We start from the raw sequence: 113,208 nt of genomic DNA, 5'->3' as shown, positions 1-113,208 counted from the left end.
CCGATCCAGAAATACGACCAGCCATCGGCCTGGCCGGTAAAGAACTCGAACACCAGTTCGCGGATTGGCGTGAAGTAACCGACAAAGGTCACGCCGGTGACGAAGCCGATCAGCAGCCACAGGCTGTGCTTGGCGAACTTGCGCAGGAATTTGTTGGCGCCCATGGGGGCCTTGTCGAGCTTGATACGCTGATTGCGGTCGCCTTCGGTGACTTTTTCGCACCACATGAAGATCCACGTCCACACGCTCTGGGGGCAGGTGTAGCCACACCACACTCGTCCGGCATAGACCGTGATGAAAAACAGGCCAAAGGCGGCAATGATCAACATCCCGGACAGCAGGATGAAATCCTGGGGCCAGAAGGTCGCGCCGAAAATGAAGAACTTGCGTTCCGGCAGGTTCCACCAGACGGCCTGATGGCCGCCCCAGTTCAACCAGACCGTACCGAAATACAGCAGGAACAATAGCGCGCCGCCGACCATTCGCAGGTTGCGGAACAGGCCAGTGAAGGCGCGCGTGTAGATTTTTTCCCGAGAGGCATACAGGTCGACGCTTTTGTTCGCGTCCTTGGCAGGCGGAGTGACGTCATGTACCGGAATCTGGTTACTCATCAAATGCATCCCACGGCAGTGGAAAAGTGCCGGGGCCAGTACGTGCCGACCACGGTCAGAAAGGGTGTTGCGGTGGCGCAATGATACGCCTGTCGCTCTAGCCCAAGGGTGCGACCTTTGGTCGCGTTGGGGGTCTGCATAGAATGGTGTAGCGGATGTAACAAGTCATGACTCAGATCAATTGACTATAGACATTCTGTGGCGTTGGCGAGCTGAAGGGCACCTTGTGATGACTGCCGAATATGCATCAGCCAACCCACGGGTTGAGCACCGCCACACCGCTGCTCTGGAAATCACTCACGTTGCGGGTCACCACGGTCAGCCCATGGACCAGGGCGGTAGCGGCAATCAATGCATCACATTCATTGCTGCGGTCGGGCACATGCAGGCGAGCGCAACGCAGTGCGACGGCGCGGTCCACGGCCAGGATCCTGCCGGCAAAGGCGGGCATCACGTGATTATCCAGCCAGGCCCGCAGGCGACTGCCCTGCGTCGGGTCCTTGCGTTCGAAGCGCAGCACGCCGGTTTCCAGTTCCAGTACGGTGATCGCCGAGACATACAGGCTGGGAGCAGGAACGCTGCGCGCCCAGGCCTGGACGTTCTTGTCTGCCTGGGGTTTGCGCAGCTCCGAGATGACATTGGTATCGAGTAAAAACATTCAGGACAGGTCCACCGAGCGGGGTGTGATGACGGCGCGCTCGGTATCGAAGTCGATGTCCGGCGCATCGGGCATGACCAGCAACTCGACAATGCTGGCTTTGATGCCGGTCAGTTTCTGGTACTCCTCAATGCTTAGCAGCACATGGGCCGGCTTGCCACGGTCGGTGATGATCACCGGCCCTTCACGGGTGGCTTTTTTGGCACCGCTTGTGTCGTGGTTGAATTCGCGGCTGGAGATGGTGGTGATGGACATGGAGGCGTCCTCATTGAGCTCGAATGTAGGCACGTTACTACTCGTCTGGGTGACCCGCAAGCGAAACGGATTTGCCCAAATTTTTCGGCCAGTAACAAAAAGGCCCCGCCAATCAGATTGGCGGGGCCTTTGGTGTATCAGCTACTGGTCTTACTGGGCGTCAGCGGCCGGAGCCTTTTCGCCGTGAGACAGGCTGTAGACATAGGCCGCCAGCAGGTGGACCTTGTCGTTGCCTTGCAAGTCGGCCTGGGCCGGCATTTGGCCCTGGCGCCCGTAGCGGATGGTCTGCTGCAGTTGAGCGAAGCTCGAACCATAGATGAAGCCGGCCGGATGCGTCAGGTCAGGTGCGCCCATGGCAGGCGTGCCCTTGCCAGCTGGACCGTGGCAGGCCACGCAGTTGGCGGCGAACAGTTTCTGGCCGTTGGCCGGATCGGCCTTGGCGCCTTCCGGCAGCTTGCGACCGTGCAGGCTGGTCACCACGTAGGCGGAGACGTCGGCGACACCTTGCTCGCCAACCACGGCAGCCCAGCCCGGCATCACGGCGTGACGACCGCCCATGATGGTGGTCTTGATGGTTTCCGGCTCACCGCCCCAGCGCCAATCGGCGTCGGTCAGGTTAGGGAAGCCATAGGCACCCTTGGCGTCGGAACCGTGGCAGACCGAGCAGTTGGAGGCGAACAGGCGGCCACCCATCTTCAAGGCTTGCGGGTCCTTGGCGACTTCTTCAATTGGCATCGACGCGAACTTGGCGAAGATCGGACCAAACTTGGCGTCCGAACGAGCCATTTCCTTTTCCCACTCGTGAACGCCGGTCCAGCCGGTCTGGCCATTGGCAAAAGGGGTCTGCTTTTCGGTGTCCAGGTAATTATACCCTGGCAGCAGGCCTTTCCAGTTGCCCAGGCCCGGGTAGAGCACCAGGTAACCCAGGGCGAAGACAATGGTGCCCACGAACAACATGAACCACCATTTCGGCAGTGGGTTATCGTACTCTTCGATGCCATCGAACGAGTGACCAACAGTCTCGTCCGTTTGTTCGGCGCGCTGGCCCTTACGGGTCGACAGCAGCAGCCAGGTCAGGGCGAAGATCGTACCCAGGCTGAGGACTGTGACGTACAGACTCCAGAACGTAGTCATTCTTTGTTACTCCTAGAAGCTTGCTCGACGTGCTTGATGGCTTCGGGATCATCCGCGAACGGCAGCAAGGTCGCGTCTTCAAACTCCGACTTGCGCTTGGGGCTGAACACCCACAGGGCCAGACCGATAAAGGCCACCATCACGACGACAGTGCCCAGGCCGCGAATCATCCCGATATCCATAAAGAATCACCGTTTGCTTTTGATGATGGTGCCCAGGCCTTGCAGATAGGCCACCAGCGCGTCCATTTCAGTCTTGCCCTTGACGGCATCCTTGGCACCGGCGATGTCTTCGTCGGTGTAAGGCACGCCCAGGGTGCGCAGGACTTCCATTTTCTTGGCGGTGTCTTTGCCGTCGAGCTTGTTTTCTACGAGGAACGGGTAAGCCGGCATTTTCGACTCAGGCACTACGTTGCGCGGGTTGTACAGGTGCGCACGCTGCCAGTCGTCGGAGTAGCGGCCGCCAACGCGGGCCAGGTCCGGACCGGTACGCTTGGAACCCCACAGGAACGGGTGGTCCCAGACGCTTTCACCGGCGACCGAGTAGTGGCCGTAGCGTTCGGTTTCTGCGCGAAACGGACGGATCATCTGCGAGTGGCAGCCGACACAGCCGTTGGCGATGTAGACGTCGCGGCCTTCCAGCTCAAGGGCGGTGCGCGGCTTCATGCCTTCGACCGGCTTGTTGGTCACGTCCTGGAAAAACAGCGGAACGATCTGGGTCAGGCCGCCGATACTCACGGCGATGACCATGAAGAAGGCCAGCAGGCCGATATTCTTCTCTACTGTTTCGTGCTTCATCAGTGAGCTCCAACTACGGCGATCTTGGCGGCGGCTTCAGCTTCAGCCGGGTCAGAGGCACGAACGGTGCGGTACACGTTGTAGGCCATGAACAGCATGCCGCTGGCGAAGAACGCGCCGCCCAGGGCACGAACGATGAAACCAGGATGGCTGGCTTGCAGCGCTTCGACGAACGAGTAGGTCAGGGTGCCGTCGTCGTTGATTGCACGCCACATCAGGCCCTGGGTGATGCCGTTGACCCACATCGAGGCGATGTAGAGCACAGTGCCGATGGTCGCGAGCCAGAAGTGCGCGTTGATCAGGCCGGTGCTGTGCATCTGCGCACGACCGAACAGTTTCGGGATCATGTGGTAGATGGCGCCGATGGAAATCATCGCTACCCAGCCGAGCGCACCGGCATGCACGTGGCCGATGGTCCAGTCGGTGTAGTGGCTCAGGGAGTTGACGGTCTTGATGGCCATCATCGGGCCTTCGAAGGTCGACATGCCGTAGAACGCCAGCGATACCACCAAAAAGCGCAGGATCGGGTCGGTGCGCAGCTTATGCCAGGCACCCGACAGGGTCATCATGCCGTTGATCATGCCGCCCCAGCTTGGCGCCAGCAGGATGATCGACATCGCCATGCCCAGGGACTGCGCCCAATCCGGCAGTGCGGTGTAGTGCAGGTGGTGCGGACCGGCCCAGATGTACAGGGTGATCAGCGCCCAGAAGTGGACGATGGACAGGCGATAGGAATAGATCGGACGCTCGGCCTGTTTCGGCACGAAGTAGTACATCATCCCCAGGAAGCCCGTGGTCAGGAAGAAGCCCACGGCGTTGTGGCCGTACCACCACTGGATCATCGCATCGGTCGCGCCCGAGTAGGCCGAGTACGACTTGAAGAAGCTGACCGGCAGGGAGGCGTGGTTGACGATGTGCAGCATGGCGGTCACGACGATGAACGCACCGTAGAACCAGTTACCGACGTAGATGTGCTTGGTCTTGCGCTTGACGATGGTGCCGAAGAACACCAGGCCGTAGGTCACCCAGACGATGGCCAGCAGGATAGCCAGGGGCCATTCCAGTTCCGCGTATTCCTTGGTGGTGGTGAAACCCATTGGCAAGGTCACGATCGCACCCACGATGACCGCTTGCCAGCCCCAGAAGGTAAAGGCGGCGAGGCCGTCGGAGATCAGTCGCGTTTGGCAGGTTCGCTGCACGACGTAGTAAGAAGTGGCAAACAATGCACAACCACCGAAGGCGAAGATCACCAGGTTGGTGTGCAGCGGGCGCAGGCGTCCAAATGTCGTCCATGGCAGATCGAAGTTCAACTCCGGCCAGACCAGTTGCGAGGCGATGAAGACACCGAGCCCCATGCCAAGGATCCCCCAGACCACCGTCATGATGGCGAACTGGCGGACTACCTTATAGTTATAAGCAGTCGGACTGATTGCTGTGCTCATTCTAAGGTTCCACGGTTTGGGTGTTTTATTAGGATAAAAATCGGTCGCAAGTATGGAGAAAGCGGGGGGTCATTGCAACGCGCCATGACCTGGGTCAATGCTTTCCAAAGCTGATTCTGCGGCCTTTCCATGTTCCGTGTAGGGACAAAAATGGCCCACGGCAAAATGTCGCAACGAAGGAACGAGGCGAGGGGGTCAGGTCGGTTGTAACGGGGTGTGTTCAAACACAGCGTTCGGGTGATGCCAGGCAACTGTCGCAACAGCCGGTATTCACCAGCCTTTGCGGCCTTTTTGACGAACGATTGTCGAACGCATCGGGTCGGGTCGACCTGAAACCGGCAGTCGCCAGTGCACGCAAAGGCAAGCTTAGACCCGATTCAGGGGAACCGAAAGAAAGACTATGGGAGGGTGCGACAATGCGTCGCGCAGGGACACGGAGCAGCCGCATCCAGACGGATGCGGCTGTTCACGCGGTCAAGATTTATTCGCTTTTGTGTTCGGCTTGCAGGCGCTCGGCGCCGGCTGTGTGGGACAGGCTGTAGACGTAGGCGGCAAGCAGTTGCACCTTGTCGTTGCCCAGCAACTCATTCTGCGCCGGCATGTGGCCCTGGCGACCATGGCGAATGGTCTGCTGCAACTGTGCCAGGCTGGTGCCGTAGATGAAGCCGGCCGGTTGCGTCAGGTTCGGCGCGCCCATGGCTTCGGTCCCCTGGCCGGTGGCACCGTGGCAGGCAACGCAGGTGGTGTTGTAGGCCTGCTGGCCGGCTTGCAGGTCGGCACCGCTGTCTGCCGGCAGAGGCAGGCCGGCCAAGTCGTGGCGTACATACGCGGCCACGTTCTTGACCCCGGCCTCGCCCAGCACTTCGCCCCAGGCCGGCATCGCCGCCATGCGGCCACCCATGATGGTGGCCTTGATGGTGTCGGCAGCGCCGCCCCAGCGCCAGTTGCTGTCGGCCAGGTTCGGGAAGCCGAAGGCACCCTTGGCGTCCGAGCCGTGGCAGACCGAGCAGTTGGAGGCGAACAGGCGGCCACCCATCTTCAAGGCTTGTGGGTCCTTGGCTACTTCCTGCACGGGCATGGCGGCGAATTTGGCGAAGATCGGCCCGAACTTGGCGTCGGCCTTGGCCATTTCCTTTTCCCACTCATGGGCGCCGGTCCAGCCGTTGTCGTAGCCGGGCAGGATGCCTTTCCAGTTGCCCAGGCCCGGATAGAGGACCAGATAGCCGACGGAAAACACCAGGGTGCCGGCGAACAACAGGAACCACCACTGCGGCAGCGGGTTGTCGTACTCCTCGATGCCGTCGAAGCTGTGGCCCATGGTCTGGTCGACGCTGCCCTTGGTCTCGCCCTTGCGGGTGCCGATCAGCAGCCAGGTCAGACCGATGAGGCTGCCGATGGTCAGTACGCAGATCCACGTACTCCAGAAGGTGGTCATGGCCGGGTACTCCTTGTTGCAGGGTCTTGGGGGGTGGCGATGTCGGCGGGCGGCTCGTCGGCGAACGGCAGCAGGCGCGCTTCGGCGAACTCTGGACGACGTTTGCTGCTGAATACCCACAGGGTCAGGCCGATGAAGGCGATGAACACCACGACCGTGCCCAGGCCGCGGATCATTCCAGTACTCATTTCAAGAACCATGGCTCACCTCTTGCTCTTGATGGCAGTGCCGAGCACTTGCAGGTAGGCCACCAGCGCGTCCATTTCGGTCTTGCCCTTGAGCGAGGCCACGCTACCGGTGATGTCGTCGTCGGTGTACGGCACGCCCAGGGTGCGCATGGCGCGCAGCTTGCCTTCGGTGTGGCTGCTGTCCACGGCTTGGGTCACCAGCCACGGGTAGGCGGGCATTTTCGACTCGGGCACGACGTTGCGCGGGTTGTACAAGTGGGCGCGGTGCCAATCATCGGAGTAGCGCGCGCCGACCCGTGCCAGGTCCGGCCCGGTACGCTTGGAGCCCCAAAGGAATGGGTGGTCCCAGACGCTTTCGCCGGCGACGGAGTAGTGGCCGTAGCGCTCGGTCTCGGCGCGGAACGGACGAATCATCTGCGAGTGGCAGCCGACGCAGCCTTCACGGATGTAGATGTCGCGGCCTTCCAGTTGCAGCGCGGTGTAGGGCTTCATGCCGTCCACCGGTTTATTGGTCACGTCCTGGAAGAACAGCGGCACGATCTGGGTCAGGCCACCAATGCTCACGGCAAGGACCATCAGCAGCATCAGCAGGCCGACGTTTTTTTCGATTGTTTCGTGTTTCATGGTGGACTCCTCAGGCCATCTGCGCGGCAGCGGCGGCTTCGGCAGGCTGGTAGGCCCGCACGGTGCGCCAGGTGTTGTAGGCCATCAGCAGCATGCCGAGGAGGAAGATCGCCCCGCCTGCCAGCCGCACGACGAAGCCTGGGTGGCTGGCCACCAGGGTTTCGACGAAGGAGTAGGTGAGCGTGCCGTCCTCGTTCACCGCACGCCACATCAGGCCCTGGGCGATGCCGTTGACCCACATCGAGGCGATGTACAGCACGGTGCCGATGGTCGCGAGCCAGAAGTGCGCGTTGATCAGGCCGATGCTGTGCATCTGTGGCCGGCCGAAGACTTTCGGGATCATGTGGTACAGCGCACCGATGGAAATCATCGCCACCCAGCCGAGCGCGCCGGCATGCACGTGGCCGATGGTCCAGTCGGTGTAGTGGGAAAGGGCGTTGACGGTCTTGATCGCCATCATCGGACCTTCGAAGGTCGACATGCCGTAGAACGCCAGGGACACCACCAGGAACCGCAGGATCGGGTCGCTGCGCAACTTATGCCAGGCACCCGATAGGGTCATCATGCCGTTGATCATGCCGCCCCAGCTTGGCGCCAGCAGGATCAGCGACATCACCATGCCCAGGGACTGTGCCCAGTCCGGCAGCGCGGTGTAGTGCAAGTGGTGAGGGCCGGCCCAGATGTACAGGGTGATCAGCGCCCAGAAGTGCACGATGGACAAGCGATAGGAATACACCGGGCGCTCGGCCTGCTTCGGCACGAAGTAGTACATCATCCCCAGGAAGCCTGCGGTGAGGAAGAAGCCCACGGCGTTGTGGCCGTACCACCATTGCACCATCGCATCCGTGGCCCCGGCGTACACCGAGTAGGATTTGGTGAAGCTCACCGGCAGTTCCAGGTTGTTGACGATGTGCAGGATCGCCACGGTCAGGATGAACCCGCCGAAGAACCAGTTACCGACGTAGATGTGCTTGGTGTTGCGCTTGGCCACGGTGCCGAAGAACACGATGGCGTAGGCAACCCAGACGATGGTGATCAGAATATCGATCGGCCATTCCAGCTCGGCGTATTCCTTGGAACTGGTGTAGCCCAGTGGCAGGCTGATTGCCGCCAGCAGGATCACCAGTTGCCAGCCCCAGAAGCAGAACGCGGCGATTTTCGGCGCGAACAGCTGTGTCTGGCAGGTGCGTTGCACCGAATAAAACGAACTCGCAAACAACGCGCACCCGCCGAAGGCAAAGATCACTGCGTTGGTGTGCAGTGGGCGCAGGCGGCCGAAGCTGGTCCATGGCAAATCGAAGTTGAGTTGTGGCCAGACCAATTGGGCGGCGAGAAAAACCCCGAGCCCCATGCCGACGATGCCCCACACCACCGTCATAATGGCGAATTGGCGGACCACCTTGTAGTTGTAGGCGGTACTGATAGAAGTGTTCATGGTTCCCCATCCACGGTTCAGCCGAAGTAGCGCCTGCGCAAGGCAGTGCGGCGTTCTTCGCCTGGAGTTATAGGCAGACTAAAAGCGAGGTCAGCATGGACAAACAGCACAAGGCCAGTATTGACGGGGATCAATGGGCGCGATGTGTAGCCGAACACGGCTGGTTATGGACAGCCGGGCAATCGGTCGCCAGCGCCAAGGCGCCAACCCTGATCCTGGCTCATGGTGCCGGTGCGCCAATGGACAGTGGCTTTATGGAGGAAATGACCGCGCGCCTTGCCGCGCATGGTGTCAACGTGTTGCGTTTCGAGTTTCCCTACATGGCCCAGCGGCGCCTGGATGGGGGCAAGCGTCCACCCAACCCGGCCCCTAAGTTGCTGGAATGCTGGCGTGAGGTGTACGCCACGGTGCGGCCTTATGTCGCTGGGCGGCTGGCCGTGGGGGGCAAATCCATGGGCGGACGGATGGCGAGCCTGCTGGCCGATGAGCTGGGCGCCGATGCGCTGGTATGCCTGGGCTATCCCTTCTACGCGGTGGGCAAGCCGGAGAAACCGCGGGTCGAGCATCTGGCGGCGTTGAAAGCCCGGACCTTGATCGTTCAGGGCGAGCGCGATGCGTTGGGCAATCGTGAAGCGGTGCAGGGGTATGCCTTGTCACCGAGCATCGAGGTGATGTGGCTGGCGGCGGGGGATCATGATTTGAAGCCGTTGAAGGCTTCGGGATTTAGTCATGAGCAGCATCTGGAGGCTGCTGCGGGAAAGGTGGCGGCGTTTCTTCAGGATTGATAGCGTCTGTCCTGGCCTCTTCGCGAGCAGGCTCGCTCCCACAATTGGAGCGCATTTGGATGAGCGACCGAGTTTCCCTGTGGGAGCGAGCCTGCTCGCGATGGCGGCCTGCCAGGCAATAAAAAAACCCGGAAGCTTTCGCTATCCGGGTTTTCTGTATCAAGCAACGATCAGCGGTTAAACCGCTCCACCAACGAGTACTGCGTGTTGGCCGTACGGGTCAGCTCTTCGCTCAGCAGTGCCGAGCTGTGAGCCTGGCCAGAGGTCTGGTCGGCCAGCTCGGAGATATTGCTGATGTTGCGGCTGATCTCCTCGGCCACTGAGCTTTGTTCCTCGGTGGCGGCGGCGATCTGGGTGGTCATGTCGGTAATGTGCGCCACCGCTTCACTGATCCCCACCAGCGCCTCGTCTGCTTCCATGACCCGGGCCACGCCTTCTTCGGCCTGGCGATGGCCGGCGTCCATGGTCTGCACGGCGTTGGTGGCGGTCTGCTGGAGCTTGGCGATCAGGGCGTGGATCTGCCCGGTGGATTCGCTGGTGCGTTGTGCCAGTTGCCGCACTTCGTCAGCCACCACGGCAAAGCCGCGGCCCATCTCCCCGGCGCGGGCCGCTTCGATGGCGGCGTTGAGGGCCAGCAGGTTGGTCTGGTCGGCGATGCCTTTGATCACGTCTACCACGCCACCGATCTCGTCGCTGTCCTTGGCCAGCTGGGTCACGGTCTGCCCGGTCTCGCCGACCACCACCGACAGGCGCTCGATGGCTTCGCGGGTTTCGCCGGCGATGTCGCGCCCGCGGCTGGTCAGGCGATTGGCTTCCTGGGTGGCGTCGGCGGTGCGCTGCACGTGGCTGGCGACTTCCTGGGTCGTTGCCGCCATCTGGTTGACGGCCGTGGCGACCTGTTCGGTTTCCACCCGCTGGCGCTCCAGGCCGCTGGAGCTGTCATGGGCCAGGGTGTTGGACTGGCGAGCCTGATCGTTAAGGTGTTCGGCGGTGTCCTGCAGGCGGGTCAGGCAGGTTTTCAGGCGCGCTTCCTGACTGAGGATCGACATCTCCAGGCGTGCCTGGACGCCGCGGCTGTCGGTATACATCCGTGCGATCAGCGGGTCGGACGTGGTTTGCTCGGCCAGGCGCAGCAGGCGCTTGATCCCGCGTTGCTGCCATTGCAGGCCTAATAGCCCCAGCGGCACCGACAGCAGGGCGGCCAGAGCAAAGCCCCAGGAGGAATCCAGGAAAGCGCCGACGATGAAACTCAACTGGCTGACCAGGATAAACGGTAGCCAGTCCTGCAGTATGGGCACCCATTTGTCGCTACCCGGAACTGCGGACTTGCCTTGGTTGATGCGTTGATAAAGCGCCTCGGCGCGGGCGATCTGTTCGGCGGAGGGCTTGACCCGCACCGACTCGTAGCCGATCACCTGGTTGCCCTCGAACACGGGCGTGACATAGGCGTTGACCCAGTAATGGTCGCCGTTCTTGCTGCGATTCTTGACGATGCCCATCCATGGCAAGCCTTGTTTCAGCGTACCCCACATGTGCGCGAACACAGCGGATGGGACGTCGGGATGGCGCACGAGGTTGTGCGGCGAACGAATCAGTTCTTCCTTCGAATACCCGCTGATGTCAACGAACGCGTCGTTGCAGTAGGTGATCACGCCCTTGGCGTCGGTGGTCGAAATCAATCGTTGCTGGGCCGGGAAGGTCCTTTCGCGTTGTGTGACGGGCTGGTTGTTACGCATGGTGTGTAGATCCGCAAGGCTTTGAAAGGCTATGAAAGGTTGTCGGCGGTGTCAGGTTTTAATTGAGGTTATTTTTGCCTGTAGCTATCACGCCAGCATCGGGTAGGTAAATAGGGCGAAATGAAGCAGGTTGAGGAGAAAATGCGTGGCAATCGCCGCGCCCAGGCCGCCAAAACGATACGCCAGGCCGTAACCGACCCCCGCCAGGCCCGACAGCAGCACCCATTGCCAACCTGCGCCAGCATGTACCAGGCCGAACAGTAGCGAAGACAGGAGCAGCGCCAGGTTGTCGCCGTAACTCAGGTGTTTGAAGCGCCGGCTCAAGCCCCCCTGAATGTAGCCACGAAACAGCGCTTCCTCCACCAGCGTCACCAATAAAAGATTGTTGAACACCCACAACCAGGCTTGATCCGGCCATTTCGGCGCCCAGTGGATCATGCCCAGCAGCATGGCTCCGCCGAGGGCCAGCACCGCGCTCAACGCCAGGCCCAGTGCCGTGGCCCCTGCCGCCAGGCGCAATGGGCGTCGGCCGACGATCCAGGGGCAGGCCAGCAACAGCCAGAAGCCGATCAGCGGCTTGTCCTGGTTCAGGTACATGGCAAACGGCGCGGCGTCGTCGGTCAAGCGTTGCGCCGGGATCACCCGCCCGTTGAAGAAGCCGGGCATCCAGTGCAGGGCCAATGCCAGGGCCATGATCAGGAACAGGGCGTGCCCGAGAAACTGGCCTACCGGCGTTTGCTGTTGGCGAACCGCATACCCGGCAAACAGCAATAGCGCGACCGAGATGACAGCCGTCCAGGTCAAATGGCCGTAGACCAGCGCCAGACCGTAGCCTGTGGAGAGGAGGGCCAGGTGAAGCCAGGGTAAAGCGGGCATACAACATCCTTTTAGCGGAAGAGCTCGGGGCGAGAGCGGCCGTTGGGGCTTCGACGCCACCGTGTCGCGCAAAGGGCACATTTGTGTCCATGCAGGTTCATGCGCAGGAGGGGCAAGCCGTTGGCGGACTCTGTTCCGTGAGTGCCGACGGGATTATAGGCGGGCCGATACAAAAACATCGCCTGTTAAGAGGTGAATAACGGTCAGTAAGCCGCAGAACCTGTGGGAGCGAGCTTGCTCGCGATAGGGGCTTGTCAGTCAACATCGATGTTGACTGTTCTACCGCTATCGCGAGCAAGCTCGCTCCCACAGGGGGGGCTGATCTTTAGCCGGCAATCAATTGCCGCAGTACATAGTGAAGGATCCCGCCGGCCTTGAAATACTCCACTTCATTCAAGGTATCGATCCGGCACAACACTTCGATTCGCTCCTGGCTGCCGTCCTCTCGGGTGATGACCAGGGGCAGGTTCATGCGCGGCGTCAGTTCGACGTCATTGAGGCCCAGGATGTCCAGGGTTTCCTTGCCCGTAAGGTTCAGGCGCTTGCGGTTCTGGTCGAGCTTGAACTGCAATGGCAGCACGCCCATGCCCACCAGGTTGGAGCGGTGGATGCGCTCGAAGCTTTCGGCGATCACCGCCTTGACCCCCAGCAGGTTCGTGCCCTTGGCGGCCCAGTCCCGGCTCGACCCGGTGCCATATTCCTGCCCGGCAATCACCACCAGGGGCATGCCGGCGGCCTGGTACCGCATGGCGGCGTCGTAGATCGGCATTCGTTCGCCACTGGGGATGTAGATCGTGTTGCCGCCTTCTTCGCCGTCGAGCATTTCGTTGCGAATGCGGATATTGGCGAAGGTGCCGCGCATCATCACCTGGTGGTTGCCGCGCCTGGAGCCATAGGAGTTGAAGTCTCGCGGCTCCACGCCTTGTTCGCGCAGGTAGCGACCGGCCGGGCTGTCGGCCTTGATATTACCGGCCGGGGAGATGTGGTCAGTGGTCACCGAGTCTCCCAACAGGGCCAGGACCCGGGCACCCTCGACGTTCCTGACGGCCGGTGGCGGCCCGCCGATGTCGTCGAAGAAGGGCGGGTGCTGGATGTAGGTCGAGTCGTCCTGCCAGACGTAAGTCGCCGCTTGCGGCACTTCGATGGCCTGCCATTGTTCGTCACCGGCAAACACGGCAGCGTATTCCTTGTGGAACATGCTGGTGTTGACCTGGGCCACGGCGGCGGCCACTTCCTGGCTGCTGGGCCAGATGTCCCGCAGGTACACCGGCTTGCCGTCCCGATCGTTGCCCAGCGGCTCGCTGCTGATGTCGATGCGCACGGTGCCGGCCAGGGCATAGGCGACCACCAGCGGTGGCGAGGCCAGCCAGTTGGTCTTCACCAGTGGGTGCACCCGGCCTTCGAAGTTGCGGTTGCCCGACAATACCGACGCCACCGTCAGGTCGGCTTTCTGGATGGCTTTTTCGATGGGCTCCGGCAACGGCCCGGAGTTGCCGATGCAGGTGGTGCAACCATAGCCGACCAAGTCGAAACCAAGTTTATCCAGGTACTCGGTCAGGCCGGCCGCCTTGTAGTAGTCGGTGACCACCTTGGAGCCCGGGGCCAGGGAACTCTTGACCCACGGCTTGCGGGTCAGGCCCTTTTCCACGGCTTTTTTCGCCAGCAGCCCGGCGGCCATCATCACGCTGGGGTTGGAGGTGTTGGTGCACGAGGTGATAGCAGCGATTACCACCGCGCCGTTTTTCAGGCGATGGGTGTGGCCTTCGTATTCGTATTCGGCTTCGCCCACCTGATCGGCATTGCCCACCGCTACGCCACCGCCACCTTCACTTTCCAGGCGACCTTCTTCTTTGCTGGTGGGTTTGACCTGCAGCCCCAGGAAGTCGCTGAAAGCCTGGCCGACATTCGGCAGCGAGACCCGGTCCTGCGGGCGTTTGGGCCCGGCGAGGCTGGCCTCGACGCTGCCCATGTCCAGCTCCAGAGTGTCGGTGAACACCGGCTCCTGGCCGGGCAAGCGCCACAGGCCTTGGGCCTTGCAATAGGCCTCCACCAATTTCACCGTTTCCGCTGGGCGTCCCGACAGGCGCAAGTAGTCCAGGGTCACATCGTCCACCGGGAAGAAGCCGCAGGTGGCGCCGTATTCCGGCGCCATGTTGGCGATGGTGGCGCGGTCGGCCAAGGGCAGATCGGCAAGACCGTCGCCATAGAACTCGACGAACTTGCCCACCACGCCTTTCTTGCGCAGCATCTGCGTGACGGTCAGCACCAGGTCGGTGGCGGTGATGCCTTCGCGCAGTTTGCCGACGAGTTTGAAGCCGATGACCTCGGGAATCAGCATCGACACCGGCTGGCCGAGCATGGCCGCTTCCGCCTCGATCCCGCCGACGCCCCAGCCCAGCACGCCGAGGCCGTTGATCATGGTGGTGTGGGAGTCGGTGCCCACCAGGGTGTCCGGGAACGCGTAGGTGCGGCCGTCTTCCTCTTTGGTCCATACGGTGCGGCCCAGGTACTCGAGGTTGACCTGATGGCAGATGCCAGTGCCCGGCGGCACCACGCTGAAGTTGTCGAAGGCGCTCTGGCCCCAACGCAGGAAGGCGTAGCGTTCGCCGTTGCGTTGCATTTCGATGTCGACGTTCTGCTCGAACGCCTGGCTGCTGGCGAATTTGTCCACCATCACCGAGTGGTCGATCACCAGGTCCACCGGCGACAGCGGGTTGATGCGCTGGGGATCGCCGCCGGCCTTTTCCATGGCGGCGCGCATGGCGGCCAGGTCGACCACGGCGGGGACGCCAGTGAAGTCTTGCATCAACACCCGTGCCGGGCGGTATTGAATCTCGCGGTCGGAACGGCGCTCCTTGAGCCAACCGGCCAGGGCCTTGAGGTCGGTGCCGGTGACGGTTTTTTCATCTTCCCAGCGCAGCAGGTTTTCCAGCAGCACCTTCAACGACATGGGCAGTTTGTCCAGGTCACCCAGGCTTCGGGCGGCATCCGGCAGGCTGAAGTAGTGGTAGGTCCTGGCGTCGACTTGCAGTGTTTTAAGGGTTTTCAGGCTATCGAGGGACGGCATTGAAATCACTCCTTTGAGTCCGCACGGCTACGGACTGACGGAACGGACAGAGCCTTTAACCTAGCCCTGTTTTGAGCGTATGACTAATCACTGGACTCTATGGACAGGTTCGCGGTTCCGAACTCCGCTATCATGCGGCGGTTTTCGTGACAGGCTTTGCTACGGAGTTTCAATGAACACGCTTTTCATGCACTGCCGGCCGGGCTTCGAAGGCGAGGTCTGTTCCGAGATCGCCGAACACGCGGCCCGGCTCAACGTAGCCGGCTACGCCAAGGCCAAACCAGCCAGTGCCTGCGCTGAATTTGTCTGCACCGAAGACGACGGCGCCGAGCGGCTGATGGGCGGCCAGCGTTTCGCCGAATTGATTTTCCCGCGCCAGTGGGCGCGCGGTACCTTCATCGATTTGCCGGAAACCGATCGCATCAGCGTCATCCTGGCCCACATGGCCGCTTTCCCGACCTGTGGCAGCCTGTGGCTGGAAGTGGTGGATACCAACGACGGCAAGGAACTGTCGAACTTCTGCAAAAAGTTCGAAGGCCCGTTGCGCAAGGCGCTGATTGGCGCCGGCAAGCTGGTGGACGACCCGCGCAAGCCGCGCCTGCTGCTGACCTTCAAGAGTGGCCGCGAAGTGTTCCTGGGCCTGGCCGAATCCGATAACTCGGCGATGTGGCCCATGGGCATTCCCCGCCTGAAGTTTCCCCGGGAAGCGCCGAGCCGTTCCACCCTCAAGCTTGAAGAGGCCTGGCACCATTTCATTCCCCGGGACCAGTGGGACGAGCGGCTGCACAGCGACATGACCGGCGTGGACCTCGGCGCCGCGCCGGGCGGCTGGACCTGGCAGCTGGTCAACCGGGGCATGCTGGTGACCGCCATCGACAATGGCCCGATGGCCGAAAGCCTGATGGACACCGGACTGGTGCAGCATCTGATGGCAGACGGCTTCACGTTCAAGCCCAAGCAGCCGGTGGACTGGATGGTCTGCGATATCGTCGAGAAACCGGCACGCAACGCGGCGATGCTGGGAGAGTGGATTGGCGAAGGGCATTGCCGCGAGGCCGTGGTCAACCTCAAGCTGCCGATGAAACAGCGCTATGCCGAGGTCAAGCGCCTGCTCGAGCGCATCGCCGAGGGTTTCAAGGCTCGGGGGATCAAGGTCGAGATCGGTTGCAAGCAGCTGTACCACGATCGCGAGGAAGTGACGTGCCATCTGCGGCGGTTGGACACCAAAAAGCCGAAGTCCCGCTAGTCCCTTAGAGCCAATGAAATCCCCTGTGGGAGCGAGCTTGCTCGCGATGGCGTCGGCACATTCAACATTGATGCAAGCTGACCCACCGCCATCGCGAGCAAGCTCGCTCCCACATTAGGGTACGGCGTTAAGCCAGGGGTGACCGAACGCCGACATTGCGCGACAATGCCGGCCAGCTTCAGGAGTAGAACATGAGTGAAATGAACGATACGCCGGTGGACGGCACGCTGGATGCCACGGGCCTCAATTGCCCGGAACCGGTGATGATGCTGCACCAGCACATTCGCGACCTGGTCCCCGGCGGGCTACTGAAAGTGATCGCCACCGACCCCTCGACTCGCCGCGACATCCCCAAGTTTTGCGTGTTTCTGGACCACGAACTGGTGGCGCAGCAGGAGGAAGCGGGCACATACCTCTACTGGATCCGCAAGAAACTCGCTTAATCCGTCGAGCGATTGAGGCGGATCTGCTTGCGCGCGCTGCGTGCCAGGCGGATCGACAGCATCAGCGCCGCGCAGCTCAAGCCCACGATCAGGCCTTGCCACAACCCGCTCGGGCCGCTGGCCGCGCCGAGCCAGTCGGTCAGGCCCAGGGCGTAACCCACCGGCAGGCCGATGCCCCAATAGGCGAACAGGGTCAGGATCATCGTCACCCGAGTGTCCTGGAAGCCGCGCAATGCGCCCGCCGCCGTGACCTGGATCGCATCGGAAAACTGGAACAGCGCCGCGTAGACGATCAGCATCGAGGCCACGTCGATCACCACTGGATCGGCGGTATAGATCGCCGCGATGGGCCCGCGCAGTGCGAACATCAGGCTTGCCGACAGGCAGGCATACGCCAAGGCCGTGCCCATACCCACCCCGGCGGCGAAGCGTGCTTCGCGCGGCTGACGACGGCCCAGGGCCTGGCCGACCCGCACCGTGACGGCCATGCCCAGGGAGTAGGGGATCATGAACACCAGGGAGCTGAAGTTCAGTGCGATCTGGTGCCCGGCCACCACGGTGGCGCCGAGGCTGCCGATCAGCAGGGCGATCACTGCAAAAATACTCGACTCGGCGAACACCGCGATGCCAATCGGCAGGCCGATGCCCAGCAGGCGCTTGATGACGGCCCATTGCGGCCAGTTGAAACGGCTGAACAACCGGCTCGACTGATAGGCCGGCGCCCACCGGGCCCAACCGGCCATGCCCAGGGCCATGACCCACATCACGATGGCCGTGGCCCAGCCACAACCGACGCCGCCCATGGCGGGCACGCCCAGGTGCCCGTAGATGAAGATGTAATTGAGCGGAATGTTCAGCGCCAGCCCACACAGCCCCAACACCATCGCCGGCCGCGTGCGACCCAGGCCATCGCTGAAGCAGCGCAGTACGTGATACAGCGCCACCGCCGGCAAGCCTGTGCCGATGCCCCGCAGGTATTCCATGCACGGACCGATCAGTTCAGGATCGACGTTCATGATGTGCAGGATCGGTTCGGCGCTGAACAGCGCCAGCGTCGCGATCAACCCCACCACCAATGCCAACCACAGCGCCTGGCGCACCAGCGGCCCGATCTCGTCGAACGTACCGGCACCGAAGCGCTGGGCAACTTTCGGCGTGGTCGCCAGCAATGTGCCGGTCATCAGCAGGAACACCGGCACCCAGATCGAGTTGCCCAGGGCCACGGCCGCGAGGTCCCGTGGGCCGACCCGACCGGCCATCACCGCATCGACAAAACCCATGGCGGTGGTTGCCAGTTGCGCCACCATGATCGGCAGGGCCAGGGCCAGCAAGGTCCTGAGTTCGAGGCGAACGCGGGCCGGGCGGGAGAGGGTGATGGGGGTATCGATGACAGGGTTCACAGGGAAAGCGTCCGAAAAGGTTAAGCGCAAGGCGGCGAATTCTACGCCTTGACACAGTGGTCAGGAAAAAACCTGTGTTGTGGATTTGTAATCGTCAACGTCTGCCCGGGTAGTTTCTGTGGCGAGGGAGCTTGCTCCCGCTGGACTGCGAAGCAGGCCCCAAAAGCTGGCGGCTGCTTCGCACCCGAGCGGGAGCAAGCTCCCTCGCCACAAACGCGCTCACTGAAGCAATGGGCTGGCCCATCGAGGCGAGGAACGCCTACACTGCCCCTCCCGCCAAAGGAGCTCTGCCATGCTGATCGTCGCCGACGAAAACATCCCCCTGCTCGATGCGTTTTTCCAAGGGTTCGGCGAAATCCGCCGGGTACCGGGGCGGGGGATCGACCGGACGATGGTCGAGCACGCCGATGTGTTGCTGGTGCGTTCGGTCAGCCAGGTCAATCGGGCCCTGCTGGAAGGCAGCAAGGTGCGCTTTGTCGGCACCTGCACCATCGGCACCGATCACCTGGACCTGGATTATTTCGCTGAGGCCGGTATCCGCTGGGCCAGCGCGCCGGGCTGCAATGCCCGTGGTGTGGTGGACTATGTGCTGGGCAGCCTGATGACCCTGGCAGAAATCGAAGGCGCACAACTCGAGCAACGAACCTTCGGCGTGGTCGGCGCAGGCCAGGTGGGCGGGCGGTTGATCGAGGTGCTCAAGGGGCTGGGCTGGACCGTAAAGGTCTGCGATCCGCCGCGTCAGGCCGCCGAGGGGGGCGACTATGTGAGCCTGGAGCAGATCATCGAACAGTGCGATGTGATCAGCCTGCACACACCGTTGACCCGCGACGGTGAGCAATCGACCTGGCACCTGTTCGACGAGGCGCGCCTGAACCAGCTCAAACCTGGGACCTGGCTGATCAACGCGGCCCGCGGCCCGGTGATCGACAACGCCGCGCTACGCGAAGTGTTGCTGGAGCGCGAAGACCTGCAGGCGGTGCTGGATGTCTGGGAGCAGGAACCCACCGTGGATGTGGATCTGGCCGATTTGTGCGTGATCGCCACCCCGCATATTGCCGGTTACAGCCTCGATGGCCGCCAGCGCGGCACCGCCCAGATCTACCAGGCCTTGTGCGCTTTCCTGGAACAGCCGGTTGAAGTCAGCCTCAGCGACCTGTTGCCTCGGCCTTGGCTCGGTGGCATCACCCTGGATGCCGCAACCGACCCGGCCTGGGCCTTGGCGGCGTTGTGCCGGAGCGTGTACGACCCCCGTGGCGACGACGCGAACTTTCGCCGCAGCCTGGTGGGCACGGTCAGCGAGCAACGCAGCGCGTTCGATGCCTTGCGCAAGCATTATCCACCACGGCGCGAAATCGACAGCCTGAAGGTTCGTATCGAAGGGCAGTCGGTGGCCTTGCAACAGATCGTGACAGCGCTGGGTTGTGGGAGCAAAGCTTGCTCGCGATGAACGATGACGCGGTCAGGGGACCGAGGTGCCTGCATCGCGGGCAAGCCTTGCTCCCACAACCTTTCTCGCAGGCATAAAAAACCCGACATCAAGGTCGGGTCCAATTGAAGACGGGCTGTATCACTTTTGTTCGGCAGGCTTGACCAGGCGTTTTTCCAGCTCGCTGCAGGCTTTCTGGATCATGTCTTCGGTGATCGGTACTTCGCGCCCTTGGGCATCGATGAACGAGCAGCCCAGAGACTGGTCCGGTTGCGTGCGGATTACTTGAATCTTGTCGTCGCTGCTGTGTTGCAAGGACATGGCCTGTCTCCTCATCAGGTTGTGTGCTTACTTTAATGTCGCCAGGTGACCGAGCCATGACACTCCTTGTAGGTTCATGGCGACACCTCCACTCAATCAGAAACATAGTTGCGTTTCCAGCCAGACTTTAGACCGATAACATCTAGCCTCTAGTCGTTGTGGTCATATTTAACCCGACTCATTCTGATTCAATTTGGTTCCGCTACGCTTTGGCGTCGCTGGCCGGCCTTTTTCCTGCTGCATTATCGGATGCCCTTGATGCTTTCTTCCCGACATCGCCGTGCCATACGCCTGGCCAGCGGCTTCATCGCCCCTTACCGCAAACAGGTCGCCGGCGCCTTGCTGGCCCTGATTGTCACCGCCGGTATTACCTTGTCCATGGGCCAAGGCATCCGGTTGCTGGTGGACCAGGGCTTCATGACCCGCTCACCGCACCTGCTCAATCAATCCATCGGCCTGTTCATGGTGCTGGTGGTGGGGCTGGCGATCGGTACGTTTGCACGTTTTTACCTGGTGTCCTGGATCGGCGAGCGGGTGGTGGCCGATATCCGGCGGCAGGTCTTCAACCATCTGGTGTACTTGCACCCCGGTTTCTACGAAAACAACCGCAGTTCGGAAATCCAGTCACGGCTGACCACTGATACGACTTTGCTGCAATCGGTGATCGGTTCGTCGCTGTCGTTGTTTTTGCGCAACGCCTTGATGGTGGTGGGCGGTATCGTGCTGCTGTTCATCACCAATCCCAAGCTGACCAGTATCGTGGTGATTGCCTTGCCGCTGGTATTGGCGCCGATCCTGATCTTCGGTCGTCGAGTGCGCAGCTTGTCGCGTGAGAGCCAGGACCGTGTTGCCGACGTTGGCAGCTACGTCTCCGAAACCCTCGGCCAGATCAAGACCGTGCAGGCCTACAATCATCAGGTCCAGGACGAACAACGTTTCTCCGTGACGGTGGAGCAGGCCTTCGACACCGCCCGCAAGCGCATTGCCCAGCGGGCCTGGCTGATCACCCTGGTGATCGTGCTGGTGCTGGGCGCGGTGGGGGTGATGCTCTGGGTCGGCGGCATGGATGTGATCGCCGGGCGGATTTCCGGTGGTGAGCTGGCGGCATTCGTGTTCTACAGCCTGATCGTCGGCAGTGCCTTCGGCACGCTGAGCGAAGTGATCGGCGAGCTGCAACGGGCGGCGGGTGCGGCAGAGCGCATTGCCGAGTTACTGCGGTCGGAGAACATTATCCAGCCGCCGGCTTCAGGCCTTGTCACCTTGCCGGAGCGGGTCCGGGGCGATCTGCGCCTCGAAGGTGTGCGTTTTTCCTATCCCTCCCGGCCGGACAGTTATGCGGTCGACGGTCTCGACCTGACTATCAAGGCCGGCGAGACCCTGGCCCTGGTCGGGCCTTCCGGTGCGGGCAAGTCAACGGTGTATGACCTGTTGCTGCGCTTCTACGATCCGGTGCAAGGGCAGATCCTGATCGACGACGTGCCGTTGACTCGCCTCGATCCGCTGGACCTGCGCCGCCACTTCGCTCTGGTTTCACAAAACCCGGCGCTGTTTTTCGGCACGGTCGAAGAGAACATCCGCTACGGCAACCCCGGCGCAACGTCCGAGCAGGTGCGTGAGGCCGCGCAGATTGCCCACGCCCACGACTTCATCGAAAAAATGCCCGACGGCTACCAGACCCACCTGGGCGACGGTGGCCTGGGCCTGTCCGGCGGCCAGCGCCAACGCCTGGCCATCGCCCGGGCGTTGCTGGTGGACGCGCCGATCCTGCTGCTGGACGAAGCCACCAGCGCCCTCGATGCGCAAAGCGAACACCTGATCCAGCAAGCCCTGCCCAACCTGATGAAAAACCGCACGACCCTGGTCATCGCCCACCGCCTGGCCACGGTGAAAAACGCTGATCGGATCGCGGTGATGGACCAGGGCAAGGTGGTTGCGGTGGGCACTCACCAGGAGCTGGTTGCCAGCAATGCGCTGTACGCGCGGTTGGCGGCGTTGCAGTTCAATGTGGGGTTGGAGACGGCAACCGACTAAGTATGGTCCCTTGTGGGAGCGAGCTTGCTCGCGATAGCGTTGAGCCAGCTTGCATCCATGTTGAAGGTGCCACCGCCATCGCGAGCAAGCTCGCTCCCACAGGGTTCAGCAAGCGAGCAAAAAGAAATGCCCGCATCTTTCGATGCGGGCATTTTTTCTTCTCAGGAACAGCTTCCGCTAATAATCACTGATCATCGAAATAGCGCTCATGCCAATCCACCAGCGGTTGCGGCGAGTTGAGTTTCTGGCCGTAGATCACCGAGTACGACAACACGTTCTGCACATATTGGCGGGTTTCGTCGAAAGGAATGCTTTCGACCCAGACGTCGAAGCTCAAGTGGTCGGCGCCGCGCAGCCACTGGCGCACGCGACCGGGGCCGGCGTTGTAGGCCGCCGAAGCCAGGACGCGGTTGCCGTTGAACTGGCTGTGAACCTGGCTCAGGTAGGCTGCGCCCAACTGGATGTTCTTGTCCGGGTTCAGCACTTGCTGAGGTGAAGCCAGGGGAATGCTGAACTTGCGCGCGGTTTCCTTGGCGGTGCCAGGCATCAGTTGCATCAGGCCGGCGGCACCGACGCCGGAGCGGGCGTCGTCCATGAAGGCGCTTTCCTGGCGAGTGATCGCGAACACCCAGCTCGAGTGCAGGCCACGGACTTTGGCTTCGCGCACCAGGGTGTCGCGGTGGGCCATGGGGAAGCGGATGTCCAGGTCGTCCCAGTACTTGGCCTGGCTGATGGTGCGAATGGCGGGGAAGTACCACTTCAGGTCGTAGGCCAGTTTGGCCTGGGCAACCATTTCGTCCCGGTTGAAATGACGGCTGACGTGATACCACTCGCGGCGTCCGTCAACAATGTCTCCGCGGGCATGGAATTCCAGCGCCCGACGCACACCGGGTGTGTTGCGCACCTTGTTGATCAGTGCCTGGCTCATCACCAGCGGCTTGTTGATGAGCGAGTACGGCGACTGGGAGCGGTCGGCGGCCAGGAAGCCATAGAAGTCCCGTTCACGGGCCAGGTGCTTGTAGAGCGCCGCTGCCTCGGGATTCTGTGGCTGCGCCAGCTCCAGCGTGCGGGCTTGCCAGTACCGCCAGCGGTTGGTGCTGGCCAGCGACTCGGGCAGGCGGCGGGTCAGTTGGTAGGCGTCGTCCCAGCGGGCCAGGCGTAGCAGCAGGCGCAAGCGCCACTCCGAAACGGTGTCATCGCGCAGTTCCGGGTCGTATTTCGTCATCACGTCCAAGGCCCGGCTGTCAAAGCGCTTGGCCAGGGTCAGGCCGATTTCCCGGGCAATCGCGACTTTTTCATCTCGGGAAAAGTGCATGGTGCTGGCGTAGCCATCCAGCAGTGCCATGGCTTTTTCCGGATCCTGGCGGGCCAGGCGACGCAGGCCAAGGCTGACGATATCGGACATCGGTTCATCGGCCGGACTGAAGCGCGACGGCTGGTTGAGCAACTCGGGCTTCTGCGCCACGTCCACCAGCAACTTGCCACGGGGGGCAAGGGTGGTCAGGCCGCTGACCAGGCTGTTGGCCAGCGGGTAGTTGCGGGCCTGGGCCGCCAATTTGGTGCGCTCCCAGCGTTTCTGTTCGGTCAACTGGCCCTGGGAGGCCCATAGGCCGAACAGTGCATCGCAGGCCTGGGGTTGGGACTTGCCGGAGAGCCACAATTTTTCGGTATTGGCATAACCTTCGGCTTTCAAGCCGTGACTGAGCTGGTACTGGGCGTTAAGGCAGTCCAGTTCGGTGAAATTGAGCTTGGGGTCGTAATACTTGACGAAGGTCGCCCAGTCGCCGCGCTCGCTCAACCAGCGCAACCAGCGCAACTTCATCCAGTTGGCCTGGGGCAGGTCGCCATGCTCGGCGAGGAATTTCTCGATTTCGGCGTTGCTGGCGCTCTTGAGGCGAGCGGTCAACTCGTCATAGGCCAGGTACGGCTCCAGCGGATAATCGCGCAGGGCCTGGCTGTAGCGGAAGTAGGGGCCGGAATCACCCTTGGCCAAGGCACGCTTGGCCTCGTTGTAATATTGGCGTTGAGTGGAGATATCCACCGCCTGCGCGGATTGAACGGCAGTGGCACATACAAAAAGACACGATACAACACTGAAAAGGCGACTGCGCATGAGACGTCCGGGCATAAAAAACATGACAAGCCCACGGGAAAACCCAGGGTAACTGTCTGTAGCTTAGCCTTTTGCCAGCAGCCGGCGAAAGCTTTGCGGGGTCGTCGGTGCAAGTTCGCAACATTTGTTATGCAGAGTGCTTCGGTGGCGAAATTGGCGGACCCCTGGGGCCTCATCTCAGGTAGAATGCGCGCCCGGTTTTTGGAGAAGCTCATGACCCTGCTCAAATTCAGCGATGTGTCCCTTGCTTTCGGCGCTATGCCGTTGTTGGACAAGGTGTCCTGGCAGATCGCCCGTGGTGAGCGGGTGTGCATCATCGGCCGCAACGGCACTGGCAAATCCAGCATGATGAAGCTGGTCAAGGGCGATCAAAAGCCCGATGACGGCTCGGTCTGGCGCGCGCCAGGCCTTAAAATCGGTGAATTGCCCCAGGAACTGCCGGTGGCCGACGAGCGGACCGTGTTCGACGTGGTTGCCGAAGGCCTGGACGGTGTCGGCGCGCTGTTGGCCGAGTATCACCACCTGAGCCAGAACATCGTCACCGATGCTGACCTGGACAAGTTGATGCACGTGCAGCACGACCTTGAAGCCCGTGACGGCTGGCGTCTGCAGCAACTGGTCGACAGCACCCTGAGCCGCCTGCAATTGCCGGCCGACAAGACCCTCGCCGAGTTGTCCGGTGGTTGGCGTCGCCGCGTCCTGCTGGCCCAGGCCCTGGTCTCCGAGCCGGATCTGCTGCTGCTCGACGAACCGACCAACCACCTGGACATCGGCGCCATCGCCTGGCTTGAAGAAGCCCTGAAAGACTTCCAGGGGGCGGTGTTGTTCATCACCCACGACCGTTCCTTCCTGCAAAATCTGGCGACGCGCATCCTCGAGCTGGACCGTGGCGGCCTGATCGACTGGAACGGCGACTACGCCAGTTTCCTGGTGCACAAGGAAGCGGCGCTGGCGGCGGAAGAAACCGCTAACGCGCTATTCGATAAAAAACTGGCCCAGGAAGAAGTCTGGATTCGCCAGGGCATCAAGGCTCGTCGCACCCGCAACGAAGGCCGTGTGCGGGCGCTCAAAGCCTTGCGCATGGAACGCAGTGAACGTCGCGAGCGCACCGGCAAGGCCAACATTCAGTTGGATACCGCTGACAAGTCCGGCAAGCAGGTGATGGTCCTTGAGAACGTAAGTTTCGCGCACCCGGGCGGCCCGTTCCTGATCAAGGACTTCTCCATGGTGCTGCAGCGTGGTGATCGCATCGGCCTGCTGGGCGCCAACGGCACCGGCAAGACGACCTTGCTCAAGCTGATGCTTGGTGGTCTGGTGCCGACCAATGGCAAGGTGGAGGAGGGCACGAAGATCGACGTTGCCTACTTTGACCAGTTGCGTCATCAGCTGGACCTGGAAAAAACCGTGATCGACAACGTGGCCGAAGGTCGCGATTTCATCGACATCGATGGTCAGAGCCGCCATGTGTTGAGCTACCTCGGCGATTTCCTGTTCAGCCCCCAGCGTGCCCGCACGCCGGTCAAGGCGCTGTCGGGTGGCGAGCGTGCCCGTCTGTTGCTGGCCAAGTTGTTTAGCAAGCCGGCGAACCTGCTGGTGCTTGACGAACCGACCAACGACCTGGACGTGGAAACCCTGGAGTTGCTGGAAGAGGTGTTGCTGACCTTCAACGGCACCGTGCTGATGGTCAGTCACGACCGGGCATTCCTCGACAACGTGGTCACCAGCACCCTGGTGTTCGAGGGCGAAGGCCTGGTGCGTGAATACGTCGGTGGTTATCAGGACTGGCTGCGTCAGGGCGGCTCGCCGCGTCTGCTGGGGGTAACCGAGAGCAAGTCCGGCAAGGCCGACCTGAATTCGGCGGTGGTCAAGGCCGAGCCAGCCCCGGTAGCCGCGGCAGCGGCACCGGCCAAGAAAAAACTCAGCTACAAGCTGCAGCGCGAGCTGGAGGCGTTGCCGGGTGATATCGACGCGAAGGAACAGCAGATTGCCGCCGTGGAGGCCGAGATGGCTGACGCCAGCTTCTACCAGCGGCCAGCGGCCGAAACCGCCAAGGTGATCGCGCACCTGGAGCAGTTGCAGGCCGAGCTGGACGCACTGGTCGAGCGTTGGGCTGAACTGGACGCTTGATCCGCTGTTGAAAAAAATCCCGGAATTCAGCAATGAACGCCGGGATTTCTATTTGAAACGCTATTCCCCTGTAGGGGTGAGCCTGTGGGAGCAAAGCTTGCTCGCGATGAAGGCATCTCGGTCTGTCGAATGACCGCGTTATCGTTCATCGCGAGCAAGCTTTGCTCCCACAGGCTCGCTCCCACAAGGTCAGGGTCTGGGGTTATGTGCGCTTGACCAAATGTACCGCCAGCACATCGCAAGGCGCGCCATGCAGCACGTCGTTGGCGGTCGAGCCCAGCAACAGCGCCAGGCCGTGGCGACCATGGCTGCCGACCACAATCAGGTCGCAACCCTGTTCCTTGGCCAGGTGATGGATCTCCTGGCGCGGCTGGCCGTAGGTCAGGTGGCTGAATTCCTTCTTCAGGGCAGGGTATTTCACGATCAGTCGGTCAAGGCGCTCCTTGGCCTGGTCAAATTGTTGCTGCTGCAACTGGGAAAGGTCCATGGGCACGTCGCCGCCGAAGGCCATGGCCATCGGTTCGACGATATGCACCAGCGACAGCTTGGTGTCCCGGCTTTCGCAAAGGGCGAGGGCGCGCTTGACGACCGGATCGCATTCTTCAGTGAGGTCGACGGCGACCAGAACGTGTTCGTAGTACATGGAAAGCACTCCAGAGAATTGCGATACGGTAAGTATGGCTGGTTTCAAGCGCATTGACGGCGACGTGGCTCAATGGGCTCATCAGAATTCGGGAGTACGAATATGACGGTCTGGATAGTGGTGTCAATCCTGTTGGTGGTGTTAAGTCCGCTGGCATGGTTGCGGCCGTCCCGTGTTCAGAGCGGTCGCATGGCCCTGCGCATGGAGGCGCGACGCCTGGGCCTGGCCATGCAGCTGGCGCCGCAGGAGTGGCCGCACTGGCTCGGCCAGCAGCCGCCAAACCCCTGTGCCCAGTACCATCGGCCCCGGCGCGGCAAGGAACCGGCGGTCTGGAGCTATTGGCAGACGGCGCCAGGCGTCTGGGTCAACCAATGGCGGGAAGTCTGCCAGGATGAGTCCCTGCTCAATCATTTCGAAAAATTGCCGGCCAATGTCTACAAAGTCGAAGCCGACCGGCAAATGATTGCCTTGTACTGGGGCGAGAAGGGCGAAGCGACTGTTTTGCAAGATATTTGCACGGTGCTCAAGGCGCTGGCCTGAGGCATAAAAAAGCCCGACAGTCTCATCGGGCGGGTTGGCCAGGCAGGCCGGTAAACAATCTCATGCCAGGGCGTGCGTTCGTAACGTCCTTTGTTCCCAATCTTCAATCGCGTCCCGACAGCGTAGACCGCTGGTTCCGGTCTGTCTGGAATTAGGGCGATTTTTCTAATTATTGATCCTATGAATAGCTGCTCATGCGGTGCCGTGTTGCGGATCCGTACGGTACGGAAATGACCGTGAAGTCGCGTTCACGCCTGTGTTTAGGGCGATTGACAATTGTCGGAAATTCCGTGAAGGTGACGTACCCAAATCAAACGGGCGTATGAATTGAGCGTTTGTATTTTCAGAATGCTCCTACAGACCCCGACTATCGCGTTGACGGGTGTGCCTGGCGGATTGGCGTAGCATCGACGGTAACGTCTATGCCGAACCAGTGGTCAGCGTTCAACGTGTACTGTTCAGCTTCCATATCGTGGAGATCAGTTGATGATTTACGAAGGTAAAGCCATCACGGTTAAGGCTCTTGAAAGTGGCATCGTCGAATTGAAATTCGACCTCAAGGGTGAGTCCGTCAACAAGTTCAACCGTCTAACCCTGAATGAATTGCGTCAGGCTGTAGACACTATCAAGGCAGATGCTTCGATCAAGGGTGTGATCGTCAGCAGCGGCAAGGACGTGTTCATCGTCGGCGCCGACATCACCGAATTCGTCGATAACTTCAAGCTGCCCGATGCCGAACTGATCGCTGGCAACCTCGAAGCCAACCGTATTTTCAGCGACTTCGAAGACCTCAACGTACCGACCGTCGTGGCCATCAACGGCATCGCCCTGGGTGGCGGCCTGGAAATGTGCCTGGCGGCGGATTACCGCGTCATGTCCACCACGGCCAAGATTGGCCTGCCGGAAGTCAAGCTGGGCATCTACCCAGGCTTCGGCGGCACCGTGCGCCTGCCGCGCCTGATCGGTGCCGACAACGCCATCGAGTGGATTGCCGCCGGCAAGGAAAACCGTGCTGAAGACGCGCTGAAGGTCGGTGCCGTGGACGCCGTGGTCGAACCTGGCAAGCTCCAGGAAGCGGCCCTTGAAACCCTCAAGCGCGCCATCAGCGGCGAGTTCGACTACAAGGCCAAGCGTCAGCCGAAGCTCGAAAAGCTCAAGCTCAACGCCATCGAACAAATGATGGCCTTCGAAACCGCCAAGGGTTTCGTGGCCGGTCAGGCAGGCCCGAACTACCCGGCGCCGGTCGAAGCGATCAAGACCATCCAGAAAGCCGCGAACTTCGGTCGCGACAAGGCTCTGGAAGTCGAGGCCGCCGGCTTCGTCAAGCTGGCCAAGACCTCGGCTGCGCAAAGCCTGATCGGTCTGTTCCTCAATGACCAGGAACTGAAGAAAAAGGCCAAGGCCTACGACGAAATCGCCAGTGACGTGAAGCAGGCCGCCGTGCTCGGCGCCGGCATCATGGGTGGCGGTATCGCCTACCAGTCGGCGTCCAAAGGCACGCCGATCCTGATGAAGGACATCAACGAACACGGGATCGAGCAGGGCCTGGCCGAAGCCGCCAAGCTGCTGGTCGGCCGTGTCGACAAAGGTCGCATGACCGCTGCGAAGATGGCCGAAGTGCTCAACGGCATTCGTCCGACCCTGTCCTACGGCGATTTCGGCCATGTCGACCTGGTGGTCGAAGCCGTTGTCGAGAACCCGAAGGTCAAGCAGGCGGTATTGGCTGAAGTCGAAGACAAGGTCAAAGAGGACACCATCCTGGCCTCGAACACCTCGACCATCTCCATTTCGCTGCTGGCCAAGGCCCTCAAGCGTCCGGAGAACTTCGTCGGCATGCACTTCTTCAACCCGGTGCACATGATGCCGCTGGTGGAAGTGATCCGTGGCGAGAAGTCCAGCGAACATGCCGTTGCCACCACCGTGGCCTACGCCAAGAAAATGGGCAAGAACCCGATCGTCGTCAACGACTGCCCGGGCTTTTTGGTCAACCGCGTGCTGTTCCCGTACTTCGGCGGTTTCGCCAAGCTGGTCAGCGCCGGTGTGGACTTCGTGCGCATCGACAAGATCATGGAAAAATTCGGCTGGCCGATGGGCCCGGCGTACCTGATGGACGTGGTCGGCATCGACACCGGCCACCACGGTCGCGACGTCATGGCCGAAGGCTTCCCGGACCGCATGAAGGACGACCGTCGTTCGGCTGTCGATGTGCTCTACGAAGCCAAGCGCCTGGGGCAGAAGAATGGCAAGGGCTTCTACGCCTATGAGACCGACAAGCGCGGCAAGCAGAAGAAAGTCGCCGACTCGTCGGTGCTGGAAGTGCTCAAGCCGATTGTCTACGAGCAGCGCGAAGTCACCGACGAGGACATCATCAACTGGATGATGATCCCGCTGTGCCTCGAAACCGTGCGTTGCCTGGAAGACGGCATTGTCGAGACCGCCGCCGAAGCCGACATGGGTCTGGTCTACGGTATCGGTTTCCCTCCATTCCGTGGCGGTGCGCTGCGCTACATCGATTCGATCGGTGTCGCCGAGTTCGTTGCCCTGGCTGACCAGTACGCTGATTTGGGCGCGCTGTACCACCCGACCGCGAAGCTGCGTGAAATGGCCAAGAACGGCCAGCGCTTCTTCGGTTAAGCGCCCAACGACTAGAGCGAGAGAACATTTATGAGCTTGAATCCTAGAGACGTCGTGATTGTCGACTTCGGTCGTACACCGATGGGCCGCTCCAAGGGCGGCATGCACCGCAACACCCGCGCCGAAGACATGTCGGCGCACCTGATCAGCAAGCTGCTGGAGCGCAACGTCAAGGTCGACCCCAACGAAGTCGAAGACGTGATCTGGGGCTGTGTGAACCAGACCCTGGAGCAGGGCTGGAACATCGCCCGCATGGCCTCGCTGATGACCCAGATCCCTCACACGGCGGCGGGCCAGACCGTCAGCCGCCTGTGCGGTTCGTCCATGAGCGCGCTGCACACCGCCGCCCAGGCGATCATGACCGGTAATGGTGACGTGTTCGTCGTCGGTGGTGTCGAGCACATGGGCCACGTGAGCATGATGCACGGCGTCGATCCGAACCCGCACATGTCGCTGTACGCGGCGAAAGCCTCGGGCATGATGGGCCTGACTGCGGAAATGCTTGGCAAAATGCACGGCATCACCCGCGAACAGCAGGACGCCTTTGGCGTGCGCTCCCACCAGCTCGCCCACAAGGCGACCGTGGAAGGCAAGTTCAAGGATGAGATCATCCCGATGCAGGGCTACGACGAGAACGGCTTCCTGAAGCTGTTCGACTACGACGAAACCATTCGTCCGGAAACCACCCTGGAAAGCCTGGCGGCCCTCAAGCCGGCCTTCAATCCGAAGGGCGGCACCGTGACAGCCGGTACCTCGTCGCAGATCACCGACGGTGCCTCGTGCATGATCGTAATGTCGGCCCAGCGTGCCCAGGACCTGGGTATCCAGCCGATGGCGGTGATTCGTTCGATGGCCGTGGCGGGTGTGGACCCGGCGATCATGGGCTATGGTCCAGTACCGGCCACGCAGAAAGCCTTGAAGCGTGCAGGCCTGGGCATTGCCGATATCGACTTCTTCGAGCTCAACGAAGCTTTCGCCGCACAGGCCCTGCCAGTGCTGAAAGATTTGAAAGTGCTCGACAAGATGAACGAGAAGGTTAACCTGCACGGCGGCGCGATCGCCCTGGGTCACCCGTTCGGTTGCTCCGGTGCGCGTATCTCCGGCACGCTGCTCAACGTCATGAAGCAGAATGGCGGCACCTTTGGTGTGTCCACCATGTGCATTGGCCTCGGCCAGGGCATCGCCACTGTCTTCGAACGCGTCTAAGCGTTGCGTTGATGGAAGCCGGGGCCAAGTGCCCCGGTTTTTGTTTTTTCGGGTTTAGTAAAAAAGATTTTGTTTTTATTTTGAAAAAATTTGAGTGAGGGCCAAATCATGCCGATACAACCTGGGCTCTACCAGCATTACAAAGGTCCGCAGTACCGCGTATTCAGCATCGCGCGGCATTCCGAGACCGAGGAAGAAGTGGTCTTCTATCAAGCCCTGTATGGCGATTACGGCTTTTGGGTGCGTCCCTTGAGCATGTTCGAGGAGTCCGTCGAGGTTGACGGCGAACAGGTGCCACGCTTTGCTTTGGTGCAGGCCGAGGAGAGCATTTTTTCCAAGCCTTGAGGCCGGTATGCAGGCAACCCTGCGCTTGACCTCACCTTGCAGCCACTATATATAGCGGTGCCGCGTCAGGCGCCAACCGCCTTTCACTTTTTAGAATTCAGGAATTTTCTGATCCATGGGCAAATCGCTGGTCATTGTGGAATCCCCGGCTAAGGCCAAGACCATCAACAAGTATCTGGGCGACCAATACGTGGTGAAGTCGAGTATCGGCCATATCCGAGACCTGCCCACCAGCGGTTCGGCTAGCGCCAGCAAGGAGCCAGCCGCCAAGCGCGGCAAGGCAGCTGCTGGTGAAGCGCCGGCGCTGTCGCCGAAAGACAAGGCGCGCAAGCAGCTGGTCTCACGCATGGGGGTCGATCCGGAACACGGCTGGAAAGCCAAGTACGAGATCCTCCCGGGCAAGGAAAAGGTCATCGAAGAGCTGCGCCGGCTCGCCAAGGATGCCGACACCATCTATCTCGCGACGGACTTGGACCGCGAAGGGGAAGCCATTGCCTGGCACCTGCGCGAAGCCATTGGTGGGGATGACAGCCGCTACAAGCGCGTGGTGTTCAACGAAATTACCAAGAAGGCCATTCAGGAAGCCTTCTCCCAGCCGGGCGAGCTGGACATCGATCGGGTCAACGCCCAGCAGGCGCGTCGCTTCCTCGACCGCGTGGTGGGCTACATGGTCTCGCCCCTGCTGTGGGCCAAGATCGCCCGCGGTCTGTCGGCCGGTCGTGTGCAGTCGGTCGCTGTGAAGCTGGTGGTGGAGCGCGAGCGGGAGATCCGTGCGTTCATTCCTGAAGAGTATTGGGAAGTCCACGCCGACCTCGGCACCGCCAAGGGCGCCACCGTGCGCTTTGACGTGGCCCGGGAGAAGGGTGAAGCCTTCAAGCCGCTCAACGAAGCCCAGGCCATGGCTGCGCTGGAGAAGCTCAAGGCTTCCAGCTACAGCATCGTCAAACGCGAAGACAAGCCGACCAGCAGCAAGCCGTCGGCGCCGTTCATCACCTCCACGCTGCAACAGGCCGCGAGCAATCGCCTGGGCTTTGGCGTGAAGAAAACCATGATGATGGCCCAGCGTCTGTACGAAGCCGGCTACATCACCTATATGCGTACCGACTCGACCAACCTTTCGGTCGATGCCGTGGCGATGGCGCGCACTTATATAGAAAGTGAGTTCGGCAAGAAGTACCTACCAGAGACGCCGAACGTCTACAGCAGCAAGGAAGGCGCGCAGGAGGCTCACGAAGCGATTCGTCCGTCCGATGCCAATACCGAGCCAAGCAAGCTGTCGGGCATGGAGCGCGATGCCGAGCGTCTCTATGAGCTGATCTGGCGCCAGTTCCTGGCCTGCCAGATGCTGCCGGCGCAATACCTGTCGACCACGGTCAGCGTCGGTGCCGGCGACTTCGAATTGCGCGCCAAGGGCCGCATCCTGAAGTTCGACGGCTACACCCGCGTCATGCCGCAGATCACCAAGCCTGGGGACGATGACGTCCTGCCAGACATGGCCCAGGGCGACGTGATGAAGCTGATCAAGCTTGATCCGACCCAGCACTTCACCAAGCCACCGGCCCGTTACTCCGAAGCCAGCCTGGTCAAGGAAATGGAAAAGCGCGGCATCGGTCGTCCTTCGACCTACGCAGCCATCATCTCCACCATCCAGGACCGCGGCTATGTGGCGCTGCACAACCGTCGTTTCTATTCGGAAAAGATGGGTGACATCGTTACCGAGCGTTTGTCCGAGAGCTTCTCGAACCTGATGGACTACGGCTTCACCGCCGGTATGGAAGAGAACCTCGACGATGTGGCCCAGGGCGAACGCGACTGGAAAAATGTTCTCGACGAGTTCTACGGCGACTTCAAGAAAAAGCTCGAAGTGGCCGAAAGCCCGGACAGCGGCATGCGCGCCAACCAGCCGGTCATGACCGACATTCCGTGCCTGACCTGCGGGCGTCCGATGCAAATCCGTACCGCCTCGACCGGCGTATTCCTCGGTTGCTCGGGCTACAGCCTGCCACCCAAGGAGCGCTGCAAGGCGACGGTCAACCTGGTGCCGGGCGACGAAATCGCTGCGGACGACGAGGGCGAATCGGAATCCCTGGTGCTGCGCGGCAAGCATCGCTGCCCGATCTGCAGCACGGCGATGGACGCCTACCTGCTGGATGAAAAGCGCAAGCTGCACATCTGCGGCAACAACCCGGACTGTGCCGGCTACGAGATCGAAGAGGGCACTTATCGCATCAAGGGCTACGAAGGCCCGAGCCTGGAATGCGACAAGTGTGGCAGCGAGATGCAGCTCAAGACCGGCCGTTTCGGCAAGTTCTTCGGTTGCACCAACCCGACCTGCAAAAACACCCGCAAACTGCTCAAGAGCGGTGACGCGGCGCCGCCGAAGATGGACCCGGTGAAGATGCCTGAGCTCAAGTGCGAGAAGGTCAACGACACCTACATCCTGCGCGACGGTGCCTCCGGCCTGTTCCTGGCGGCCAGCCAGTTCCCGAAAAACCGCGAGACCCGTGCACCGTTGGTGATGGAAATCGTGCCGCACAAGGACGAGATCGATCCGAAGTACCATTTCCTCTGTGCAGCGCCGCAGAAGGATCCGGAAGGGCGCCCGGCGGTGATTCGCTACAGCCGCAAGACCAAGGAGCAATACGTGCAAACCGAAGTCGACGGCAAGCCGACTGGCTGGAAAGCCTACTACGACGGCGGTAAGTGGACGGTGCAAGACAAGAGCTGATGGCAGCACTCACGTGTGACGAGGGGGCTTGCTCCCGCTGGACCGGTCCGACGTTTCGGGCGTAGCCGCCCCAATAAGTCTCAAGTGAACAAAAGGCCGCATGACAACCCATAGGTTTTCATGCGGCCTTTTTGTTTTTGGCTTGCAGTGGCCTCGGTTGATCCATGACACTGTCGCACTTGCGTGAAGCTTTCATTTCGTTGGGGAGACGCCGCCATGGCCCACGAACTCTATACCCGCACCAATCAGAAAATCTATTTCGCCGGTCTGTCGCTTGAAGCGCTCACCAGGGCCGAAGACGGGCGTGCGATGAATTCCCCGGCGCTGCTCCAGGCAGGACGCGAATCCGCGCTGTTTCACCTGTACGGTGCATTGTTGGGGTTGTGCCATGAAATCGCCGGTTTCTATCGCCTGCCACAAGCGAATGCGCCGCGGGCCGAGCTGTTGTTGACCCGTGAAGTGCTGGAAACCATCGCTATCCCGGAATTGGCCGAAATGGTCGAATTGGCGCACAACCCGGAAACCTGGCTGGCGAAGCTGTTGGCGGCCCATGCGGCGCTGTTCGAGCCGCCGCGGGCCCCGCGCAAGCCCAAGGGGGACGTGACCCAGCCGTTGATCGTGGCGGTCAATCTGGACGAACAAGAACCTGAGCAGGAGTTGAGTCGGGAGGAGCTGGAGAGCTGGCGCCAGAACCTCAAGAGCCTGGCGATACGCTTTCGTGAAGGGTTGAGCGAGTGCTGAGTTCGCCCTCGGCCCGTTACGTTCGTTGATAACACTTGGTCAAGATCCCGAGCGGAGCCTGGCCGATGACTATATAATCCTCGCCTTTCGTGGAGAACAGACTTTTATGCCTACGTCCTTTCTAGAAATTGTCGAACTTCCTGATGGCCGCATCGAGCTGCGCAGGGCTGAGGACGAGGGTTCTCTGGTTACCCTGAACTTCTCCGAAGATGCCAAGGTATTCCTCCAGGGCCAACACGTCGAAGTCGCCAAGGCGATGCTGAGCGTGGGCGTCCAGATGGCAGGTCGCCTGGTTGAAGGCGAATTCAACAAGGAAGAGGGGCCACGGGTTCTTCATTGATCCCGTCTGTCGGCTTTTTTGGATAGTGTGGCTGGTCGGCTTCTCTGCCTTGGAGAAGCCCCGCGTTTGTCTTAGCCCAATCGAATATTCAGACTTTGTGCGTCCCCGGTACGGGCGGCGCTGATCAACTGTTGCCGTGCGGTCGCGGTTAGCGGGTTGAGCCAGCTGACCACGGTGTGGCTGCGGCCCAGGCGCAAGGCTTCGCAGGTCAACTGTTGGGCGCTTTGGGTGCCTCGTGGTTGCAACAACAGGATGCGTTCGCGGTTCAGGCCGGCATCACGGAGCCAGGCCTGGGTGACGCTGGCCGGTGGCGCGATCAGCGTCAGCCAGCGAGCATCCTGGTCCTGGCTGAGTTCTCGCAGAATCGGCGCCAGCAGGTTCAGGCAGTTTCCGGCTGCACCACGTAACGACAGTTCGCTGAAAGCCTCGGGCTCGACGCCCCAGGGCGACTCGATGACCTCTTTCAGGACTGGAGCCAGCGGTTGGGCCATGAATGCCTCGAACAGCGGAAGTTGTGTGTGTTGTGGTGTGTGAGGGAACTGCATAAAGCCTCCTTTAGCGGCGAATGACGCCGACACTCAAGCCTTCGATGACCAGGTCCTGATCTTTCAGGTTCACTTCGATGGGCGCGAACTCCGGGTTCTCGGCGATGAGCCAGACCTTGCTGCCGTCGCGCTTGAAGCGCTTGACGGTCACTTCGTCGCCGATTCGCGCCACCACGATCTGGCCATTGCGGGCTTCGCGGGTGGTGTGGACGGCCAGGAGGTCACCGTCGAAGATGCCGATGTCCTTCATGCTCATGCCGTGTACACGAAGCAGGTAATCGGCCCGAGGATGGAAGAACGAAGGATTGATGTTGCAGGACTCCTCGACATGCTGCTGGGCCAGGATCGGTGCGCCTGCCGCGACCCGGCCGATGATCGGCAGGGTGGTTTCGTCGGCCTTGGCTTCGAAGCCGGGGATGCGAATGCCACGGGATGCGCCCGGGGTCATTTCGATAGCACCCTTGCGCGCCAGCGCCTTGAGGTGTTCTTCAGCCGCATTGGGCGACTTGAAACCCAGTTCCTGGGCGATTTCCGCGCGGGTCGGCGGGTAGCCATTGTCTTCGAGGCAACGTTTGATGAAGGCCAGAATCTCTGCTTGGCGTGGCGTCAGCTTTAGCATATTGATCGCTCTGTCTTTTTATACAGTGACTGGGATTATATACAGTGAACGCCGCTTGGCAATCCTCCTTTTTTCATTGGCCGCTGGACGGTCGGTCGGGCTGTTGGATGCGACATGGCTACCACCCGTGAAAAGGTGTGGTTAAATACGTGACCGGGCGTTCGCAAAACGCCCCGGCAGGCTTGACAACCCCTAGGCTGAAACGTATGTTTCAAACAAGTGTTTGTCAGGCGGAGTAACCATGGCCCAGTCGGAAACCGTTGAACGCATTCTCGATGCTGCCGAGCAGTTGTTCGCGGAAAAAGGTTTCGCTGAAACCTCGTTGCGTCTGATCACCAGCAAGGCCGGGGTGAACCTGGCGGCGGTGAACTATCATTTCGGCTCGAAAAAGGCCCTGATCCAGGCGGTATTCTCGCGGTTCCTCGGACCTTTCTGCCTCAGCCTCGATCGCGAGCTGGAGCGCCGGCAGGCCAAGCCTGACGTCAAGCCGACCCTGGAAGAACTCCTGGAAATCCTGGTCGAGCAAGCCCTTGTCGTGCAACCGCGCAGCGGTAACGACCTTTCCATTTTCATGCGCCTGTTGGGCCTTGCTTTCAGTCAGAGCCAGGGCCACCTGCGACGTTACCTGGAAGACATGTACGGCAAGGTTTTCCGGCGCTACATGCTGCTGGTCAATGAGGCCGCACCGCGTATTCCGCCCATCGAGTTGTTCTGGCGGGTTCACTTCATGCTCGGCGCCGCCGCGTTCAGCATGTCCGGTATCAAGGCGCTGCGCGCCATTGCTGAAACCGACTTTGGCGTGAACACCTCGATCGAACAGGTGATGCGCCTGATGGTGCCGTTCCTGGCGGCCGGCATGCGCGCCGAAAGTGGCGTCACCGATGAAGCCATGGCGACCGCGCAATTGCGTCCGCGCAGTAAATCGACGCCGGCGCTGGCCAAGGCGTAAGTGCACGGGTGGGCGCGGCTGCCTACATCCGCTAAGCTAGCCGCCCATGCCGACTCTCGTTTCGAACCCGTTCCATTTGTCATTGCGTGACCGCGACCTGCCGGGCCTTGGGCCCTGCCGTGTGGTCGTGCCTGTGTTGTCGCGCGGGTTCATCGTTATTAAGGAAATGCTATGACTGCTGGCCTGCAAGGCTCGTTGATGGTGGACGTCGCCGGTACCTGGCTGACGGCCGAAGATCGCCACCTGTTGCGCCAGCCCGAGGTAGGCGGCCTGATCATCTTTGCCCGCAATATCGAGCATCCACGTCAGGTGCGTGAGCTGAGCGCGTCGATCCGCGCCATTCGCCCCGACCTTTTATTGGCGGTGGATCAGGAAGGTGGCCGCGTCCAGCGGTTGCGCCAGGGGTTTGTGCGGTTGCCGGCGATGCGGGCGATAGCTGACAACCCGAACGCCGAATACCTGGCCGAGCAGTGCGGCTGGATCATGGCCACTGAAGTGCTGGCGGTCGGTCTCGACTTGAGCTTTGCCCCGGTGCTGGACCTTGATTACCAGCGCAGCGCTGTTGTCGGCAGTCGTTCCTTCGAAGGTGACCCCGAGCGAGCAGCGTTGTTGGCCGGTGCCTTCATCCGCGGCATGAACGCCGCCGGGATGGCCGCCACCGGCAAGCATTTCCCAGGGCATGGCTGGGCCGAGGCCGATTCCCACGTGGCGATTCCGAACGACGAGCGTAGCCTGGAGCAGATTCGCGCCAACGACCTGGTACCGTTCGCCAGGCTGAGCAAGCAACTGGCCGCCGTCATGCCGGCCCATGTCATCTACCCGCAGGTTGACGCCAATCCAGCCGGGTTTTCCCGCTGCTGGCTGCAGGACATCCTGCGCGGCGAGTTGCAATTCGATGGCGTGATCTTCAGTGATGACCTGTCGATGGCCGGGGCTCATGTGGTCGGTGATGCTGCCAGTCGTATCGAGGCTGCTTTGACGGCGGGTTGTGACATGGGCCTGGTGTGCAACGACCGTGCTGCCGCGGAGTTGGCCTTGAGCGCTGCCCAGCGCCTGAAGGTCAAGCCTTCGGCACGGATCGCGCGCATGCGCGGCCAGGCCTGTGCCTCCACTGAATACCGTCAGGACCCTCGCTGGCTGACGGCGCTCGGCGCGCTGAAGGCTGCCCAGCTGGTTGATTGAGGAAGTGTCGTGACTGATATGCGTAATGCTCGGCGGTGCCCATGACCCAGCCAATTGAGGCGCTTCTTGAGACGGATTGGGGAGAAGACTTCCATCAGAGTTACCTTCAGCGCGGGTTCGACTACGCCGAGGGAGACCGAGTACGGATACTGCGGATAGATGAGCAATCGATTCACGCCGAATGCGAGGGTGGCGGCGATAATGTCTATCAGCAGGTGATCGAGCTCACTCGTTATCGGGGATACGACGGCGTTCGTTACGAATGTTCGTGCCCAGTCGGCGACAGCTGCAAGCACTGCGCTGCCGTCATGTTCCATTTAATGTGGAATCCACAAGCGCTGGAGGCCAGCTCCGACGGCGGGCGCCTGAATTCTGAACTTGAAACCTGGATCAAGTGTATCCCCGAGCGGGGCGCCGATTCGCTACCGAGCAAAAAAGACGCCGATGTCAGGATCTTCTACAAACTCAAGAAGACGCACATAGGGCAGTGGCTTTTGGAGCTCTTCAAGGGGCGCCAGCTCGATGATGGATCCCTGAAGGATCTGAAAGCGTTTGGCCAACTGACGGACATGCTGAATCGTTTTCCGAATTATATGTCCGACGTCGACAAGCAAATTGGCCAGTCGCTTATCAGCAGTCAGCATTATCACAGCCAGAACAGTTTCCCGTTGCAAGGTCGCAGTGGCGCCGAGGTGCTGGCGCTGGCATTACAGTCCTCACGCTTGTTCCTGGATTTCGACCCGCCGCAGCCATTGGGCGCAGGTCCGCTAAAAAATGCGCAGTTTTTCTGGGCGGAGCAGGCCAATGGCAACTATCGGCCTCGGTGGCGCAGTGGCGATCAGGTACTGGATAACCTCCTGGTGCTTGAGCCGCTTCATTATCTGGATTTATCGCGCAGGGAACTTGGCCGGCTGTCCTATGAAATGGACGACAAATTGGCGTGCCATTTATGCCATGCGCCGGAGGTACCCGCTCGGGATGTCGTGCTTTTCAGCCATAGGATCAACGCGGTCGACCGACCTATTCCGCCGCCGAAAGAATTGACTGAGCGCATCATCGAAGGTGTTGAACCGCGAGCGGTGTTGACGTTGGGAAGTGCAATCAACTTCCGGCACTGGAAATCTGTTCCAGAACATCGCGCGGCACTGACCTTTATTTATGATGGTCATGTGGCGGACGACAAAGCATCCACCGAGCTGTCGATCCTGTCCGGAACCGAAATTTTGCGCATTCAGCGTAAACCGGATGTCGAGCAAGCGTTTCGCACCGTTCTGCGCAAGGTAGGTTTCAAGAAAGCCACTCGCAAGAGCCTAGCGCTGGCGGACATCAGGGGTGAGCTGTTTCAAATGGCGGATGACGACGCCTGGTTGGCCTTCATGGACAAAGGCCTGCTGCGATTGCGTGCCGCCAATTGGCAGATTGATATCGAAGCGGGTTTTCATTTCGATCTGCAACCGGTGGAGCAGTTGTACGCCGACATCGAGGAGTCTCCCGGTCGAGAGTGGTTCGATTTACAACTGGGCATTATCGTCGATGGAAAACGGCACAGCCTGCTGCCGATCTTGCTTCATCTGCTTCGCTCAAGCCCCGAGATGATGACCCCGGACAACTTTGGTCGTCGCGGTGACGAAGAGTTGATGTTGCTCGATCTCAACGGTGGAAAATTCGGGGCGGGTCCTGGTGTGAAGGTCGCGTTGCCATATGGGCGGGTCAAGCCGCTGATGGCAACGCTTGGCGAGTTGTACATGAAGGAGCATCGGGGTGACTCGATACGGTTGAGCGCCTTTGATGCGGCCAGGTTGAATGGGCTGGAAGGCGTGCCATTGACCTGGCAGGGCGGGGAGCGGTTGCGTACGTTCGCCAAGCGATTGCATGAGTCGACTCACGTGCATGTCCCTGCGCCGGCAGGGCTCAAAGCCAAGCTGCGACCTTATCAGCTCGAAGGGCTCAATTGGATGCAGACGCTGCGCGAGCTGGAAGTTGGCGGCATCCTGGGCGATGACATGGGCTTGGGTAAAACCTTGCAGACCCTGGCTCACCTGCTTTGCGAGAAACAGGCCGGGCGCCTGGATGTCCCGGCACTGGCGGTCATGCCCACCAGTCTTATTCCCAACTGGCTTGACGAAGCCGCGCGCTTTACACCGCAGCTCAACGTCGTGGCGTTGCATGGCGCAGCCCGGCAAAAAGATTTCGCCAGCCTTGCACAGTACGATCTGGTGTTGACGACTTATGCCTTGCTGCCGCGGGATCTGGAGGTGCTAAAGCCCCAGGCCTGGAGTGTGCTGATTCTCGATGAAGCACAGAACATCAAGAACCCCACCAGCAAGGCCGCCCAGGCTGCCCGCGAACTCAATGCCCGGCAGCGCCTGTGCCTGTCCGGTACGCCCCTGGAAAATCACTTGGGCGAACTCTGGTCGCTGTTTCATTTCCTGCTGCCAGGCTGGTTGGGCGATAGCAAAAGCTTCAATCGGGACTATCGGACGCCGATCGAAAAGCACGGTAATAGCGAGCGAATGCACCATCTGACGGCGAGGATAAAACCGTTTCTGCTACGGCGCAAAAAGGAACAAGTTGCCACTGAGCTGCCACCTAAGACTGAAATAGTGCATTGGGTCGAACTCAGTGAGGGGCAGCGGGATGTCTATGAAACCGTGCGCGTAGCCATGGACAAGAAAGTGCGCGACGAAATCGCCCGCAGCGGCGTGGCGCGTAGCCAAATCATCATCCTCGATGCATTGCTCAAGTTACGTCAGGTCTGCTGCGACCTGCGGCTGCTCAATACCGTACAGACCGCCAAAGCGCTACGTTCCGGCAGCGGCAAGTTGGTCAGTTTAATGGAGATGCTCGAAGAGTTGCTCAGCGAAGGGCGCAAGATTCTGCTGTTTTCCCAGTTCACCTCGATGCTGGCCCTGATCGAGGAGGAACTGCAAAAGCGCAGCCTGACCTATTCCTTACTGACCGGATCCACCACGGATCGCCGCACCCCGGTGAGGGAATTTCAGAGTGGCAAGGTGTCGCTGTTTCTAATCAGCCTCAAGGCCGGCGGTACGGGGCTCAATCTGACGGCTGCGGACACGGTGATTCACTTCGATCCGTGGTGGAACCCGGCGGTGGAAAATCAGGCGACCGACCGGGCTTATCGGATCGGTCAAAACAAGCCAGTGTTCGTCTACAAGCTGATTGCCCGAGGCACGGTGGAAGAGAAGATACAGGCGCTTCAGGAGGATAAGGCCGCGTTGGCGGGCAGTCTGCTGGATGGCGGCGCGACGGGGGGGTGGAAGCTTGAGCAGAGCGATATCGAAGCGTTGTTTGCACCGTTGCCCAAGACCTGATTCACCGGCACATTCACTGGCTATGTCGCCTGATAGTCAGTCATCGCGAGCAAGCTCGCTCCCACATATTGTCCGCGCACATCAAGTGACTCGGTCACCTGTGGGAGCCGAGCTTGCTCGCAATGACGGCGGCACAGTCGACATCCGCGCCAACTGAACCACCGCTATCGCGAGCAAGCTTGGCTCCCACAGGAATTGAGGGGTGTCAGCGTTTTTCCAGCTTGTCCGGCAGCGGCGCGAACAAGGCCTCGATGTCGTCGCTCTGCAGTTTCCAATCCCCGGCCACGCGTCCGTCCAGTACGCCGGCCGCGAGGTCGGATTTTTCCTTTTGCAGCAGCTGGATCTTCTCTTCCACCGTGCCTCGGGCAATCAGCTTGTAGACGAATACCGGTTTTTCCTGGCCGATGCGGTAGGCGCGGTCGGTCGCCTGGTTTTCGGTGGCCGGGTTCCACCACGGGTCGTAGTGAATCACTGTGTCGGCCTCGGTCAGGTTGAGGCCTACACCACCGGCTTTCAGGCTGATCAGGAAGATCTGACGCTTGCCGCTCTGGAATTCCTTGACGGGCGTGCGTCGGTCGCGGGTCTGGCCGGTCAGGAGGGCGTAATCGACGCCGCGTTTCTTCAGCTCATCTTCAATCAGCGCCAGCATGGACGTGAACTGCGAAAACAGCAGCACCCGGCGACCTTCTTCAAACAGCTCCTCGAGCATTTCCATCAGGCTGTCGAGCTTGCCCGAGGTGCTGCCTCGGGCGGGCAGGGTGGCGTCGTTGATCAGGCGCAGGTCGCAACACACCTGGCGCAGCTTGAGCAGCGCTTCGAGAATGATGATCTGGCTGCGGGCCACGCCTTTGCGGGTGATCTCGTCGCGGACCTTCTTGTCCATCGCCAGGCGCATGGTTTCGTAGACGTCCCGCTGGGCGTCGCTGAGTTCGACCCAATGGATGATCTCGGTCTTGGGCGGCAACTCCGTCGCCACTTGCTCCTTGGTCCTGCGTAGCAGGAAAGGTTTTATCCGACCGTTGAGGTGCTGCAGTCGTACCTCGCTGCCGCGCTTTTCGATCGGTACACGGTAATCGCGGTTGAAACTCTTGACGTCTCCGAGCCAGCCCGGCAGCAGGAAATGAAACAGCGACCACAGTTCGCCCAGGTGATTTTCCAGGGGCGTGCCGGACAGGCACAGCCGCTGGCGGGCGTTGAGCTCCCGGGCGGCCTGGGCGGCTTTGCTGGTGGGGTTCTTGATGTACTGGGCTTCATCGAGGATCAGCACGTGCAATGGCTGCGCGGCGAGGCGCTCGACATCCTTGGGCAGCAGGGCATAGGTGGTGAGGACCAGGTCGTAATCGGCCAACCGGTCGAAATGCTTCTTGCGCCCGGCGCCGTAAAGCGCCAATACCTTGAGTTGCGGCGTGAAGTGAGCTGCCTCGTCGAGCCAGTTGGGGATCAGGCTGGTCGGCATGACCACCATGCACGGCCGGTCCAGGCGTCCGGCGTGTTTTTCACTGAGAATGTGCGCCAGGGTCTGTAGGGTTTTGCCCAGGCCCATGTCGTCCGCGAGGATCCCGCCGACTTCCAATTGCCTGAGCGATTGCATCCAGCTCAAGCCTTCAAGTTGATAAGGCCGCAGCTTCGCATTCAGGCCTTCTGGCGCGGTGGCGGTGTAATCCTTGATGTCCCGCAGGCGTTGGGCCAGGCCGCGAATGTGTTCGCCACCTTCCCAGGTCAGCGGCATGTCCTGCAGCGGGTTCAGGCGCAAAGCGTCTGCGCTGTTGAGGCGCAGTTTGGTGGTGCCGGGCTCTTGCAGGTAGAACTCGCCCAGGGTCGCCAGCACCGGTTTCAGCCGGCCGTAGGGCAGGGCCACCTGCTGTGGGCCGAACTCCGAGTTCGGGCGGTTGGGCAGGTTGACCAGAATGAGTTCATCGTCCCGGCGCCGGGCCAGGCGTTCCGGGTTGAACAGTTCGATGTGCGAGCGCATCAGGTTCAGCAGGATCGGCAACAGGCTCAGGCGTTCGCCGTTGACGATGATCCCCAGTTCCAGGTCGAACCAGTCCCGCTCCGGCGTTTCCTCGACGGTGGCGTACCACTCGTCCACCGCCGTCAGGTCAAAGCCGAAGTCCTCATCGATCTGCAATTCCCAGCCTTGGGTGCGCAGTTTCGGCAGGTCGTTGAGGGTGAACGTCAGCCAGGCGCTGTCGTTGACCATCTCGTACAGTTCGCCGGCACTTTCCGGCAGGGCCTTGCTTTGCCGGGTCGCAACCTTGAAACCGAGGATTCGCAGCTGTTCGCGGTAGGACTGTTCCACATCGGTGTGGCGTTTTATCCGCAGTGTCTGGGTTTCCTGGCGAATCAGCACGTCGGTGTTGCGTTGGCCGCTGACGTACTCGTCCAGGTAACTGAAGGACAGCGCGGCGCGGTGTTGAATGTAGCGCTGCATCTTGCCGTTGCGCGGCTCGAAGGCGCTGAACTCGATGCTGGCCAGCCACAGCCGCGGCACCGGTTGCACGTTGTCCACCAGCACTTGTGGGGGGGCCTTGGGGCTGCGGTTGTCCAGCACCGCCTGGAGTTTCTCCAGCAACAGCGCGTCTTTTTCGGCGGCCGGGTAGGCCAGGGTTTCCTGGACTTGCAGCAACACCGCCGCGCAGTGCTTGCAGTTGATGCGCACCGGGCAGGAGCACGCGGCTTCGAGCAGAATCAGCGCGCCCTTGGCTGACTCTTTAAGGCGAATGGTCTGGCGGTAGACGTTGCCGCCAGAGCCTTCGCAGCTGGCGGTGATGGTGCTGTCGCCGGCCTCGACGATCCTGACGCGGTTTTCCAGCGCATAACGGCGCCCGCGCTCCAGGCTCTGTTCCTTGAATCGATTGACCCAGGAAGGTGCCAGGGGTTTGCTCAGGGGCGAGGGCATAGGCGCGCCAATCAGTCCGGAATGACTTCAGGTGCCTGCCGTGGTGCGGGCGCGGTCAACGAGGTGATCTTGATCAGCAGGCCAAGATGCCCGTTGTCGAGGAAATTCAGTTGGCCATTCTTGGTATGGCTCTGCTGCTTGAGGCGCTCGCTGGAGGTGACCAGGCCATTGGCGTTGATCTGGTTGATCCAGAAATCGGCATCCACATCGGTGAAACGGCCCAGTTTCAGTTCCAGGGTGCCTTCGATGGGGAATTGCCCGAACTGTTCGGCGCCGTCGCTGATGGCAACTTTACGCCCCTGTTCACCGAGCGTCTGCTGCCAGGCCTTGTGCATCAACACGGTGTATTGGCCGCTGGCGGTGAGTTTCTCGACGATGTGGCCCAGGGCCGGCGTGCGCTGGCTGTCCGCGCCCAGGCGTTGCGCGCCGGCGTCCCAGTCTTCCGGTGCGGCGCGGCTGACAATCGCCGGCTCGGCGTTCTGGCGCACCAGAATCATTTCAACCTGATACAGGTCGTCGGCAAACGCCAGGGGTGCGACCAGGGTCAACAACAAGGTCAGTGAGCGAAACAGGCGCATGTGGCGTCCTTCAAGCAGTGGTCGGAGTGAGGCGCTCGAACAGCGCCTCTACGGTATTGAAGCGCTCTTCCGCGCGCTCCATGGGCACCATGAATTTGAACATCGTGGCACCTTCGAACTTGTAGCGTTTGGGCTGGCCCTGGATCAACTTGATCAGCACCAGTGGATCGACCGGCGTCTGGGCCTCGAACTCGATCCGGCCGCCGTTGGGGCCGCCGTCGACTTTCTTGATGCCCAGTTGTTCGGCCTTGAGCTTGAGCAGCGTAGTGCGCACCAGGTTCTTGGTCGGTTCCGGCAGCAGGCCAAAGCGGTCGATCATCTCCACCTGCAGGTCCTTGAGGCCTTCCTCGTCGCTGGCCGAGGCGATGCGCTTGTAGAGGATCAGCCGCGCGTGGACGTCCGGCAGGTAATCTTCCGGGATCAGCGCCGGCACCCGCAGGTTGATTTCCGGTCCGCCGCCCAGGGGTTGATCGAGGTTCGGCTGTTCGCCCTTGCGGATCGACTTGACCGCGCGTTCGAGCATTTCCATGTACAGGGTGAAGCCGACGGCCTGGATCTGGCCGCTCTGGCCGTCGCCGAGCAATTCGCCGGCACCGCGGATTTCCAGGTCGTTGGTGGCCAGCACGAAACCGGCGCCGAGGTCCTGGGTATTGGCGATGGCTTCCAGGCGCTTTTCCGCATCCGGGGTGATCTGCTGGCGCGGTGGCGTCAACAGGTAGGCATAGGCCTGGTGGTGGCTACGCCCGACTCGGCCGCGCAACTGGTGCAGCTGGGCCAGGCCGAATTTGTCGGCGCGCTCGATGATGATGGTGTTGGCGCTTGGCACGTCGATACCGGTCTCGATAATGGTCGAGGCGATCAGCACGTTGAAGCGCTTGTGGTAGAAGTCGCTCATCACCTGTTCGAGTTCGCGCTCGCGCATCTGTCCGTGGCCGATGCCGATGCGCGCTTCCGGTACCAGTTCGGCCAGGTCGGCGGCGCATTTCTCGATGGTCTTCACGTCGTTGTGCAGGTAATAGACCTGGCCGCCGCGCAGCAGCTCACGCAGCAGGGCTTCCTTGATCGTGCTTTTGTTCTGCTCCATGACGAACGTGCGCACCGACAGGCGTCGGGCCGGCGGCGTGGCGATGATCGACAGGTCGCGCATGCCTGACACCGCCATGTTCAACGTGCGCGGGATCGGCGTGGCGGTCAGGGTCAGGATGTCGACTTCGCTGCGCAGGGCCTTGAGCTGTTCTTTCTGGCGCACGCCAAAGCGGTGCTCTTCGTCGATGATCACCAGCCCCAGGCTCTTGAACTTCACGTCGTCCTGCAGCAGCTTGTGCGTGCCGATGACGATGTCGATCTTGCCCTCGGCCAGGTCGGCCACGGCGGCGTTCACTTCCTTGGTGGACTTGAAACGGCTCATCACTTCCACGGTCACTGGCCAGTCGGCAAAGCGGTCGCGGAAACTGTTGTAGTGCTGCTGGGCGAGCAGGGTGGTCGGCACCAGGATCGCCACCTGCTTGCCACCGTGCACGGCAATGAACGCGGCGCGCATCGCCACTTCGGTCTTGCCGAAGCCCACGTCGCCACACACCAGTCGGTCCATGGGCTTGGGCGCGAGCATGTCGGCGCGCACGGCTTCGATGGTGGTCTGCTGGTCGACGGTTTCTTCGAACGGGAAACCGGCGCTGAAGGTTTCGTAGTCGGCTTTCGGGTCGGCGAAGGCGTAGCCCTCGCGGGCCGCGCGGCGGGCGTAGATGTCCAGCAGTTCGGCGGCCACGTCGCGCACCTGTTCGGCCGCCTTGCGCTTGGCTTTCTGCCAGGTTTCCGAGCCCAGGCGGTGCAGCGGGGCCAGGGCGTCGTCGCTGCCGGTGTAGCGGGCGATCAGGTGCAGGTTCGCCACCGGCACGTAGAGCTTGGCGCCCTCGGCGTATTCCAGGGTCAGGAACTCGGCGGCCTGGCTGTCGATTTCCAGCGTCGCCAGGCCCAGGTAGCGGCCTACGCCGTGGTCGATGTGCACCACGGGCGCGCCTTCGCGCAGTTCGGTGAGGTTCTTGATGACAGCGTCGTTGGCAGCGTCGGCGCGTTTTTCGCGACGGCGGCGCTGCATGACGCGCTGGCCGAACAACGGACTTTCGGCGACCAGGGCCAGGGTCGGGTCATCCAGGATCAGGCCGTCGTTCAGCGGCGCGATGGTAATCGCCAGGCGATCCTTGCCGGCGACGAAGTCCGGCCAGCTGTCCACCGTCTTCGGTCGCAGCTTCAGGCGCTCAAGCAGCTCCAGCAGCACTTCGCGACGACCCGCGGATTCGGCGGTGAACAACACGCGACCGGGGAATGCATCGAGAAAGCTCGCCAGCGCCGCCAAAGGTTGCGTGGCCTTGGCTTCGATGGCCAGGTCCGGCAATGCCTTGGCCGGGAAACGTTCACGGCCGACGCCGGTTTCCACGTCCTGCTGGCTCGCCACCACCCTTGGCCAGCTCTTGAGGCGGGCAAAACAGTCTTCCACCGGCAGGAACAGCTCGGCCGGCGGTAATAGAGGCCGGGAAGGATCGACGCGACGTTCTTCGTAGCGGTTGCGCACGTCGTTCCAGAAATTTTCCGCAGCCTGCTCGATGCCCGGCAGGGAAAACACCTGGGTGTCCTGGGGCAGGTAATCGAACAGGGTGGAGGTTTCTTCGAAAAACAGCGGCAGGTAGTACTCGATGCCGGCGGGCGTGATCCCGCTGCTCAGGTCCTGGAAGATCGGGCAGCGCCGGAAATCCACATCGAAGCGCTCGCGAAAACGGGCCTTGAAGCGGGTCACGGCGTCTTTCTGCAGCGGGAACTCCTTGGCCGGCAACAGGCGGATCGACTGCACTTTGTCGATGGAGCGCTGGTTTTCCGGGTCGAAGGTGCGCAGGGTCTCGATTTCGTCATCGAACAGGTCGATGCGATAAGGCAGTTTGCTGCCCATCGGGAACAGGTCGATCAAGGCGCCGCGTACAGCGAACTCGCCGTGTTCGTACACCGTGTCGACACAACGATAGCCACTGGCCTCAAGGCGGGTACGCATTTGCTCGACATCAAGCTTCTGGCCGATGTCCAGCACCAGGCTGCTGCCCAGCAGGAATTGAGTCGGTGCCAGGCGATGTAGGGCCGTGGTGATCGGCACTACCAAAACGCCATGACTGAGTTCCGGCAGCCGATAAAGGCTGGCGATTCGCTGGGAAATGATGTCCTGGTGCGGCGAAAACAGATCGTAGGGCAGGGTTTCCCAGTCCGGGAAATGCAAGACCGGCAAATCCGGGGCGAAGAAACTCAGCTCCTGTTCCAGCCGCTCGGCGCTTTGGCTGTCGGCGGTCAGCAGCAGGGTGAAACGCTTTGCAGCGCTGGCAGCCTCGGCGATGGCCAGGCTCAGGGCGGCACCGGGCAGGTTGCCCCAGTGCTGTTTACCTGCCGCGGCAGGGAGAAGCGGAAGACGCAGAACGGGCACGGAAGATTGAGCTCCAGCATTGCGACAAAGTCGACAATTGTAGCGGGGGAAGGGGGCTGCTGTCAGTCGCAGACTACCCGGGCAGACAGGAAAACCACGGTGCGACAGGCGCGCATTGCTCCGCCGAGGACTCGGCGGCATAATGTAGCCCCTTTTTTCAGCCCCTACATGTGGAAGGTTACCGTGACTCAGAAGCCCGACCAGTGTCTTGGTGAATGGATTGATCGTGAAGCTCTCGCAGAAGCGATGATCCCTCTCATCGGTCAGCTCTACCGCAATAACAACGTGGTGAGCTCGATCTATGGCCGCAGCCTGATCAACCAGTCTGTCATCGCGATCCTCAAAGCCCACCGCTTTGCTCGCCACCGTTCTTCCGACGACAGCGAACTCTCCGTCCACGAAACATTCCCCCTGCTCAAAGCCATGAGCGAGCTCAAGCTCGGCGCGGCTTCGGTGGATCTGGGCAAGTTGGCGTTCAAATTCCGTAACGAAGGCAATGGTCGTAGCGCCGAGCAGTTCGTTCGTGAAGAGATGGCTGATGTGGTTGGCCAGCAGAACGTTTCGGCTCGCAAAGGCACTGACGTGGTCCTGTACGGCTTCGGTCGTATCGGCCGTCTGCTGGCGCGCATCCTGATCGAAAAAACCGGTGGCGGCGACGGCCTGCGCCTGCGCGCCATCGTGGTGCGCAAGGGCGCCGAGAACGACCTGACCAAACGCGCCAGCCTGCTGCGTCGTGATTCGGTCCATGGTTCGTTCAACGGCACCATCATCATCGATGAAGAGAGCAACACCATTCTCGCCAACGGCAACCTGATCCAGGTGATCTACGCGAAGAGCCCGACCGAGGTCGACTACACCCAGTACGGTATCAAGGACGCACTGCTGGTGGACAACACCGGTGTATGGCGTGATGCCGAGGGCCTGGGCCAGCACCTGGCCTGCCCGGGCATCGACCGCGTCGTGCTGACTGCGCCTGGCAAGGGCAAGCTGAAGAACATCGTTCACGGCATCAACCACGGCGAAATCACCGCTGACGACAAGATCGTCTCCGCTGCTTCTTGCACCACCAACGCCATCGTGCCGGTGCTCAAGGCAGTGAACGACAAGTTCGGCATCGTCAACGGTCACGTCGAAACGGTTCACTCGTACACCAACGACCAGAACCTGATCGACAACTTCCACAAGGGCGACCGCCGTGGCCGCAGCGCCGCGCTGAACATGGTCCTCACCGAGACCGGTGCTGCCACTGCCGCTGCCAAGGCCCTGCCTGAGCTGGCTGGCAAGCTGACCGGCAACGCCATCCGTGTGCCGACGCCGAACGTGTCGATGGCCATTCTCAACCTGAACCTTGAGAAAGCCGCCACCCGTGAAGAGATGAACGAGTACCTGCGCTACATGGCGCTGCACTCCGACCTGCACAAGCAGATCGACTTCGTCAATTCCCAGGAAGTGGTGTCCACCGACTTCGTCGGCTCGCGCCACGCCGGTGTCGTGGATGCTGAAGCGACCATCAGCCAAGACAACCGCGTTGTTCTGTACGTCTGGTACGACAACGAATTCGGTTACAGCTGCCAGGTGGTTCGCGTGATGGAAGACATGGCCGGTGTAAACCCGCCAGCGTTCCCGCGCTAAGCTTTAGCTGCTTGTGAAAACGCCCCGACTTGTCGGGGCGTTTTTTTGTCTGGGGTTTGTGGTGCCTGGGCTGGCCTCATCGCGAGCAAGCTCGCTCCCACAGTTTGATTGTGTACACCCTGTGGGAGCGAGCTTGCTCCGGGCGGCGATCCGACGATAGCGATCCATCAGGCGCCGCCGACCACCGAGGTCTGCGCTGTTCGCAGTTCATGCCGATTGCCCTTGAACAGCACCAAGGTTGCAATCAACCCCAGCACCGCCGCACCACTGAGCCATATCCCTGGCGCGGCCTTGTTATCCAATACATGAATCAGATACGTACAGGCCGCCGGGGTAAACCCGCCGAACGTCGCTGTCGCCAGGCTGTAGGCCAGCGAGAAACCGGTGGTGCGCACCTCGACCGGCATGATTTCCGTCAAGGCCACGACCATTGCACCGTTGTAGGATCCATACAGGAACGACAACCACAGCTCGACGATCAGCAAATGGCTGAAGCTGGGGTTCGCCACCAGCCAGGACAGTGCCGGATAGGCGGTGAGGATCGCCAGGACCGTCGCACCGAGCAGTAGGGGTTTACGTCCGATCTTGTCGGAAAACGCCCCCATTACTGGCAGCCAGAAGAAATTCGACAAGCCGATGCACACCGTGACCAGCAGCGCATCCAGGTCCGACAGGTTCAACTCGGCCTTGCCGAAGGTCGGTGTGTAGGCGGTGATCAGGTAGAACGACACCGTGGTCATCACCACCAGCGCCATACCGGCCAAGACAATGCCGAAGTTCTGACCGATGGAGCGGACAATTTCCGACAGGCTGGGACGATGTTTTCTCGCTTGGAACTCAGGTGTTTCTTCCAGCGAACGACGGATCATGAAGATCGCCGGGACAATCATGCAACCCACCAGGAACGGTACGCGCCAGCCCCAATCCCCCATTTCCTGGGGGCTCAGCCAGTGATTGAGGCCAACCCCCAACAGGCCGGCGAATACCACGGCAGCCTGTTGACTGGCGGATTGCCAACTGACAAAGAAGCCCTTGCGCCCCGGTGTTGAGATTTCCGCCAGGTAAACCGACACGCCACCGAGTTCCACGCCGGCGGAGAAGCCTTGCAGCAATCGGCCCAGCAGCACCAGCAAGGGGGCCGCCACGCCGAGGACAGCGTAGCCCGGCACGCAGGCGATCAGTATTGTGCCCATCGCCATCAGCGCCAGGGTGATGATCAAGCCTTTGCGACGGCCGTGACGGTCGATGTAGGCACCGAGAAAAATCGCCCCGAGGGGGCGCATCAGGAACCCGGCACCAAACGTGGCCAGGGACAGCATCAGCGAGGCGAACGCGCTGTCGGCGGGGAAGAACGTCTTGGCGATGGCCGTGGCGTAGAAGCCGTAGACCATGAAGTCGAACATCTCCAGGAAGTTGCCGCTGACAACGCGAAAAATCGCCTTGCCGTTGCTCGTGTTGGAAGACATGTGTAGGTACTCACTCTGGCAAATCTTGTATGGAAGCGCTGCACCCCTGTGGGAGCCTTGCAGGAACCTTGGAACCTTGGAGCCTTGGAGCCTTGGGATCTGTGGGAGCAAAGCTTGCTCGCGATGAACGATGACTCGGTCTTGCAGTTGAACCGTATCGCCTGCATCGCGAGCAAGCTTTGCTCCCACAGGGCTCCATTGGCTCCCACAGGTTTTTTTGCGCGCGCTGGGGTTCATAATGGCCGGCGCGGTTTTGAGGGGAGATGAAGATTTGTTAACTGGACGATGGATTGGGCTTGTGGTGCTGGCCGGCGTGTTGTCGGGTTGCGGCAACGGCGACACCCTGGAGCGCTTCGCCGGCCCGACCATGGGTAGTCATTATTCTATTCAGTACGTCAGGCATTCCGCCGGGCCCGCTGCGAAAACGGTACAGGCCGAAGTGGAAAGCATCCTCGCCGAAGTGGATCGGCAACTCTCGACCTATCGCAGCGACTCGGACATCGAGCGTTTCAACGCGCTGCCGGCCAATAGCTGTCAGATCATGCCTGGCCCGGTCCTGGAATTGGTCCGCGTAGGTGAGCAGTTGTCGGTCCAAAGCGATGGCTCTTTCGACCTGACTGTGGAGCCGCTGCTGAACCTGTGGGGCTTCGGTCCCCAGTCTCGCGAAGAAAAAGTACCGACCGCCGAAGCCTTGACCTTGGTGCGCCAGCGCGTCGGTCATGGTCATTTGCGCATCGAGGGCGACCGGTTGTGCAAAGACGCCGCAGTGGAAGTCGACTTCAACAGTGTCGCCGCGGGCTATGCCGTCGACCGCATCGCCGCCAGGCTCCAGGCCCTGGGGATCGACAGTTACCTGGCCGAAGCCACCGGAGAACTCAAGGCCGTCGGGCGTAAACCCGATGGTTCGGCCTGGCGTATCGCCCTGGAAGAACCCCGGGACGATCGGCAAGTGGCCGAGCGTGTCATCGAGGTCAACGGCTACGGGGTTTCCACCTCGGGCGACTACCGTAAATATTTTGAACAGGGCGGCAAGCGTTATTCCCACACCTTTGATGCACGTACGGGTGCGCCGGTCCTACATGACCTGGCGTCAGTCACGGTGATTCATCCTTCGGCGTTGATGGCCGATGGACTATCGACGCTGTTGCTGATTCTCGGTCCTGAACAGGGTTGGGACTATGCCCAGAAACATGGCATTGGGGTATTTTTCGTGCTGCGCGATGGCAATGACTTTGTCACACGTACCAGCGATGCGTTTGAGCGCATAAGCAGCGGAAAAGCCCAATGATGACAGCGCCCTGAAAGGCGACCTGTGGCGAAATAGCGCAGGCAAAACTAGCCTACGACGCGACCAAGGGGTAATGTGCGCGGCGTTGACGCTTCTATAGACTGTGGCCGGGCTCGTGAACCGGCCCCAAATTGTTCCTTCATGCCGCGGGCCGGCATGATTTAGCCGTCGGTGCCAAGTGTGGTGCCGCGGCCTGTTCTGAGGAGTACGCATGGCTGTCTACAACTACGACGTGGTGGTACTGGGTTCCGGCCCGGCGGGGGAAGGCGCGGCAATGAACGCGGCCAAGGCAGGGCGCAAGGTGGCGATGGTCGACAGCCGTCGGCAGGTCGGCGGCAACTGCACCCACTTGGGTACCATCCCGTCCAAGGCCTTGCGTCACTCGGTCCGGCAGATCATGCAGTTCAACACCAACCCGATGTTCCGGGCCATCGGCGAGCCGCGCTGGTTCTCCTTCCCGGACGTGCTCAAGAGCGCCGAGAAGGTGATCTCCAAGCAGGTGGCCTCGCGCACCGGCTACTACGCCCGCAACCGCGTGGATGTGTTCTTCGGCACCGGCAGCTTTGCCGATGAGCAGACGGTTGAAGTGGTCTGCGGCAATGGCGTGGTCGAGAAGCTGGTGGCCAAGCACATCATCATCGCCACCGGTTCGCGCCCGTATCGTCCGGCCGACATCGATTTCAACCATGCACGTATCTACGATAGCGACACCATCCTGAGCCTGGGGCACACCCCGCGTAAGCTCATCGTCTACGGCGCTGGCGTGATCGGTTGCGAATACGCCTCGATCTTCAGCGGCCTGGGTGTGCTGGTGGAACTGGTGGACAACCGCGGCCAGTTGCTGAGCTTCCTGGACTCGGAAATCTCCCAGGCCCTGAGTTATCACTTCAGCAACAACAATATTACCGTGCGCCACAACGAAGACTACGACCGCGTCGAAGGCGTCGACAATGGCGTGATCCTGCACCTCAAGTCCGGCAAGAAGATCAAGGCCGACGCCTTGCTCTGGTGTAACGGCCGTACCGGCAACACCGACACCCTGGGCCTGGAAAACATCGGCGTGAAGGTCAACAGCCGCGGCCAGATCGAAGTCGACGAGAACTACCGTACCTGCGTACCGAACATCTACGGTGCCGGTGACGTGATCGGCTGGCCGAGCCTGGCCAGTGCCGCCCACGACCAGGGCCGTTCGGCTGCTGGCAGCATTGTCGACAATGGCAGCTGGCGCTTCGTCAACGACGTGCCGACCGGGATCTACACCATTCCGGAGATCAGCTCGATCGGCAAGAACGAGCAGGAGTTGACCCAGGCCAAGGTGCCGTACGAAGTGGGCAAGGCCTTCTTCAAGAGCATGGCGCGCGCGCAGATCGCCGGCGAGCCGCAAGGCATGCTGAAGATCCTGTTCCACCGCGAGACCCTGGAAGTGCTGGGCGTGCACTGCTTCGGCTACCAGGCGTCGGAGATCGTGCACATCGGCCAGGCGATCATGAACCAGCCGGGCGAATTGAACACGTTGAAGTACTTCGTCAACACCACGTTCAACTACCCGACCATGGCCGAAGCCTATCGGGTAGCCGCCTATGACGGGCTCAACCGGCTTTTTTGAGCGGCTCCGGCCGGTGGCCTGAGCCGGCCGGGGAGACCGATTTCAGCAATTCTCGAGGGTGGCAGTGGCCAAACCGGGAAAGTCTGTAATCAGGCTGTCAGCGCCAAAGTCGGCGAGCCTGCGCATCAGCGCGGGCTCGTTGACGGTCCACACCGACACATGCAGCCCCTGGCGCTGCGCCTTGATCAGGCGTTCCGGCGTGCACAGGGTCCAGTTCAGCGCCAGAATCTCGCAGCCGTAACTCTGGGCGACCTTCAACGGGTCGAGCCAGGCGTACTCGGCCACCAGTCCGCGGGAGATGTCCGGGGTCAGGTCCAGGGCTGCCTTGAGCACTTCCCGGGAACTGGACGTGATAGTGATTTTGTCCAGCAGCCCGAAACGCTGGGCCATTTCGCGGATACCCAGCACCGTGGCGGCGGCGCGGGTGCGCGAGGCGCTCTTGACCTCCAGTTGCCAGTGCTCGAAATCACACTTCTCGAACAGCTCCTCCAGGCGTGGGATCGGGCACGGCTTGATCCAGCCCGGGCCACCCTTGCGCGCATCGTAGGTCACCAGCTCGGCGGCGGTATGCTCGACCACCTTGCCCCGGCGATCGGTGGTGCGCTTGAGGGTCGGGTCGTGGATCACCATCAACTCGCCGTCCATCGAAAGGTGCAGGTCCAGCTCGCAACGGCGTACGCCGTGCTTGAGGCATTCCTGAAAACCGGTCAGGGTGTTTTCCGGCGCTTCGCCCTTGGCGCCGCGGTGGCCATAAATGAGGGTCACGGTTCTTCCTTATTGATACCTGAGTCGTTCTGTTCCCGGGCCAGGCGACGCTCTTGCGCCTGTTTCTGCAGGATGTAGCGGGCCAGCAACTGGCGCTGGGCGTCGGTCGGGCGTTCGAACTCGGTGCCCACGTCGTAGCCGTCACCCTTGGGGTCGCAGTGGGTGACCCGCGCCCGCAGCAACAAGCCGAGGGCCTGGGGCATCAGCACCAGTTTGATCGACAGGTGGGAGCCGATGGCGATCGGTGTGGGGTGTTGGAAGTCGACGCCGCCTTCGGAAATGATCACCGGCTGTGGTTCGCCGATTTCGCCGAGCGCAGTGAGGGCAATGACCTGGCTGAGCAGGTCGATGCGTTTGTTCATTGCCTTGAGGTACGCCGCGATGCTGCGTTCGCGCTCGCTGATCTGGCGCAGCAGGTGCTGTGACTCGAATTCGCTCAGGTGCAATTCACTGAGCAGATTGAACAATGGAGAAGCATCCTGCAACACTTCCTGGCCAGCAGCTTCAGGAATGGACAGGGGCCGAATTTCCAGTGCGATCGTGTCCTCGATACGGTAGTATTCGCGGCGATCTTCTTCATCTAATGTCGACATGGCGAACCCATGGTAGCGGCGGTGGTCTGAGTGTAAAGCTGGTTTGTGACCCCCGCCACAAGGACGTTCCTTTTCCCTCCGAACAAGCCCCGACATGTTCAGACCTCTCTTCGTATTTATCGGCACGCGTTATACCCGTGCAAAGCGTCGCAATCATTTCGTATCGTTCATTTCCCTGACCTCTATCATCGGGCTGGCCCTTGGCGTGGTCGTGATGATCGTCGTGCTCTCGGTGATGAACGGCTTCGACCATGAGATGCGCACCCGCGTGCTGGGCATGGTGCCCCACGCGACCCTCGAATCCGGCGAAGCCATCAGCGATTGGCCGAGCCTGGCCGCCAAGGTCAAGCAGAACCCGCAGGTGCTGGCCGTGGCGCCGTTCACCCAGATGCAGGGGCTGCTGACAAACGACGGCAAGGTGTCCAAGGTGTTGCTCAATGGCATCGACCCCGGGCTCGAGCGGCAGGTCTCGATCATCGACAACTTCATGCAGCAGGGCAAACTCGACGACCTGGCGCCAGGCAGTTTCGGCATCGTCATCGGCGACAAGGCCGCAGCCAAGCTCGGCGTCGCCATTGGCGACAAGCTGACCTTCGTCGCCCCGGAAGTCACCGTGACCCCGGGCGGCATGTTCCCGCGCATGAAACGCTTTACCGTGGTCGGCATTTTCCATGTCGGCGCCGGCGAGCTGGACGGTTACCTGGGCGTCACCAACCTTCAGGACCTGGCGCGCCTGCATCGCTGGAAGCCGGATCAGGTCCAGGGCCTGCGGTTGAAGTTCGATGATCTGTTCCAGGCACCGCGCGTTGCATGGACCATCGCCCAGCAGCTCGGCGAAGACCGCTACTACGCCCGGGACTGGACCCGTACCCACGGCAACCTGTACCAGGCGATCCGCATGGAAAAAGCCATGATCGGCCTGCTGCTGTTGCTGATCGTTGCCGTGGCGGCGTTCAACATCATCTCCACCCTGGTGATGGTGGTGAACGACAAGAAGGGCGACATCGCCATCCTGCGTACCCTCGGCGCCACGCCGGGGCAGATCATGCGGATCTTCATGGTCCAGGGCACGGTCATCGGTGTGATCGGTACGTTCGTCGGCGCCCTGGTCGGGATGTTCGCCGCGCTGAATGTCAGCGCCGCGATTGCCGGCCTGGAAGGCCTGATCGGGCACAAGTTTCTCAACGCCGACGTGTACTTCATCGACTACCTGCCATCGCAATTGCAGGCCGATGACGTGTTGATGGTCTGCGGCGCCGCGTTGGTCCTGAGTTTCCTCGCCACCCTGTATCCTGCCTGGCGTGCCGCGCGCACCCAGCCTGCGGAGGCGTTACGTTATGAGTGAGTCGGGCATGAGTGAAAAAGCAATCTTGAGCTGCCGCAACCTGGGCAAATCCTATGAGGAAGGCCCGGAGTCGGTGGTGGTGTTGTCGGGCCTGCAACTGGAGTTGCATCCTGGCGAGCGCGTGGCGATTGTCGGCACCTCCGGGTCGGGCAAAAGTACCTTGCTCAACCTGCTGGGCGGCCTGGATACGCCAACCGCCGGCAGTGTCTGGCTGGCCGGCGAAGAGCTTTCGGCGCTGAACGAGAAGGCCCGTGGCCTGCTGCGCAACCGTTCCCTGGGCTTCGTCTACCAGTTCCACCATTTGCTGCCCGAGTTCACCGCGCTGGAAAACGTCTGCATGCCGCTGTTGATCGGTCGCACGGCGATTCCTGAGGCCCGTCAGCGCGCCACGGCGTTGCTGGAGCGGGTAGGGCTGGGGCATCGCCTGGAGCACAAGCCGGCCGAGCTGTCCGGTGGTGAGCGCCAGCGCGTGGCGATTGCCCGGGCCCTGGTCAACAAGCCTGGCCTGGTGATGCTCGACGAGCCGACCGGCAACCTCGACTCCCACACCGCCCAAGGCATCCAGGACTTGATGCTGGAGCTCAGCACGTCGATGCGCACCGCGTTCCTGGTGGTGACCCACGACATGAACCTGGCCCGGCAGATGGACCGCGTCCTGCACTTGCAGGAAGGTTGCCTGACGCCCATCTGACCGACCGAAATCCGGTACTTGCTGCAAGTGCCGGGTCTTTTATTTTTATACGGTGCCCCGCGAATGTTCAGACCGTTATCGATCTTTATCGGCACGCGCTATACCCGCGCCAAGCGCCGCAATCGCTTTGTTTCGTTCATCTCCATGACCTCGATGATCGGCCTCGCCCTGGGTGTGCTGGCGATGATCGTGGTGTTGTCGGTGATGAACGGCTTCCAGCGCGAAATGAGCTCGCGCATCCTCGGCATGGTGCCCCACGCCACTATCGTCGGCGTCAATCCGATCGACGATTGGCAGCCGGTGGCCGCCGCGGCGCTGAAAAATCCTGAAGTCATCGCTGCCGTGCCGTTTACCGAGATGGAAGGGATGCTGAGCCATAAGGGCTCGATGCAACCGATCCAGATCAGCGGCGTCGACCCGGCCCAGGAGGGCAAGGTGTCCATCGTCGCCCAGCATATCGTCCAGGGGCGTCTCGATGCCTTGAAGCCGGGCGAGTTTGGCGTGGTGATTGGCGAAATTACCGCCCGGCGTTTTCGCTTGAACGTCGGCGACAAAATCACCCTGATCGTGCCGGAAGTCAGCACGGCTCCCGGTGGCATCACTCCACGGATGCAGCGGCTGAATGTGGTGGGTGTGTTCAAGGTGGGCGCGGAGCTGGACGGCTCCATGGCGCTGATCCACCTGGCCGATGCCGCACAGATGCAGCATTGGCAGCCAAACCAGGTACAAAGCGTGCGCCTGGCAGTGAAGGATTTGTACGCGGCGCCGAAGGTCTCCGGTGACATCGCCACCGGCCTGGGCGCGGCCTACAAGGCCGACGACTGGACCCACACCCAGGGCAGCCTGTTCAGTGCCATGAAAATGGAAAAAACCATGATCGGCTTGCTGTTGCTGATGATCGTCGCGGTGGCGGCGTTCAACATCATCGCCACCCTGATCATGGTAGTGAACGACAAAGGCGCGGACATCGCGATCCTGCGCACCATCGGCGCCACACCGCGGCAGATCATGGCGATCTTCATGGTCCAGGGCACGGTGATCGGCGTTGTCGGCACGCTGATTGGCGGCGTGCTGGGGGTGATCGCGGCGCTGAACGTCAGTGCGCTGGTGGGCTGGCTGGAGCGGGTCAGCGGCCAGCACATCTTCAGTTCCGACGTGTACTTCGTCAGCAACCTGCCGTCGGAGCTGCAGCGTGGCGACGTGGTGCTGATCTGCTCGGCCGGGTTCATCCTGAGCTTCCTCGCCACCGTGTACCCGGCGTGGCGTGCGGCGAAGATCGAACCGGCGCAGGCGTTGCGGTATTCCTGATACGACACAGACCTCTGTGGCAGAAGGGCTTGCTTAAGACTCCGCTGTGGGAGCAAGGCTTGCCCGCGATGCAGGCGACGCGGTCTGCGGGGGGAAACAAGGTGTCTGCATCGCGGGCAAGCCTTGCTCCCACAGATATGTTCCTTCGCCACAGGGGGGGCGTCGGACTTAATCCCTCTTCGGCAATTCGATCAGGAACCGCGTCCAACCATCGGCCGACTCGCAACGGATCTGCCCGCCATGGGCGCGGATGATCGAGCGGGTGATGGCCAGTCCGAGCCCCGCGTGTTCGCTGCTGCCCTCCTGGCGGGCCGGGTCGGCGCGGTAGAAGCGGTCGAACAGGCGCGGCAACAAGTCCGCTGCAACCCCCTCGCCACTGTTCTCCACGCTGATGTTCACCCCTTGAGCCTCATCGACAATGTGCACCCGCACTTCGCCGTCAGCGGGGGTGAAGCGCAGCGCATTGTCCAGCAGGTTGGAGAGCGCCCGGCGCAACATGTTGCGGTCACCCTCGATGCGGCTCTCGCCCACGCGGCTCAAGCGGACGTTGGCGTCTTCGGCCAGGGGCGCGAAGAAGTCCAGCAGCACGTCCACCTCTTTGGCCAATTGCAGCGGTTCGCGATTGAGCGCCAGCAGGCCGTGGTCGGCCTTGGCCAGGTACAGCATGTCGTTGACCAGTTGCGCCATCCATTGCAGTTCTTCGAGGTTGCTGTGCAACGCCTCGCGGTAATCCTCCAGGGGCCGTTCGCGGGTGAGGGTGACCTGGGTGTGGGTCAGCAGGTTCGACAGCGGTGTGCGCAATTCATGGGCGATGTCGGCAGAGAACGCTGAGAGCCGCTGAAACGCATCGTCGAGGCGTCCGAGCATGGCGTTGATGCTGTGGGCCAATTCCGCCAGTTCGGCGGGCATTTGCTCTTCGGGCAGTCGGGCGTTGAGGGAGCGGGCCGAGACACTGCCGGCAATGGCGCCCATGCGCCGCAAGGGGCGCAAGGCCCGCCGGGCGGCCCAGGCACCCAGCAGGGCGGTGGCCAGGGCCGAGAGGCCGACGGTCAGCCAGATCAGGCGCTGCATGCGTTGCAGGAAGTGCTGGTGGTGGGTGATGTCCAACAGCAGGGTCAGTTGCGGCGAATTGGCTCGGTCGGGATACAGCGGGGCGTTCAACACCCGGTAATCGTTGTCGGCATCGCTGAGGGTCGACAGGCCGGGACGCTCCGGCAATTGAGCCGGAATCCGGATCGAGCTGTCGTACCAGCGCACACCATCGCTGCCTTTGATGCGCAGCGCCAGGTCGGCCTGGCGGCTCAGTTCATCTTCCAGGCGCGCCTGGGTCTGCTCAGCGTCGAGGTCTTGCAGAGCCCGGCGCAGGCCGATCAGCTTGCCTTCGAGCAGTTGCTGGTCCAGCTCGATGAAGTGCGCCTCGCTGCCACGGCTGAACAACACCCCGGCGAACAATGACACCACGGCGGTGCAGGCGGCGAACAGCAGCGCCAGACGACTACTCAGCGACCACCGGCCCCTCACAGGGCGCGCTCTTCAAGCACATAGCCCATGCCCCGCACGGTATGGATCAGTTTGCTGGGGAAGTCGTCGTCAATCTTGATTCGCAGGCGTCGTATCGCGACTTCGATGACGTTGGTGTCGCTGTCGAAATTCATGTCCCAGACCTGGGACGCGATCAGTGATTTGGGCAGCACTTCGCCCTGGCGGCGCAGGAGCATTTCCAGCAAGGCGAATTCCTTGGCGGTGAGGTCGATGCGCCGGCCGCTGCGTTCGACGCGGCGGCGGATCAGGTCCAGGCGCAAGTCGGCCAGCTGCAGGCTGGTTTCCTGTTGCGTCGAACTGCCTCGTCGCAACAGGCTGCGCACCCGCGCCAGCAACTCGGAAAAGGCAAAGGGCTTGACCAGGTAATCATCGGCGCCCAGTTCCAGGCCGTGGACCCGATCCTGTACCGCATCCCGCGCGGTGAGAAACAGCACCGGTGTATCCAACCCGGCCCCGCGGACCGCTTGCAGGATCTGCCAGCCATCGCGGCCGGGCAACATCACGTCGAGGATCAGCAAGGCGTATTCACCGCTCAAGGCCAGTTGCTGGCCGGTGATGCCATCGGCCACCAGGTCGGCATTGAACCCGGCTTCACTCAGGCCTTGGCGCAGGTATTGGCCGGTTTTGGTTTGGTCTTCGACGATCAGCAGTTTCATGGGCAGCTCAGGGCATGATTTGAACGTGGGCGTTATACCGCGGCGGCCGGGGCCGTGGCACAACCTGACAGAGTTGTAATGCAACTGTCAGTCAATTGGCAGCCGCACCGATCTAGAGTCTTGGGCAAGTTGAACCTTACCTTGTCGGAGTATGAACATGTTGATGGTAAACCGTCTGATCCTGGCCGCCTCTGCGTGGGTATTGAGTACCTCGTTGTGGGCATCACCCGGTGCGCACTTTGATTTCGGCCAGCCCGCACCGGCGGCCAAGGCCAGTCGCACCATCGAGGTGGTGATGGGCGACATGTCGTTCAATCCCGGTACGCTGGATATCAAGGCGGGCGAGACGGTGCGGTTCGTACTGATCAATAAAGGCCAGTTGTTGCACGAATTCAACCTTGGTAACGCCGCGATGCATGCCCAGCACCAGCAGGAAATGCTTAAGATGCAACAGAGCGGCATGTTGACGCCGACCGGGATGAAGCCGGGAATGGACCATGCTTCGATGAATCCGGCCTCGATGGGGCACGGTGGCAAAGACGGCATGATGCGCCACGACGACGCTAACAGCGTGCTGGTTGAGCCGGGCAAGTCCGCCGAGCTGACCTGGGCGTTTGGCAAGGCTACCCGGCTGGAATTTGCCTGCAATGTCCCCGGTCATTACCAGGCCGGGATGAAGGGCAACCTGACAGTCAGTCAGTAAGCACTCAAAGGCTGCGGCAAAGGCTGATAGAATCGGCTGATTCTTCAGTCAGGTTTCCGTCATGCATCCCGCAGCCGAACATTCGCCGCTGGGCAAATCCAGCGAATACATCGCCACGTACACGCCGTCACTGCTGTTCCCGATCCCGCGCACGGCGAAATGGGCGGAACTGGGCCTGACGGCCGAGACCCTGCCGTACAAAGGCGTGGATTTCTGGAACTGCTTCGAGCTGTCGTGGCTGCTGCCGTCCGGCAAGCCGGTGGTGGCCATCGGTGAATTCGCGATCCCGGCGGATTCGCCGAATATCATCGAATCCAAATCCTTCAAGCTGTACCTCAATTCCTTGAACCAGACCCCGTTCGCCGATACCGCGAGCCTGGAAGCGACCCTGCGCCAGGACTTGTCAGCGGCTGCCGGCAAAGCAGTGGGCGTGCGGATCCGCAGCCTCAAGGACGTGGAGCATGAAGGCATCGTGGCGTTGCCCGGTTCGTGCATCGACGATTTGGACATCAGCGTCGACTCCTACGCGCACCCGCGCCCGGAACTGCTGCGTTGCGATGCTTCGCGCATTGTCGAACAAAGCCTGCACAGCCACCTGCTCAAGTCCAACTGCCCGGTGACCAGCCAGCCAGACTGGGGCAGCGTGGCGGTGGAATATCGCGGTGCGGCCCTGGACCCCGCCAGCCTGCTGGCCTACATCGTCAGCTTCCGCCAGCATTCGGATTTCCATGAGCAATGCGTGGAGCGGATCTTTCTCGACCTGCAGCGCTTGCTCAAGCCGGAGAAACTGACGGTGTACGCGCGGTATGTGCGGCGTGGCGGGCTGGACATCAACCCGTATCGCAGCACCGAAGACGTCCAACTGCCGAACCATCGCCTGGTCCGCCAATAAACGCTCCTTGTGAAAGTGAGCTCTTGTGGGAGCGAGCTTGCTCGCGATGAGTCCGGTACATTCGACATTGATGTCAGCTGACACACCGCTATCGCGAGCAAGCTCGCTCCCACAGGGATTGCATTGCAGGTCGTGAAACTAAAAAGCCCCGCTATCGATAGCAGGGCTTTTTGCATTTAAAGGGTTCAGATCCCCATATTGCCCAAGGCTTGCACGATGTTGCGCAAGGTCCCGGCAAGGGTGGGGTGTTCCACCTCGAAGCGTTCAACCGCCAGGTTCACATTGTCGGCGAGGTTGTTGTCCGGTGCTTTGGTTTCCAACTCAAGCTCAAGTTCGATCTTTTGCATCAGCACGTGCAGGTCTTCGCGCTCGACTTCGGAAAGTGGTGGATTCTGTTCCAATTGCTCGCGCAGTTTGTTGAGCTGTTCTTGCAGTTCGCGGGCAGGCATTGGCGTACTCCCTTTATTGATAGGCACAGCCATGGACCGCGACGCTGGGTCAAAAGTCCGTGGCTTGCCTTAAGAGTAATCCACACTCACGCTCCCTGCATGATCCCGGTCATGGCTTCTCGCCTTTGAGTCGGCGCAGGCTGATGTCCGCCAGGCAAGTGTCGAGTTCGCCCAGGTGGTCGATCACCGAATGCACTCCCAGGCCGAACAATTGCACGGTGGCCTTGGCGCGCTTGGTTTCCCGTTCCTGTTGGCTCAGCGCCTGCCATTCGCCAGGCGCCAAGCCGCACAGCGAGCCGCAGGACGCCAGGCCGATGGTCCACAAACCGGCGTTGAGCCCCGACTGCAACAACCTGGGTTCGCCACTGACCAACACGCAACCGTCCAGTTGCTGGACATTGAGCGCCATCAGGGCCTGCCAACAGGCATGCGGCGCCGGCCAAGGATTATTTGTTGCTGGAAGTTGCGGCGGTTTGATCCATGTCGGCAATGAAGCCGCCAGAGCATGGCTGACGGCAGGTGGCAATTCGTCGAGCCAGGCGCAGGGGATTTCCTGGTGCTGCAAGTGGTGCAAGCTCTCAAGGGCGCCCGGTGTTGGCTGGGCATGCTCATCCGGCGCTGCCCCTGGCTGACGGATGCGCGCGCCGAAATCCACCAGGCATCCGCTCAGGCCAAACAGGACGGCGGTCAGGCTGGCGGCGGGGAGGGGCAGGGCTTCGGGGCGGGGCATGGGAACGTCCTTGAAATAACCAGCAGCCTAAAGGGCCTCGATGACAGTCCGGTGACAGTGAAATGAAGGGCAGCGGTCGCGGAAACGTCCTACGGCCCGCTTGTTTTTTCGGTGCTGCCTATCCACGCGTTCCGTCTTATACTAGCCAGCTTACCGCCTGGGCTCGGCGCCCTTGCCTGAACAATCCAAGGAGTTTTCCCCTATGCGCTGGAGCCATCGTCTAGCTCAGCTATGTTTGTCTGCCAGCGTGCTGCTGGTTCCGTTCGCCACCCAGGCCGCCACGGAAGAAGATCCTTGGGAAAGCATCAACCGTCCAATCTTCACCTTCAACGACACCGTTGATACCTATGCGCTCAAGCCACTGGCCCAGGGTTATCAATACGTGACGCCGCAGTTCCTCGAAGACGGCATCCACAACATGTTCCGCAACATCGGTGACGTCGGCAACCTGGCCAACAACGTGCTGCAGGCCAAGCCGGCCGCTGCCGGGGTCGACACCGCCCGGTTGATCTTCAACACCACCTTCGGCCTGCTGGGCTTCTTCGATGTGGGCACCCAGATGGGCCTGCAGCGCAGCGATGAAGATTTTGGCCAGACCCTGGGCTACTGGGGCCTGGGCAGTGGGCCGTATGTGATGTTGCCGCTGCTGGGGCCAAGCACCCTGCGTGACGCGCCGGCCAAGCTGGTCGATGACTACACCGCCCCGTATCGTTATATCGATAACGTCTCGGTGCGTAACTCTATTCGAGGCCTGAACGTCGTCGACACCCGCGCCAGCCTGTTGTCGGCCGAGAAGATGGTGAGCGGCGACAAGTATGTCTTCATCCGCAACGCCTACCTGCAAAACCGCGAATTCAAGGTCAAGGATGGCCAGGTCGAAGACGATTTTTAATTTCGACCTGTAAAACCATGAAGGCGGCCCAAAAGGCCGCCTTCTGTGCTTTGGCGTCGGCTTTGAGCGGGTTTGATCCTTCCATTGAGTTACGCTTCGCTCGGTTCTTATAACTCTCTGTGCTTTGACAAATAAAGACGGCAAGCGGCTATCTGCCTGAGCTTGAAACGCCCCGCGGATGGGAGTACCGTCTGCGCCTTAGAAGGGCACCTCTGATGTAGTTGCGTGTAGGGCAAAGGCCTGAAACCGGTACGACAGAGAGGCTAGAAAGCGAATCCAGTAGTGCGTGCCAGGCCAGACCGCCCAGCCCGCTACGCCAACCTAATTCTGGCGCCGTTTGCCCACATGCCAAAAACCAGTGCCACGCTGCTGATAATCGATGATGACGAAGTGGTGCGAGCCAGTCTCGCAGCCTACTTGGAAGACAGTGGTTTCAGCGTCCTGCAGGCCAGCAATGGCCAACAGGGTCTTCAGGTATTCGAGCAAGACAAGCCCGACCTGGTCATCTGCGACCTGCGCATGCCGCAGATGGGCGGACTCGAACTCATTCGCCAGGTCACCGAGCTTTCCTCGCAGACCCCGGTGATCGTGGTTTCGGGCGCGGGCGTGATGAACGACGCGGTCGAGGCATTGCGCCTGGGCGCGGCGGATTACCTGATCAAGCCTCTTGAAGACCTTGCGGTGCTCGAGCATTCGGTGCGCCGGGCCTTGGACCGTTCGCGGCTGTTATTGGAGAACCAGCGTTACCGCGAGAAGCTGGAAACCGCCAACCGCGAGCTGGAAGCCAGCCTGAACCTGTTGCAGGAAGACCAGAACGCCGGGCGCCAGGTGCAGATGAACATGCTGCCGGTCAGCCCCTGGGCCGTCGACGATTTCCGTTTTGCCCACCAGATCATCCCGTCGTTGTACCTGTCGGGCGATTTCGTGGATTATTTCCGGGTCGATGAACGACGCGTGGCGTTCTACCTGGCGGACGTTTCCGGCCATGGTGCTTCTTCGGCATTCGTGACGGTGCTGTTGAAATTCATGACCACGCGCCTGTTGTTCGAATCCAAGCGCAACGGCACGCTGCCAGAGTTCAAGCCCTCGGAAGTCCTTGGGCATATCAACCGAGGCCTGATCAGTTGTAAGCTGGGCAAACACGTCACAATGGTCGGTGGAGTCATCGACGAGGAGACTGGTTTGTTGACCTATAGCATCGGCGGTCACCTGCCTTTGCCTGTGTTGTATACGCCAGACAGCGTTCGTTACCTGGAAGGGCGTGGTTTACCGGTGGGCCTGTTCAACGAGGCCACCTACGAAGACCACGTACTGGAATTGCCGCCGACATTCAGCCTGACGCTGATGTCTGATGGCATTTTGGACCTTTTGACAGAACCTACACTCAAAGAGAAAGAAGCGGCCTTGCCTGAACGGGTGAGTGCAGCGGGCGGCAGCCTGGAAGGCTTGCGTCAAGTGTTTGGATTAGCCACGCTCGGGGAGATGCCGGATGATATCGCCCTATTAGTGTTGAGCAGGAACCTTTGATGAGTACCGGTAGAATCCAGTTCGCCGAGCAGGACGGCACCTTTGTCCTGAAGTTTGTCGGTGAAGTGCGCCTGACCCTGTGTTCGGCGCTGGATGCGACTATTGAGCGGATCTTCACCGCGCTGAACTTCAGCGCCATCGTGATCGACCTGACCGAAACCCGCAGCATCGACAGCACCACGTTGGGCCTGCTGGCCAAGCTGTCGATCCTGTCGCGGCAAAAGGTCGGCCTGCTGCCGACGGTCGTCACCACCCATAACGACATCACCCGTCTGCTGCAATCGATGGGCTTCGACCAGGTGTTCAACATCGTGGGCGACCCTGTGCCGTGCCCGGAATGCCTGGACGACCTGCCTGACCAGGACCAGTCCGAAGAAGAAGTGCGGATCAAGGTGCTCGAAGCCCACAAGATCCTGATGGGGCTCAACGACTCCAATCGTGAAGCCTTCCATGACCTGGTGAATGCGCTAGAGGGGCCTTGACCCCTGGCTTTTGCTTAGGCTGACCGGCCTCATCGTCGGAACGCCGCCCGGAGCAAGCTCGCTCCCACCTTGGAATGCATCACCTGTGGGAGCGAGCTTGCTCGCGATAGCGTCTATCGATCCGCCACATCCCTCAGGCCAAAGCCACAAAAAAAGGGCGAACCCACCAAGGTTCGCCCTTTTTGCATGCCTTGTGAATCAGCTCAAAGCTTGGCTTGCAGCAACGCCTCCAGCTTCTCCTGGTCCCGGGCAAACTGACGAATACCTTCGGCCAGTTTCTCGGTCGCCATGGCGTCCTCGTTGGACAGCCAGCGGAACTGCGCTTCATTGAGGATCAAGCGCGCTTCCCCGGCTTGCCCTGGCGCCAGCTTGCGCTCCAGCTTGCCTTCGTCGGCGGCCAGTTTTTCCAGCAGGTCCGGGCTGACGGTCAGGCGGTCGCAGCCGGCCAGTTGCTCGATCTGGTTGAGGTTGCGGAAGCTCGCGCCCATGACCACGGTCTTGTAGTCATTGGCCTTGTAGTAGTTGTAGATGCGCGTCACCGACTGCACGCCCGGATCATCCGCGCCGGTGTAGTCGTTGCCATTGGCTTTCTTGTACCAGTCGTAGATACGGCCCACGAACGGCGAAATCAGGAACACCCCGGCATCGGCGCAGGCCGCAGCCTGGGCGAAGGAGAACAGCAGGGTCAGGTTGCACTGGATGCCTTCACGCTCCAACTGCTCGGCGGCGCGAATGCCTTCCCAGGTGGAAGCGATCTTGATCAGCACGCGCTCGCGGCCAATGCCGGCCTTTTCGTACAGATCGATCAGGCGATGCGCACGCTTGAGCATGGCCTCGGTGTCGAACGACAGGCGCGCGTCCACTTCAGTGGAAATACGCCCTGGGATCACTTTCAGAATTTCTTGCCCGACCGCCACGGCAAAACGGTCGCTGGCCAGGCCCACATCGCCCTTGCAGTCCGCCACACAGGCGTTCAGCTGCTCGGCATAACCTTGAATGGCCGAGGCCTTGAGCAACAGGGAAGGGTTGGTGGTAGCGTCCACGGGTTTGACGCGGGCGATGGCCTCGAAGTCGCCGGTGTCGGCCACGACGGTGGTGAACTGTTTGAGTTGTTCCAGCTTGGAAGTCATGAGCGTGCTCTGTCCTATGGGTCCGTTGACATTACCCGAGGGCTGGCAGCCACTCAAGGGCGTGAAGGGGTATCGACGGGCCCCAGCGGCAACAACCTGAAAACGGCTGTTTGAAAGGCCGGGGCGGTATCGGTAGATACGATGCCAAAACAGCGCGCAGGTTCAAAGCAAGTGACGGTTAACGCCCTTCCAGCAATTGCCCCGCCTGATCCAGCAACGCCAATGGATCTTTGGTTTTGTGAATATCCACCGACAACAACTGCCGAAACCGCCGCGCCCCCGGGAACCCGGTGCCCAGCCCCAACACGTGACGGGTGATGTGATGCATCGCCCCGCCAGCGGCCAGGTGATCGGCGATATAAGGCCGCAACTGCGCCAAAGCCTCGGCTCGGGTGATGATCGGCGCGGTGCTGCCGAACAGCTGCTGATCGACTTCGGCCAGCAGATACGGGTTGTGATAAGCCTCGCGCCCCAGCATCACGCCGTCGAAGGTCTGCAAATGCTCGTGGCACGCCTCCAGCGTCTTGATCCCGCCGTTGAGCACAATCTCCAACTCTGGAAAATCCGCCTTCAACCGCGCAGCCACGTCATAACGCAGCGGCGGGATGTCGCGATTTTCCTTCGGCGACAACCCCTCCAGAATCGCAATCCGCGCATGCACGGTAAAACTCGTGCAACCGGCCTCACGCACCGTCCCGACAAACTCACACAACTGCTCGTAACTGTCCCGCCCATTGATCCCGATGCGATGCTTGACCGTCACCGGAATCGACACCGCATCGCGCATGGCCTTCACACAGTCAGCCACCAAACCCGGATGCCCCATCAGGCAGGCGCCGATCATATTGTTCTGCACCCGATCGCTGGGGCAGCCGACGTTGAGGTTCACCTCGTCGTAACCGTGCTCCTGGGCCATACGGGCGCAGGCGGCCAGGTCGGCCGGGACGCTGCCGCCGAGTTGCAGGGCTAGCGGGTGTTCGGACTCGTGGTGGCGCAGGAAGCGTTCGTGGTCGCCGTTGAGTAGCGCGCCGGTGGTGACCATTTCGGTGTAGAGCAGGGCGTGCTTGGATAGGATGCGTAGGAAGAAGCGACAGTGGGCGTCGGTCCAGTCCATCATCGGGGCGACGCTGAAGCGGTGGGACAGTGAAGCAGTTTGTAGGAGCATTGGGAGGATCTGAATCAACGAGGCAGAGAGCCGCAGTTTATCAGGGATAGAGGGGTGGTGTTGAGGGACCTGTCGTTTTGATCTGGCAGTAATGTCCAGATAGCCAAAAAGTTGATTCGTATGCGGTGTTTATACAGCGGCTCTCGCAAATAAAGTTAACTCCTGTACAAGCTTCTCTTTTGGGCTGGTTACTACATCATTTTGCATCTGACAGATCATGTGTTTTATAAAGTCCGTCCGACTTAACTGAGACTGGGTCTGGAGATCGTCCAGCTCAGAGGCGATATGTGCGTTCAGCTTCAATGACAATCTTTTGCTTTCTTCTTTGTGAGGGCAGACGTTGAATAAATGATCGAGATGAGTTTTCTCGTCGACAGCAGTGCATGCGGCTTGGCGCCAAGTGAAAATTGTCCCTTCTCCAGCTCGCTGTTCCCTAGCTAGAAAATCGATATAGAGGCTTAAGAACATTTTTCGATGTTTAGTCGCAGCGGCAGTGGTGATTACGTGCATAGCCTGATCCAATCGATCAAGATACGAAGCAGGGAGCCTCGTTTCGATAGACACGACAGCAGCTTCTCTAGCCGCTTTGATTGCCGGAGTGGACTGCGCTGGTATCCCTACGACCTGATCACATACGTCACACACTGAAACCAAAACACCCTTTGCCTCACCGAGACCATCGTCGAATGGTACGTTTCTGCGGGTAAATGTCGTCTGCACCAAGCCTTCGCAGTGACTGCAAATCGCTCGACTCTTATCGCCCTCTTGATAAAACTTCATAGTCATTAACTCATTGATGAACGCTGATAAACCATACATCTGGTGCGATTACGTAGAATTTTACGTACCAACCGCTGTATTTGATCAGGTGAACATCCACACCTTTTACCTGATGGTGCTCAGAGCACGAGTGGTGGGAACCGTCGCATCGTGCGACGATGCTGATCACCTCTTGGGGGGTTACCTGACCGGTCGCCAAGAGGTTTTTGACGGTGATGCTGCCCCGCGCTTCATGCTGGAAGTCCCCATTCTTAAGTGCCTTGATCAGGGCCGACTTTGCCGCTTTGAAACCCATGCGCCGACGTCACTCCGTGTCAGTTGTACGAAATTAGTCGTACAAAATCAAGTAGTCAATTCATTGGCCGACGACGACCACTATTTTTTGTGCGGAGGCTGACTCATTCCGCAAACACTTAGATCTTTTGTATCAATATGCCTGCCATAAACCCGAGTCCCTGCTGTGGGGGGACGCCGGAACTATAGGCTTCCTGACAAAAATTCAGCAAGAAATTGGTGTGTAGGAAACTTCCCTAAATTATGAGCGAGGATCGATTGCAGAGTCGCTAGGGCGCTAGAGTCTTTGGTTTTCTCAAACGGAATCGCCTGCTACGCGCCCTGGTAGCCTCGGCCACTATCATCTGATGGCGATTTTGCCTCGAAAAAAACTAAGCAGAGCGATGCCTTGTCTCACTCGCTCATGCTCATACTAATGATGGATTCGGTTTGGATATCAACCAGGCTTAATGCGCCATCGGAAAATGAGCAGCCGGTGTCGATATATACGACATTACCCAAGCGCATAATACTGGGCACTGTTGAATGTCCAACATAGAGTCGGTCTATTCCTTTGATGGGCGTGTGGTCGTTTTGCTCGATTTTTTCTCTGGCATACAGCGCTGTCTTCAAGGCTTGCCGCTGATGTTGCTCTCCAGTTTTTCCTGTGATTGCATCTTTGGCTTCCTGCCAGCCATCGTTACTTTGGATGACGGGGGCTTCGGCATGGACTATTCCAATTGTTTGATCGTTTAATAAGTCGATTTCAATGATCAATGGAAGTGCTTGCAAGGATTTTGAGAGTTCATGCTGGATGGTGGGTTGTAACTCGTACAGCCAGGCTCCACCATTTCGGATATGTCGGGGGATATCCCCATGCCCGGAGATACAGTCAATAAGCATCTGTTCGTGATTGCCACGCACTGCATGGAACCATGGCTTCTCAAGCCAGTTCAATACGTCCATGGAGTCGGGGCCGCGGTCGATGAGGTCCCCCACGGAAAAAATACGATCCAGCTCGGTGTTGAAGTCTAGTTTGTCTAAGGCCATTGTTAGAAATTTGAAATGCCCATGAATGTCGCCCACCACAAAGTCTCGACCTTCCTTGTTAGATGGGAATGATTTCGTCCTGTACATTTCGGTGGCTTTAGCAGACGTTAATTGACGGCGACTGTATCACTTAGCGAAATAAACCGTAAGGCGGTGAGCGAGGGGATAACGTTGTGCGGTCAAGCTTGAATCGCCAGCCCGATACACTTCTCAAAAACTTGCTCCATAGGCTCCATGACGCCGTTATAAGCCGCGATATTGGCGTAGATCCACTCGTCCTTCTCAATCCCCCACCAACTGATTTCAAACCCGGCATTCATGATGAGGTGTTCAAACAGGATGCGTTGCGCACGGCCATTGCCTTCGCGGAAGGGGTGTACGACGTTGATGTCGGAATAGGCCTCTGCCACAGCGACGATCAGCTCAGCCCGCTCCATGCCCTCGAACCAGTTTGCCGCGGCCATCTTGGCGAAGATTTTATTGGCTTCCTTCTCCATGTACTCAGGTTGGCAGAAGCGGGTGGCTTGTTTGGACATGCCAACGGTGCGCAGTTCCCCGGCCCATTCGAACAGGTCTGAAAAGAGGATTCGATGAATGTTTTGAAGGTAGGCCAGGCTATAGGGAGGAGGGCTGAACTCGACGTTGTCCGCTGCGATGGCCGAGAGTTGTTGTTCGGCTTCGCTTAGGGTCGGTTCGTCACGGATATCGAGTTTGTTGCGCAGGACCGTGGAGCCGGGATAGCAATAAGCGTCCTCGCCGACTCCATATTTGTCAGGCATTAGTTCTGGTCTGGGTAAAGGCCTTCAAGACCTCTTCACGCGTTGGCATTTTGCGTTCGCTGTCGGCGAAGGTCGTTTTGAAACCTTCCAGACGGAGGCTGGCCGCGTAGTTGGATCTACGCGTCCTGGCGGCATAGGCCTTTTTGGTTTCAAGGCTGACATTGCCCATGGGCTGGACCTCAAATCGCGCTAGTGGGCGGATTATAGCCCATCCCGCAGGCGTGGCCTATGTTGCGGTCTGGACGAAAGGCGTTGGGCGCATTCGTTTCGAGATTTTTCCTTGTGCTCATAGCTGCGCTGCCCAATCCATCGCCGGACACTCTCGTCGGAAATTTCCCTCAAGACGCGTCGCTCCCCGCTGACTATCCACCGCATCACCCCGTGCGCTAAGTTTTCTCCGTCGCTGCAAATTCAGCGGCAGGGTGTGGAAGCCCTAATGCCTGGGATTTTTTTCAATTAATCCTGAGATCGCCCAATGAAAAAAGGTACTGCTATTGCTTTAAAACCGTGTCCGCAAGGCACGCATCATCTCAACCTCATCCAATCTGTCCTCCATTACATCAATTACAACCTCCTGCTCGATCTACGAATTCCGACCCCGGATTCGGTCCTTCATCAGTGGCATCCCTATCTTCAACCCGGCACTGACCTCCCATCCCCGCAGGAGTAACCCCTCATGTCCCGTTACATGCCTATCACCGGTATCGAAAACAATTTCCACGCGCTCCTGATCGACACAGAAGCGCCGCTGGACGTGCTGCACGACACCGCCGCTTACCGCATCGCCGCTGTTACTCAGTTACTGGAAAACCTCGCCATGCGTTCCGACATCAGTACGGACGCCGTGATACTCCATGATTTTGCCCAAGTGCTAGCGATCCCCCTGCGCGATGGGTGTGATTTGCTGGATGTGATTGGGCGGCGATTGCAGGCGCAGGTGTTGGCGTCGTAAGGGTAGTGGGCGACTTCACACGGGGTCGCCTGCACTGTCTTGCTCATCACCCTTTGCAGTCTGCAATCCCGTGGGAGCGAGCCTGCTCGCGATAGCGGTGGGGCAGTTGATGGAGGCGTTGGATGTGATGCCGTCATCGCGAGCAAGCTCGCTCCCACAGTTTTTCCGGGGTGTTCACAGATATTGCGTTCACCATAAATCCCTGCGTGGGAGCCTGCTCGCGATAGCGGTGTGTCAGTTGGTGAAGATGTTGGATGTGATGCCGTCATCGCGAGCAGGCTCGCTCCCACAGTTTTTCCGGGGTGTTCACAGATATTGCGTTCACCATAAATCCCTGCGTGGGAGCCTGTTCGCGATAGCGGTGGGTCAGTTGGTGAGGATGTTGGATGTGATGCCGTCATCGCGAGCAGGCTCGCTCCCACAGTAAAGCTTGTGAGCAGTACTTGAGTAGCGTTGATCAGTTCGCTTCCGCGGGTGTAGAGGGTGCGCTGCCCGGCCGCTGCAGCGAAGCGCCTTCCAAGGTCTTCCACAGCTTACGCATCGTTGGGTTGCGATTGGCAATCGCACAGTACGAGCGAATCTCCAGGCGCGTGCTCCATTGCTCGCCACCGGCCCGCACCAACAGCCCACGCTCCAACTCGTCAGCCACCGCACTCTGCGGCAACCAGGCCACGCCGTAGCCCTCGATGGCCATGCGCATCAGTAGCATCGCCATGTCCGCTTCATAGCAGCGTTCCAGGGCGATCGGTTCAGGGCCGTTGTTGATGACGATGTCCGCGACGCGCCCCAGGAACGTCGTTGCTGTGTAGGCCAGGTAAGGCACCGGTTTGCCGGCGCGGCCGGGCAGGCGGAACAGCGGTTCGCCCTTGCGGTTGGGCGCGCACAGGGGGATGAACGCATCGTGGCCGAGCACCAGGCTGCCAAAACGCTCGGGGTCCAGCAGGATGGGCGCAAGCGGATGGTGGTAGACCATCATCAAGTCGCAACTGCCTTCTTCCAATGCAATGACGGCGTCATGGATGTTGGCGGCCACCACTCGGGCGTTGAACTGTTCGTTGTGTTGCTGGAACTGCGAGAGCCACTTGGGCAGGAAGGTCATCGACAGGCTGTGGCCGGCGGTGATCTGGATCGAGCGTCCCGGCATTCGTTCCACGTCGCGCAGCGTCGAGCGCAACCTCAGTAATCCGGCGAGGGCCTCTCGGCTTTCATCGCAGAAGGTGACTCCCGCGGGTGTGAGTTGGACGGGGTAGGTGCCCCGGTCCACCAGTTTGACGCCCACCCATTCCTCAAGTGAGCGGATGCGCCGGGACAAGGCCGATTGCGTCACGCAACGCACCTCGGCGGCGCGGGAGAAATTTTTCCATTCGCCAATCGCCAGAAGATCATCCAGCCATTTGAGTTGCATATCGGAATCCCCGTTGTGAGCGCTCGATTTTACTGCGCAATCCCCCGGTCCAGCGCGGCCTTTCGCTAACTATTCCAAAAGCGCATGGGGTTAGCAGGATTACTCATCATCTCCCCGGATCGGCTCCTTAGAATCTTTACCGTAGTGCCCATGCCATCAAGAGCATCGGGTACACCTCCTTGATCCCTGCCAAGTAAAAAAACTCCAAGAACTACTTGAGGACAGCACCGTGAAGAAGAATAAGCTCCCACGTCGAATTGCAATGGGCATTGCCCTGGGCGTACTTGTTGGTTGGGCGTGTCACCATTTCGCAGGGAGCGAGCAAAGTGCCAAAGAGATCGCCAGTTACTTCTCGATGGTCACTGACATTTTCCTGCGCATGATCAAGATGATCATCGCGCCCCTGGTCTTCGCGACATTGGTGGGCGGTATCGCCAGCATGGGCAACTCCCGTTCCGTTGGCAGGATTGGGGCTCGGGCGATGGCTTGGTTTGTCACCGCCTCGGTTGTCTCGCTGCTGATCGGGATGGGCCTGGTCAACCTGTTTCAACCCGGTGCCGGGTTGAACATGGACGTGGCCCAGCACGCAACGGCGGCCGTGCCGGTCAACACCGGTGACTTCAGTCTCAAGGCGTTCATCGGCCATGTGTTTCCGCGCAGCATTGCCGAAGCGATGGCCAACAACGAGATCCTGCAGATCGTGGTGTTTTCGCTGTTCTTCGGCTTCGCACTGGCCGGCGTGAAACGGGCGGGTTACACCCGGATCACCGATTCCATCGAAGAGCTGGCGAAGGTGATGTTCAAGATCACCGACTACGTGATGGCGTTCGCGCCGATTGGGGTGTTTGCCGCCATTGCCTCGGCGATTACCACCCAGGGGCTTGGCCTGCTGGTGGATTACGGCAAGCTGATCGCTGAGTTCTACCTGGGGATCCTGATTCTCTGGGCGTTGCTGTTCGGTGCCGGTTACCTGTTCCTTGGTCGCTCGGTTTTTCACCTCGGCAAGCTCATTCGCGAACCGATTCTCCTGGCCTTTTCCACCGCCAGCAGCGAATCCGCCTACCCGAAAACCATCGAGGCGCTGGAGAAGTTTGGCGCGCCAAAACGCGTGTCCAGCTTCGTGTTGCCTCTGGGTTATTCGTTCAACCTCGACGGCTCGATGATGTACCAGGCGTTCGCCATCCTGTTCATCGCCCAGGCCTACAACATTGATTTGAGTTTCACGCAACAGATGCTGATTCTTCTGACGCTGATGATCACCAGCAAGGGCATGGCCGGTGTCGCGCGGGCTTCGGTGGTCGTGGTCGCGGCCACGTTGCCGATGTTCAATCTTCCCGAGGCGGGGCTGCTGTTGATCATCGGCATCGACCAGTTCCTCGACATGGCCCGCACCGCCACCAACGTGGTGGGTAACAGCATTGCGACGGCGGTGGTCGCCAAGTCCGAACCCCACGAAGAAGCCGACGAGGACGAGGGCGCACATGCTCCGGTTCGGTCGCGATCCGAGCCGGTGCCGGTGGCTTGAGGAGACGTTCATGAAGGCTAAAGTGAAGTCGAGCCACAAGGCCTCTGTGGTTCGCAAGTTGGGCATCGTCGGCGGGCTTGGGTCTTTGGCCGGGGGCGATCTGTTCTACAAGTTGGTCAAGTCCCGGGCGGTGCTCGAGGACCAGGGGCGCTACCATTTCCTGTTCGAGCAGCACCCCTTCAAGGACGTGCTGCTGCCGCTGGACCAGGGCGCGAGTATGACGTCGCGCAAGTTCTATGTGTTCCAGGTGTGCAAGTCGTTCGAGGACAGTGGCTTCGATGCGGTGATGCTCCCGTGCTTCGCCAGCCATACCTTTCGCGCTGAAATCGAGGAGGAGTTGGGCATTCCCGTGCTGGACATGATGGCCGCCTTGACCCGGCACGTCAGCCACACGGTGCCGCCCCAGACGACGTTGGGGGTGATCGCCTCCGACTTCGTGCGCCATTGCGGATTGTTCGAGCGACATTTCGGCAAAGACTTCCAGATTGTTTACCCCGACGCAGACGCTCAAGCGGGGTTGATGGAGGCGATGTACGGTCTCAACGGCATCAAGGATGGCCACCTCGAAGGCGTGCCGCTTGAAGCGGTCTACCAGGCGTGCCTGTCGTTGCAGGCCCAGGGTGCGACGGTGATCCTGCCCGGCATGACCGAGCTGTCCCTGGTCTGTGCCGATTTGCAGCGTCGCGGGATCACCGTGCTGGACATCAATGAAATCTACGCCGACTTCGCGACGCTGGACCAGCAGCCCAGGCGCCCACCGTTCAAGCTGGGCATCGTGGGCGGCGTCGGGCCTGCCGCCACGGTGGACTTCATGGCCAAGGTGGTGGCCAATACCCAGGCGGGAAAGGACCAGGACCACATCAAGATGGTGGTCGAGCAAAACCCGCAGATACCGGATCGGACGGCCAACCTGCTACGCGATGAAACCGACCCGACGATGGCGATGTACGCCACGTGCAAACGTCTCGAAAGTGCCGGCGCCAACGCCATCGCGATTCCCTGCAACACCGCCCATGCCTTCGTCGAGCGGATCCAGGCGCACCTGAGGGTGCCCATCGTGAACATGCTGAGCGAGACGGTGGAGTGGATCGCGCGCACCTATGGTTCGGGCAAGGCGATTGGCCTGCTGGCGACTTCCGGTACGGTGCAGAGCCAGGTCTATCACCAGGCGGCGCGCCATGCCGGACTCCAGGTGCTCACGCCAGGTGTCGATTACCAGGCGATGGTCATGGACGCCATCTACGGACCGCGGGGTATCAAGGCCGGCTTCACACAGGGGCTCTGCAAGGAACAACTGTTGCTGGCGGCCGAGCATTTGTGCGAGCTGGGGGCGGGGGTGTTGATCCTGGGGTGTACGGAGTTGCCGCTGGTGCTGGAACATTGCGAGGCGTTCGATATCAATGGGCACAGGGTGGCGCTGGTTGATCCGACGATGATTCTGGCGTTGAGGTGTGTGGCGTTGGCGCAGAGGGCTGACAAGCCGATGAGCGTTCTGAAAACGTCGAAGGATGTTGCTGCTATCTGACGGTTGAAATTTGGCCCTTGTGGCGAGGGAGCTTGCTCCCGCTTGAGTGCGAAGCGCTCACAAAAAGGGGCTGCTACGCAGCCCAGCGGGAGCAAGCTCCCTCGCCACAATGAGTCAGGCCACAATGAGTCAGGCCACAATGAGTCAAAGCTGAATCTATCAAACCGCCTTGGTGTGGTTGGCCGGCCCACGCAACGCCGCAATGTCCCGCTTGGGCGGCACGCCAAACAAGCGGGCGTATTCGCGGCTGAATTGGGAAGGGCTTTCATAGCCCACCTTGAAAGCCGCACTCGCCACGTCCACGTGTTCGTTGAGCATCAAGCGTTTTGCTTCGTTCAACCGCAGCCACTTCTGGTATTGCAGCGGGCTCATCGCCGTGAGCTGACGGAAGTGGTGGTGAAACGTCGGCGCACTCATTTGCACCCGCGCCGCGAGGTCGTCTACGCGCACGGGTTCGGTGTAGTTCAATTTCAACCAGTCGATGGCCTTGGCGATCCGGTAGCCCTGGCTATCGACCGAAACGATCTGCCGCAGTCGGGCGGCCTGGTCGCTGAGCAGCAGCCGGTAGTGAATCTCGCGCTGGATCAACGGCGCCAGGATGGGAATCGCTTCGGGCTCATCCAACAACGCCAGCAGGCGCGCGAACGGTTCCAGCAGGTCCGGCGTTGCGGTGCCGATTCCCGCGCCGATCCCGACTGCTCGATCACGCGGCGGCGACAGGCTGCCTTGGGCGATCAGATCGGCCACCATGCGCAAGTCGAGCCTCAGGACCAGGCCCAGGCAGGGCTGTTCCGGGCTGGCCTGCAGCACTTCGGAATTGGCCGGGATGTCCAGGGAGGTCATGAGGAACCGCCCGGTGTCGTAGCCATAGGCTTCGCCACCGATCCAGACCTGCTTCTCGCCTTGGGCCACCAGCACGATGCTCGGTTCGATCATGCAAATCACCGGCGGCGCCGGGGCGTCGCGCCGGAAGAAGACGAGGCCGGCGATGGGCGTTTCAAAGTCGCCCGCGCGTGGGGTCCGGGTGCCAATGATGGCGGCCAGAGTCTCTTGTACGGATCTGCGTTGAATGGCCATGTCGGGTCCGGGTGTCATCTGAGCTCAAGCGCTATAGGCAGAACATTAACTCGCCAAGCGAAGCGCTGCCTATACGCAATAGAAGCACTCATAGGATCAGGCAAGTATCTCAGCGTAATGCACTACCTGCCGGCCGGGCTGAGCCCTGAAGATACAACCTCATTCAATCCAGCAAGGAGTCTTCTGATGCGTGTACAAGCCTATGGCGCTCACGCGGGCGACAAGCCCCTTGAACCCCTGCAGATCACTCGTCGCACGCCGGGCGCCCACGACGTCCAGATCGACATCGCTTTTTGTGGTATCTGCCATTCGGACCTGCACCAGGTGCGTGCCGAGTGGGCGGGTACCCAGTTCCCTTGCGTGCCGGGCCACGAAATCGTCGGTCGGGTCGCGGCGGTCGGCGCCCATGTGTCCGGCTTCAAGACTGGCGACCTGGTCGGCGTTGGCTGCATCGTCGACAGCTGCAAGCACTGTGACGACTGCGACAGCGGCCTGGAAAACTATTGTGACGGGATGATCGGGACCTACAACTTCCCCACCCCGGATGAACCCGGTTGGACGCTGGGTGGCTATTCGCAAAACATCGTGGTGCATGAGCGCTATGTGTTGCGCATTCGTCACCCCGAAGCCCAGCTTGCCGCCGTCGCGCCGCTGCTTTGCGCGGGCATCACCACCTATTCGCCGCTGCGCCACTGGAACGTCGGGCCGGGCAAGAAGGTGGGTGTGGTTGGCATTGGTGGCCTGGGTCACATGGGCATCAAGCTGGCCCATGCGATGGGGGCTCATGTCGTGGCGTTCACCACGTCCGAGTCCAAGCGTGAGGATGCCAGGCAGTTGGGGGCCGACGAGGTTGTCGTGTCGCGCAATACCGAAGAAATGGCCGCGCACACCAAGAGCTTCGATTTCATCCTCAATACCGTGGCGGCTCCTCATGACCTCGATGCATTGCTGGTGCAGCTCAAGCGCGACGGCACGATGGCCCTGGTAGGCGCCCCGGCAACCCCGCATCCTTCGCCGAATGTCTTCAACCTGATCATGAAGCGGCGCACCCTCGCCGGGTCGATGATCGGCGGCATCCCCGAGACCCAGGAGATGCTCGATTTCTGCGCAGAGCACGGCATCGTCGCCGACATCGAACTGGTCCGGGCCGAGCAGATCAACGCGTCCTACGAGCGCATGCTCAAGGGCGATGTGAAGTATCGCTTCGTGATCGATAACGCGACTTTGGTCGGCTGATAGACGCGCCAACGGGTTGCTCGCGAAAGGGGGCTGCCTGAGACAGTGATGTTGAATGTGCCGCCGTCAATCTGCCCACAGATCCATCAAAGAAACACAGGATTGTCCTCCAATGACAGATAACTCATCGCCACAAGTCCAGCCCGCCTGGGGCGCTGTACTTGCCATGGCCCTCGCCGCATTCGTGCTCGTTGCCTCGGAGTTCATGCCGGTCAGCTTGCTGACGCCGGTAGCGGCCGATCTTCACGTCAGCGAAGGGCAGGCCGGACAAGGCATTGCCGTCTCTGGCGCCTTTGCCCTGATCACCAGCCTGTTCATCGCATCGATTGCCGCCCGGGTCGATCGAAAATGGCTTCTCCTGGGGCTGACCTTGCTGATGATCGTTTCCGGCACCGTGGCGGCGTTCGCGCCGAATTACCCGGTATTCATGCTCGGTCGCGCGTTGATCGGCGTGGCGATTGGCGGCTTCTGGTCGTTGTCGGCGGCCACCGCCATGCGGCTTGTGCCGGACGATCAGGTTCCGCAGGCACTGGCCATCGTCAATGGCGGCAATGCCTTGGCGACGGTGATCGCTGCGCCGCTGGGCAGTTTCCTGGGGGCGATCATCGGTTGGCGTGGCGCGTTTTTCTGCATCGTGCCCGTCGCCGCCATCGCCCTGGTCTGGCTGCTGTTACGCCTGCCCTCCATGCCTTCGCAGGCGAAGCAGGGCAGCACCAATGTCTTCAAGTTGATGACCCGGGCACCGGTCGCACTGGGTATGCTGGCGGTCAGCACATTTTTCATGGGCCAGTTCATGTTGTTCACCTACCTGCGACCGTTCCTTGAAACGGTGACGCAGGTGAGCGTTTCCATGCTGTCCTTCATGTTGCTGGTGATCGGTGTGGCGGGGCTGTCGGGCACCTTTCTGATCGGGGCCTGTTTGAAGAACAATCTCTATCGGACGCTCATCGTCATCCCGCTGTTGATGGCCGCGATTGCCATTGCCCTGGTGGGGTACGGCGGGTCGGTCTTGATCGCGACCCTCCTGCTCGGCCTCTGGGGCCTGGTGGCCACAGCGGCGCCCGTAGGTTGGTGGACCTGGCTTTCGCGAACACTGCCGGAAGATGCCGAAGCCGGCGGCGGCCTGATGGTGGCGATCGTCCAGCTCGCCATCGCCGCGGGCGCGACAGTGGGCGGCCTTCTGTTCGACCTGAGTGGCTATCGCGCGACCTTCGAAACCAGTGCGGCGGTGTTGGGCGTTGCCGCTGTTCTTACGGTGCTGGCCGCTCGGTCAGCGCTCCGGGAATCTTCATCGACTACGCAAGCAACGCCCTACAGCACGGTGGGTTGAGATAAATATCCGTCAGTCGAGGATGACTTGGTGCTGCGCCATGCCTGGCGCATAAGGCGACGGAGCTTCGCGGGCGGCGTTTTGGGTCAGGAAGGAAGCGATCAGCAACACGATGCCTATCGCTGCCGGAAGAGCGCCGCGCGGCTTGCGCACACCCAGGTGCGCGGACGCCGACAACAGCAGGTGATAGAGCATGCCCGCATAGGCCAGGTCGCTGAGTGCCACGCTGGCGCGCGACAGGATGGCGACCACCCCGAGGACTTTCAGGACGGTGAGCATCGGTATCAGGTAGCTGGGGTAACCGAGGTCGGCCAGCGCCTGGCCGACCCATGCCTTCTTGGTGACGTACAGCGTTGCGGATGCCAGGTAAAGCAGGGCCAACGCCGCGGTACTGATCCAGTAGAGGTAGTGTTCAATCATGAGGTTCTTCCTGAGTGGGCTGGGTTGAATCGACAAGGGGCGAGAATGTCGCCTAACATGAAAGCCCACAAGAAGGATGAAAAAGTGATGGTTAGTATGGAAAACCAGACTAATGAGCACGCCAGCATCAACATGCACGAGCAAATGCGTCGCGCATTCGCGCTGCTCTCGGGCAAGTGGAAATTGGAAATCATGTGGTTGCTCAATCAGCGGATCTACCGCTTTGGGGAACTGCGAAAGGCCATTCCCGGCATCACGCAACACATGTTGACGGCGCAACTGCGCGAACTGGAAAGAGATGGGCTGGTGTCTCGCACGGTGTTCGCAGAAGTGCCCCCGCGTGTGGAGTACGAAATTACGCAAAAGGCCCGAGGGCTTGGGCCGACGATGGAAGCGCTGACGGCCTGGTGGACGGAATATGGCAACAGCGTGCCTGTGAAGGTGACCTCGCGCGGACGCAAAGCCAAAGACAGTTGAAAGGGCGACCTCAAGGGTCGCCCATTTGCGTTAAAGCCCCAGGCCTTGCTCTACCAGCGCGAGCAAGGCGTCCTCGTCCAGCATGGTCGGTTCAAGACGCGGTTGCCCGGTCTGGCGCAGGGCCTGGATATGCCAGAGCGATTCACCATGTTCGCCGAGTGAGCGCACGATGCAGTGTTCCTGCCCCTTCATATGGACTTCAATGCAGCCCTCGCCCTTGGACGAGAAACGCGCAATCGGGTCGAATGAAATGCGCTGATGATTGCCTTCGATCACCAGTTGATCGATGGCGTAGTTGTACGTCGAGCCGCTGGAATGACTTTCAAATACGTGGGTGGGGTTGCGCCGAATATCCAGGCCCGCCTCGCATACGGGCGCCAGCCAGGTTTCGATCTGGCGATACAGTTCGTAGACCTGGGCGGGCCAGTGCTCGATCGCCAGATCGGCGCAGTTGTCGGTATCCGCGCGGGTTTGCTGGGTTTTCCTCAGTTTGGCCGCTAGCTCGTCTGCCTTGCTCATGTCGATTCCCTGTCGTGATGATAGGTTGAGCTTAGCTGATGGGCTGGGGTGTTCATTTGCGCTGGGTCATGGGGTGGTGGGTTGTTGAGTTTCAGTGCGATGACGATCACCGGAACAATTTACGAGGAGCAAGTCATGCACATGAGAGCACTGAGCAATAACGACCTGGGACCGTTGCGCGATGCGCTCACCCAGGCCGGTCTTCCCGTGGACGATCTGGCGTATCCCGGTCGACAGTTCTTCAGCTTCAGCCACCAAGATGTTGTTGTGGCGTTTGGTGGCATCGAGGGGGAGGGGGCTGACCGGTTGCTGCGTTCGCTGGTTGTCCTCGAGGGGCAGCGGGGGAAGGGCACTGGCGCGGCGGTGTTGGCCGCTATCGAGGCGTTTGCGAAACGTGAGGGTGTAGAGCAGCTCCATCTGCTGACTGACAGCGCCGCCGCGTTTTTTACCGGCCAGGGCTATCAGGCGCGGGACCGCTCGCTGGCGCCTGCTTCGATCGGTGCGACGGCCCAATTCAAAACCTTGTGCCCGGCTTCGGCGACGTACCTGAGCAAACGCCTCGTCTAGCGCAGCAAGTGCACCGCCAGCCCAGCCAGCCCGCACGCCAGCAATACCTGGATTACCCCCAGCCTGTAGCGAAACAGCGCAATGGCCGCCGCGATTGCGATGATTGCCGACGGCCAGTCCAGGGCACCTGCAAAACCGTTGGGCCAGAGTACGTGGTAACCAAAGAAGCACGCCAGGTTGAGGATCACCCCGACCACCGCCGCGGTAATCGCGGTCAGCGGCGCGGTGAATTTCAGCACGTTGTGCGTCGATTCCACCAGCGGGCCGCCGGCCAGGATGAACAGGAACGAGGGCAGGAACGTGAACCAGGTCACCAGCGTGGCCGCGACGGCCCCGGCGAGAAAGGCTTGTTCGGGACCGAACACCTGCATCACGTAGCCTCCGACGAAACCGACGAAGGCCACGACCATGATCAGCGGCCCGGGCGTGGTTTCGCCCAGGGCCAGGCCATCGATCATTTGTGTCGGCGTCAGCCAGCCGAAGTGTCCGACGGCACCCTGGTACACGTAGGGTAACACTGCATAGGCGCCGCCGAACGTCAGCAATGCGGCCTTGGTGAAGAACCAGGCCATTTGCGTCAGCGTGCCTTCCCAGCCGAACACCGCGGTCAGCAGGCCCATTGGCAACGCCCACAACAGGGCACCGATGATCGCCAGCCGGGCGAGCCTGAAGGCGCTGAATCGAACGTGGTCCGGGGGCGGCGTGTCGTCGTCGATCAAGGCGGGGCCGAAGGATTGGTGCTGGGTAGCGTGACCGCCCAGGCTGAATTTTTCCGGTGCCCAGCGGCCGCCGAAATAACCGATGACCGCCGCACTCAGCACGATCAGTGGGAAGGGGAGATCAAAGGCAAATATCGCGGTGAACGACGCCGCAGCGATCGCCCACAGCCAGTTGTTCTTGAGTGCGCGGGAGCCGATCCGGTGGGCGGCATGTGCCACGATTGCCGTGACGGCCGGCTTGATGCCATAGAAAATGCCCGCCACTATCGGCACTTCGCCAAAGGCGACGTACAGCCACGACAACGCGATGAGAATGAACAACGAAGGCAGCACGAACAGTGCCCCGGCGATCACCCCGCCCCAGCTTCGATGCATCAGCCAGCCCAGGTAGGTGGCCAGTTGCTGGGCCTCGGGGCCCGGCAGCAACATGCAGTAGTTAAGGGCATGCAGGAAGCGTCGTTCGGAAATCCAGCGTCGGCGCTCCACCAACTCCTGGTGCATGATCGAGATCTGCCCCGCAGGGCCGCCGAAACTGATGAAGCCCAGTTTGAGCCAGAACCAGAAGGCCACGCGCAGGCTGACGGCGTCGGGGCGGGTCAGGGGCTTTTCGTCATCGGTTCGGATCGGTTTGCTCATGGGTGACGGGGCACGTAAAAGTCAAAGGCGATCTACGTTATGGGGCGTTACGCAATTTAGATAGCCCCCGGCAAGGATTGCTTGTAAAAAAAACAGCCCTTCAGAGATTTGAAACACAAGGTTGAAACAATCATCGCCCGATCATCCTGCTTTCGCACAATCGCCCCAAGGAGTGGGTCAATGAAACAACGTCTTGCCATTGTCGTGCTGATCGTACTGACACTGGGTTCCATGGGCGCGGCCAATGCCCGCGAATCCGGCAATGCACGGGCGCAATCCGTGGCCGGAGTGTTCGATTACTATTTGCTGGCGCTGTCCTGGTCGCCGACGTTCTGCCTGACTCACCAGAAGGATGCGCAGTGTTCCGGCAAGGGCTACGGCTTTGTGCTCCATGGCCTCTGGCCGCAATACACCCGGGGCGGCTGGCCGCAATCCTGTGCGCCTCAGGTGCCGTTGACGGCGGCTGAGCAGCAGAAGGGCCTGACCTTGTTTCCCACCCGCAAGTTGATGGCGCATGAATGGTCCAAGCACGGCACTTGCAGTGGCCTGAGCGCCATGGGTTACCTGGAGGTTGCCGACAAAGCCTTGGGCGCGGTGAAAATCCCATCGCAGCTGCAACCGCTCAATTCCTCGTATTATTTCGAGGCTGATGAAATCATCCGGCTGTTCCGCCAAAGCAATCCAGGCATTGCGCCCGACGGCATTGCGGTGATTTGCAGCGGGCCGCAACTGTCGGAAGTGCGGGTGTGCATGGACAAGGACCTGGCGTTCGCCGCGTGTGGCAGGGGCGTCAGGACACAATGCCGGGCCGGGGAGATCCGGGTGCCGCCGGTACGGTGAGAGCCGCAATCTGACCCGTGGCGAGGGGATTTATCCCCGTCGGGCTGCGCAGCGGCCCCCAAAAAACCAGGCAACTCGGTGTGCCAGAAGATTGAGTTCACTGCTTTAGGGCTGCTGCGCAGCCCAGCGGGGATAAATCCCCTCGCCACGGGGAATTTCTTCGTTCTGAAGAGGGCATTTTTATCGGCTGGCAGGCGGGTTTTTGGATCCACTGCAGCCACCCATCGGCTCTGCTGCACAGGCAAATTGCCGCCTCACAAGCGGTAGGCTAAGCTCACGAATATTGGGGGCTTTGAGCGAATTCGCTCATGTTTTGCCCTCTTCAGGAATTCGCTTGCCTATCTCCATTCTCGATCCTTTCCATGTCCCTGGCGGTGCCTTGAAGCGCCTGCCGTTGCTCAAGGCTGCGGTTTCGTTTATCGCGGCGGTGTGCCTGTGCCTGTGCGGTTTGCTTTATCTGCAACTGGAGCAGTCGCGCAGCCACGACCTGGAGTCGGCCCGCGTCGCTTCGGCGACCCTTACCCGGGCCATGGCCCAGCAGGCGCAGGACACCTTCCTCCAGGCTGATTTGGTATTGGCCAGCCTGGCAGATTGGATCCAAGTAGACGGCTACGGTCCCGCCGTACAGCCACGCTTGCAGCAAACCTTTGCCCGACGTGTGCAATCGCTTGAGCAATTGCATGGTCTGTTCCTGTTCGACAAGCACGGTCACTGGGTGGTGACCTCCTTTGAAAACCTGCACCGGGGTGCTGGGGTGGCGGATCGAGAGTACTTCGTTTTCCACCAAGAGAATGCCTCCCTGGTCGCCCATATCGGCCCGGCAATCCGCAGCCGACAAAACGGCGGCTGGATCATTCCGGTTTCCCGGCGCTTGAATGATCAGGATGGCAACTTCCAAGGCGTGTTGATGGCCGGCATCAAAATGTCGTACTTCGATCGATTCTTCAAAAGCTTCAATCTGGATGATCAAGGCGAGATGGCCCTGGCTTTGTCTGACGGGACGCTCTTGGCCCGTCGTCCCTTCGATGAGGGGCGGATCGGTCACCCGCTGGCCCAGGAAAATATTTACAACCATGCCCTGGCCGGCGGGATGTCTGGCGATGTACTCATCCGTTCGACCATCGATGGTGTCGTCAGGCTGTATGGGCACCAACATCTGCAGGCTTATCCGCTGGTGGTCACCGCCGCGATGTCCGAAGGCGCGATCCTGGCGGGCTGGCATGACCGGGCTTTCCAATCCAGCCTCATCGTGGGCCTGGTGGTGTTGGGCATTTGCTTGTTCGGCTGGGTATTCGTGCGCCAGGTCCGTACCAGCGAACGGATCGAGGCGGACTTGCGCAAGGCTCAGGAAGCGTTGGAACTGATTGCCACCCATGACAGCCTCACCGGGCTGGCGAACCGGCGGCTGTTCGAACGGGCCCTGGACATCGAGTTCGGCCGGGGCGCTCGTCAGCGTAGCCCCTTGAGCCTGATCATGCTCGATATCGATTTCTTCAAGCGCTACAACGACGCCTATGGGCACGTGGCCGGGGATCATTGCCTGGCGGAAGTGGCCAAGGTGCTCAAGAGCTGCTGCCATCGCAAGGCCGATCTGGCGGTGCGTTATGGTGGCGAAGAGTTCGCGGTCCTGTTGCCCGACACCAATCTGTCGGGGGCCATGGCATTGGCCGAGCAGATCCGCCGCAGCGTCATCGACAAGCACATCACCCATTCCGGGTCTCCGACCGGCTACCTCACGGTAAGCCTGGGCTGCTATGCCTTTGTGCCCAGCAGCCTGGACAGCATCGAAGTCTTCATCCAGCGGGCCGATGCGGCGCTTTACCAGGCCAAGCACAGCGGCCGCAACCGGGTGGCGGTGTTATCGACGGAAGGTGGGCTCGACACGCTGGCGCGCTCGGATCGTTGAGATCGGTTGGAATCTCGATAATGGCTCACCGGGTTCCTGAAGACCTGTTGCAACCATTGCTACGTGTTGTCGGTCACAGCTAGGGTATTTCGAGTGCTGCCCTATGAAAAACCTTCGGATCGCGACCTTCAACATCAATGGCATCCGGGCCCGGCTGCCCAACCTGCTGGAATGGCTGGAGCGGGAAAAACCCGACATTGCCTGTTTGCAGGAGCTCAAGGCCGTGGACAAGGATTTCCCGGCGGCGGAGCTGGAGTCGGTCGGGTATGGGGCGATCTGGCAGGGGCAGGCGTCCTGGAACGGTGTCGCGATCCTGGCCCGTGACGCGCAGCCGCTGGAGAGCCGCCGAGGCCTGCCCGGCGGGGATGACGACAGCCACAGTCGCTATCTGGAGGCGGCGGTGCATGGCGTGCTGGTGGGCTGCCTGTACCTGCCCAACGGCAACCCGCAACCGGGTCCGAAGTTCGACTACAAGCTGGCCTGGTTCGAACGGCTCATCGAATACGCCCAAGGGTTGCAGGCCAGCGATCATCCCGTGGTGCTGGCCGGTGACTACAATGTGGTGCCCACCGACATGGACATCTACAACCCGCGCTCCTGGCTCAAGGATGCGCTGCTGCAGCCAGAAAGCCGCGCGTGCTACCAGCGACTGCTGGACCAGGGCTGGACCGATTCGTTGCGCCACCTGTATCCGGACGAGCGGATCTACACTTTCTGGGATTATTTCCGTCAGCATTGGCAGAAGAACTCCGGGCTGCGCATCGATCACCTGCTGCTCAACCCGGTGGCCAGCGCCTACCTGAGCGAGGCCGGCGTGGACGCCTGGGTCCGGAACCAACCCCACCCCAGCGACCATGCCCCCACCTGGATCCGCCTGGCTTCACGCAAGCGGCGGTGACCCGGCGAGGTGCCCCGGTCGATTGTTGTCTCGGTGAGGGGAATGCCTTATATCTGGCGCCCAATAACAGTGCGCTTGTCGTGAGCGCTGCGCCGACCCCGGAAAAGGACACCCCTCATGAGTCATCCCCAACTGAGCGATACGGCTCGCTATCTGCGGCGCCTGGGTTTCGATGCGCCTCCAGCGCCGACCCTCGACACGTTGCGTCAACTGCAAGGGCGCCATACTGCCGAGTTCCCCTTTGAAACCCTGTCGACGTTGCTGCGTCAACCCGTGTCCATCGACCTTGAGTCGGTGGAGCGAAAAGTGTTCGAACAAGGGCGCGGCGGCTATTGCTATGAACTCAACCAATTGTTCCTGGCGTTGTTGCTGGAGCTGGGTTTCGAAGCCCGTGGCATCACCGGGCGCGTGGTGATGAACGCGCCTGAAGGCACCTGGGCGGCACGGACCCACCGGCTGAGCCTGGTGACGTTCGACGGTGTGCGCTACATCACCGACGTCGGCTTTGGTGGCATGGTGCCCACCGCGCCGCTGCTGCTGGACAGCCGTGAGGCACAAGTCACGCCCCATGAGCCGTACCGCATCGACACCCATGCGGACGGCTATCTGTTGCGCGCCAACGTTGCCGACGAATGGCGGCCGATGTACCTGTTCGATCTGCAGCGCCAGGAAGACATCGACTACACCCTCGGCAATTGGTACGTCAGCAACCACCCGGAATCCCCGTTCATGGGGCGGTTGATGGTCGCGCGTACCGGCGATGGGCTGCGCAAGACCCTGAACGGCAACAGCTATGCCGTGCACCGGATCGGGCAGGAGAGCGAACGCCGGTTGATCACCGATGCCGATGAGTTGATCGACTTGCTGGAACAAGAGTTTGGCCTGCGCGTACCGCCGCGCGAGCTGTTGCGGCCGGCGATCGTGGGGTTGCTTCAGCCGTAAAAAAGGCTGTTGGCCGGGGGAGTCTGTTCCTGTGTATGGCAACAAGTTGTATACAACTCTATGGACATTTGTCCTGAGTTTTGAATACAGTGTGCCCATAACAAAAAACAGGGAACCCCCGAACCATGAAAACGCCCCATGTTTCACTCCCACGGCCCGAGGACGAAAACCTTGGCGTCGGCGCGAATATGGCTTACGGCCTGCAACATGTGTTGACCATGTACGGTGGCATCGTCGCCGTGCCGTTGATCATCGGCCAGGCGGCCGGGCTCTCGCCCGCGGACATCGGCTTGTTGATTGCCGCGTCATTGTTCGCGGGGGGCTTGGCAACGTTGCTGCAAACCCTCGGCCTGCCGTTTTTCGGCTGCCAACTGCCCTTGGTGCAGGGCGTATCGTTCTCGGGCGTCGCGACCATGGTGGCGATTGTCGGCAGCGGCGGGGAAGGCGGCTTTCAAGCCATCCTTGGCGCGGTGATCGCCGCGTCCCTGATTGGTTTGCTGATTACCCCAGTGTTTTCGCGCATCACCCGGTTCTTTCCGCCACTGGTAACCGGCATCGTGATCACCACCATCGGCCTGACCTTGATGCCGGTGGCGGCGCGTTGGGCGATGGGGGGCAACAGTCACGCCGCTGATTTCGGCAGCATGGCCAACATCGGCCTGGCCGCGGTGACCCTGGTGCTGGTGCTATTGCTGAGCAAAATGGGCAGCGCAACCATCTCGCGGTTATCGATTCTGCTGGCGATGGTCATTGGTACCGTCATCGCCGTGTTCCTCGGCATGGCGGACTTTTCATCGGTCAGCCAAGGCCCGATGTTCGGCTTTCCGACACCGTTCCATTTCGGCATGCCGACCTTCCACATCGCCGCGATCCTGTCGATGTGCATTGTGATCATGGTGACCCTGGTGGAAACCTCCGCCGACATCCTGGCCGTGGGCGAGATCATCGACACCAAAGTCGACTCCAGGCGCCTGGGCAACGGCTTGCGGGCTGACATGCTGTCGAGCATGATCGCGCCGATCTTTGGCTCCTTCACCCAGAGTGCCTTTGCCCAGAACGTCGGGCTGGTGGCGGTGACCGGGATCAAGAGCCGTTTCGTGGTGGCGACCGGCGGGGTGTTCCTGGTGGTGCTCGGCCTGCTGCCGTTCATGGGCCGGGTGATCGCGGCGGTGCCGACCTCGGTACTGGGCGGTGCCGGTATCGTGCTGTTTGGCACCGTGGCTGCCAGTGGCATCCGCACGCTGTCCAAAGTCGACTATCGCAACAACGTCAACCTGATCATCGTCGCCACTTCCATTGGTTTTGGCATGATTCCTATCGCTGCTCCGAATTTCTATGACCATTTCCCGAGCTGGTTCGCGACCATCTTTCATTCGGGCATCAGTTCTTCGGCAATCATGGCGATCGCGCTGAACCTGGCGTTCAACCACTTCACCGCGGGTAACTCCGACCAGCAGTCGGTTTTTGCCGCCGGCACCGAGCGGGTGTTGCGCTATCAGGACCTGGCGGCGCTGCGTGAAGGTGATTACTTCAGCGATGGCAAGCTGCATGATTGCGATGGCAATGAGATCCCGGTGGTGGCGGAGTCTGTTCACGAGCCCGCGGAGCATGCGCCGGTCCGTCTGAAAAGCAGTGAGCACGTCTGACAATTCCCTGTGGCGAGGGAGCTTGCTCCCGCTGGACGCGAAGCGGCCCTGTTTTAGGACTGCTGCGCAGCCCAGCGGGAGCAAGCTCCCTCGCCACAGGGGTTATCTAGTGGACATGAAAAAGCCTGTGATCATCGATCACAGGCTTTTTTGTGCCACCCGGGAGGCTGATTACCAGCGACCGTAATGACCACGAGGCGGGCCATAGTAGTAGCCCCGTGGTGGCCCGTAATAAACCGGCGCTGGGCGATAGTAGATCGGTCGCTCTACATACACCGGCTGCGGCTGGTAGTAGACCGGTGGTGGTGCCTGGTAGTAGACCGGCTGTGGCTGGACATAGACCGGTTGCTGCACATACACAGGTCGATCACGGTTGATGATGGCCGAGCCGATGATGGCCGAACCGACGATTGCGCCAAACACTGCGGGCCCCTCCCAACCACCACGACCGTTGGCGGATGCCTGGCCGGTGACCGCGAGTGCCCCCAGGAGCAGGGCGATGATGGGAAGTTTACGATTCATGGCTGTTCCTCGTTTCGGCCCCGACGCCTGTGGTCTGCAACAGACCCGATGAGAGTCGCGGGGATACTTGCTATGACAGCGATTTTCTCAGGATTTGCGACGCTGTTGGGTAAATATTGTGTAAGGTCTGTAGCGCTTTTCTTTACCGCGCCGCGTCATCCGGGGGCCTGAGACCGGGCTGGGGCTGGCGGTATCATCATCGAATAAAACCTTTCGCAGCGGTGATTCCGTCTGTCCGAAAGTGAATTGCAAGGAGACACGCATGCAGATCAATCCCAACAAAGACACCCAACTGTGCATGTCGCTATCGGGGCGTCCCGGAAACTTCGGCCTGCGGTTTCATAATCACCTGTATGAACAATTGGGCCTGAATTTCTATTACAAGGCGTTCAGTAGCCAGGACCTGCCTGGAGCGGTGGGCGGTATCCGTGCCCTGGGCATTCGTGGATGCGGTGTGTCGATGCCGTTCAAGGAAGCCTGCATAGCCCTGGTGGACGAGCTGGATCCTTCTGCCGCGGCGATCCAGTCCATCAACACCATCGTCAATACCAACGGCCATCTGAAGGCCTACAACACCGATTACATCGCCATCGCCCAGTTGTTGCAAAGCCACGCGGTGCCCAAGGACTCGAACTTTGCCTTGCGCGGCAGCGGCGGCATGGCCAAGGCTGTGGCCAGTGCCTTGCGCGATGGGGGTTACAAGAACGGACTGATCGTTGCCCGCAATGAAGCCGCCGGGCGAGCCCTGGCCGAGTCCCTGGGGTATGAGTGGCAAGCTGAACTCGGTACCCGGCGGCCACAGATGCTGATCAATGTCACGCCGATCGGCATGACCGGCGGCCCGGAGGCCGACCAGTTGGCGTTTGAGCCCGAGACCATCGCTACGGCCGAGACCGTGTTCGATGTCGTGGCGATCCCGTCGGAAACGCCCCTGATCGTGCGTGCCCGGGCCGAAGGCAAGCGGGTCATCACCGGGCTGGAAGTCATTGCGATCCAGGCCCTGGAACAGTTCGTGCTGTACACCGGCGTGCGGCCCAACCTGGAGCAATTTGAAAAAGCCGTGGCCTTCGCCCGGTCGGCGTAGACGCTGCTATTCCAGTCGTGCCAGGCGTTCTTCCAGCGCCGCGATCCGCGCTTCGAGTTCTTCGATGCGCTCCAGTGAGACAGCGCCGCCAGCACCGCGCTCTACCGGGTGCTGGCGGGCGGCGAGAATCGCTTCGATGTCCGCCGGATCGCCCATGGCGTGCACATAGCGGTCTTCGCGCTGGCCGGCCTGGCGTGGCACCAGCAGCGCCAGCCCACGGGCGATCAGGCGTTCCAGCTGGTGCACGACTTGTTCGGCGTCTTCGAAGTCGTGCATCCGTCCGCTGCGGGTCAGCAGCTCATTGACCGTTTGCGGGCCACGCAGAAACAGCAGGCCCATCAAGACCACTTGGGCCGGTACCAGCTCCAGGGCTTTGTCGACGCGATGTTCCCAGCGGTCGGCGCGGCTGCCCATCACCAGCTTGGTAAAACCGCGACTTTCCAGTGCCCGCAGGCTCTGGCCGACCTGGCCCGGGTTGAGGTTCATCACCGGTTCGCGGCTGGTTTTCTGGTTGCAGGCCAGTACCAGGGCGTTGAGGGTCAGCGGGTAGGTTTCGGGGTTGGTGGCCTGTTTCTCGACCAGCGCGCCGAGGATGCGGATTTCCGTGCTATTGAGCCGCGGTTCTTCAGCCTGCTGTTGTTCTTCGATGCTCATCGCGCGTTCCCTATGCTGTGGAAGCCGCCTAGCCTAATCCTTGCGCAATAAAAGACAAGCTGTGCAACAAGCCGTGGCTATAATCGCAGCCGTTTGATTCATTCTTTCCTGCCACCTGCATGAGATCGCCATGACTATTTCCCTGTACGCCGCTTCCGTCCCGGTTTTCAAGCAGATGCTCAACGCGTTGAGCGACGTTCTGAACAAGGCAGAAGCTCACGCCACCGCGAAGAACATCGACCCTAACGCCTTCCTGCAAGCCCGTCTGTACCCGGACATGTTCCCGCTGGTGCGCCAGGTGCAGATCGCGGTGGACTTCGCCAAAGGTGTGTCCGCCCGCCTGGCCGAGATCGAAGTGCCGAAGTATGAGGACAGCGAGACCACCTTCGCCGAGCTGCAAGCCTTGATCGCCAAGGTCCTGGCCTTTATCGACGGCATCAACCCTGAGCAGATCGATGGCAAGGAAGGCATCGAAATCGTCACCCGTCCGGGTACGCCGAAGGAAAAGCGCTTCAGCGGCCAGAACTACCTGCTGACATACGGCCTGCCGCAGTTCTTCTTCCACGTCACCACCACCTACGCCTTGCTGCGCCACAATGGCGTGGAAGTGGGCAAGCGCGACTACATGGGCGCGTTCTAACCCCGCCGGCATGAAAAAGCCCGGGACGGTGTGGGCCGTTCCCGGGCTTTTTTGTGGTGACCGAACAGCCACCGCAACTGTTACGCCGTACGCGCGAGCTTCTCTTCCTCACCCAGGCACGCCGCCGCTGTGAACAGCACATCCGTTGACGAGTTCAGCGCCGTCTCCGCCGAGTCCTGCAGGACACCGATGATGAAGCCCACCGCAACCACTTGCATGGCGATTTCGCTGGGAATGCCAAACAGGCTGCACGCCAGGGGAATCAGCAACAGCGAACCGCCGGCCACTCCAGATGCGCCGCAGGCGCAAATGGCCGCGACAACGCTCAGCAGCACCGCCGTTGGTATATCCACCGCGATACCCAGGGTATGCACGGCCGCCAGTGTCAGTACGGTGATGGTAATGGCAGCGCCCGCCATGTTGATGGTCGCGCCCAGTGGGATCGACACCGAATAGGTGTCTTCGTGCAGGCCCAGGCGTTTGCTCAGTTCCAGGTTCACCGGAATATTCGCCGCCGAGCTACGTGTGAAAAACGCCGTGATGCCGCTCTCGCGCAGGCAGGTGAACACCAGCGGGTAGGGGTTGCGACGCAGCTTCCAGAACACGATGAGCGGGTTGACCACCAACGCCACGAACAGCATGCAGCCGATCAGTACGGTGAGCAGGTGCAGGTAGCCGAGCAGGGCGCCGAAACCGGAGGTTGCCAGGGTCGAGGCCACCAGGCCGAAGATCCCCAGTGGGGCGAAGCGGATCACCAGGCGCACGATCACGGTCACGCCGTTGGACAGATCTTCGAGCACGGTGCGGGTGGTCTGGCCAGCATGGCGAATGGCGATGCCCATGCCGATGGCCCAGGCCAGGATGCCGATGAAGTTACCGTCCATCAGCGCCCGGACCGGGTTGTCCACCACGCTCAGTAACAGGCCCTGTAGCACCTCGCCGATGCCGCCGGGTGCAGTAACGGCGACATCATGTGTCGTCAGCACCAAGCTGGAGGGAAACAGCGTACTGGCAACCACCGCGACCACCGCTGCGGCGAAAGTGCCCAGCAGGTAGAGGAACAGAATCGGCCGGATATGGGTTTCCTGGCCATGCTTGTGGTTGGCAATCGACGCCATGACCAGCACGAACACCAGGATCGGCGCCACGGCCTTGAGCGCGGACACGAAGACCTTACCGATGAATGCGGTGGACTTCGCCACATCGGGCGCCAGCCATGCCAGGACAATACCAGCGATCAGGCCGATGATGATTTGCGTCACCAGGCTGGTGCGTTTGAGGCGTTGCATAGGGGTAACGGACGAAGCTGTCATAGCGGCATCTCTGATTTTATTGTGTGCGACGGTCGACGAGTCAGGGCAACAAGCGGGCAGGCCACATGAGCGGACCGTGAGAAAGTACGGCGTTTGCAGGCCGCGGACTTTAGCACAGCCGGTAAAAAAACTGACGGACCTGTGACAGTCCGTCACCCTTATCTGGGCCATGGTGTGCGTTTGTATGACGCGCGCATTCTGTTAGGCTTTGTCGTTCTCACTTTCTTTCCGCCAGCGGGCCTTTAGTGGCCTGTATGGTCAGTTCTGTTAGTCAAGTTCGGCGCCAGAAGCCCATATCCTGCGTTGCTGCTCCTCGCCATAGCGGGCTATGACTCGTCGCAGCGCCTTGGCTATGGACTCCTGTCATCCGAACTTGAACTAACGAACTGACTACACAGGCCACTCGCGCTGGTGTCGTCGTTTTGTTGGAGTTCTACATGTTGTTACCCATTTTCCTGTTGTCGGCCGCCGGTTTTACCGTGCTGACCACGGAATTCGTCATCGTTGGCCTGTTGCCCTCTATCGCCCGCGACCTGCACGTCAGCATCCCCCAGGCCGGGCTGCTGGTGACGTTGTTCGCGTTTACGGTGGCGGCGTTCGGGCCATTCCTGACGGCCTGGTTCGCCCGCTTCGAGCGGCGCAAGTTGTTTATCAGCGTGCTGGTGATGTTCGGCCTGGCCAACATGCTCGCCACGGTCGCGCCCAATATCTGGGTGATGGCCATTGCCCGATTGATACCGGCCCTGGGCCTGCCGGTGTTCTGGGCGCTGGCCAGTGAAACGGCGGTGGACATTGTCGGGCCACAGTTGGCCGGGCGAGCCATTGCCCGGATCGGCTTCGGTATTGTCTGTGCCACGGTGTTTGGCATTCCCGTGGGTACGTTGATTTCCGATGCGTTTGGCTGGCGCAGCGCGTTCGCGATCCTGGCGGTCATTGCTTTTGCCAAGGCGTTGCTGCTGTTTATCTACTTGCCGAAAACCAACCTGCACCAGCATCAGGTGAGCTTTCGTTCGCAATTCAAGATCCTGCGCAGCCCGTTGATGCAAGGGCACGTGTTGTTGTCGATCCTGGTGTTCAGCGGCATGTTCACTGCCTACACCTATCTGGCGGATATCCTTGAGCGCCTTGCCGGATTCGATGGCACCCTGGTGGGCTGGTGCCTGATGGGCTTTGGCGCCGTCGGACTGCTGGGCAACTCCCTGGGCGGCCGGGCGGTGGACCGGCATCCGTTGATCGCATCGATGGTTTTCTGCCTGTTCCTGATCGGCGGCATGGTGGCGTTGGTGCCGAGCATTCATTCGCCCCTCGCGCTCGCGGCGGCGATGGGCATCTGGGGGGTGACCCAGGCGGCCTTGTTCCTGGTCAGCCATGTGCGGCTGATGAAGGCGGCCCCGCAGGCCCCTGCCTTTGCCGCATCGTTGAACATCGCCGGGGCCAACCTGGGGATTGGCTTGGGGGCGATGGTCGGTGGCCGGGTCATCGATACCCTGGGCCTGGGCAGTGTCGGGTTCGCGGCGGCTGGGTTCATCTTCGTATCGATCCTGCTGGCGTTGCTCCTGATGACTTTCAAACCTCGCGTCACCTGCTAAGCGCTGAACAACTCGCGACGGGCGCCTTCGGCGATCGCGACGATGCCGGGGTGGCTGACCTTGCGCTCCACGGAAATAGCGTAGAAGGATTCGCTCACCGCATCGGTCTGGCCGATCACTTCTACGCCGTACTGGCGCTTGACCTCTTCGGCGATCACGCTCGGGCCGATGAAAATCCCGCTGCCTGATTGGCCGAAGGCCTGCATCAATGCGCTGTCGTCGAACTCGCCGACGATACGCGGCTGGATCTGCTGTTCGGCGAACCAGCGCTGCAAGCGGCTGCGCACCACGGTTTCCGGCCCGGGAATCAGCAACGGAGCGTCATGCAGGCCATGGGGGAAATCCTGCCCGTAGCGTTCGGCCAGCGCGGCAGTGGCGAAAAAGCTGATCCCGCATTCCCCCAGCTTCTGGCTGTAGCCCTTGATGTCCAGGTGAGTCGGCATCGGGCTGTCGGAAATCACCAGGTCCAGGCGCTGGATCGCCAGGTCCGCCAGCAGCCGTTCAAGCTTGTCCTCGCGACAGGTGATGCGCAGCGGCTCGTTCAACTCCATGGTCGGCGCCAGCAGCCGATAGACGATGGATTTGGGCACCACATCCGCCACCCCGACCCGAAACAGGGTTTGCTGCTCGTTGGGCTGGGCGCGCAGCATCAATTCCAGCTCACCGCCCAACTGGAACATGTGTTCGGCGTAGGGCAAGGTCTGGCGGCCGGCCTCGGTCAGTTCCAACTGCCGTCCGACGCGGCGAAACAGCTTGAGGTTATAGGTCTGCTCGAACAGGGAGATCTGCCCGCTGATGGTCTGTGGGGTCAGGTTCAACTGCTCGCAGGCGCGCACGATGCTGCCGGTTTTGGCCACCACCCAGAAGTAATGCAGTTGTCGGTAGTTGAGCATGGGTTCACCGATATTCGTAAAAACCGAAGTATAACCGCTGAAAATACGAATTTTCCTGAACTATTCGCCTCTCTAGAATGCCTGGCCATTGGCGGGCCACTTTCGCGCACCTTCTATTCTCTCAAGAGGCATTTATTCCATGACATACAAATCCCTGGGGCTTGTAGCCCTGTTGGTGATGTCCGCAACGACGCTGGCGGGCTGTGAACAGGCTGAAAAAAGTGCCCAGCAACTGATGGGGCAGGCTGCAGAAACCGCCAAGCAGGCCATCGACGACACCCACAAGGCCGCCGAGCAGGCGATCAGCGAAGCCACCGGCGGCTTGATCAGCCCGAAGAAAGAGCCAGCGGACGAAGCCGACGAAACCCAAACCCCTACTAAAACCATCTAACGCGTCACATCAGTCAGGACTGACCCATGGATTATCTTTTACAGCTCGCCGCCAGCCCCACCGCGTGGATCGCCCTGGCGACTCTGGTCGTGATGGAAATCGTGCTTGGCATCGATAACCTGATCTTCATTTCGATTCTGACCAACAAGCTGCCCCAACAGCATCGTGCCAAGGCGCGGCGGATCGGTATCGGCATGGCGCTGATCCTGCGCCTGGGCTTGTTGAGCACCATTGCCTTCATTGTGCAGTTGACCGAACCGGTCATCGAAATCCTGGGTCAGGCGTTCTCCTGGAAAGACATGATCCTGATTGCCGGTGGCCTGTTCCTGCTGTGGAAGGCGACTACTGAAATCCACCACAGCATGGACCCAGCACCGGATGACCCCAAGTCGGCCACGTCCGGCGTGACCCTGGGCTTTGCCGCGGCAATCGGTCAGATCCTGATGTTGGACCTGGTGTTCTCCATCGACAGCATCATCACGGCCGTGGGCATGACCGAGCACTTGCCGATCATGATCATCGCAGTTGTCGTATCGGTGTTGGTGATGCTGTTGGCGGCCGAACCGCTGGCCAAGTTCATCAATGACAACCCGACAGTGGTGATGCTGGCCCTGGGCTTCCTGATCATGATCGGCATGACGCTGATCGCCGAGGGTTTCGGTGCCCATGTGCCCAAGGGCTATATCTACGCGGCCATGGCGTTCTCGGCGGCGATCGAAGTGTTGAACATGTTGTCCCGTCGGGCCAAGGAAAGGGCATTGGCTGACAACGCCTGATGCCAGGCAGACAGAAGCCACCCGGGTCCAGGCCCGGGTGGCTTTTTTTTTGGATTTGAGAGCTATGGGTTTGAACGCGAGAGGTCAGTGTGCGGCGGCGTGGCGTCGGCTGGGTTTGGCGGCTTTTTCCGATGGCGCTGGTGGCGCGTGATGATGGCGTCGAGTGATCCGAAGCACGCCCCACAGCATGGCCATGGCTACGCTCAGCCAGCCGAATATCAGCATCAGAATTGTCGTGGTCAGGCTCATCTGTGCCTCCTTTTATCCCCGGTCCGGGATAACTCATCTAATACATGGACAGTCTAGTCGCTCAAGTGTTGCAGGTAGTCGATCCGTGGCGGTTGGGCACGGATCGCTTCGTTCTATCGCGCTCGTAAAACTGTTGTTATGGCTATACCCAGGGCTGTGCGCACCTTATGATCGTCGACCCAAGCCTGGCCCGGATGCCGGGTACCTGAACAAGAGAGTCATCATGTCGCCGGCCATTTCATCTTTTCGATCACTGGTACTGGCGGTGTCCTGCCTCGTCGCCCTGGTGGGGTGTGCGGGCAGTGTGTCGCCGCAGATCCAGCGCCTGCCCGAGCGGGTGGAGCTCAACAGCGTGCCGTTCTTTCGCGGCGAAATGTACCAGGGAGCCCCGCAGTCCCTGGCCGCGCTGCTGACGTTGCAAGGCACGGTGATCACCCCGGGGTTGCTGGAGAAACCGCTGCACCTGCCGGGTGGCGAAGCCGGTTTGCAGCAGAATATGCCAACCCTGGCGCGCGAATACGGGTTGCTGGTGTATCCCCTCGACGCCAAGCTGCCCGCGCTGTTGGAGCAGGTCGCGGCAGGCTATCCGGTGTTGGTGCGCTATACCGACGGTTCGGCGTTCTGGGCCGAGCCTCGGTATGCGATTCTCGCCGGCTACAACCGTCAGAAGCAGACGGTATTGCTGCGTGCAGGCATGAACCGACGGCAGTTGATGAGCTTCAGTGCGTTCGAGTCGGCCTTCAACGGCGCGGGCGGCTGGGCGGTGCTGGTCCAGCGACCCACGCAGCTTCCGGCCAATGTCGACTCGCAGCGGTGGCTCAAAGCGGCGGGCGAATTGGCTGGGGCGGGGCAGGAGCAAGCCGCGGCGCGGGCCACCAAGACCCTGGAAGCGGCGCATTGATCGTTCACCCCGTTCGTCACTTGCCGGGCACAACCCGGCAGGCCTGAGGCTCTTATCGTCAGGGTTGGGCATTTTCCGACCGTGATTGGAGGAGGCACGCATGGCACAGTCAAAAACACCTACGGGGCCACATTCGTCAGAGCACTCCAGTGGTGATGACCTGGGGTTTGATCCGGATTCGCCGGACCTTGAGGATCCCCAGGTCGATCCGGTAGGGCCGGCCAAGGCGCCTCTGGACAAGAAGGAGGAGCGCAAGCCCAAGCCTTATGATCCGCTGGGTGACCTGAAGGTCTAGGCATTGTTTGTTCCGAGAGGCTTGGTTTGGTGTGTATATCCGTTATTTAGGTAACGGCTACTTATGGTTCCGCTCTTACAGCGGGTCACTTTTGAAAAGCGCAAAAGTAACCAAAACGCTCTTGCCCCACCACTCGGCACCTCGCCTAGGCTCGGTGTGCCCTCACTCCGGCATTGCTCCGTGGGCCGCCGCGAAGGGCCATCCATGGCCCAGCGCGGCTAACCCGGCATCCATGCCGGGTTGCCCACTGCGCAATGCCTGCGTTCGGCCAGCGTGGTTTAACGGGGCGTCCAGATCAAAGTCCAGATCAAGGGCAAGAGCAAGCACATGCCGGCATCTATGTGGCTGAGCCACCGCTATCGCGAGCAAGCTCGCTCCCACATTGGATCTTCAGCGAACACAAAACCCATACACACCGCAAAACCTGTGGGAGCGAGCTTGCTCGCGATGACGTCGGCACATCCAATATCACCGCAAACTGACACTCCGCCTTCGCGAGCAAGCCCGCTCCCACAGGAAAAACGCGGTCCCACCAAGAACCAGGTCGGCTATAAGGCCGCCTCGCTGTGGACGTTGATCTCGGGCGCCCCGTTAACCACGCTGGCTGAACGAAGGTATTGCGCAGTGGGCAACCCGGCATGGATGCCGGGTTAGTCGCGCTGGGCCATGGATGGCCCTTCGCGGCGGGCCCACGGAGCAATGCCTTCGTTCAGGCATGCCGAGCCTAGGCGAGGCACCGAGTGGTGGGGCAAAAGCGTTTTGCTTACTTTTGCGCTTTTCAAAAGTGAGCCGCTGTAAAAGCGGAACCATAAGCGGCCGTTACCGAAGAAACGGATATACACACCAAAACAAGTACCGCAAAAAACCAAAAAAACGGCGCTTCCCATTTCTGAAAGAAGCGCCGCTTTTTCTAAGTGAACAGCATTACGACGAGTCAGGCCTTTTAGGGTTCGCGGATTATTTGGAGGCTTCCACCACACCACTCTGGCGGCTCTTGAGATTCTTGGCAGCCTTGTATTGCAGGGCCACCGCCGGCACTGCGGCGCTTTTTCCGGTTTCCACCCAGCTACGAATCCGGCTGGCATCGGCGAAGTGCGTGTATTTGCCGAACGCATCGAGGATCACCAGTGCCATCGGGCGATTGCCCATCTTCGTCACCAGCACCAGGCAGTGGCCAGCCTGGTTAGTGAAACCGGTCTTGGTCAACTGGATATCCCAGTTGGCCTTGTGGACCAGGTGATCAGTGTTGCGAAAGCCCAGGCTGTACACCGGCTTGCGGAAGGTAACGGTCTTTTCCTTGGTGGTGCTCAGTTCGCTCAGCATTGGATACTTGCGAGCAGCGATCAGCAGCTTGGTCAGGTCCCTGGCGGTCGAGACATTGTGGATCGACAGGCCCGTTGGCTCGACGTAATGGGTGCTGGTCATGCCCAGCGCCTTCGCCTTGGCGTTCATGGCGGCAATGAACGCCGCGTAGCCGCCTGGATAGTGGTGGGCGAGACTGGCGGCGGCACGGTTTTCCGAAGACATCAGGGCGATCAGCAGCACATCTCGGCGCGACAGTTCGCTGTTGAGCTTGACCCGGGAAAACACGCCTTTCATCTCTGGGGTGTTGGCGATGGTGATGGAAATGTATTCATCCAGGTTCTGTTTGGCATCCAGCACGATCAGGCCGGTCATCAACTTGGTTACCGACGCGATGGGCACCACCACGTCCGGGTTGCTCGAATAAACGACTTTATCCGTCTGCAGGTCCAGCAACATCGCGCTGCCCGAGGCGACTTGCAGCTTGGTCGTGTCCCGAGGGGCCGCGATGGTTTCCTGTGCAACGACATTTTGCGTGATAAAGCTGCCTGTGAAAGCGATGAATAGGCTGATGATGGAAAGACGGATTTTCACGCGAGTAGACTCGATAGAGTTGAAGGTGCCGTTGAGCAACGACTTTTAAAAAAAACGTCGCATTTTAGGAGTATGGGCGACAGCAGCGCTATATGCCTGTACCGCCAGGGGGTGTGAGTAAATAAAGTTTAATGAAGGGAGGGGGGCGAATCCGAAAAATTCGTAATGTGCGCTAGCCACCTAAGCAATCGGTGCCTGGCGGCCAATGTCTGGTCGCCAGAAACACCTGTGGGAGCGAGCTTGCTCGCGATGGCGGTGTATCAGCCAACTTGGATGTTGGCCGGTCCACCGCTATCGCGAGCAAGCTCGCTCCCACAGGGTTTATGGCTGGATTGAAGCGGTGTGTCAGCTATGCAGCGTCTCAGCCGCGTACAAGGTGTTTTCCAGCAAGCAGGCGCGGGTCATCGGGCCTACGCCGCCGGGTACCGGCGTGATCCAGCCAGCGCGGGGCAGGGCGGTCTCGTAGACCACGTCGCCCACCAGCTTGCCATCTTCCTGGCGGTTGATGCCCACGTCGATGACGATGGCACCTTCCTTGATCCACTCGCCCCGTACCAGGCCGGGTTTGCCGGCGGCCACCACCACCAGGTCGGCACGGCCGACGTGGCCGGCCAGGTCCTTGGTGAAGCGATGGGTCACGGTCACGGTGCAGCCGGCCAGCAGCAGCTCCATGGCCATTGGACGGCCAACGATGTTGGAGGCACCCACCACTACGGCGTCGAGGCCATACAGGTCCACGCCAGTGCTTTCCAGCAGGGTCATGATGCCTTTAGGGGTGCAGGGACGAAGCAGCGGGATACGTTGGGCCAGGCGACCGACGTTATAAGGATGGAAGCCATCGACGTCTTTGTCCGGGCGGATACGCTCCAACAGCTTGGAGGCGTCGAGGTGTTCAGGCAGCGGCAGCTGGAGCAGAACGCCGTCGATGTTCGGGTCATCGTTCAGGCGATCGATCAGATCGGCCAACGCTTGCTGGGTGGTTTCGGAAGGCAGGTCGTAGGCCTGGGAAAGGAAGCCGACCTCTTCACAGTCTTTACGCTTGTGCGAGACATAAACCTGAGAGGCAGGATCGCTGCCGACCAGGATCACCGCAAGGCCGGGCGTGCGCAGGCCTTGCTCGCGGCGCTCGGTGACTCGTTGGGCGATCTGCTGGCGCAGGCTGGCGGCGATCGATTTGCCGTCGATAAGTTGTGCAGTCATTGCGCGTGGTTAACCATCGAGAGGGGAAAAAAAGAGAACGCATTCTCGCATGCCGGGGCGTGAGGGCAAAGGCGCTTGGTCTGCAAATTCCCCTAACCCCTTTAATTAAATGAATTTTTTTTAAAAAAGAGTTGACGACCTATCAGGCCGTCTATAACATTCGTCGCACTTGTCGGGCACAGCCTAGCACTGGTTAAGAAGGTGGAGCAGAGTTGGTTGTTTCAACTCGGCAAAACTGAAAGCACTTAGTTTGTAATCGTCCAAGAATACAGATTAAAAAGGCGCCCGTAGCTCAGCTGGATAGAGCATCCGCCTTCTAAGCGGATGGTCGCAGGTTCGAGTCCTGCCGGGTGCGCCAATTAGGCAGCTTTGGCACAAGTAAGGCAACAAGGCAATATGGTGGGCGTAGCTCAGTTGGTAGAGCACGGGATTGTGACTCCCGTTGTCGTGGGTTCGATCCCCATCGTCCACCCCATATTCTAGAAAGGCGCCAGATCTAACAATCTGGCGCCTTTGCTTTAAAAGCTTGATACGCGGATGTGGTGGAATTGGTAGACACACTGGATTTAGGTTCCAGCGCCGCAAGGTGTGAGAGTTCGAGTCTCTCCGTCCGCACCATACAAGTCGCTATTTAAATAGCAGAAAACGGCGCAGTACCTGAAAAGGGCTGCGCCGTTTTTGTTTTCGGTGGTTCTGTGTTTGGCATCGGCACTGTTTTTTGGTCCGCGCTGCGCTCGGGTCCTCGCGAATGTGTTTCGTGATGATGCGCGGCATGTCCGTCGGTCTCCTTGTGGGCCTGGGCGCTGCGCGACCGGGCCAGCCGCTTCTATATATAGAAGCGTTGGCGCAGAGCCCTGGGCTGAATCGACTGTATTTGCAATCCGGGTGGGGCATGACCGTTTGTCCCGTCCTAAATCCGGCGCCTGTTTCCAGCGCGTTTTCAGTAGGGTGACTTCTTGAGTTTGACCTACTAGAATGCATGCCCTTGATTCTGGGGTCGGAAACGCCCGGCCAACGTCTGTGCAACGAGGAATATCCATGCAAGTTTCTGTTGAAAATACTTCTGCTCTTGAGCGCCGCATGAGCATCACCGTGCCGGCTGAGCGCATCGAGACTCAGGTCAACAAGCGTCTGCAGCAGACTGCCCAAAAGGCCAAAATCCCAGGTTTCCGCCCAGGCAAAGTGCCAATGAGCGTGATCCGTCAGCGTTACGAGGCTGATGCGCGTCAGGAAGCCGTGGGCGACGTGATCCAGTCTTCGTTCTACGAAGCGGTCGTCGAGCAGAAGCTGAACCCGGCCGGCGCTCCGTCCGTCGAGCCTAAAGTGCTGGAAAAAGGCAAGGACCTGGAATTCGTCGCCACGTTCGAAGTGTTCCCTGAGTTCACGGTTGCCGGTTTCGAATCCATCGCCGTCGAGCGCCTGAGCGCTGACGTGTCGGATGCCGACCTGGACAAGATGTTGGACATCCTGCGTAAGCAGAACACCCGTTTCGAAGTGACTGAGCGTGCTGCCCAGAACGAAGACCAACTGAACATCGATTTCGTCGGCAAGGTCGATGGTGAAGTGTTCGCGGGCGGTTCCGCCAAGGCTACCCAGTTGGTGCTGGGCTCCGGTCGCATGATCCCTGGCTTCGAAGACGGCCTGGTTGGCGCCAAGGCCGGTGAAGAGCGCGTTCTGAACGTGACCTTCCCTGAGGATTACCAGAACCTGGACCTGGCTGGCAAAGCCGCCGAGTTCACCGTGACCGTCAACACCGTTTCCGAGCCGAAACTGCCTGAGCTGAACGAAGAGTTCTTCGCCCAGTTCGGCATCAAGGAAACCGGTCTGGAAGGTTTCCGCACCGAAGTTCGCAAGAACATGGAGCGTGAACTGCGCCAGGCCATCAAGTCCAAGGTCAAGAACCAGGTCATGGACGGTCTGCTGGCTTCCAACCCGATCGAAGTGCCAAAGGCCCTGCTGGACAACGAAGTGAACCGTCTGCGCGTGCAGGCTGTTCAGCAGTTCGGTGGCAACATCAAGCCGGACCAGCTGCCTGCCGAATTGTTCGAAGAACAAGCCAAGCGCCGTGTCGTACTGGGCCTGATCGTCGCCGAAGTGGTCAAGCAGTTCGAGCTCAAGCCTGACGAAGCCCGCGTTCGCGAGCTGATCCAGGAAATGGCCTCGGCCTATCAAGAGCCTGAGCAAGTCGTGTCCTGGTACTACAAGAACGACCAGCAACTGAACGAAGTCCGTTCGGTTGTGCTGGAAGAACAAGTTGTGGATACTGTTCTGCAGAAAGCTAGCGTGACCGATAAAGCGGTCTCTTACGAAGAAGCGGTCAAGCCGGTGGAAGCTCCACAAGCCGATTGATGGTTCTGCGGTAAGAAATACACACCCATAAGCCAGCCTTCGTGCTGGCTTATGCGTATTCAAGACATAACTATTTGGGAGTGACTGCGAGACATGTCCCGCAATTCTTTTTATCAGCATAGCTCTGACATCCAGGCCGCTGGCGGCCTGGTCCCGATGGTTATCGAGCAGTCCGCCCGCGGCGAACGTGCCTATGACATCTACTCGCGTCTGCTCAAGGAACGCGTCATCTTTCTGGTGGGCCCGGTAGAGGACTACATGGCCAACCTGATCTGTGCGCAACTGTTGTTCCTTGAAGCCGAAAACCCGGACAAGGATATCCATCTCTATATCAACTCCCCTGGCGGTTCGGTGACGGCGGGCATGTCGATCTACGACACCATGCAGTTCATCAAGCCTAACGTTTCGACGACCTGTATCGGTCAGGCGTGCAGCATGGGTGCGTTTTTGCTGACTGCTGGTGCCCATGGCAAGCGTTACTGCCTGCCGAACTCGCGCGTGATGATTCACCAGCCACTGGGCGGTTTCCAGGGCCAGGCATCGGATATCGAAATCCATGCCAAGGAAATCCTCTTCATCCGCGAGCGCCTCAACACCTTGATGGCCAAGCACAGCGGGCGCACGCTTGAAGAAATCGAGCGCGATACCAACCGCGACAACTTCATGAGCGCTGAAGTCGCACGTGAATATGGCCTGATCGATGAAGTGATCAGCCAACGCCCCGCTTAAAATAAGCAGCTCAAAATGAGGTTGATCGGCAGGTCCGATCACCTGCGGGCTTGAAAAAGCCCGCAATTGCCTTCATCTTGTGTTGCAAGCCTATCGGATTTGGATCGATCGAATGACTGACACCCGCAACGGCGAGGACAACGGCAAACTGCTTTATTGCTCCTTCTGTGGCAAAAGCCAGCATGAAGTGCGCAAATTGATTGCCGGCCCCTCGGTCTTCATTTGCGACGAGTGCGTCGACCTGTGCAATGACATCATCCGCGAGGAGGTGCAGGAAGCCCAGGCCGAGAGCAGCGCGCATAAATTGCCTTCGCCTAAAGAAATCAGCGGCATCCTTGATCAGTATGTGATTGGTCAGGAACGTGCGAAAAAGGTACTGGCGGTAGCGGTGTACAACCACTACAAGCGCCTGAACCAACGTGACAAGAAGAATGACGACGTCGAACTCGGCAAGAGCAACATCCTGCTGATCGGCCCGACAGGCTCGGGTAAGACCCTGCTTGCCGAAACCCTGGCCCGCTTGCTGAACGTTCCGTTCACCATCGCCGACGCAACCACCCTCACCGAGGCGGGTTATGTAGGTGAAGACGTCGAGAACATCATTCAGAAGTTGTTGCAGAAGTGCGACTACGATGTGGAAAAGGCCCAGATGGGCATTGTCTACATCGACGAAATCGACAAGATTTCCCGCAAGTCCGACAACCCGTCCATCACCCGGGATGTTTCCGGTGAGGGCGTGCAGCAGGCCTTGCTCAAGTTGATCGAAGGTACGGTCGCTTCCGTTCCACCCCAAGGTGGTCGCAAGCATCCGCAGCAGGAATTCCTGCAAGTCGACACCCGTAACATCCTGTTTATCTGCGGTGGTGCGTTCTCCGGCCTGGAAAAGGTTATTCAAAACCGTTCCACCCGCGGTGGCATCGGTTTCAACGCCGAAGTGCGCAGCAAGGAAGAAGGCAAGAAAGTCGGTGAATCCCTGCGTGAAGTCGAGCCTGACGATTTGGTCAAGTTCGGTCTGATCCCGGAATTCGTCGGTCGTCTGCCGGTCCTGGCAACGCTGGACGAGTTGGATGAAGCAGCGTTGATGCAGATTCTGACCGAGCCGAAAAACGCCCTGACCAAGCAGTATGCCAAGCTGTTCGAAATGGAAGGTGTAGACCTGGAGTTCCGTTCCGACGCGCTGAAATCGGTCGCCAAACGTGCCCTGGAGCGTAAGACCGGTGCCCGTGGATTGCGCTCGATTCTTGAAGGCGTATTGCTCGACACGATGTATGAAATCCCCTCGCAATCCGAGGTGAGTAAAGTTGTGATCGATGAAAGCGTTATAGAAGGCAAGTCCAAGCCACTGTATATCTATGAAAACAGTGAGCCGGCTGCCAAGGCCGCACCGGACGCTTAAGCGTCCCGCTGCCGGAATAAAGAAGGGGCCTTCGGGCCCCTTTGCTTTTAGCGCGTTTTAGACGTGTCTTAGCGCTTGTTTTTTTTCAAGGCTGCCCCCATCTTGGTTTCAAGCTTACTTCCATCTGTTTCCGGCCCTAGGGCCGCCGTAGAGGCGAAATCATGAAGACAACCATCGAATTGCCTCTCCTGCCATTGCGCGATGTCGTGGTGTATCCGCACATGGTTATCCCGCTGTTCGTGGGGCGCGAGAAGTCCATCGAAGCCCTTGAGGCTGCGATGACGGGTGACAAGCAGATTCTGCTGCTGGCCCAGAGAAATCCAGCCGACGATGATCCCGGTGAAGACGCACTGTATCGCGTAGGGACGATTGCAACGGTTCTGCAATTGCTCAAGTTGCCCGACGGCACCGTCAAGGTCCTGGTCGAAGGCGAGCAGCGCGGTACTGTCGAGCGTTTCAGCGAAGTGGACGGCCATTGCCGGGCCGAGGTGTCGCTGATCGAAGAAGTCGATGCGCCCGAGCGTGAGTCGGAAGTGTTTGTCCGCAGTCTGCTGTCGCAGTTCGAACAATACGTGCAACTGGGCAAGAAGGTGCCTGCAGAGGTCCTGTCGTCGCTTAACAGCATCGACGAGCCGGGGCGGCTGGTTGATACGATGGCGGCCCACATGGCCCTCAAGATCGAGCAGAAGCAGGAAATTCTCGAGATTATTGATCTGTCGGCCCGTGTCGAACATGTGCTGGCATTGCTCGACGGCGAAATCGATCTGTTGCAGGTCGAGAAACGCATTCGCGGTCGCGTCAAGAAGCAAATGGAGCGCAGCCAGCGCGAGTACTACCTGAATGAGCAGATGAAGGCCATTCAGAAAGAGCTGGGCGATGGCGACGAAGGCCACAACGAAATCGAAGAGCTGAAAAAGCGCATTGATGCCGCCGGCTTGCCCAAGGATGCACTGGCCAAGGCCCAGGCCGAGCTGAACAAGCTCAAGCAAATGTCGCCGATGTCTGCCGAGGCCACCGTGGTGCGCTCCTACATCGACTGGCTGGTCCAGGTGCCGTGGAAAGCCCAGAGCAAGGTGCGCCTGGACTTGGCGCGCGCCGAGGACATCCTCGACGCCGACCATTACGGCCTGGAAGAGGTCAAGGAACGCATCCTTGAATACCTCGCAGTGCAGAAGCGCGTGAAAAAGATTCGTGGCCCGGTCCTGTGCCTGGTCGGTCCTCCAGGGGTCGGTAAAACCTCCCTTGCGGAGTCGATTGCCCACGCCACCAACCGCAAATTCGTACGCATGGCCCTTGGCGGCGTGCGCGACGAGGCGGAAATTCGTGGTCATCGTCGTACCTACATCGGTTCGATGCCGGGAAGATTGATTCAAAAGATGACCAAGGTCGGCGTACGCAATCCGCTGTTCCTTTTGGACGAAATCGACAAGATGGGTAGCGACATGCGCGGCGATCCCGCCTCTGCGTTGCTAGAAGTCCTCGATCCTGAGCAGAATCACAACTTCAACGATCACTATCTGGAGGTCGATTACGACCTTTCGGACGTGATGTTCCTCTGTACCTCCAACTCCATGAACATCCCGCCAGCATTGCTGGACCGGATGGAGGTGATTCGTCTGCCGGGCTACACCGAGGACGAGAAGATCAACATCGCCGTGAAATACCTTTCGCCCAAGCAGATCCAGGCCAACGGCCTGAAAAAAGGCGAGCTGGAATTCGACGAGGAAGCGATTCGCGACATCATCCGCTACTACACCCGCGAAGCCGGTGTGCGTGGCCTGGAGCGGCAGATTGCCAAGGTCTGCCGCAAGGCGGTCAAGGAACATGCGCTGGAAAAACGCTTCGCGGTCAAGGTCACTGCGGACCTGCTGGAGCACTTCCTGGGCGTGCGCAAGTTCCGTTATGGCCTCGCCGAGCAACAGGACCAGATCGGCCAGGTGACTGGCCTGGCCTGGACCCAGGTCGGTGGTGAGCTGCTGACCATCGAAGCAGCCGTGGTACCGGGCAAGGGTCAATTGATCAAGACCGGCTCCCTGGGTGATGTGATGGTCGAGTCGATCACCGCGGCGCTGACGGTTGTTCGCAGCCGCGCCCGCAGCCTGGGCATTCCCCTGGACTTCCATGAGAAGCGCGACACGCATATCCACATGCCCGAAGGGGCCACACCCAAGGACGGCCCGAGCGCTGGCGTAGGCATGTGCACAGCCCTGGTCTCGGCATTGACCGGTATTCCGGTGCGCGCCGATGTCGCCATGACAGGTGAAATCACGCTGCGCGGTCAGGTCCTGGCGATTGGCGGCCTGAAGGAAAAACTGCTGGCGGCACACCGTGGCGGGATCAAGATCGTGATCATTCCCGAAGAGAATGTCCGCGACCTGAAGGAAATTCCTGACAACATCAAGCAAGATCTTCAGATCAAACCCGTTAAATGGATTGACGAGGTCCTGCAAATTGCGCTGCAATACGCGCCGGAGCCCTTGCCGGATGTGGCTCCGGAGATTGTCGCGAAGGAAGAAAAGCGAGAGTCTGACTCTAAGGAAAGAATTAGCACGCATTAATACGCATTTGCCTGGGGGGCTTCCTTGACAGTTTTTTAGAGCCCTTGTTATAAAGCGGCTCTTAAGTGTCTGCAGGCCATTCAGCACTCGTTTTTGCTTTCACCAAAAAAACTTAGAATCATCTCAAATAGATATAAGGGGACTTAGAGTGAACAAGTCGGAACTGATTGATGCTATCGCTGCATCCGCTGATATCCCGAAAGCTGCTGCTGGCCGTGCGCTGGACGCTGTAATCGAATCCGTCACTGGCGCTCTGAAGGCTGGTGACTCCGTTGTTCTGGTTGGTTTCGGTACCTTCTCCGTGACCGATCGTCCTGCTCGTATCGGTCGCAACCCGCAGACCGGTAAGACGCTGGAAATCGCTGCTGCCAAAAAGCCAGGCTTCAAAGCTGGTAAAGCACTGAAAGAAGCCGTTAACTAAGGTTTCGTTGAGTTTATCCGGGTCGGGGTCATGCCTGGCTTGGCAGCGGAGCGGTAATACGGCCGGTTGCAACCGGTCTGGCACGCCAGGGCTTGCAGGTTCGAGCCCGGTCCGCTCCGCCAGTTACGAGAAGGCGCATCCTCGGATGCGCCTTTCTTCTATCCGGATTCTACCCACGCTCCACGGTTGCCTAAATTTGAAGTTCAACCGTTTCTGGGGGACGCATGCTGCAGAATATCAGGGACAATTCACAAGGCTGGATTGCCAAGACCATCATCGGGGTCATCGTCGCATTGATGGCGTTGACCGGTTTCGATGCCATTTTTCAAGCCACCACCAATAGCAACGACGCGGCCAAAGTCAACGGCGAAAACATCAGCCAGAACGAGCTTAGCCAAGCAGTCGACATGCAGCGCCGTCAGCTTATGCAACAGCTGGGCAAGGATTTCGACGCCTCCCTGCTGGACGAAAAAATGCTGCGCGATTCAGCGCTCAAGGGCCTGATCGACCGCAAGCTGCTGCTGCAAGGCGCACACGATGCGAAATTCGCTTTCTCCGAAGCGGCGCTCGATCAAGTGATCCTGCAAACGCCTGAGTTCCAGGTCGATGGCAAATTCAGCGCCGAGCGTTTCGATCAGGTGATCCGCCAGCTGGGTTACAGCCGTATGCAGTTCCGCCAGATGCTGGCTCAGGAAATGCTGATTGGTCAGTTGCGCGCCGGCCTGGCAGGCAGCGGTTTTGTCACCGATGCCCAAGTGCTGGCATTTGCCCGCCTGGAAAAACAGACTCGTGATTTCGCCACCTTGAACATCAAGGCCGACCCGGCCTCCGTCAAGCTGACCGATGACGAGGTCAAGGCCTACTATGACCAGCACGCCAAGGAGTTCATGACGCCTGACCAGGTGGTCATCGATTACCTTGAGCTGAAGAAAGCTTCTTTCTTCGATCAGGTCAGCGTCAAGGACGAAGACCTGCAAGCGGCCTACCAGAAAGAAATCGCCAACCTGTCCGAACAGCGTCGGGCTGCGCACATCCTGATCGAAGTGAACGACAAGGTGACCGAAGCCCAGGCCAAGGCGAAGATCGAAGAAATCCAGGCTCGCTTGGCCAAAGGCGAGTCGTTTGAAGCCTTGGCGAAGGAGTTCTCTCAGGATCCGGGTTCGGCGAACAACGGCGGCGATCTGGGCTATGCCGGTCCAGGCGTCTACGATCCGGAGTTCGAAAAGGCCTTGTACGCCTTGAACAAGGACCAGGTCTCGGCACCGGTACGCACCGATTTCGGTCTGCACCTGATCAAGCTGCTGGGTGTCGAAGCGCCTGAAGTGCCTACGTTTGCCAGCCTGAAGGACAAACTGGTCCGCGAGCTGAAGACCCAGCAGGTGGAGCAGCGTTTCGTTGAGGCGACCAAGCAACTGGAGGATGCCTCGTTCGAAGCGTCCGACCTGGCGCAACCTGCCCAGGACTTGAAGCTGACTGTCCACACCTCGGCCCCGTTCGGTCGCGAAGGCGGCGAAGGGATTGCGGCCAATCGTGCCGTGATCACCGCTGCGTTCAGCCCGGAAGTGCTGGAGGAGGGTGCCAACAGCACCGCCATCGAGCTGGACCCGGAAACCGTCGTGGTGCTGCGTGCCAAGGAACACCGCAAGCCTGAGCAATTGCCGCTGGAAAAAGTGGCGGGGCCGATTCGTGCTCAACTGGCCAAGGAACACGCCAGCGCAGCGGCCAAGACCCGCGCCGACGAGTTGATCGCCAGCCTGGGTGACGGCAAGACTGCACTGGACAAGCCGGTCGACGGCCAAGGCTGGAAATCCACCCAGGCGGCCACCCGCAACCAGGAAGGCATCGACCCGGCGGTGCTGCAAGCAGTGTTCCGCATGCCTAAGCCTGAGTCCAAGGACAAGCCGACGTTCACCAGCGTGACCTTGCCTGACGGCAGCCTGATGGTCGTGCGTCTGAATGGCGTGAACGAAGCGGCGGCACCGACTGACGAAGAGAAGGCGGAGTATCGCCGCTACCTGGCGTCCCGTGTTGGTCAGCAGGACTTCGCGGCGTATCGCAAGCAGTTGGAGAGTCAGGCGGATATCAAGCGTTTCTAAT

The 113,208-nt window shown here is 60.4% G+C and carries 101 protein-coding genes and 3 tRNA genes (1 of these 104 running past the window's edge); 55 read left to right on the top strand and 49 right to left on the bottom strand.

Annotation, left to right across the window (positions count from 1 at the left end):
* The 11 genes from ccoG to ccoN (Q7F16_RS22565) form a co-directional block, all read right to left on the bottom strand.
* On the bottom strand, window positions 1-611 hold the 5' end (the start) of the coding sequence (gene ccoG / locus Q7F16_RS22615) for a cytochrome c oxidase accessory protein CcoG (RefSeq protein WP_046065276.1). It extends 805 nt beyond the left edge of the window; the window shows 611 of its 1,416 coding nt (coding positions 1-611); it begins with the start codon at window positions 609-611; its stop codon lies beyond the left edge, outside the window.
* A 247-nt stretch (window positions 612-858) separates the two neighbouring features.
* On the bottom strand, window positions 859-1,269 hold the full coding sequence (locus Q7F16_RS22610) for a type II toxin-antitoxin system VapC family toxin (RefSeq protein WP_214508891.1): 411 nt from the start codon (window positions 1,267-1,269) through the stop codon (window positions 859-861).
* Window positions 1,270-1,524, bottom strand: coding sequence for a type II toxin-antitoxin system Phd/YefM family antitoxin (locus tag Q7F16_RS22605; RefSeq protein ID WP_046065278.1), 255 nt, complete (start codon window positions 1,522-1,524; stop codon window positions 1,270-1,272).
* Between the two features lie 150 nt (window positions 1,525-1,674).
* Window positions 1,675-2,658 (bottom strand): cytochrome-c oxidase, cbb3-type subunit III, encoded by a 984-nt coding sequence (gene ccoP, locus Q7F16_RS22600; RefSeq protein WP_014339381.1) that lies wholly within the window; start codon window positions 2,656-2,658, stop codon window positions 1,675-1,677.
* Window positions 2,655-2,840 (bottom strand): CcoQ/FixQ family Cbb3-type cytochrome c oxidase assembly chaperone, encoded by a 186-nt coding sequence (locus Q7F16_RS22595; RefSeq protein WP_003175465.1) that lies wholly within the window; start codon window positions 2,838-2,840, stop codon window positions 2,655-2,657. The genes ccoP (Q7F16_RS22600) and Q7F16_RS22595 overlap by 4 nt, the downstream gene beginning before the upstream one ends.
* A gap of 6 nt (window positions 2,841-2,846) precedes the next feature.
* The gene (gene ccoO / locus Q7F16_RS22590) at window positions 2,847-3,455 is read right to left on the bottom strand and encodes a cytochrome-c oxidase, cbb3-type subunit II (protein WP_014339380.1); all 609 of its coding nucleotides are present in this window, start codon (window positions 3,453-3,455) and stop codon (window positions 2,847-2,849) included.
* Window positions 3,455-4,897, bottom strand: a complete 1,443-nt coding sequence (gene ccoN / locus Q7F16_RS22585; protein ID WP_014339379.1) for a cytochrome-c oxidase, cbb3-type subunit I — start codon at window positions 4,895-4,897, stop codon at window positions 3,455-3,457. Before ccoN (Q7F16_RS22585) ends, ccoO (Q7F16_RS22590) begins: the two co-directional genes overlap by 1 nt.
* Before the next feature lie 481 nt (window positions 4,898-5,378).
* A complete protein-coding gene (gene ccoP, locus Q7F16_RS22580; RefSeq protein WP_014339378.1) occupies window positions 5,379-6,332 on the bottom strand; it encodes a cytochrome-c oxidase, cbb3-type subunit III in 954 nt (317 codons plus the stop codon).
* Window positions 6,329-6,532 (bottom strand): cbb3-type cytochrome oxidase subunit 3, encoded by a 204-nt coding sequence (locus tag Q7F16_RS22575; RefSeq protein WP_003199610.1) that lies wholly within the window; start codon window positions 6,530-6,532, stop codon window positions 6,329-6,331. The genes ccoP (Q7F16_RS22580) and Q7F16_RS22575 overlap by 4 nt, the downstream gene beginning before the upstream one ends.
* A gap of 3 nt (window positions 6,533-6,535) precedes the next feature.
* Window positions 6,536-7,144: a cytochrome-c oxidase, cbb3-type subunit II gene (ccoO, locus tag Q7F16_RS22570; protein WP_014339376.1), complete on the bottom strand. Its 609-nt coding sequence runs from the start codon at window positions 7,142-7,144 to the stop codon at window positions 6,536-6,538.
* 10 nt (window positions 7,145-7,154) lie between these two features.
* A complete protein-coding gene (ccoN, locus tag Q7F16_RS22565; protein ID WP_014339375.1) occupies window positions 7,155-8,579 on the bottom strand; it encodes a cytochrome-c oxidase, cbb3-type subunit I in 1,425 nt (474 codons plus the stop codon).
* A gap of 95 nt (window positions 8,580-8,674) precedes the next feature.
* Between ccoN (Q7F16_RS22565) and Q7F16_RS22560 the strand changes: the two genes are divergently transcribed.
* Window positions 8,675-9,364 (top strand): alpha/beta family hydrolase, encoded by a 690-nt coding sequence (locus Q7F16_RS22560; RefSeq protein ID WP_046065279.1) that lies wholly within the window; start codon window positions 8,675-8,677, stop codon window positions 9,362-9,364.
* Window positions 9,365-9,534: 170 nt separating this feature from the next.
* Here the strand turns inward: Q7F16_RS22560 and Q7F16_RS22555 are convergent, their stop codons facing one another.
* From Q7F16_RS22555 to acnA, 3 genes are all read right to left on the bottom strand, one after another.
* A complete protein-coding gene (locus tag Q7F16_RS22555; RefSeq protein ID WP_079302131.1) occupies window positions 9,535-11,100 on the bottom strand; it encodes a methyl-accepting chemotaxis protein in 1,566 nt (521 codons plus the stop codon).
* Window positions 11,101-11,187: 87 nt separating this feature from the next.
* Window positions 11,188-11,976 (bottom strand): CPBP family intramembrane glutamic endopeptidase, encoded by a 789-nt coding sequence (locus Q7F16_RS22550; RefSeq protein ID WP_186650301.1) that lies wholly within the window; start codon window positions 11,974-11,976, stop codon window positions 11,188-11,190.
* A gap of 325 nt (window positions 11,977-12,301) precedes the next feature.
* The gene (gene acnA, locus Q7F16_RS22545) at window positions 12,302-15,043 is read right to left on the bottom strand and encodes an aconitate hydratase AcnA (RefSeq protein WP_409556900.1); all 2,742 of its coding nucleotides are present in this window, start codon (window positions 15,041-15,043) and stop codon (window positions 12,302-12,304) included.
* Window positions 15,044-15,215: 172 nt separating this feature from the next.
* Between acnA and rlmM the strand changes: the two genes are divergently transcribed.
* Together rlmM and tusA are read left to right on the top strand one after the other, a co-directional pair.
* A complete protein-coding gene (rlmM, locus tag Q7F16_RS22540; RefSeq protein ID WP_409556899.1) occupies window positions 15,216-16,289 on the top strand; it encodes a 23S rRNA (cytidine(2498)-2'-O)-methyltransferase RlmM in 1,074 nt (357 codons plus the stop codon).
* 191 nt (window positions 16,290-16,480) lie between these two features.
* A complete protein-coding gene (tusA, locus tag Q7F16_RS22535; RefSeq protein WP_014339369.1) occupies window positions 16,481-16,732 on the top strand; it encodes a sulfurtransferase TusA in 252 nt (83 codons plus the stop codon).
* Here the strand turns inward: tusA and Q7F16_RS22530 are convergent.
* Window positions 16,729-18,132, bottom strand: a complete 1,404-nt coding sequence (locus Q7F16_RS22530; protein WP_409556898.1) for an MATE family efflux transporter — start codon at window positions 18,130-18,132, stop codon at window positions 16,729-16,731. The two genes, tusA and Q7F16_RS22530, sit on opposite strands and share 4 nt — an antisense overlap.
* A gap of 292 nt (window positions 18,133-18,424) precedes the next feature.
* Here Q7F16_RS22530 and pdxB point away from each other — a divergent pair, with 292 nt between their 5' ends.
* A complete protein-coding gene (gene pdxB / locus Q7F16_RS22525) occupies window positions 18,425-19,579 on the top strand; it encodes a 4-phosphoerythronate dehydrogenase PdxB (RefSeq protein WP_046065285.1) in 1,155 nt (384 codons plus the stop codon).
* Between the two features lie 120 nt (window positions 19,580-19,699).
* Here pdxB and Q7F16_RS22520 read toward each other — a convergent pair whose 3' ends face one another.
* Window positions 19,700-19,879, bottom strand: a complete 180-nt coding sequence (locus tag Q7F16_RS22520) for a PA1571 family protein (protein ID WP_003199629.1) — start codon at window positions 19,877-19,879, stop codon at window positions 19,700-19,702.
* A 249-nt stretch (window positions 19,880-20,128) separates the two neighbouring features.
* Here Q7F16_RS22520 and Q7F16_RS22515 point away from each other — a divergent pair, with 249 nt between their 5' ends.
* Window positions 20,129-21,910: an ABC transporter transmembrane domain-containing protein gene (locus Q7F16_RS22515; RefSeq protein WP_161798369.1), complete on the top strand. Its 1,782-nt coding sequence runs from the start codon at window positions 20,129-20,131 to the stop codon at window positions 21,908-21,910.
* A 184-nt stretch (window positions 21,911-22,094) separates the two neighbouring features.
* On the opposite strand, the gene Q7F16_RS22510 is transcribed toward Q7F16_RS22515, so the two are convergent.
* Window positions 22,095-24,023 carry a transglycosylase SLT domain-containing protein gene (locus Q7F16_RS22510; protein ID WP_409556897.1) on the bottom strand — a complete coding sequence of 643 codons (1,929 nt, stop codon included), beginning with the start codon at window positions 24,021-24,023 and terminating at the stop codon, window positions 22,095-22,097.
* 213 nt (window positions 24,024-24,236) lie between these two features.
* Here Q7F16_RS22510 and Q7F16_RS22505 point away from each other — a divergent pair, with 213 nt between their 5' ends.
* Window positions 24,237-26,150 (top strand): ATP-binding cassette domain-containing protein, encoded by a 1,914-nt coding sequence (locus Q7F16_RS22505; RefSeq protein ID WP_046065288.1) that lies wholly within the window; start codon window positions 24,237-24,239, stop codon window positions 26,148-26,150.
* 202 nt (window positions 26,151-26,352) lie between these two features.
* Here Q7F16_RS22505 and Q7F16_RS22500 read toward each other — a convergent pair whose 3' ends face one another.
* A complete protein-coding gene (locus tag Q7F16_RS22500) occupies window positions 26,353-26,793 on the bottom strand; it encodes a universal stress protein (protein WP_003199636.1) in 441 nt (146 codons plus the stop codon).
* 102 nt (window positions 26,794-26,895) lie between these two features.
* Here Q7F16_RS22500 and Q7F16_RS22495 point away from each other — a divergent pair, with 102 nt between their 5' ends.
* The 7 genes from Q7F16_RS22495 to Q7F16_RS22465 all read left to right on the top strand — a co-directional run bounded on the left by Q7F16_RS22495 (window position 26,896) and on the right by Q7F16_RS22465 (window position 35,327).
* A complete protein-coding gene (locus tag Q7F16_RS22495) occupies window positions 26,896-27,333 on the top strand; it encodes a hypothetical protein (RefSeq protein ID WP_409556896.1) in 438 nt (145 codons plus the stop codon).
* A 486-nt stretch (window positions 27,334-27,819) separates the two neighbouring features.
* Entirely contained in the window at window positions 27,820-29,967 is a 2,148-nt protein-coding gene (gene fadB, locus Q7F16_RS22490) for a fatty acid oxidation complex subunit alpha FadB (protein WP_095961966.1), read from the top strand.
* 30 nt (window positions 29,968-29,997) lie between these two features.
* Window positions 29,998-31,173 (top strand): acetyl-CoA C-acyltransferase FadA, encoded by a 1,176-nt coding sequence (gene fadA, locus Q7F16_RS22485; protein WP_024618393.1) that lies wholly within the window; start codon window positions 29,998-30,000, stop codon window positions 31,171-31,173.
* Between the two features lie 108 nt (window positions 31,174-31,281).
* Complete coding sequence (locus tag Q7F16_RS22480; RefSeq protein ID WP_003199644.1) at window positions 31,282-31,518, top strand: DUF1653 domain-containing protein; 237 nt, start codon at window positions 31,282-31,284, stop codon at window positions 31,516-31,518.
* Window positions 31,519-31,633: 115 nt separating this feature from the next.
* Complete coding sequence (gene topA / locus Q7F16_RS22475) at window positions 31,634-34,246, top strand: type I DNA topoisomerase (RefSeq protein WP_409556895.1); 2,613 nt, start codon at window positions 31,634-31,636, stop codon at window positions 34,244-34,246.
* Window positions 34,247-34,462: 216 nt separating this feature from the next.
* Window positions 34,463-34,987: a DUF6586 family protein gene (locus tag Q7F16_RS22470; RefSeq protein WP_046065292.1), complete on the top strand. Its 525-nt coding sequence runs from the start codon at window positions 34,463-34,465 to the stop codon at window positions 34,985-34,987.
* 106 nt (window positions 34,988-35,093) lie between these two features.
* On the top strand, window positions 35,094-35,327 hold the full coding sequence (locus Q7F16_RS22465; protein ID WP_003183419.1) for a hypothetical protein: 234 nt from the start codon (window positions 35,094-35,096) through the stop codon (window positions 35,325-35,327).
* Between the two features lie 71 nt (window positions 35,328-35,398).
* Here Q7F16_RS22465 and sulA read toward each other — a convergent pair whose 3' ends face one another.
* Window positions 35,399-35,872: an SOS-induced cell division inhibitor SulA gene (gene sulA, locus Q7F16_RS22460; protein WP_014339358.1), complete on the bottom strand. Its 474-nt coding sequence runs from the start codon at window positions 35,870-35,872 to the stop codon at window positions 35,399-35,401.
* A gap of 10 nt (window positions 35,873-35,882) precedes the next feature.
* Window positions 35,883-36,491 (bottom strand): transcriptional repressor LexA, encoded by a 609-nt coding sequence (gene lexA, locus Q7F16_RS22455; protein WP_003199651.1) that lies wholly within the window; start codon window positions 36,489-36,491, stop codon window positions 35,883-35,885.
* A gap of 241 nt (window positions 36,492-36,732) precedes the next feature.
* Here lexA and Q7F16_RS22450 point away from each other — a divergent pair, with 241 nt between their 5' ends.
* From Q7F16_RS22450 to Q7F16_RS22440, 3 genes are all read left to right on the top strand, one after another.
* Complete coding sequence (locus tag Q7F16_RS22450; RefSeq protein WP_046065294.1) at window positions 36,733-37,440, top strand: TetR/AcrR family transcriptional regulator; 708 nt, start codon at window positions 36,733-36,735, stop codon at window positions 37,438-37,440.
* Window positions 37,441-37,611: 171 nt separating this feature from the next.
* Window positions 37,612-38,622, top strand: a complete 1,011-nt coding sequence (nagZ, locus tag Q7F16_RS22445) for a beta-N-acetylhexosaminidase (protein ID WP_409556894.1) — start codon at window positions 37,612-37,614, stop codon at window positions 38,620-38,622.
* A 41-nt stretch (window positions 38,623-38,663) separates the two neighbouring features.
* On the top strand, window positions 38,664-41,954 hold the full coding sequence (locus tag Q7F16_RS22440) for a DEAD/DEAH box helicase (protein WP_409556893.1): 3,291 nt from the start codon (window positions 38,664-38,666) through the stop codon (window positions 41,952-41,954).
* A 205-nt stretch (window positions 41,955-42,159) separates the two neighbouring features.
* Here the strand turns inward: Q7F16_RS22440 and Q7F16_RS22435 are convergent, their stop codons facing one another.
* The 3 genes from Q7F16_RS22435 to mfd are packed head-to-tail and all read right to left on the bottom strand — an operon-like array spanning window position 42,160 to window position 48,891.
* The gene (locus tag Q7F16_RS22435) at window positions 42,160-44,853 is read right to left on the bottom strand and encodes an SNF2-related protein (RefSeq protein WP_409556892.1); all 2,694 of its coding nucleotides are present in this window, start codon (window positions 44,851-44,853) and stop codon (window positions 42,160-42,162) included.
* A gap of 11 nt (window positions 44,854-44,864) precedes the next feature.
* The gene (locus tag Q7F16_RS22430) at window positions 44,865-45,431 is read right to left on the bottom strand and encodes a CsiV family protein (RefSeq protein WP_014339353.1); all 567 of its coding nucleotides are present in this window, start codon (window positions 45,429-45,431) and stop codon (window positions 44,865-44,867) included.
* 10 nt (window positions 45,432-45,441) lie between these two features.
* Window positions 45,442-48,891: a transcription-repair coupling factor gene (gene mfd / locus Q7F16_RS22425; RefSeq protein WP_409556891.1), complete on the bottom strand. Its 3,450-nt coding sequence runs from the start codon at window positions 48,889-48,891 to the stop codon at window positions 45,442-45,444.
* Window positions 48,892-49,059: 168 nt separating this feature from the next.
* Here mfd and Q7F16_RS22420 point away from each other — a divergent pair, with 168 nt between their 5' ends.
* Window positions 49,060-50,523 (top strand): glyceraldehyde-3-phosphate dehydrogenase, encoded by a 1,464-nt coding sequence (locus Q7F16_RS22420; RefSeq protein ID WP_409556890.1) that lies wholly within the window; start codon window positions 49,060-49,062, stop codon window positions 50,521-50,523.
* A 167-nt stretch (window positions 50,524-50,690) separates the two neighbouring features.
* Here Q7F16_RS22420 and Q7F16_RS22415 read toward each other — a convergent pair whose 3' ends face one another.
* Complete coding sequence (locus Q7F16_RS22415) at window positions 50,691-51,989, bottom strand: MFS transporter (protein ID WP_046065298.1); 1,299 nt, start codon at window positions 51,987-51,989, stop codon at window positions 50,691-50,693.
* Between the two features lie 238 nt (window positions 51,990-52,227).
* Between Q7F16_RS22415 and Q7F16_RS22410 the strand changes: the two genes are divergently transcribed.
* Window positions 52,228-53,277 carry an FAD:protein FMN transferase gene (locus tag Q7F16_RS22410; protein ID WP_409556889.1) on the top strand — a complete coding sequence of 350 codons (1,050 nt, stop codon included), beginning with the start codon at window positions 52,228-52,230 and terminating at the stop codon, window positions 53,275-53,277.
* Window positions 53,278-53,488: 211 nt separating this feature from the next.
* Complete coding sequence (gene sthA, locus Q7F16_RS22405) at window positions 53,489-54,883, top strand: Si-specific NAD(P)(+) transhydrogenase (protein WP_003183399.1); 1,395 nt, start codon at window positions 53,489-53,491, stop codon at window positions 54,881-54,883.
* A 42-nt stretch (window positions 54,884-54,925) separates the two neighbouring features.
* On the opposite strand, the gene Q7F16_RS22400 is transcribed toward sthA, so the two are convergent.
* Complete coding sequence (locus Q7F16_RS22400; protein ID WP_003199672.1) at window positions 54,926-55,648, bottom strand: glycerophosphodiester phosphodiesterase; 723 nt, start codon at window positions 55,646-55,648, stop codon at window positions 54,926-54,928.
* Window positions 55,645-56,241: a PilZ domain-containing protein gene (locus Q7F16_RS22395; RefSeq protein WP_186650322.1), complete on the bottom strand. Its 597-nt coding sequence runs from the start codon at window positions 56,239-56,241 to the stop codon at window positions 55,645-55,647. Before Q7F16_RS22395 ends, Q7F16_RS22400 begins: the two co-directional genes overlap by 4 nt.
* Before the next feature lie 94 nt (window positions 56,242-56,335).
* Here Q7F16_RS22395 and Q7F16_RS22390 point away from each other — a divergent pair, with 94 nt between their 5' ends.
* The 3 genes from Q7F16_RS22390 to Q7F16_RS22380 all read left to right on the top strand — a co-directional run bounded on the left by Q7F16_RS22390 (window position 56,336) and on the right by Q7F16_RS22380 (window position 59,585).
* A complete protein-coding gene (locus Q7F16_RS22390) occupies window positions 56,336-57,586 on the top strand; it encodes a lipoprotein-releasing ABC transporter permease subunit (RefSeq protein ID WP_014339347.1) in 1,251 nt (416 codons plus the stop codon).
* 7 nt (window positions 57,587-57,593) lie between these two features.
* Window positions 57,594-58,277, top strand: a complete 684-nt coding sequence (gene lolD, locus Q7F16_RS22385; protein ID WP_162843734.1) for a lipoprotein-releasing ABC transporter ATP-binding protein LolD — start codon at window positions 57,594-57,596, stop codon at window positions 58,275-58,277.
* Window positions 58,278-58,340: 63 nt separating this feature from the next.
* A complete protein-coding gene (locus Q7F16_RS22380; protein ID WP_014339346.1) occupies window positions 58,341-59,585 on the top strand; it encodes a lipoprotein-releasing ABC transporter permease subunit in 1,245 nt (414 codons plus the stop codon).
* Between the two features lie 168 nt (window positions 59,586-59,753).
* Here the strand turns inward: Q7F16_RS22380 and Q7F16_RS22375 are convergent, their stop codons facing one another.
* A complete protein-coding gene (locus tag Q7F16_RS22375; protein WP_409556888.1) occupies window positions 59,754-61,106 on the bottom strand; it encodes a heavy metal sensor histidine kinase in 1,353 nt (450 codons plus the stop codon).
* Window positions 61,103-61,783, bottom strand: coding sequence for a heavy metal response regulator transcription factor (locus tag Q7F16_RS22370; protein ID WP_014339344.1), 681 nt, complete (start codon window positions 61,781-61,783; stop codon window positions 61,103-61,105). The genes Q7F16_RS22375 and Q7F16_RS22370 overlap by 4 nt, the downstream gene beginning before the upstream one ends.
* 157 nt (window positions 61,784-61,940) lie before the next feature.
* On the opposite strand from Q7F16_RS22370, the gene copI reads away from it, so the two are divergent.
* On the top strand, window positions 61,941-62,486 hold the full coding sequence (gene copI, locus Q7F16_RS22365) for a copper-resistant cuproprotein CopI (RefSeq protein WP_046065306.1): 546 nt from the start codon (window positions 61,941-61,943) through the stop codon (window positions 62,484-62,486).
* Between the two features lie 61 nt (window positions 62,487-62,547).
* Entirely contained in the window at window positions 62,548-63,378 is an 831-nt protein-coding gene (gene queF / locus Q7F16_RS22360; protein ID WP_046065303.1) for an NADPH-dependent 7-cyano-7-deazaguanine reductase QueF, read from the top strand.
* A 185-nt stretch (window positions 63,379-63,563) separates the two neighbouring features.
* Here the strand turns inward: queF and Q7F16_RS22355 are convergent, their stop codons facing one another.
* Together Q7F16_RS22355 and Q7F16_RS22350 are read right to left on the bottom strand one after the other, a co-directional pair.
* On the bottom strand, window positions 63,564-63,827 hold the full coding sequence (locus tag Q7F16_RS22355; RefSeq protein WP_079304357.1) for a DUF4404 family protein: 264 nt from the start codon (window positions 63,825-63,827) through the stop codon (window positions 63,564-63,566).
* 109 nt (window positions 63,828-63,936) lie between these two features.
* Complete coding sequence (locus Q7F16_RS22350) at window positions 63,937-64,557, bottom strand: HAD family phosphatase (RefSeq protein ID WP_186650330.1); 621 nt, start codon at window positions 64,555-64,557, stop codon at window positions 63,937-63,939.
* 202 nt (window positions 64,558-64,759) lie between these two features.
* Here Q7F16_RS22350 and Q7F16_RS22345 point away from each other — a divergent pair, with 202 nt between their 5' ends.
* From Q7F16_RS22345 to rssC, 3 genes are all read left to right on the top strand, one after another.
* Window positions 64,760-65,449 carry an MlaA family lipoprotein gene (locus Q7F16_RS22345; RefSeq protein WP_014339339.1) on the top strand — a complete coding sequence of 230 codons (690 nt, stop codon included), beginning with the start codon at window positions 64,760-64,762 and terminating at the stop codon, window positions 65,447-65,449.
* 345 nt (window positions 65,450-65,794) lie between these two features.
* Window positions 65,795-66,976, top strand: coding sequence for a two-component system response regulator RssB (rssB, locus tag Q7F16_RS22340; protein WP_057452379.1), 1,182 nt, complete (start codon window positions 65,795-65,797; stop codon window positions 66,974-66,976).
* Complete coding sequence (rssC, locus tag Q7F16_RS22335) at window positions 66,976-67,458, top strand: anti-sigma factor antagonist RssC (RefSeq protein ID WP_014339337.1); 483 nt, start codon at window positions 66,976-66,978, stop codon at window positions 67,456-67,458. Before rssB ends, rssC begins: the two co-directional genes overlap by 1 nt.
* Before the next feature lie 203 nt (window positions 67,459-67,661).
* Here rssC and tal read toward each other — a convergent pair whose 3' ends face one another.
* From tal to Q7F16_RS22300, 7 genes are all read right to left on the bottom strand, one after another.
* Window positions 67,662-68,588 (bottom strand): transaldolase, encoded by a 927-nt coding sequence (gene tal / locus Q7F16_RS22330; protein WP_003199698.1) that lies wholly within the window; start codon window positions 68,586-68,588, stop codon window positions 67,662-67,664.
* 178 nt (window positions 68,589-68,766) lie between these two features.
* Window positions 68,767-69,753, bottom strand: a complete 987-nt coding sequence (dusA, locus tag Q7F16_RS22325) for a tRNA dihydrouridine(20/20a) synthase DusA (RefSeq protein WP_409556751.1) — start codon at window positions 69,751-69,753, stop codon at window positions 68,767-68,769.
* A 129-nt stretch (window positions 69,754-69,882) separates the two neighbouring features.
* Window positions 69,883-70,533, bottom strand: coding sequence for a hypothetical protein (locus Q7F16_RS22320; RefSeq protein WP_013692634.1), 651 nt, complete (start codon window positions 70,531-70,533; stop codon window positions 69,883-69,885).
* 10 nt (window positions 70,534-70,543) lie between these two features.
* The gene (locus Q7F16_RS22315; protein ID WP_013692635.1) at window positions 70,544-70,828 is read right to left on the bottom strand and encodes a hypothetical protein; all 285 of its coding nucleotides are present in this window, start codon (window positions 70,826-70,828) and stop codon (window positions 70,544-70,546) included.
* 392 nt (window positions 70,829-71,220) lie between these two features.
* On the bottom strand, window positions 71,221-71,892 hold the full coding sequence (locus Q7F16_RS22310; RefSeq protein ID WP_230494500.1) for a metallophosphoesterase: 672 nt from the start codon (window positions 71,890-71,892) through the stop codon (window positions 71,221-71,223).
* A gap of 143 nt (window positions 71,893-72,035) precedes the next feature.
* Window positions 72,036-72,635, bottom strand: coding sequence for a putative adenosine monophosphate-protein transferase Fic (locus Q7F16_RS22305; RefSeq protein ID WP_409556752.1), 600 nt, complete (start codon window positions 72,633-72,635; stop codon window positions 72,036-72,038).
* A complete protein-coding gene (locus tag Q7F16_RS22300) occupies window positions 72,628-72,804 on the bottom strand; it encodes a YhfG family protein (RefSeq protein ID WP_139381141.1) in 177 nt (58 codons plus the stop codon). The genes Q7F16_RS22305 and Q7F16_RS22300 overlap by 8 nt, the downstream gene beginning before the upstream one ends.
* Window positions 72,805-73,311: 507 nt before the next feature.
* On the opposite strand from Q7F16_RS22300, the gene Q7F16_RS22295 reads away from it, so the two are divergent.
* On the top strand, window positions 73,312-73,587 hold the full coding sequence (locus Q7F16_RS22295; protein ID WP_013692639.1) for a hypothetical protein: 276 nt from the start codon (window positions 73,312-73,314) through the stop codon (window positions 73,585-73,587).
* Window positions 73,588-74,044: 457 nt separating this feature from the next.
* Here Q7F16_RS22295 and Q7F16_RS22290 read toward each other — a convergent pair whose 3' ends face one another.
* Complete coding sequence (locus Q7F16_RS22290) at window positions 74,045-74,992, bottom strand: LysR substrate-binding domain-containing protein (RefSeq protein ID WP_186652493.1); 948 nt, start codon at window positions 74,990-74,992, stop codon at window positions 74,045-74,047.
* A 229-nt stretch (window positions 74,993-75,221) separates the two neighbouring features.
* Between Q7F16_RS22290 and Q7F16_RS22285 the strand changes: the two genes are divergently transcribed.
* Window positions 75,222-76,517, top strand: a complete 1,296-nt coding sequence (locus Q7F16_RS22285) for a dicarboxylate/amino acid:cation symporter (RefSeq protein WP_046064733.1) — start codon at window positions 75,222-75,224, stop codon at window positions 76,515-76,517.
* A gap of 10 nt (window positions 76,518-76,527) precedes the next feature.
* A complete protein-coding gene (locus Q7F16_RS22280) occupies window positions 76,528-78,042 on the top strand; it encodes an amino acid racemase (RefSeq protein ID WP_409556753.1) in 1,515 nt (504 codons plus the stop codon).
* A gap of 159 nt (window positions 78,043-78,201) precedes the next feature.
* Here the strand turns inward: Q7F16_RS22280 and Q7F16_RS22275 are convergent, their stop codons facing one another.
* Window positions 78,202-79,119: an AraC family transcriptional regulator gene (locus tag Q7F16_RS22275; protein ID WP_046064735.1), complete on the bottom strand. Its 918-nt coding sequence runs from the start codon at window positions 79,117-79,119 to the stop codon at window positions 78,202-78,204.
* Between the two features lie 186 nt (window positions 79,120-79,305).
* On the opposite strand from Q7F16_RS22275, the gene Q7F16_RS22270 reads away from it, so the two are divergent.
* Together Q7F16_RS22270 and Q7F16_RS22265 are read left to right on the top strand one after the other, a co-directional pair.
* Window positions 79,306-80,355 (top strand): NAD(P)-dependent alcohol dehydrogenase, encoded by a 1,050-nt coding sequence (locus Q7F16_RS22270; RefSeq protein WP_409556754.1) that lies wholly within the window; start codon window positions 79,306-79,308, stop codon window positions 80,353-80,355.
* 112 nt (window positions 80,356-80,467) lie between these two features.
* Window positions 80,468-81,685: an MFS transporter gene (locus tag Q7F16_RS22265; RefSeq protein WP_409556755.1), complete on the top strand. Its 1,218-nt coding sequence runs from the start codon at window positions 80,468-80,470 to the stop codon at window positions 81,683-81,685.
* Window positions 81,686-81,697: 12 nt separating this feature from the next.
* Here Q7F16_RS22265 and Q7F16_RS22260 read toward each other — a convergent pair whose 3' ends face one another.
* Window positions 81,698-82,105, bottom strand: a complete 408-nt coding sequence (locus Q7F16_RS22260) for a DoxX family protein (protein WP_095974897.1) — start codon at window positions 82,103-82,105, stop codon at window positions 81,698-81,700.
* Window positions 82,106-82,192: 87 nt separating this feature from the next.
* On the opposite strand from Q7F16_RS22260, the gene Q7F16_RS22255 reads away from it, so the two are divergent.
* Complete coding sequence (locus Q7F16_RS22255) at window positions 82,193-82,582, top strand: winged helix-turn-helix transcriptional regulator (RefSeq protein WP_409556845.1); 390 nt, start codon at window positions 82,193-82,195, stop codon at window positions 82,580-82,582.
* 30 nt (window positions 82,583-82,612) lie between these two features.
* Here Q7F16_RS22255 and Q7F16_RS22250 read toward each other — a convergent pair whose 3' ends face one another.
* Window positions 82,613-83,101 carry a hypothetical protein gene (locus tag Q7F16_RS22250; protein WP_046064740.1) on the bottom strand — a complete coding sequence of 163 codons (489 nt, stop codon included), beginning with the start codon at window positions 83,099-83,101 and terminating at the stop codon, window positions 82,613-82,615.
* Between the two features lie 135 nt (window positions 83,102-83,236).
* On the opposite strand from Q7F16_RS22250, the gene arsN2 reads away from it, so the two are divergent.
* Window positions 83,237-83,668, top strand: a complete 432-nt coding sequence (gene arsN2 / locus Q7F16_RS22245) for an arsenic resistance N-acetyltransferase ArsN2 (RefSeq protein ID WP_409556756.1) — start codon at window positions 83,237-83,239, stop codon at window positions 83,666-83,668.
* Here the strand turns inward: arsN2 and chrA are convergent.
* Window positions 83,665-85,023 (bottom strand): chromate efflux transporter, encoded by a 1,359-nt coding sequence (chrA, locus tag Q7F16_RS22240; protein ID WP_409556757.1) that lies wholly within the window; start codon window positions 85,021-85,023, stop codon window positions 83,665-83,667. The genes arsN2 and chrA overlap by 4 nt on opposite strands.
* Window positions 85,024-85,203: 180 nt before the next feature.
* Between chrA and Q7F16_RS22235 the strand changes: the two genes are divergently transcribed.
* The 5 genes from Q7F16_RS22235 (at window position 85,204) to Q7F16_RS22215 (ending at window position 91,255) form a co-directional block, all read left to right on the top strand.
* Window positions 85,204-85,863 (top strand): ribonuclease T2 family protein, encoded by a 660-nt coding sequence (locus Q7F16_RS22235; protein ID WP_095962917.1) that lies wholly within the window; start codon window positions 85,204-85,206, stop codon window positions 85,861-85,863.
* 334 nt (window positions 85,864-86,197) lie between these two features.
* Window positions 86,198-87,769 (top strand): sensor domain-containing diguanylate cyclase, encoded by a 1,572-nt coding sequence (locus Q7F16_RS22230; RefSeq protein ID WP_409556758.1) that lies wholly within the window; start codon window positions 86,198-86,200, stop codon window positions 87,767-87,769.
* A 103-nt stretch (window positions 87,770-87,872) separates the two neighbouring features.
* Window positions 87,873-88,667 carry an exodeoxyribonuclease III gene (gene xth, locus Q7F16_RS22225; RefSeq protein ID WP_046064744.1) on the top strand — a complete coding sequence of 265 codons (795 nt, stop codon included), beginning with the start codon at window positions 87,873-87,875 and terminating at the stop codon, window positions 88,665-88,667.
* 117 nt (window positions 88,668-88,784) lie between these two features.
* Window positions 88,785-89,609 carry an arylamine N-acetyltransferase family protein gene (locus Q7F16_RS22220; protein ID WP_409556759.1) on the top strand — a complete coding sequence of 275 codons (825 nt, stop codon included), beginning with the start codon at window positions 88,785-88,787 and terminating at the stop codon, window positions 89,607-89,609.
* A 125-nt stretch (window positions 89,610-89,734) separates the two neighbouring features.
* A complete protein-coding gene (locus tag Q7F16_RS22215) occupies window positions 89,735-91,255 on the top strand; it encodes a nucleobase:cation symporter-2 family protein (RefSeq protein WP_014339319.1) in 1,521 nt (506 codons plus the stop codon).
* Window positions 91,256-91,426: 171 nt separating this feature from the next.
* Here Q7F16_RS22215 and Q7F16_RS22210 read toward each other — a convergent pair whose 3' ends face one another.
* A complete protein-coding gene (locus Q7F16_RS22210) occupies window positions 91,427-91,777 on the bottom strand; it encodes a hypothetical protein (protein ID WP_014339318.1) in 351 nt (116 codons plus the stop codon).
* A 262-nt stretch (window positions 91,778-92,039) separates the two neighbouring features.
* Between Q7F16_RS22210 and Q7F16_RS22205 the strand changes: the two genes are divergently transcribed.
* A complete protein-coding gene (locus tag Q7F16_RS22205) occupies window positions 92,040-92,861 on the top strand; it encodes a shikimate 5-dehydrogenase (protein WP_014339317.1) in 822 nt (273 codons plus the stop codon).
* Window positions 92,862-92,867: 6 nt separating this feature from the next.
* On the opposite strand, the gene Q7F16_RS22200 is transcribed toward Q7F16_RS22205, so the two are convergent.
* Window positions 92,868-93,515: a YceH family protein gene (locus Q7F16_RS22200; protein ID WP_409556760.1), complete on the bottom strand. Its 648-nt coding sequence runs from the start codon at window positions 93,513-93,515 to the stop codon at window positions 92,868-92,870.
* A 130-nt stretch (window positions 93,516-93,645) separates the two neighbouring features.
* Here Q7F16_RS22200 and Q7F16_RS22195 point away from each other — a divergent pair, with 130 nt between their 5' ends.
* Entirely contained in the window at window positions 93,646-94,155 is a 510-nt protein-coding gene (locus Q7F16_RS22195) for a DUF1993 domain-containing protein (protein WP_409556761.1), read from the top strand.
* Between the two features lie 80 nt (window positions 94,156-94,235).
* Here Q7F16_RS22195 and sstT read toward each other — a convergent pair whose 3' ends face one another.
* On the bottom strand, window positions 94,236-95,468 hold the full coding sequence (gene sstT / locus Q7F16_RS22190; RefSeq protein WP_041476045.1) for a serine/threonine transporter SstT: 1,233 nt from the start codon (window positions 95,466-95,468) through the stop codon (window positions 94,236-94,238).
* Between the two features lie 437 nt (window positions 95,469-95,905).
* Between sstT and Q7F16_RS22185 the strand changes: the two genes are divergently transcribed.
* Window positions 95,906-97,057, top strand: coding sequence for an MFS transporter (locus tag Q7F16_RS22185; RefSeq protein ID WP_409556762.1), 1,152 nt, complete (start codon window positions 95,906-95,908; stop codon window positions 97,055-97,057).
* Here the strand turns inward: Q7F16_RS22185 and nhaR are convergent.
* Window positions 97,054-97,950 (bottom strand): transcriptional activator NhaR, encoded by an 897-nt coding sequence (nhaR, locus tag Q7F16_RS22180; RefSeq protein WP_014339312.1) that lies wholly within the window; start codon window positions 97,948-97,950, stop codon window positions 97,054-97,056. The two genes, Q7F16_RS22185 and nhaR, sit on opposite strands and share 4 nt — an antisense overlap.
* 139 nt (window positions 97,951-98,089) lie before the next feature.
* On the opposite strand from nhaR, the gene Q7F16_RS22175 reads away from it, so the two are divergent.
* Together Q7F16_RS22175 and Q7F16_RS22170 are read left to right on the top strand one after the other, a co-directional pair.
* The gene (locus Q7F16_RS22175) at window positions 98,090-98,341 is read left to right on the top strand and encodes a hypothetical protein (protein ID WP_046064750.1); all 252 of its coding nucleotides are present in this window, start codon (window positions 98,090-98,092) and stop codon (window positions 98,339-98,341) included.
* A 26-nt stretch (window positions 98,342-98,367) separates the two neighbouring features.
* Window positions 98,368-99,117, top strand: a complete 750-nt coding sequence (locus Q7F16_RS22170; RefSeq protein ID WP_014339310.1) for a TerC family protein — start codon at window positions 98,368-98,370, stop codon at window positions 99,115-99,117.
* Window positions 99,118-99,201: 84 nt separating this feature from the next.
* Here Q7F16_RS22170 and Q7F16_RS22165 read toward each other — a convergent pair whose 3' ends face one another.
* Window positions 99,202-99,366 carry a hypothetical protein gene (locus Q7F16_RS22165; protein WP_172898919.1) on the bottom strand — a complete coding sequence of 55 codons (165 nt, stop codon included), beginning with the start codon at window positions 99,364-99,366 and terminating at the stop codon, window positions 99,202-99,204.
* A 223-nt stretch (window positions 99,367-99,589) separates the two neighbouring features.
* Here Q7F16_RS22165 and Q7F16_RS22160 point away from each other — a divergent pair, with 223 nt between their 5' ends.
* Both Q7F16_RS22160 and Q7F16_RS22155 read left to right on the top strand, forming a co-directional pair.
* Window positions 99,590-100,267 carry a lipoprotein gene (locus tag Q7F16_RS22160; protein ID WP_046064751.1) on the top strand — a complete coding sequence of 226 codons (678 nt, stop codon included), beginning with the start codon at window positions 99,590-99,592 and terminating at the stop codon, window positions 100,265-100,267.
* A 100-nt stretch (window positions 100,268-100,367) separates the two neighbouring features.
* On the top strand, window positions 100,368-100,562 hold the full coding sequence (locus Q7F16_RS22155; RefSeq protein ID WP_014339307.1) for a DUF6021 family protein: 195 nt from the start codon (window positions 100,368-100,370) through the stop codon (window positions 100,560-100,562).
* A 957-nt stretch (window positions 100,563-101,519) separates the two neighbouring features.
* Here Q7F16_RS22155 and pbpG read toward each other — a convergent pair.
* Window positions 101,520-102,458: a D-alanyl-D-alanine endopeptidase gene (gene pbpG / locus Q7F16_RS22150; protein WP_046064752.1), complete on the bottom strand. Its 939-nt coding sequence runs from the start codon at window positions 102,456-102,458 to the stop codon at window positions 101,520-101,522.
* 345 nt (window positions 102,459-102,803) lie between these two features.
* A complete protein-coding gene (folD, locus tag Q7F16_RS22145) occupies window positions 102,804-103,658 on the bottom strand; it encodes a bifunctional methylenetetrahydrofolate dehydrogenase/methenyltetrahydrofolate cyclohydrolase FolD (RefSeq protein WP_014339305.1) in 855 nt (284 codons plus the stop codon).
* 281 nt (window positions 103,659-103,939) lie between these two features.
* Here folD and Q7F16_RS22140 point away from each other — a divergent pair.
* From Q7F16_RS22140 to Q7F16_RS22100, 9 genes are all read left to right on the top strand, one after another.
* Window positions 103,940-104,016: transfer RNA gene (locus tag Q7F16_RS22140), tRNA-Arg, on the top strand.
* Between the two features lie 41 nt (window positions 104,017-104,057).
* Window positions 104,058-104,133: transfer RNA gene (locus tag Q7F16_RS22135), tRNA-His, on the top strand.
* 58 nt (window positions 104,134-104,191) lie between these two features.
* A tRNA-Leu gene (locus Q7F16_RS22130) sits at window positions 104,192-104,276 on the top strand.
* A 420-nt stretch (window positions 104,277-104,696) separates the two neighbouring features.
* Window positions 104,697-106,007 (top strand): trigger factor, encoded by a 1,311-nt coding sequence (tig, locus tag Q7F16_RS22125; RefSeq protein WP_003199860.1) that lies wholly within the window; start codon window positions 104,697-104,699, stop codon window positions 106,005-106,007.
* A 93-nt stretch (window positions 106,008-106,100) separates the two neighbouring features.
* Entirely contained in the window at window positions 106,101-106,736 is a 636-nt protein-coding gene (clpP, locus tag Q7F16_RS22120) for an ATP-dependent Clp endopeptidase proteolytic subunit ClpP (RefSeq protein WP_409556763.1), read from the top strand.
* A 112-nt stretch (window positions 106,737-106,848) separates the two neighbouring features.
* Window positions 106,849-108,132: an ATP-dependent Clp protease ATP-binding subunit ClpX gene (gene clpX, locus Q7F16_RS22115; RefSeq protein ID WP_003183176.1), complete on the top strand. Its 1,284-nt coding sequence runs from the start codon at window positions 106,849-106,851 to the stop codon at window positions 108,130-108,132.
* A 161-nt stretch (window positions 108,133-108,293) separates the two neighbouring features.
* Entirely contained in the window at window positions 108,294-110,690 is a 2,397-nt protein-coding gene (gene lon / locus Q7F16_RS22110; protein ID WP_014339302.1) for an endopeptidase La, read from the top strand.
* Between the two features lie 148 nt (window positions 110,691-110,838).
* On the top strand, window positions 110,839-111,111 hold the full coding sequence (locus Q7F16_RS22105) for an HU family DNA-binding protein (protein ID WP_002552737.1): 273 nt from the start codon (window positions 110,839-110,841) through the stop codon (window positions 111,109-111,111).
* A gap of 224 nt (window positions 111,112-111,335) precedes the next feature.
* Window positions 111,336-113,207 carry a SurA N-terminal domain-containing protein gene (locus Q7F16_RS22100; RefSeq protein ID WP_046064753.1) on the top strand — a complete coding sequence of 624 codons (1,872 nt, stop codon included), beginning with the start codon at window positions 111,336-111,338 and terminating at the stop codon, window positions 113,205-113,207.
* Window position 113,208 lies beyond the last annotated feature (1 nt).

Source organism: Pseudomonas sp. Lb2C2 (assembly GCF_052112205.1).
Lineage (GTDB): Bacteria > Pseudomonadota > Gammaproteobacteria > Pseudomonadales > Pseudomonadaceae > Aquipseudomonas > Aquipseudomonas kilonensis.
The sequence above is the reverse complement of the archived record's forward strand: the minus strand, read 5'-3'. Positions and strand labels throughout refer to the sequence as shown.

What these genes read in the sequence shown, in the direction of transcription:
- Q7F16_RS22610 (WP_214508891.1), bottom strand. Translation starts at nt 1,269, where the DNA reads ATGTTTTTACTCGATACCAATGTCATCTCGGAGCTGCGCAAACCCCAG.
- Q7F16_RS22605 (WP_046065278.1), bottom strand. Translation starts at nt 1,524, where the DNA reads ATGTCCATCACCACCATCTCCAGCCGCGAATTCAACCACGACACAAGC.
- ccoP (WP_014339381.1), bottom strand. Translation starts at nt 2,658, where the DNA reads ATGACTACGTTCTGGAGTCTGTACGTCACAGTCCTCAGCCTGGGTACG.
- Q7F16_RS22595 (WP_003175465.1), bottom strand. Translation starts at nt 2,840, where the DNA reads ATGGATATCGGGATGATTCGCGGCCTGGGCACTGTCGTCGTGATGGTG.
- ccoO (WP_014339380.1), bottom strand. Translation starts at nt 3,455, where the DNA reads ATGAAGCACGAAACAGTAGAGAAGAATATCGGCCTGCTGGCCTTCTTC.
- ccoN (WP_014339379.1), bottom strand. Translation starts at nt 4,897, where the DNA reads ATGAGCACAGCAATCAGTCCGACTGCTTATAACTATAAGGTAGTCCGC.
- ccoP (WP_014339378.1), bottom strand. Translation starts at nt 6,332, where the DNA reads ATGACCACCTTCTGGAGTACGTGGATCTGCGTACTGACCATCGGCAGC.
- Q7F16_RS22575 (WP_003199610.1), bottom strand. Translation starts at nt 6,532, where the DNA reads ATGGTTCTTGAAATGAGTACTGGAATGATCCGCGGCCTGGGCACGGTC.
- ccoO (WP_014339376.1), bottom strand. Translation starts at nt 7,144, where the DNA reads ATGAAACACGAAACAATCGAAAAAAACGTCGGCCTGCTGATGCTGCTG.
- ccoN (WP_014339375.1), bottom strand. Translation starts at nt 8,579, where the DNA reads ATGAACACTTCTATCAGTACCGCCTACAACTACAAGGTGGTCCGCCAA.
- Q7F16_RS22560 (WP_046065279.1), top strand. Translation starts at nt 8,675, where the DNA reads ATGGACAAACAGCACAAGGCCAGTATTGACGGGGATCAATGGGCGCGA.
- Q7F16_RS22555 (WP_079302131.1), bottom strand. Translation starts at nt 11,100, where the DNA reads ATGCGTAACAACCAGCCCGTCACACAACGCGAAAGGACCTTCCCGGCC.
- Q7F16_RS22550 (WP_186650301.1), bottom strand. Translation starts at nt 11,976, where the DNA reads ATGCCCGCTTTACCCTGGCTTCACCTGGCCCTCCTCTCCACAGGCTAC.
- acnA (WP_409556900.1), bottom strand. Translation starts at nt 15,043, where the DNA reads ATGCCGTCCCTCGATAGCCTGAAAACCCTTAAAACACTGCAAGTCGAC.
- rlmM (WP_409556899.1), top strand. Translation starts at nt 15,216, where the DNA reads ATGAACACGCTTTTCATGCACTGCCGGCCGGGCTTCGAAGGCGAGGTC.
- tusA (WP_014339369.1), top strand. Translation starts at nt 16,481, where the DNA reads ATGAGTGAAATGAACGATACGCCGGTGGACGGCACGCTGGATGCCACG.
- pdxB (WP_046065285.1), top strand. Translation starts at nt 18,425, where the DNA reads ATGCTGATCGTCGCCGACGAAAACATCCCCCTGCTCGATGCGTTTTTC.
- Q7F16_RS22520 (WP_003199629.1), bottom strand. Translation starts at nt 19,879, where the DNA reads ATGTCCTTGCAACACAGCAGCGACGACAAGATTCAAGTAATCCGCACG.
- Q7F16_RS22515 (WP_161798369.1), top strand. Translation starts at nt 20,129, where the DNA reads ATGCCCTTGATGCTTTCTTCCCGACATCGCCGTGCCATACGCCTGGCC.
- Q7F16_RS22510 (WP_409556897.1), bottom strand. Translation starts at nt 24,023, where the DNA reads ATGCGCAGTCGCCTTTTCAGTGTTGTATCGTGTCTTTTTGTATGTGCC.
- Q7F16_RS22505 (WP_046065288.1), top strand. Translation starts at nt 24,237, where the DNA reads ATGACCCTGCTCAAATTCAGCGATGTGTCCCTTGCTTTCGGCGCTATG.
- Q7F16_RS22500 (WP_003199636.1), bottom strand. Translation starts at nt 26,793, where the DNA reads ATGTACTACGAACACGTTCTGGTCGCCGTCGACCTCACTGAAGAATGC.
- Q7F16_RS22495 (WP_409556896.1), top strand. Translation starts at nt 26,896, where the DNA reads ATGACGGTCTGGATAGTGGTGTCAATCCTGTTGGTGGTGTTAAGTCCG.
- fadB (WP_095961966.1), top strand. Translation starts at nt 27,820, where the DNA reads ATGATTTACGAAGGTAAAGCCATCACGGTTAAGGCTCTTGAAAGTGGC.
- fadA (WP_024618393.1), top strand. Translation starts at nt 29,998, where the DNA reads ATGAGCTTGAATCCTAGAGACGTCGTGATTGTCGACTTCGGTCGTACA.
- Q7F16_RS22480 (WP_003199644.1), top strand. Translation starts at nt 31,282, where the DNA reads ATGCCGATACAACCTGGGCTCTACCAGCATTACAAAGGTCCGCAGTAC.
- topA (WP_409556895.1), top strand. Translation starts at nt 31,634, where the DNA reads ATGGGCAAATCGCTGGTCATTGTGGAATCCCCGGCTAAGGCCAAGACC.
- Q7F16_RS22470 (WP_046065292.1), top strand. Translation starts at nt 34,463, where the DNA reads ATGGCCCACGAACTCTATACCCGCACCAATCAGAAAATCTATTTCGCC.
- Q7F16_RS22465 (WP_003183419.1), top strand. Translation starts at nt 35,094, where the DNA reads ATGCCTACGTCCTTTCTAGAAATTGTCGAACTTCCTGATGGCCGCATC.
- sulA (WP_014339358.1), bottom strand. Translation starts at nt 35,872, where the DNA reads ATGCAGTTCCCTCACACACCACAACACACACAACTTCCGCTGTTCGAG.
- lexA (WP_003199651.1), bottom strand. Translation starts at nt 36,491, where the DNA reads ATGCTAAAGCTGACGCCACGCCAAGCAGAGATTCTGGCCTTCATCAAA.
- Q7F16_RS22450 (WP_046065294.1), top strand. Translation starts at nt 36,733, where the DNA reads ATGGCCCAGTCGGAAACCGTTGAACGCATTCTCGATGCTGCCGAGCAG.
- nagZ (WP_409556894.1), top strand. Translation starts at nt 37,612, where the DNA reads ATGACTGCTGGCCTGCAAGGCTCGTTGATGGTGGACGTCGCCGGTACC.
- Q7F16_RS22440 (WP_409556893.1), top strand. Translation starts at nt 38,664, where the DNA reads ATGACCCAGCCAATTGAGGCGCTTCTTGAGACGGATTGGGGAGAAGAC.
- Q7F16_RS22435 (WP_409556892.1), bottom strand. Translation starts at nt 44,853, where the DNA reads ATGCCCTCGCCCCTGAGCAAACCCCTGGCACCTTCCTGGGTCAATCGA.
- Q7F16_RS22430 (WP_014339353.1), bottom strand. Translation starts at nt 45,431, where the DNA reads ATGCGCCTGTTTCGCTCACTGACCTTGTTGTTGACCCTGGTCGCACCC.
- Q7F16_RS22420 (WP_409556890.1), top strand. Translation starts at nt 49,060, where the DNA reads ATGTGGAAGGTTACCGTGACTCAGAAGCCCGACCAGTGTCTTGGTGAA.
- Q7F16_RS22415 (WP_046065298.1), bottom strand. Translation starts at nt 51,989, where the DNA reads ATGTCTTCCAACACGAGCAACGGCAAGGCGATTTTTCGCGTTGTCAGC.
- Q7F16_RS22410 (WP_409556889.1), top strand. Translation starts at nt 52,228, where the DNA reads ATGGCCGGCGCGGTTTTGAGGGGAGATGAAGATTTGTTAACTGGACGA.
- sthA (WP_003183399.1), top strand. Translation starts at nt 53,489, where the DNA reads ATGGCTGTCTACAACTACGACGTGGTGGTACTGGGTTCCGGCCCGGCG.
- Q7F16_RS22395 (WP_186650322.1), bottom strand. Translation starts at nt 56,241, where the DNA reads ATGTCGACATTAGATGAAGAAGATCGCCGCGAATACTACCGTATCGAG.
- Q7F16_RS22390 (WP_014339347.1), top strand. Translation starts at nt 56,336, where the DNA reads ATGTTCAGACCTCTCTTCGTATTTATCGGCACGCGTTATACCCGTGCA.
- lolD (WP_162843734.1), top strand. Translation starts at nt 57,594, where the DNA reads ATGAGTGAAAAAGCAATCTTGAGCTGCCGCAACCTGGGCAAATCCTAT.
- Q7F16_RS22380 (WP_014339346.1), top strand. Translation starts at nt 58,341, where the DNA reads ATGTTCAGACCGTTATCGATCTTTATCGGCACGCGCTATACCCGCGCC.
- Q7F16_RS22370 (WP_014339344.1), bottom strand. Translation starts at nt 61,783, where the DNA reads ATGAAACTGCTGATCGTCGAAGACCAAACCAAAACCGGCCAATACCTG.
- copI (WP_046065306.1), top strand. Translation starts at nt 61,941, where the DNA reads ATGTTGATGGTAAACCGTCTGATCCTGGCCGCCTCTGCGTGGGTATTG.
- queF (WP_046065303.1), top strand. Translation starts at nt 62,548, where the DNA reads ATGCATCCCGCAGCCGAACATTCGCCGCTGGGCAAATCCAGCGAATAC.
- Q7F16_RS22355 (WP_079304357.1), bottom strand. Translation starts at nt 63,827, where the DNA reads ATGCCTGCCCGCGAACTGCAAGAACAGCTCAACAAACTGCGCGAGCAA.
- Q7F16_RS22350 (WP_186650330.1), bottom strand. Translation starts at nt 64,557, where the DNA reads ATGCCCCGCCCCGAAGCCCTGCCCCTCCCCGCCGCCAGCCTGACCGCC.
- Q7F16_RS22345 (WP_014339339.1), top strand. Translation starts at nt 64,760, where the DNA reads ATGCGCTGGAGCCATCGTCTAGCTCAGCTATGTTTGTCTGCCAGCGTG.
- rssB (WP_057452379.1), top strand. Translation starts at nt 65,795, where the DNA reads ATGCCAAAAACCAGTGCCACGCTGCTGATAATCGATGATGACGAAGTG.
- rssC (WP_014339337.1), top strand. Translation starts at nt 66,976, where the DNA reads ATGAGTACCGGTAGAATCCAGTTCGCCGAGCAGGACGGCACCTTTGTC.
- tal (WP_003199698.1), bottom strand. Translation starts at nt 68,588, where the DNA reads ATGACTTCCAAGCTGGAACAACTCAAACAGTTCACCACCGTCGTGGCC.
- dusA (WP_409556751.1), bottom strand. Translation starts at nt 69,753, where the DNA reads ATGCTCCTACAAACTGCTTCACTGTCCCACCGCTTCAGCGTCGCCCCG.
- Q7F16_RS22320 (WP_013692634.1), bottom strand. Translation starts at nt 70,533, where the DNA reads ATGAAGTTTTATCAAGAGGGCGATAAGAGTCGAGCGATTTGCAGTCAC.
- Q7F16_RS22315 (WP_013692635.1), bottom strand. Translation starts at nt 70,828, where the DNA reads ATGGGTTTCAAAGCGGCAAAGTCGGCCCTGATCAAGGCACTTAAGAAT.
- Q7F16_RS22305 (WP_409556752.1), bottom strand. Translation starts at nt 72,635, where the DNA reads ATGCCTGACAAATATGGAGTCGGCGAGGACGCTTATTGCTATCCCGGC.
- Q7F16_RS22300 (WP_139381141.1), bottom strand. Translation starts at nt 72,804, where the DNA reads ATGGGCAATGTCAGCCTTGAAACCAAAAAGGCCTATGCCGCCAGGACG.
- Q7F16_RS22295 (WP_013692639.1), top strand. Translation starts at nt 73,312, where the DNA reads ATGTCCCGTTACATGCCTATCACCGGTATCGAAAACAATTTCCACGCG.
- Q7F16_RS22290 (WP_186652493.1), bottom strand. Translation starts at nt 74,992, where the DNA reads ATGCAACTCAAATGGCTGGATGATCTTCTGGCGATTGGCGAATGGAAA.
- Q7F16_RS22280 (WP_409556753.1), top strand. Translation starts at nt 76,528, where the DNA reads ATGAAGGCTAAAGTGAAGTCGAGCCACAAGGCCTCTGTGGTTCGCAAG.
- Q7F16_RS22275 (WP_046064735.1), bottom strand. Translation starts at nt 79,119, where the DNA reads ATGGCCATTCAACGCAGATCCGTACAAGAGACTCTGGCCGCCATCATT.
- Q7F16_RS22270 (WP_409556754.1), top strand. Translation starts at nt 79,306, where the DNA reads ATGCGTGTACAAGCCTATGGCGCTCACGCGGGCGACAAGCCCCTTGAA.
- Q7F16_RS22265 (WP_409556755.1), top strand. Translation starts at nt 80,468, where the DNA reads ATGACAGATAACTCATCGCCACAAGTCCAGCCCGCCTGGGGCGCTGTA.
- Q7F16_RS22260 (WP_095974897.1), bottom strand. Translation starts at nt 82,105, where the DNA reads ATGATTGAACACTACCTCTACTGGATCAGTACCGCGGCGTTGGCCCTG.
- Q7F16_RS22255 (WP_409556845.1), top strand. Translation starts at nt 82,193, where the DNA reads ATGGTTAGTATGGAAAACCAGACTAATGAGCACGCCAGCATCAACATG.
- Q7F16_RS22250 (WP_046064740.1), bottom strand. Translation starts at nt 83,101, where the DNA reads ATGAGCAAGGCAGACGAGCTAGCGGCCAAACTGAGGAAAACCCAGCAA.
- arsN2 (WP_409556756.1), top strand. Translation starts at nt 83,237, where the DNA reads ATGCACATGAGAGCACTGAGCAATAACGACCTGGGACCGTTGCGCGAT.
- chrA (WP_409556757.1), bottom strand. Translation starts at nt 85,023, where the DNA reads ATGAGCAAACCGATCCGAACCGATGACGAAAAGCCCCTGACCCGCCCC.
- Q7F16_RS22235 (WP_095962917.1), top strand. Translation starts at nt 85,204, where the DNA reads ATGAAACAACGTCTTGCCATTGTCGTGCTGATCGTACTGACACTGGGT.
- xth (WP_046064744.1), top strand. Translation starts at nt 87,873, where the DNA reads ATGAAAAACCTTCGGATCGCGACCTTCAACATCAATGGCATCCGGGCC.
- Q7F16_RS22220 (WP_409556759.1), top strand. Translation starts at nt 88,785, where the DNA reads ATGAGTCATCCCCAACTGAGCGATACGGCTCGCTATCTGCGGCGCCTG.
- Q7F16_RS22215 (WP_014339319.1), top strand. Translation starts at nt 89,735, where the DNA reads ATGAAAACGCCCCATGTTTCACTCCCACGGCCCGAGGACGAAAACCTT.
- Q7F16_RS22210 (WP_014339318.1), bottom strand. Translation starts at nt 91,777, where the DNA reads ATGAATCGTAAACTTCCCATCATCGCCCTGCTCCTGGGGGCACTCGCG.
- Q7F16_RS22205 (WP_014339317.1), top strand. Translation starts at nt 92,040, where the DNA reads ATGCAGATCAATCCCAACAAAGACACCCAACTGTGCATGTCGCTATCG.
- Q7F16_RS22200 (WP_409556760.1), bottom strand. Translation starts at nt 93,515, where the DNA reads ATGAGCATCGAAGAACAACAGCAGGCTGAAGAACCGCGGCTCAATAGC.
- Q7F16_RS22195 (WP_409556761.1), top strand. Translation starts at nt 93,646, where the DNA reads ATGACTATTTCCCTGTACGCCGCTTCCGTCCCGGTTTTCAAGCAGATG.
- sstT (WP_041476045.1), bottom strand. Translation starts at nt 95,468, where the DNA reads ATGACAGCTTCGTCCGTTACCCCTATGCAACGCCTCAAACGCACCAGC.
- Q7F16_RS22185 (WP_409556762.1), top strand. Translation starts at nt 95,906, where the DNA reads ATGTTGTTACCCATTTTCCTGTTGTCGGCCGCCGGTTTTACCGTGCTG.
- nhaR (WP_014339312.1), bottom strand. Translation starts at nt 97,950, where the DNA reads ATGCTCAACTACCGACAACTGCATTACTTCTGGGTGGTGGCCAAAACC.
- Q7F16_RS22175 (WP_046064750.1), top strand. Translation starts at nt 98,090, where the DNA reads ATGACATACAAATCCCTGGGGCTTGTAGCCCTGTTGGTGATGTCCGCA.
- Q7F16_RS22170 (WP_014339310.1), top strand. Translation starts at nt 98,368, where the DNA reads ATGGATTATCTTTTACAGCTCGCCGCCAGCCCCACCGCGTGGATCGCC.
- Q7F16_RS22165 (WP_172898919.1), bottom strand. Translation starts at nt 99,366, where the DNA reads ATGAGCCTGACCACGACAATTCTGATGCTGATATTCGGCTGGCTGAGC.
- Q7F16_RS22160 (WP_046064751.1), top strand. Translation starts at nt 99,590, where the DNA reads ATGTCGCCGGCCATTTCATCTTTTCGATCACTGGTACTGGCGGTGTCC.
- Q7F16_RS22155 (WP_014339307.1), top strand. Translation starts at nt 100,368, where the DNA reads ATGGCACAGTCAAAAACACCTACGGGGCCACATTCGTCAGAGCACTCC.
- folD (WP_014339305.1), bottom strand. Translation starts at nt 103,658, where the DNA reads ATGACTGCACAACTTATCGACGGCAAATCGATCGCCGCCAGCCTGCGC.
- tig (WP_003199860.1), top strand. Translation starts at nt 104,697, where the DNA reads ATGCAAGTTTCTGTTGAAAATACTTCTGCTCTTGAGCGCCGCATGAGC.
- clpP (WP_409556763.1), top strand. Translation starts at nt 106,101, where the DNA reads ATGTCCCGCAATTCTTTTTATCAGCATAGCTCTGACATCCAGGCCGCT.
- clpX (WP_003183176.1), top strand. Translation starts at nt 106,849, where the DNA reads ATGACTGACACCCGCAACGGCGAGGACAACGGCAAACTGCTTTATTGC.
- lon (WP_014339302.1), top strand. Translation starts at nt 108,294, where the DNA reads ATGAAGACAACCATCGAATTGCCTCTCCTGCCATTGCGCGATGTCGTG.
- Q7F16_RS22100 (WP_046064753.1), top strand. Translation starts at nt 111,336, where the DNA reads ATGCTGCAGAATATCAGGGACAATTCACAAGGCTGGATTGCCAAGACC.